This is a genomic window from Acidovorax kalamii, assembly GCF_002245625.1.
GTDB lineage: Bacteria > Pseudomonadota > Gammaproteobacteria > Burkholderiales > Burkholderiaceae_C > Acidovorax > Acidovorax kalamii.
This window is the reverse complement of sequence record NZ_NOIG01000008.1, coordinates 394,129-505,863: the sequence shown is the minus strand read 5'-3', so window position 1 is coordinate 505,863 and position 111,735 is coordinate 394,129. Positions and strand designations below refer to the sequence as shown.

The following is a 111,735-nucleotide window of genomic DNA, read 5'->3' as shown; positions in this document are numbered from 1 at the left end:
CTCGCGCACAAAGTCGAACACCGTGGTGCCGTACACCGCGCGGAAGTGGCGCTGCAGCGTGTTGGCATTGGTGCCCGCCTGGCGCGCCAGGGCGTCCAGAGACATGTCCATGGCGCCGTCGGTCTGCAAGAAGGCGTGCAGCGCGCGCATGCGCTGGTGTTCATGGGGCAGCAGGCGCAGCGCGGCGGCAGCGGGGGCCGGTGCCGGAGCGGGCGCCGGTGCAGGCCCGGGCGCGTGCTGCGACAGGCTGGCCAGCGCCTCGCCCACCAGTTCCAGCGCGCGGCTTTCCAGGTACAGGTGCAGCAGCAGGGGGCTGAGGTCGGGCGCGCGGGTGATCTGCTCGGCCACGGCCGCAATGCGGGCCGAGGGCTGCCAGTGGTGCATGGCCAGATGCTGGCGGCGAAAGGCCTCCATGGCGTCCGACGCCGACGAGCCTGCCACCTGCTCCAGCCATTCACCGCCCAGACCCACGCTCACCCGGCGCGCATAGGCGCCCCGGCGGCCGCGCCGCTCAAACCGTTCAGGCTCGGCCACCGACACCAGCAGTGCACGCGGCAGGCCAGGCCCGCGCGCACGCTGGCTGACGGCGCCGGACGACAAGGCCACGCGGCGCGGGCCGTAGCTCACGTCCACCGAGCCCTCCAGCAGCAGCACGATGCGCAGGCCCGCCTCCATCTCGCCGCTGGCGGTGAAGTCCTGCACGTCGGCCGTGTCGTCGGCATGCAGGTGCAGCCCGGGGCGCAGCACCCGCACGCGCTGCAGATGGCGCTGCAGCGACGCCTGCATGCCTTCCGTCGGCGGGGCCGAGGGTTGGACGTTCAAGGGGCTGACAACGGACATGGGAAGGCAGACAGGCGTTTCGGCAGACGACGGTGGCAGAGCGGCGGGGTTCCGATGGCGCCGGAGGATGGGGACGGGGAGGTACTGGCCGCAGCAGGCGGTGGCGCAAAGGTTTTTCTCCACCCAGCAAACACGGCAGGCACCGGCCCGTGGGATGCTAGCAACTTGCGATAATAAATGCAAATGATTCTCAATAGTGCTTTTTATCCGGTCCGCCATCGGGCTGGGCTGCAAGCACCCTGCCATCCATGACCTTGACCCTTTCCCGCTGGCGGCCCACCCAGGCAGCCCGCCGCGTATTGGCCACGTTCCTGTGCGCCCTGGCCGCTGCGGCCACCGCCCCCGCGCAAGCGCAAACCACCACCCACACCGTGACCGACCTGGCCGGGCGCACCGTGACCCTGCCCGCTCAAGTGGACCGCATCCTGCTCGGCGAGGGCCGCCTTTTGCCCGCGCTGGGCGTGTTCGAGCGGGACGATGTAGCCCGCCGCCTGGTGGGCATGATGGGTGACTACGAAACCCTGGACGCCGCAGGCTACGCCCAGTGGCGCAGCCGCTTCCCGCAGCTGGACAAGGTGCCGCGCGTGGGCCGCAACAATGCGGGCAGCTTCAGCGACGAGCAGGCAATTGCGCTGCGCCCGCAGGTGGCCGTCCTGGGCCTGGCGGGCGGCCATGGGCCCAGCAAGAACGACCGCGAGACCCTGGCCCGCCTGGAAGCGGCAGGTGTAGCCGTGGTGTTTGTGGACTTCCGCCACGACCCGCTCAAGAACACCCCCCGCAGCATGGAGCTGCTGGGCGCCGTGCTGGGCAAGCGCAAGGAGGCCCAGGCCTTCAACACCTATTGGCGAACCCAGTTGGAGCGCGTCGAATCGCGCCTGCGCACCTTGCCGGCCGGCACGCGCCACCCGGCCGCGTTTCTGGAAAACCGCGTGGGCCTGACCGACGAATGCTGCGCCACCATGGTGGGCCTGGTGGGCATGCTGCTGGATGCGGCGGGCGCCGACAACGTGGCGCGCGGCCGCATCCCGGGCGAACACGGCACGCTGAACCCCGAGTTTCTGATCGCCACGCAGCCCCGCCTGTACATCGGCACCGGCATTGGCAGCATGGCCACGGCCGAGAAGTCGCCCCTGCGCATCGTGCTGGGCGCCGACGCCACGCCCGAGGCGGCCCGCGCCTCGCTGCTGCGCGCCACACAGCGCCGGGGCATCGCCCAGCTGCAGGCCGTGCAACAGCCCGGCCGCGCACACGCCATCTGGCACCACTACTACAACTCGCCGTTCAACGTGGTGGCCGTGCAGGTGTTTGCCAAATGGCTGCACCCCGAACTGTTTGCCGACCTGGACCCGCGCGCCACGCTGCAGACGATGTTCACCCAGTTCCAGCCGATCCCGCTGGCGGGTGTGTACTGGACCAGCCTCTGATGCCCGCGCCCCACCCCGCGCAGGGCAGCACGCGCCGCGCGCTGCTCGCCGCCGGTGCTGGCACCAGCCTGGGCCTGCTGGGTGGTTGCGCCACCGGCAGCCCGGCGGTGCCTGCGCAGCTGCTGCAGGCCCCCGCCGCAGCGCTGCCCGGCACCCACCAGCAAGACCTGCGCGACCCGGCCAGCGGCAATACCTGGCGCATCTGGGTGCAGCGCCCCGCAGGCCCCGCGCCCGCCACGGGCCACCCGGTGCTGTATGTGCTGGACGGCAACGCCGCCTTTGCGCTGGCCGCGCAGCTGGCGCGCAACGACGCCGCGCGCCCGCCCGAGCTGCGGCCGGATGCGGCCATCGTGGTGGGCATTGGCCACCCCGGCGACGCGGTGATCCACCCCGCCGAGCGCCAGCGCGACTACACCCCACCGCCGCCGGGCGGCAGCGCCACGCCCCAGGCGGGCGGCGCCGACCGGCTGCTCGACTTCATCGCGCGCGAGCTGCAGCCGCGCGTTGCACAGGCTTTTCCCGTCGATGCCCAGCGCCAGACGATCACCGGCCATTCCTTCGGGGGCCTCTGTGTGCTGCACGCACTGTTCACGCGCCCGGCGTTGTTCACCCGCTACGCAGCCACCAGCCCATCGGTATGGTGGAACCAGGGCCAGGTGCTGCAGACGGCCCAGCAGTTCATGCAGGCGCATGCCACGGCGCCCCGCGCCTTCAGCGCCCGGCTGCATCTGCGCGTGGGCAGCCTGGAGCATGCGCAAGCCGCCGCCACCCCTGCGCGCGCCGTTGTGCAGGCCGAGCGCCGCCTGCTGGACCGCACCACAACGCTGGCGAACCAGCTCACCACCCTGGCATGGCCCGAGCTACATGTGCAGATGGCCGTGTTGCCCGGCCTGGACCATGGCAGCGTGATGCTGCCCGGCCTGGTCGATGCCCTGGCCCTGGCGCAGCAGGCACGCTGAGCCTTTCACCCCTCTTTTTGCAATGTCTGCCGTGCCTGATTCCGCAACCGCCTTGGCCCCGCCCTCCACCACCCCGCAGCCCGCTGGCCCGCTCGCACAGCGCTACCGGCACTTCGTGCGCAGGCGCCTGCTGCTGCTGGCCACGCTGCTGGCCGTGCTGTGCGCCAGCGTGGTGGCCGACATTGCGCTGGGGCCCTCCACCTTCGCGTTTGCCGATGTGCTGCGCGGCCTGTTCACGCCCGGCGCGCTGCCGCAGGCGCAGCAGGTGATCCTGTGGGAGGTGCGCCTGCCCTATGCGGTGATGGCCGTGCTGGTGGGCGCCAGCCTGGGCCTGGCGGGCGCCGAGATGCAGACTGCGCTGAACAACCCGCTGGCCAGCCCGTTCACCCTGGGCGTGTCGGCCGCTGCGGCCGTGGGCGCATCGGCCGCCGTGGTCAGCGGCTTCACGCTGCTGGCCTGGGGCGAGAACCTGGCCGTGCCGCTGTGCGCCTTTGGGGGCGCGGCCTGCGCCACGGCGCTGATCCAGCTGCTGGCCTGGCGCCAGGGAGCCACGGTGGACACGGTGGTGCTGTTCGGTATTGCGCTGTTGTTCAGCTTTGAGGCCCTGCTGTGGCTGCTGCAGTTCATCGCGGACAGCAACGCGCTGCAGCAGATCGTGTTCTGGACCATGGGCAGCCTGGGCCGCGCCACCTGGACCAAGATCGGCATTGTGGGCACGGTGCTTTTGCTATGCCTGCTGTGGTCGGCGCACCAGGCCTGGGCCCTCACGGCGCTGCGCGCGGGCGAGGACCAGGCGCGCAGCTTCGGCATCGCGGTGGAGCGGCTGCGCCTGGAGACGCTGCTGCGCGTAAGCCTGCTGGCGGCCACCGCCCTGTCGTTTGTGGGCACCATCGGCTTTGTGGGCCTGGTGGGGCCGCACATCGCGCGCATGCTGCTGGGCGAGGACCACCGCTACTACCTGCCCGGCAGCGCGCTGGCCGGGGCGCTGATGCTTTCGCTCGCGTCCATCCTGAGCAAGGCGCTGGTGCCCGGCGTGGTGCTGCCGATTGGCATCATCACCGCGCTGGTGGGCGTGCCGCTGTTCATGGTGCTCGTTCTGCGCCAAAGAAGGACTGCGTGATGAGCACGACCGGCTTTGCCCTTGAACAACTCACCGCAGGCTACCCCAGCCGCCCCGTGCTGCAGGGCGTGACCCTGCCCGGCGTGCCCGCTGGCACGCTGGTGGCGGTCGTGGGCCCCAATGCCGTGGGCAAGTCCACGCTGCTCAAGGCCGTGGCTGGGCTGCGGCCTGCGCAGGGCCGCGTGTGGCTGGAAGGCACCGACCTGGCCACGCTCGCGCCGCGCGAGCGCCTGTACCGCGTGGGCTACCTGCCCCAGGCGCTGCCGCAGAGCACCTCGCTCATGGCCTACGAAACCTGGCAGAGCGCGCTGCGCGCCAGCCGCAACGAATGGAGCACCGCCCAGCGCGAGGCGGCCATCGAGTCAGTGGTGGCCACGCTGGGCCTGCAGGCGCTGGCGCTGCGGCGGCTGGACGAACTCTCGGGCGGGCAGCGCCAGATGGTGGGCCTGGCCCAGGTCATCGTGCGTGCGCCGCGCCTCTTGCTGCTGGACGAACCCACCAGCGCGCTCGACCTGCGCTGGCAGTTGCAGGTGCTGCAGGCCGTGCGCGCCCTGGTGCGGCAACAGGGCGCCATCGGCCTGGTGGCCGTGCACGACCTGAACCTGGCCCTGCGGTTTTGCCAGCATGTGCTGGTGCTGGGCGGCGGCAACGTGCTGGCGGCAGGCGACCCGGCCGAGGTGCTCACCCCCGCGCTGCTGCAGCGCGCCTATGGCGTACGGGCCCGCGTAGAGCGCTGTTCCGAGGGCTATCTGCTGGTGCTGGCCGATGCGGCGCTGCCGCAGTAGCCCCTTCATTTTTCGCACAACAACGACACCCACCCATGATGAGACGCCAGGGCCATGTGCCCACCCCCGAGGCCAGCCGCTACCTGCAGCGCCTGTGCTACCACTTCACCCGCAAGATCCGCGTGGACTACGACGAGCACCGGGGCGAGGCCCACTTCCCCTGGGGCCTGTGTGTGCTGCGCGCCGACAGCGAAGCGCTGCACTTCGACTGCAGCGCCGAGGACGATGCCAGCCTGGCGCGGGTGCAGTTCGCCATCGACTCGCATGTGGAGCTGTTCTCGCGCAAGAGCCCTGTGGCCGTGGACTGGCAGCCCGTGCAGGCCGGGTAGCCATGCGCCGGGCCTTCGGGTCCGAAGGGCGGCCTGGGGTCGCCCGATACCGCAAATGGCAGGCTTTGACCTGCCAGATCGGCAGATGGCCAACCCGCCAGCTTTCTAGGATGTGACATTTTGTTAATAACCCGCGTGCAAAGGAGCGCACCGGGCCCCGTCACGCCATGGCATCCTCCGCAAGCACCACCGCCCCCACAGCCCACCCGCCGCGCCCCTTTGCCGTTCCACAGCGCGGCTCCAGCGTGGCTGGCAAGGCCTACTGGGCCATGGCGCAAAGGGTGGCCTTGACGGCAGCGGCCATCGACTGTGGGTACATCGCGCTTTTCCTCTGGCTGGGATCGCTGCCGCTGGCGCTGGTCAACGTGGGCAGCATCGCGATGTACCTGGTCGCGCATGCGCTCATCCAGCGGCGGCACAACACGGCGGGCATCCTGCTGATCTGGCTGGAGGTGGTTGCCCATTCGGCGCTGGGTTCGCTGCTGGTGGGTTGGGACAGCGGTTTTCACTACTACCTGCTGCTGTTCATCCCGGCCGTCGTGATTGCCAACTCTGGCCGCTATGCCGCGCCAATCGTGCTGGCGTTGCTGGCCTATTACCTGGGCCTACGCTGGGCCTGCGACCACTGGGGCGCCCTGGCGCCGCTGGCGGGCAAGGGGCAGCAGATCGTCAACGCCATCCACGTCTGCGTGGTGTTTGGCATGTTTGCGGCGCTGGCCGCGTTCTACCGTCGCACCATCCTCATCGCCGAAAACCGCTTGCTCAAACAGGCCACGCTGGATGCCCTGACCGGGCTGAACAACCGCGCCCATTTCTACACCCTGGCAGGGCATACGCTGGCGCGCATCCAGCGCACGGGCGAGCCGGTCGCGCTGCTGCTGTGCGACATCGACCACTTCAAGCAGGTCAACGACCGCCATGGCCATGCCACGGGCGACCAGGTGCTGGTGACGGTGGCGGGGGTGCTCTCTCGCAACCTGCGCGAGAGCGATGTGATCGCCCGCTGGGGCGGCGAGGAGTTTCTGGCGCTGATGCCTGCCAGCCCCCTGGCCTCTGCGCTGGAGGTGGCAGAGCGCATCCGGGTGGCCATCGAACAGACCACCGTGCACCACCAGAACAACCCGGTGCCGCTGACCATGTCTTTCGGGGTGGTGCAGGTGGCCAGCGGCGACGACCTGCAGGCCGCCATTGCACGGGCCGACAAGGCGCTGTACCAAAGCAAACACGGCGGCCGCAACCGCGTCACGGTGGGCTGACGCCCGGTGGTTGGCACCGCGCCCCGGCCTGCGCCTGCGGTGCCGCCGATCCTGGGTCAGCCGTTCCTGCGTGCCGCTTCGTACAGCCCCTGCACCTTGGGCACGTTCTGCTCCAGTTCCTTGATGCGCGCAGGCCCCGAGGGGTGGGTGGACAGGAACGCCAGCCCGCCCTGCTTGCTGCCGGTGGCGTTGCCCATCTTCTGCCACAGGCTGACGGCCGCCGACGGCTGGTAGCCGCCGCGCGCGGCCAGCTCCAGGCCCACCAGGTCGGCCTCGCTCTCGTCCGAGCGGCTGAACTGCAGCGTGAGCAGTTGCCCGCCCAGCCCGGCCGCCGCCTGGCCCAGGTCGCCCAGGCCCAGCAGCTGCGAGCCCAGGCGCAGTGCCAGGTTGGTGCCCTGCGTCTTGGCAATGCGCTCGCGCGCGTGTTCGCGCAGCGCATGGGCCATTTCGTGGCCCATGATCATCGCGGCCTCGTCGTCGGTGAGCTTGAGCTGGTCAAGGATGCCGGTATAGAACGCGATCTTGCCGCCGGGCATGCAGAACGCATTGATCTGCTGGCTACCGATGAGGTTGACCTCCCAGCGCCATTGCTTGGCACGGTCGTTCCACGGCGTGGTGAACGGGATCAGCCGCTTGGCGATGGCGTGCAGGCGCTGCAGCTGGGGGTGGTTGTCGGGGGCCAGCGCACGTTTGGCGCGGGCCTGCTCCAGCATCTGGCGGTACTGCTGGGCGGCGGAGTTTTCGAGCGTCTCGGCGGGCACCAGCTTGCGCAGGCTGGAGGACGAGCCCACGTCCACCTGCGCCATCACCGGCGTGGCGGCGGCTGCACCCGCCGCCAGCAAAAAGGCCCGGCGTGCGGACCAGGGGGACGAGGGTGCGACAGAAGGGGTGGGGCAAAAGAGGCACATACCAGGAACACCTGAAGGAATAATGGGCGGCGCTGACCGACCCTGTGGTTTGCAGCAGCGTCTGCCACCCAGATGGAGGCAACGGGGCTGGGCGACAAGGGTGTCGGCGATGATAGACAAAACCCCCGCCCGCCCATGTCAGACACCTCCACGTCCTCCTCCCCCGGCATTTCGCCCGAAAAACCCGCCCGCACCCCCTGGCTGCAAACGCTGCGCGTGTACCTGGAGCCCGCCAGCCTGCGCATGCTCACGCTCGGGTTCTCGGCCGGGCTGCCGCTGCTGCTGGTACTGGGCACGCTCTCGTTCCGCCTGCGCGAGGCGGGCATCGACCGCAGCACCATCGGCTACCTCAGCTGGGTGGGCCTGGCCTACGGCTTCAAGTGGGTGTGGGCGCCGCTGGTGGACCGCATGCCCATCCCCCTGCTCACACCCACGCTGGGGCGGCGGCGCAGCTGGCTGCTGCTGGCGCAGCTGGTGATCGTGGCGGGCCTGGTGGGCATGGCGCTGGCCGACCCGCGCCACACACTCGGGCCCATTGTGTGGTGCGCGCTGGCGGTGGCGTTTGGCTCGGCCACGCAGGACATTGCGCTCGACGCCTTTCGCATCGAGTCGGCCGATGCCAACCACCAGGCGGCGCTGGCGGCGTCGTACCAGACAGGCTACCGGCTGGCGATGATCTGGGCCGGTGCGGGGGTGCTGTGGATCGCGGCACGCGCCGAGGTGGCTCCCGCCGTGGGCCAGGCCGTGCTGCAGGGCGCGGCGGCGTACCAGAACAGCGCATGGCTGAAGGCCTACCTCGTGATGGCCGCCTCCATGGCCGTGGGCGTGGTTACGGTCCTGTTCTCGCGCGAGCCAGCGCCGCGGGCCGCCTCCGAAGAACGACTGGAGCTGAGTCAGGCCATCACGCGGCTGGCGCTCAAGGGCGTGCCGCTTTGGGCCCTATTGGTGGTGCCCATGGTGGCGGTAGCGATCAGGTTTGGAAAGTTGCCAATGCTGCTGGTGTATTCATTGGCGCCGCCCCGGTGGCTTGGGCTAGTGGCGGACGTTGCCAGCACCGGTTTGACCCTGCTTGTGCTCGGATATCTGCTGCGCTCTCTGGCACGCAAGAACGTTCGGGTGCCCGCACCAGCGGCGCTGCGCCCTTCGTTGGCCTGGCTGGAAATCGCGGTGTTTAACCCCTTCAAGGACTTCGTTCGGCGCTATGGCAAACAAGCCATCCTCATCCTCGCGCTCATCGCCGTCTACCGCATCAGCGATGTGGTCATGGGCATCATGGCCAACCCGTTCTATGTGGACATGGGCTTCACCAAGGACGAGGTGGCCGCCGTGACCAAGGTCTACGGCGTGATCATGACGTTGGCAGGCGCCTTTGTGGGCGGCGTGTTGTCGATGCGCTTCGGCGTGATGCGCATCCTGATGCTGGGCGCGATCCTGAGCGCGGGCAGCAACCTGCTGTTTGCGTGGCTGGCGGGCCACGGGCACGACGTGACGGCGCTGATTGCCGTGGTCTCGGCCGACAACCTGGCCAGTGGCATCGCCTCGGCCGCGTTCATCGCCTACCTGTCGAGCCTGACCAACGTGAGCTACTCGGCTACGCAGTACGCGCTGTTCAGCTCCATGATGCTGCTGCTGCCGAAGTTTGTGGCGGGCTTCTCGGGCGACTATGTGGATGCGTTTGGCTACGCCCACTTCTTCACATCAACGGCGCTGCTGGGGCTGCCGGTGCTGGTGCTGGTGTGGCTGGCGTCCAGAGTCAAAACAGCCTCCTCCGCGCCATGACCAAGCGCTTATAGCTATCAATTTTGGAGCAATCCGTTTACCCAAACTTTACGGAAGCGACAACACGGCGAGACGCCCCACGGAGAGCATGAATCCATGAGTTCCCAACTGCTGATGATCGAAGACGATGCCCGCCTCGCGCAGATGGTGGGCGAGTACCTGGGCCAGTCGGGCCTGCAGGTCACGCACCGTGCGGACGGCAAAAGTGGCCTGGCGCAGTTGCAGGGGCCCGATGCCGGGCCGTTGCCTGATCTGGTGATCCTGGACCTGATGCTGCCCGACATGGACGGGCTGGAGGTGTGCCGCCGCATCCGCTCGCTGCAGGGCCATGCGGCGCAGGTGCCGGTGCTCATGCTCACTGCCAAGGGCGACCCCATGGACCGCATCATTGGCCTGGAACTGGGCGCCGACGACTACCTGCCCAAGCCTTTTGAACCGCGCGAGCTGCTGGCCCGCATCCGCGCCATCCTGCGCCGCCGCACCGATGGCGGCAGTGCAGCGGCGGCCACACAGGTGCTGCGCTTCGGCACGCTGGAGATCGACCGCGACGCACGCACGGTCACGGTAGCGGGCGAACCGGCCGACCTGACCTCCTACCAGTTCGACCTGCTGGTGGCCCTGGCCGAACGCGCGGGCCGCGTGCTCACGCGCGACCAGATCATGGAGGCCGTGCGCGGCCGCGAGCTGGAGGCGTTTGACCGCAGCATCGACGTGCACATGGGCCGCATCCGTGCAGCCATCGAGCAGGACGCCAAGAACCCCCGGCGCATCCTCACGGTGCGCGGCGTGGGTTATGTCTTTGCCAAACAGCAGGACTAGCCGGGTGTCCCTGTCCACCCCCTTCTCCCGCCGCCTGTACCTGCGCATCTGGCTGGCTGTGGTCGGCGGCATTGCGGTGCTGACCCTGACCGTGGGCTGGGCCTGGCGCATGGCGGAGGAGCAGAAGGCACAGACCAACCAGCCTTTTGTGCCCCCCTCGCGCGAGATGGCGCTGCGCGACCCCTCGGGCAAACTGCTGCTGCGCGGCATGGCCACGCGCCAGCCCGCCGAGCCCGGGGAAGGCGTGGAATTCCGCATCGAATCCGACACCGGCCAGACCTACACCCTGCAGATGGCGCCCCGCCAGCCGCGCGGCGAATGGGCAGGCGGGCGGCCGGGCGGCGGTCCCAACCAGGGCTGGGCCGCGTTCTGGACGCGCCCGCCGTTTGGTTTCTTGTGGCTCCTGGGCATCGTGAGCCTGGCAGTGGCGGTGGGGGTGTACCCCATCATCCGCCGCCTCACGCAGCGGCTCGAAGCCCTGCAGCGCAGCGTGCAGAAGTTTGGCGAGGGCGACCTCTCGGTGCGTGTGCCCGAGCAGGGGCAGGACGAGGTGGCCGACCTGGCGCGCCAGTTCAACGCCGCCGCCGAGCGGGTGGAAAACCTGGTCAAGTCGCACAAGTCGCTGCTGGCCAATGCCTCGCACGAGCTGCGCTCGCCGCTCACCCGCATCCGCATGGGGCTGGAGCTGATGGGTGGCCAGCAGCCCTCGCCCGCATTCCGCGCCGAGATCTTGCGCAACATCGCCGAGCTGGACCAGCTGGTGGACGAGATCCTGCTGGCCAGCCGCCTCGATGCGCGCGAGGCCGATGTGGGCACGGTGGAGCTGGTGGACCTGATTGGCCTGGCCGCCGAGGAATGCGCCCGCGTGGACGCCGACCTGGACGTGAGCGCGAGCCCCGATTCGCTGGAGGTGCGCGGTGTGGCCAAGCTGCTGCGCCGGGCCCTGCGCAACCTGCTGGAAAACGCGCGCCGCTACAGCACCGGCGAGATCACGGTGGTGGTGCACCGCCGTCAGGGCCGCGCCGAGGTGCATGTGTGCGACCACGGCCCGGGCGTACCGCCCAGCCAGCGCGAGCGCATCTTCGAGCCCTTCTACCGCCTGCCGGGCGCCAGCGAACGCGCAGGCGGCGTAGGCCTGGGGCTGTCGCTGGTGCGCTCGATTGCCGGGCGCCACCAGGGCACCGTGCACTGCCAGGACCGGCCCGATGGCGAGCACGGCGCCTGTTTTGTGCTGACCCTGCCGCTGGCGCCTGGCGCCCACTGATGTACGCAGGCTCTGGGCGCGTTCAGTGCCCCGTGGGCAATGGCCAGCGCCAGGCCATGGCCGCGTACACCACTGCGCCCACCCCCAGCGCCGCCGCCGCCGCGGCCAGCCCATACATAAACCCCTGGCCCTGCGTGGCCGCGTGGTGCAGCATCCAGGCCACCATGGGCGGGCCCACGATCTGGCCGATGCCATAGGCGGCGGTGAGCAGGCCCGGAAAGCTGTCGCCCGCTGCGGGCCACACCCGCCGCGCTTCTTGCAAGGCATAGAAGGTGATGGCCGTGAACGGCAGGCCCAGCAGCAGGCTGCCCAGCGCAAAACCCATCGGCCCTGGCCACACCAGGCTGAGCGCAATGGCCCCGGCCTGCACCGCATAGGCTGCCATGAGCAGCCAGCGCCGGTCCCACGCGGCGGGCGTGCGCGTGGATAGCAACGCCCCCAGCGCCACACCCGCGCCAAACAGCGGCCAGAAGAGGTCGGGCCAGGGCGACCCCGCAGGCAGTGCGGCGCGCGCAATCACGGGCAGAAAAGTGGCCGTGACGATATAGCCCAGCCCCGCCAATCCATAGGCCAGCGTGAGCCCCGTGCGCGCCAGTGGCCCCTGTCCCGGCTGGGCAAAGCCCGGTGTGAGCGCGGCCGCCGCTGGTGCGGGCAAGGCCAGGCCCTGCAGCACGGGCCAGATGGCGGTGCACAGGCCCACGCTCAGCACACCAAACACGGCCCACCCGGCGGCGGCGGGCCAGCCCAGCGCCACCATGGCACTGGCCGACAGCCCCGTGAGCACAATGCCCAGCCCGGGCCCACAAAAGATCAGGCCGCCCAGGGCAGCATGGCCCAGCGCCACCAGCCGCACCATGCACCACACCGAGACATTGAGGAACACCAGCGCACTGGCCACGCCCGCCGCAAAGCGCAGCGCGGGCCAGGCGCCCGGCAACGGCAACGCCATGCCCAGCGTGAGCAGCACCGTGGCCGCCAGCCCCCAGCGCGCCAGCCGTACCGCATGCCACCGCTGCCGCGCGCGCGGCGCCACCCAGGGCAGGGCCATGCAGGCCAGCGCCCCGATCAGGTAGCCCAGGTAGTTGGCCGTGGCCAGCCAGCTGCCGCCCGCGAGCGTCACCACACCATCGTGCAGCATCATGGGCAGCAGCGGCGTGAATGCAAACCGCCCGATGCCCATGGCCACGGCCAGCGCGGCCATGCCTGCCAGTGCCACCGCCAGCGGGCGCTGCGGCGGGGGCAAGGCGGTGGGGGGTTCCAGGCGGTCAGGTTCGTGCATACGATTCTTTTTTGAGATATATTTTCTTTAAATCATCTCACAAAGAGAATATTCATGGACCTCACCGCCCTGGAGATTTTCCGCGCCGTGGCGCAGGAAGGCAGCGTGACCCGCGCCGCCGAGCGGCTGGGCCGGGTGCAGTCCAACGTGACCACGCGCGTGCAGCAGCTCGAAGAACAGCTGGGTGCCACGCTGTTCCTGCGCGAGGGCAAGCGCATGGTGCCCACGCCTGCGGGCGAATCGCTGCGCGGCTATGCCGACCGCCTGCTGGCGCTGGCCGAGGAGGCCCGCCAGTCGGTACACCCCCACGAGCCCGGCGGCCGCCTGCGCCTGGGCGCCATGGAAAGCACAGCCGCCGCGCGCCTGCCCCAGCCGCTGGCGCAGCTGCACGCGCAGTGGCCGGGGCTGGTGCTGGAGCTGTCCACCGCCCCTTCGCGCCAGCTGGTGGAGCAGGTGCTGGCCCACCAGATCGACTGTGCGCTGGTGGCCTGGCCGCCGCCGGGCATTGACACCGACGCGCCCGTGGAACACACCGCCGTGTTCACCGAACCCCTGCTGCTGGCACTGCCCGCCGACCACCCGCCTGTGCACACGCCGCAGGACCTGCAACTGGACACCCTGGCCGCGTTCAGCAACGGCTGCACCTACCGCCGCATGGGCGAGTCCTTCTTGCAGCAAAAAAGCGGCAGCCCGCCCCGCGTGCTGGAACTGGCCTCGTACCACGCCATCCTGGCCTGTGTGGCTGCCGGGCGCTGCGCGGGCGTGGTGCCACAGGCCGTGATCGACCTGATGCGCGAGCCGCCCGCCCTGCGGTGGGTGCCGCTGGGCCGTTGCGACACGGTGCTGGTCACGCGGCGCGGCTACCAGTCGCCTGCGCTGCAGGCCCTGCGGGCGGCGCTGTGGGCCAGCGTAGCCCGCCCTGCCCCTTCCATCGCCTGAACCATCTCACCAGGAGTTGCCCATGCCTTCGTTCCCTCTCACCACCCGCCTGGGCCTTGCCCTGCCCATCATCCAGGGCCCCATGACGGGCTCGGACACGCCTGCACTCGCGGCTGCCGTGTCCCAGGCTGGCGGCCTGGGCATGCTGGGCTGCGGCATGCGCTCGCCCGCCGCCATGGCCGAGGCCGCCGCCGAGGTGCGCCGCCGCACCGACCGGCCCTTTGGCATGAACCTGTTCGTGCAGGCCACGCCCACCCCCGACGAGGCCACGGTGTTGGCCGCGCTGCAGCGCCTGGCGCCGTTCTATGCCGAATTCGGACTGGTGCCTGAGCGGCCCGCGCAGTGGTGCGAGGACTTCGGCGCGCAGTTCGAGGCTCTGGTGGCCGCACGCCCGGCGGTGGCCAGCTTCACCTTCGGCATCCTCTCGGCCACGCAGGTGGCGCGGCTGCAGGCCGTGGGCAGCACCGTCATCGGCACAGCCACCACCGTGGCCGAGGCCCGCGCCTGGGCCGCCGTGGGGGCGGATGCGGTCTGCGCCTCGGGCATGGAATCGGGCGGGCACCGGGGCACCTTCCTGTCGCCCGGCCACGAGGCGCCGCCTGCGGGCGGGCCGTCGGTGGACGACTTCGAGGCCAGCATGCTGGGCACGCTGACGCTGGTGCGCCAGTGTGTGGCCGCGCTGCCGTCCACGCCCATCATCGCGGCGGGCGGCATCATGGACGGGCGCGGCATTGCCGGTGCGCTGGCCCTGGGCGCCCAGGCGGTGCAGATGGGCACGGCGTTTCTGACCTGCCCCGAGTCGGGCATCGGCCCCGCCTACCGCCAGGCGCTGACGCAGGCGGGGCCCACGGACACCCGCACCACGCGCATCTTTTCGGGACGGCCCGCGCGGGGCATTGTCAACACCATGATGGATGCCCTGCGGGCCGACGAGCGCAGCGTGCCCCCCTACCCCGTGCAGAACGCGCTCACGGGCGCACTGCGCCGCGCCGCAGCCCAGGCGGGCCGGGCCGATCATTTGTCGCTGTGGGCAGGCCAGGGCGTGGCCCAGGTGCGGCCCATGCCTGCGGCCGAGCTGGTGGCGGTGCTGGCGCAGGAGCTACAGGCAGCCAGCGCCTGAGATTTGCTATATTTTTAATAGCTCGCAGCGCTTATCCATCGCGCGCAAGCGGCCGTTTTGGCCACGATTTTTGGACCTGCCCCGTCAGTTTTTCCAGGGCAGCTCGCGTGCGGGCCCCTGAATGACCGGCGCCTGGGCATTCAGGGTTTCGCCCGCCAGCACGCGCTCGTACATGCGCAGGTAGTTGCGTGCCATGCGCTCGGCGCCAAAGTGCTCCACCACATGCTGGTGGCAGGCGCGGGCATCAAAGCGGTTGTTGCGCACCGCCTCGGCCAGCACGGCGGCTTCGGCCGACAGCACGCCGCAGTGCAAGGGCACCAGCTCGGGCAGCGCCCCGTAAGGCGTGGAGAACACCGGGCAGCCGAAGTACAGGCTCTCGATCACCGCCAGCCCGAAAGGCTCGTGCCAGCGCACGGGAAAGATCAGCCCGCGCGAGGCGTTGAGCAGGCCCGTTTTCTGCGTGCCGCCCACCATGCCGTGGAAGTGGATCTTGCGCGACAGCGTCCAGCGGAAGCCGCGCTTGAAGTTGATGCGGTCGCCGCCCAGCACGTCCAGCTCCACGCCCGCGAGCTTGGCCACCTTGATGGCGCCGCGCACGTTCTTCACGCCCCAGGCCGCCTTGCCCAGAAAGTGGTAGCGCGGGCGCGGCAGGCTGAAATCGACCGGGCCGTAGCCCGACCAGTCCAGCCCGTTGTAAACAAACTCGCTGGAGCCATACCGCGCTGCATGGTCGCGCGAGAGGAACACCGTGTTGCGCGGCAGCGGCTTGGGCTTGCGCGCATTGCCATGTTCGGTCACCAGGTAAGGCTTGGCCAGCTCGGTGCGCGGGTTGAACTGGAAATGCGTGATGTCCACGTCGGCCGGGATCTGGCCCTCCCAGGGTTCGTCGGGCCGGATGGGCAGCACCTGGCCAAAGTCGCAAGTCGAGCCCTCGGGCACCAGGTAGCTCACGCGGTGGCCCTGCTGCACCAGGGTCTTGCCCAGGTCCCAGATCACGCGCTCTGTGCCGCCGTAGCCGTAGACGGGGATGGGGGAGTTGTTGACCAGCAGGATGTGCATCAAAAAGACCTCTCGTCTGGGTATTCCAGGGCGCTGCCCGCTATCCGCCGCCCATGAAACTGGCGCGCACCAAGCCAGGGCAGCAAGCCAAGGTCCGCCCCGCAGCGAGGGCTGCGTCCCCCTGCCCGCATTGCGCAGCAATGCGAGAGCGGGGGGAAGGCGCGAAGCGGCTCAGGGGGGTGTCGCTTCATCTCACAGAGGACGGGGGCAGCCCAGGCGGGCGCGGCGCTGGTGCAGCGCCGCCAGCACCAGGGGGCACATGAACAGGTAGAACATGTTGCCGCTGTTGTGGGCCAGGAACACCTGCGTGAGGCCAAAGCCGATGTACGACAGCGGCAGCAGCACACCCACCAGGCACAGCGACAGCGATTCGCGGTCCATCTTGCCCTGGGCATCGCGGATGCGCTGCGCCGTGGGCCAGAACATCGCCAGCGGAATGCCATAAAAAGCCATCAGCAGCAGCACGCCGGGCAGGCCGCGCTTGGCAAACAGGTCCAGGATTTCGTTGTGTGCGTGGCCAAATTCGAGCACCACGGGGTGCGCTTGCCCGGCCGCCACGCGCCGGGCCTTCTCTTCAGCGTAGCCCGCCCGGCCCCAGCCGGTGAGGGGGCGGTCCCAGCCCATCTGCCAGGCCAGGCCCCAGTGCGCCAGGCGCTGGCCCACCGAACTGCGGCCATCGCCATGCTGCTGGTAGGTCTGCATTTCCTGGCGTGCTTCGTCCACCCGCAATTCCACCGCCGGCACCTGCGACAACGCTGCCGCCGCCACGAACAGCGCACACAGGCCCCAGTACACCCGGCGCTGCCCGGTGGTGCGCACCAGCAGCCAGGCACACGCTGGCAGCAGCAGCACCAGCGCCAGCCAGCCACCGCGCGACTGCGACAGCACCGATCCGGCCACCCCCAGCGCGATGGCACTGGCCAGCAACAGGCGCTGCCACAGCACCCAGCGCCGCCACTGCGCCACCAGCAGCAGGCCGCTCATCACGGCCAGCAGCATGCTCAGGTTGCCGTACTGGATGGCGTTGGTGAAACCGTTGGCGCGCGGCAGGCCCATGACATAGGTCTGGTAGAGCCCCACGAGCCCGCTGCCCACGGCCCCCACCGCAATGCCCATCCACAGCCAGGCAGCACGGGGCTGGAAGGTCATCAGATAAAAAATGCAGGGCAGGGCCAGCAGGTACTTGACCGGCCGGTCCATGCTGCCCCAGCCCCAGGCGGCCCCCACGTCCAGGAGCCACAGCGCTGCCATGCAGGAAAACGCGGCCGTGAGCCACCATGCGGTGCGCGGTGCCGGGCGACGCCACCACACCGGGGCGCTTGCCAGCGCGGCCAGCAGCAGCAGGGCTGCGCCGTACGAATACCCCGAGGGCACACACAGCGCCAAGCCCGGAACCATGAAGGCCCCGATGCTCGCGCAGCGCCCCCACCAGTGTTGTGCACCCTTCAACGGATCACCTTGTCGGTCAGGCTGTCACGGTCATAGTGCAGGGCGGCGTAGCGAAAGAAGCCCTCCAGCGCCACAAACAGGCAATACAGAAACCCGGCCCCGCCACACAGAAACCCCAGGCGGAACACATACAGCCGCAGGAACATGGAGAGCCCCGACGCCAGGCCACGCAGCACGCCGCCACGCTGGCCCTTCTCGGCGCGCTTGGCGGCGCCCAGCATCACGTACTGCGTGAGCTTTTCCAGGCTGCCCCGCACCGTGGTGCGGGAGTAATGCAGCAGCCGCGCCCGGATCAAGCGACGCGGCACCGCCCCGCCGCCGGGCAGCGGGAGCAGTTCTGCCTGCTCGTGCACCACCCCGGTGAACTCCTTGACCAGCGCGCGCACGAACAGGCGCTCGATCTGCGACTGCGAGCGGAAATACTTCAGTTCGTGCCCGTAGGCCACCATGCGCCAGCGGATGCTCCAGACAGCCTGTTCGCCCGAGCGCACGATGGCCTGCAGCTCCTGGGCGAACGCAGGCGTCATCACCTCGTCGGCGTCGAGAAAAAACACGTAGTCGCCGCGTGAATGCGCAAGCAGCCGGTTGCGCTGCACGGCAAAACCCTGCCAGTCGGGGTGGCTGTGGACTTCAGCACCCAGGCCCCGGGCAAGGGCCACGGTGTTGTCCGTGCTGCCGCTGTCCACCACCAGGAGCTGGTCGGCAAACGCGGCACTTTTCAGGCAGGCCTCAATGCGGTGCGCCTCGTTGTGGGTCAACACCGCCACGGTCAACGTAGGCGGCGCCGATGCGCCGCCGGTTCCTGCGGGCATCAATCAATGACCAGCGTGTACGTGCTCACCAGCCTTCAGGCGGTACACCGTGCCGCAGTACGGGCACTTGGCCTCGCCGGTACGGGCCACGTCCAGGTACACCTTGGGGTGGCTGTTCCAGAGCTTCATGTCGGCCTTGGGGCTGGGGCAGAAAACGCCGCCCTGGGCGTTCAGGTCCTTGGCCAGGAGTTCTACGGGAGCTTGCGACATGTTCTTCAGACCTTGGTGAGCCAGTGGGCGTATTTGGGATTGCGGCCGCCGACGATGTCGAAGAAGGCGCTCTGGATTTTTTCGGTGATCGGGCCGCGCGATCCGCTGCCCAACTCGATGCGGTCGAGTTCGCGGATGGGCGTGACTTCAGCGGCCGTGCCGGTGAAGAAGGCTTCGTCGGCGATGTAGACCTCGTCGCGCGTGATGCGCTTTTGCACGATCTCCAGGCCCAGGTCCTTCGCGATGTGGAACACCGTGTTGCGGGTAATGCCGTTGAGGGCACCAGCCGAGAGGTCGGGCGTGTAGATCACGCCGTTCTTGATGACAAAAATGTTCTCGCCCGCGCCTTCGGACACAAAACCCGAGCTGTCCAGCAGCAGGGCTTCGTCGTAGCCGTCGTCCGTGGCTTCCATGTTGGCCAGGATGGAGTTGGTGTAGTTGCTCACCGCCTTGGCCTGCGTCATCGTGATGTTGACGTGGTGGCGGGTGTAGCTGCTGGTCTTGACGCGGATGCCGCGCTTGAGGCCTTCCTCGCCCAGGTAGGCGCCCCAGGCCCAGGCCGCGACCATCAGGTGGATCTGGTTGCCCTTGGGCGAAACACCCAGCTTTTGCGAGCCGATCCAGGTCAATGGACGCAGATAGCAGGATTCGAGCTTGTTTTCACGCACCACAGCCTTCTGGGCCTCGTTCACTTCTTCCTTGGTGAACGGGATCTTCATGCGCAGGATCTTGGCGCTGTTGAAGAGGCGATCGGTGTGCTCTTCCAGGCGGAAGATCGCCGTGCCGTTGGCGGTGTTGTAGGCGCGCACGCCTTCGAAGGCGCCGCAGCCGTAATGCAGGGTGTGGGTCAGCACATGGATCTTGGCGTCGCGCCAATCGACCATCTGGCCGTCCATCCAGATCTTGCCGTCACGGTCGGCCATCGAGGGAACTACGGGGCTCATGGGAATCCTTTGGTTGCTGTGGGTCGCAAAACCGGGATTTTACGGGCCCCCAGCCCACCGGGAAGCGCCGCCCGAGGGTGCAGTGCAGCAAATCTGCCCGATCAGGACCGGGATGTCATCCGGCCTGCGGCGGCGTGTCGGCATCCGCCCCAGGCCGCTCCAGCGTCCACTTCACCAGCTTGCCCTGCCGGAATTCGCAGGTCACATGCGAGCGCGTGCCATCGGTCCAGCGGTAAATCTCCGGGTCCGCGCCTTCGGCAGACCGCAGCTCGCCCAGCGCCTGCGTCATGGCCACCACATGCATCAGGTTCACGCCCTCGGCCAGCCGGGCATTGAGCATGACCGCACTGCCCACATAGCCGATGGGCCGCTTGGCGGCCTTCTTCATCACATTCACCAGCCGCGTGAAATGCAGCAGGGCCCACATGACCAGCCCGCCCACCACCGCCGCCACACCGGCCCAGCCGTAGGCTGTAAAACCAAACCCGACCAGGGCCACCGCCCCCAGGGGCACCAGGATATTGCGCAGATTCATAGGCTGGGATTGTCTTACGGCATCAACCGCGTGTGGCTGTGGGCATTGCTTACAAGCCCCGCACCACGTTCATCGCCTCTTCCACCCGCTCCACCGCGTGGATGGTGAGGCCCTCGATGGGCTTTTTGGGCGCATTGGCCTTGGGCACCACGGCCACACTGAAGCCCAGTTTGGCGGCCTCTTTCAGGCGTTCCTGGCCGCGCGGTGCGGGGCGCACCTCGCCCGCCAGCCCCACCTCGCCAAAAGCGATGAAGCCCTTGGGCAGTGGCTTGCCACGCAGGCTGGACGTAATGGACAGCATGACGGCCAGGTCGGCGGCCGGCTCGCTGATGCGCACACCGCCCACCGCGTTCACAAACACATCCTGGTCCATGCAGGCCACGCCCGCGTGGCGGTGCAGCACGGCCAGCAGCATGGCCAGGCGGTCCTTGTCCAGGCCCACCGACAGGCGCCGGGGGCTGGGGCCGCCGCTGTCCACCAGCGCCTGGATCTCGACCAGCATGGGGCGCGTGCCTTCCAGCGTGACCATCACGCAGCTGCCGGGCACCGGCTCGCTGTGCTGGGAGAGGAAGATGGCGCTGGGGTTGCTCACGCCCTTGAGGCCCTTCTCGGTCATGGCAAACACGCCGATCTCGTTCACCGCGCCAAAGCGGTTCTTGATGGCGCGCACCAGGCGGAACTGGCTGTGGGTGTCGCCTTCGAAGTACAGCACCGTGTCCACCATGTGCTCCAGCACGCGCGGGCCCGCCAACGCGCCCTCCTTGGTCACATGGCCCACCAGAATCACGGCGATGCCCGTGCCCTTGGCCATGCGCGTGAGGTGCGCCGCACATTCACGCACCTGGGCGACCGAACCCGGCGCGCTGGTGAGCTGGTCGGAGTAGGTGGTCTGGATGGAGTCGATCACGACCACGGCCGGTTGGGTGGCTTCGACCGTGGCCAGGATCTTTTCGAGCTGGATCTCGGCCAGCAGCTTCACCTGGCTGCCCTCGATGCCCAGGCGGCGCGAGCGCAGCGCCACCTGGGCACCACTTTCCTCGCCTGTCACGTACAGCGTGGGCAGGCCCGCGCGCTGCAGTGCGTCCATGGCCTGCAGCAGCAGGGTGGATTTACCAATGCCCGGGTCGCCCCCGATGAGCACCACGCCGCCCTCCACAATGCCGCCGCCGAGCACGCGGTCCAGCTCGTCGATGCTGCTGGGGGTGCGGGCCACGTCCTGGGCCTCGATGGCCGCCAGCGGCATCACGGGCTGCGCGTGGGCCAGGCCTGCATAGCCTTGCGGCGCGCTCAGGCGGTTCTTGCCCGGCCCGGCCTCGGCCACCTGCTCGATCAGCGTGTTCCAGGCGCCGCAGGCCGGGCACTTGCCCAGCCAGCGCGGGCTGGTGCCGCCGCATTCGGTGCAGGTGAAGATGGTTTTGTCTTTGGCCATGGAAAGGGGATGGTCGGTGGGCACAGGCGTGGGTGGCCGACTATAGCGGCGCAGGCCCGGGAGTCGGCGCCCCCCTACCAAGCACCTATAGACCCCAGGCGCTGCGCCCCTACGATGGCCACCCATCCGCTTTGTTCTCTGGCTTCGGCAAGAATGCACGCCATGCACACACCCACCAATTCCTTCAAACAGGCCCTGGCCCGGAGCGAGGCACAGATCGGCCTGTGGCTGGGCCTGGCCGATGCCTACACCGCAGAAATCCTCGCAGGCACCGGCTACGACTGGCTGCTGGTCGATGGCGAACATGCGCCCAACGACCTGCGCTCCATCCTGCACCAGCTGCAGGCCATTGCCAGCGCCACCAGCGCCCTGCCACCGGGGGCCCGCGCGCCCCACGCCATTGCGCGGGTGCCGGTGGGCGACACCGCCCTCATCAAGCAGTACCTCGACATCGGCGCGCAAACCCTGCTGGTGCCCATGGTGGACACACCCGAGCAGGCCCAGCAGTTGGTGCGCGCCACGCGCTATGCGCCCGAAGGCGTGCGCGGCATGGGCAGCGCGCTCGCCCGCTCGTCGCGCTGGCAAGCCTACCCCCGCTATGTGCACGAGGCGAACCAGCAAATCTGCCTGCTGGTGCAGGCCGAGACGGTAGAAGCAATGGCGAACCTCGACGCGATTGCCGCCACCCCCGGCGTGGACGGCGTGTTCATCGGCCCGGCCGACCTGTCGGCCTCGATGGGCCACCCGGGCAACCCGGCGCACCCCGATGTGCAAGCCGCCATCCAAGACGGCATAACGCGCATCCTGCGCGCGGGCAAGGCGCCGGGCATCCTGGCCACCAACGAGGCGCAGGCGCGCCAGTGGCTGGCGGCCGGTGCGCTGTTTGTGGCCGTGGGCGTGGACACCATGCTGCTGACCAGCGCTGCGCAGAATCTGCTGGCGCGCTTTCGCACCGGCACGGATGCCGCTGCCGCACCACGGCCCGCAGGCTACTAGCCCTTCTCTTCCAGACAAGACACAACAACAAGCAAGGATCGACAAGCATGAAAGCATGTATCTACGGCGCGGGTGCCATCGGCGGCTGGCTCGGTGTGGCCCTGGCGCAGGCGGGCAACCCGGTCAGCCTGGTGGCGCGCGGTGCCACGCTGGCGGCGTTGCAGTCCGACGGCCTGCGCCTGCGGCGCCCCGACGGCACGGTGGCCCAGGTGACGGTGACGGCGGCGGCCGACCCGGCGGCCCTGGGCGTGCAGGACCTGGTGGTGGTGGCCGTGAAAGCGCCCGGCCTGCCCGATGTGGCGCGCGCCATGGCCCCACTGATCGGGCCGGACACCATCGTGCTCACGGCCATGAACGGCGTGCCCTGGTGGTTCCTCGACGGTTTTGGCGGCGCCGCGCAGGGCCGTGCGCTCGAATCCGTGGACGCGGGCGGCGTGATCGCCAGCGCCATCCCCACGCCCCATGTGGTGGGCAGTGTGGTGCACACCAGCTGCTCGCTGGAGGCGCCGGGCTTCGTGAAGCAACACTTTGGCAACCGCCTCATCGTCGGCGAGCCGGGCGGCCACCGCAGCACACGCCTGCAGGCCCTGGCAGAGACGCTGCAGCGCGGCGGCATCGACGTGGAGGTGAGCGACTGCATCCAGAAGGACATCTGGTTCAAGCTCTGGGGCAACCTCACCATGAACCCCATCAGCGCCCTCACCGGCGCCACCACCGACCGCATCCTGGACGACGAGCTGGTGCGGGGTTTTGTGTCGCACGTGATGCTCGAAGCCAAGGCGATTGGCGAAAAGCTGGGCCTGCCGATTGACCAGCAGCCCGAGGACCGCCACGCCGTCACGCGCAAGCTGGGCGCGTTCAAGACCTCGATGCTGCAGGACGTGGAAGCGGGCAAGCCCATGGAGATCGACGCCCTGGTGGGCGCCGTGCGCGAGCTGGGCCAGATCACTGCCGTGCCCACCCCGCACACCGACGCGCTGCTGGGCCTGGTGCGGCTGATGGCCCGCACGCGCGGCCTGTACTAAAAACTTCAAGCCAAAAAAGGCCGTCTGCGCGCAACCCTATTGCCTTATAAGCTACACATTTAATAGCAACCTAACCATGACCACACTCACGCTGTATTACACCCCCGGCACCTGCGCGCAGGCCGTGCGCATCGCTTTGGAAGAAGCGGGCGCTGCCTACGAACTGGTCCGCGTGGACTTCGCCGCAGGCCAGCAGCGCACGCCCGAATACCTGGCGGTGAACCCCAAGGGCCGCGTGCCCGCGCTGGCCACGCCGCAGGGCACGCTGACCGAAACCCCGGCCCTGCTGGCCTTTGTGGCGCAGAGTTTTCCAGAGGCGCGCCTGGCGCCCGCCGACGCGCATGGCTTTGCGCGCCTGCAGGAGTTCCACAGCTACCTCGCGTCCACCGTGCACATTGCCCACGCCCACCGCCCCCGCGCCAGCCGCTGGGCCGACGAGCCCGAGGCCCAGGCCGCGATGCAGCGCAAGGTGCCGCAAAACATGACGGAGTGCTTCAACCTCATCGAAAGCCACTACCTGCCGAACGCGGACCAGGGCCCCTGGGTGATGGGCGAGCAGTACACGGTGGCTGACGGCTACCTGTTCACCATCGGCACCTGGCTGCACAGCGACGGCGTGGATATAACCCAGTTCCCGAAGGTGTTTGCACACACGCAGCGCATGCTGCAGCGCCCGGCCGTGCAGCGCGCACTGGCCTGATACGCCGCCCGCGGAAGCAAAAAAGCCCCGGTGCTTCGGGTCAGAAGCGCCGGGGCTTTTTGTTGGCAAATTGGATCAGTTCACCTTGAGATACCGCCAGTCGATGCGGTTGTCCGCGCGGTGGATGATCTCCACCTTCTTCGTCCCCGCCCACGGGATCACCTGGTTGTACAGCGGGATGTGCGAGACCAGCTCATGCTCCTTGATCAGCGCCTGCTCGATCAGGCCGTTGCGCGTGGCCGTGTCCGTTTCCTTCTTCACGCGCTCGACCAGCGCGTCGATCTGCGGGTCGGAGAAGCGGCCCAGGTTGAAGTTGCCATCTCCACCCGCACCGGGCGAGCGCACCAGCGACTGCAGGCTGTAGAACGCGTCGAATGTGGGCACACCCCAGCCCAGCAGGTAGATGCTGGCTTCGTTGCGCTGGATCATCGGGAAGTAGGTGGCAAACGGCAGCGAGCGCAGCTTGGCCTTCACGCCCACCTTGGCCCAGTGCGCGGTGATGGCCTGGCACAGCTGCTCGTCGTTGATGTAGCGGCCCGCGCTGCACGCAAAGTCCACTTCAAACCCATTGGGGTAGCCCGCATCGGCCAGCAGCTTCTGCGCGGCCTTGGGGTCGTAGGGGTAGCGCACGTCAGCCTTCTTGGTCCAGCCGTTGACCTGGTTCGCGATGAGTGTGCCCGTGGGCTGGGCCAGGCCACGCAGCACCACACGCTGGATGGACTGGATGTCGATGGCCTGGTACAGCGCCTTGCGCACGCGCAGGTCCTTGAGCGGGTTCTTGCCCTTCACGTCCGAGCCGGGCAGCTCGTCGCGGAACTGGTCCAGGCCCAGGAAGATGGTGCGGTACTCCGGCCCTTCCAGCACCTGCAGGGTGGGCGTCTGCTTGATGCGTGCCAGGTCTTGCAGACTGGGGTCGATCACAAAGTCCACCTCACCCGACAGAAGCGCTGCCGTGCGTGTGGCGTCGGCCTTGATGGGGGTGTAGACGATCTCGGTCAGGTTGGTGGGGTACTTGCCCTTGCCCCACCAGTGGGGGTTGGGCTCCAGCACCACGCGCTGGTCGGGCGTCCACTGCTTGAGCTGGTAGGGGCCGGTGCCCAGCGCGTTGCGGTGGGCAAAGTTTTCGTCCTTGGTCTTGATGTCCTTGGGCTCGACCGACTTGTTCTTCTCGGCCCAGGCCTTGCTCAAAATGCGCAGCTCGGTGAGCTGGTTCACCAGCACGGGGTTGGGCAGGTCGGAGTGGATGTCGATGGTGTAGGCATCGATCTTCTCGACCCGGTCGATGCCCTGCGTGTAGACGGCGAAGTTGGAGGTCTTGGCCTTGGCGCGCTCCAGCGAGAACTTGGCGTCGTCGGCCGTGAACTCGCTGCCATCGCTGAACTTCACGCCCTTGCGCAGGGTCAGGCGCAGTTGCGTGGGCTTGATGAGTTTCCACTCGGTGGCGAGCGACGGCTCGGGCTTGAAGGTCTTGCTGTTGTATTCCACCAGCGTGTCGTACACCGCGCCGTGCATGGTGTTGTTCACGCCCACGTTCTGGGTGTGGATGTCCCAGGTGGAGATGTCCACCGAGCGGGACCAGCGGAAGGTCTTGGCCTGGGCGGCCAGGGGCAGTGCCGCAACAATGGCGGCGGCGAGCAGGAGGTGTTTGAAGCGCATGGAGGGGAATGGGACGCGATGGCCAAAGTACTGAATCGGCTGACTATCCCCCAAGCTGCACCACACGGGAACGAATTTATCGTTCTTAGCTTAGAGCCATCACCCCCGCCAGCACCAGCATGGTGGTCGCCGTCACCCCATCCAGCACCCGCCACGCCGCCGGGGTGGCAAACAGCGGCGCCAGCCAGCGGGCACCCAGGCCGATCAACAAGAACCACAACGCGCTGGCCAGCGAGCCCCCTGCAGCGAATAGCGCACGCCCCCAGGCCGGGTACGGCGTGGCCATGGTGCCCAGCAGCACCACGGTGTCCAGGTACACATGCGGGTTGAGCCAGGTGAGCGCCACCACCGTGGCCAGCGTGCTGCGCAGGCTGGTGCCGGGGCCGCTGGTGGCGACCAGCAACTGGCCGGGGCGCAAGGCACGCGCGGCGGTCTGTGCGGCGTAGACCAGCAAAAACAAGGCGCCCGCCCAGCGCATGAACTGCGCCCATTCGGGCCGGGCCAGCAGCACGCCGCCCATGCCCCACACGCCCACCTGCAGCAGCACCGCGTCCGACAGCGCACACACCAGCACCACGGGCATCACATGCTCGCGCCGCAGGCCCTGGCGCAGAACAAACGCGTTTTGCGCGCCGATGGCCATGATGAGCATGGCGGTGGATGTGAAACCGTGAACGAAGGCAGTGGAGACCATGGGCACGAATTCTGGCCAAGCGCATGCGTTGACGCCAGCTATACTTTTTAACGATCCGTCAGAATGGCTAACCACCTATGCAACTCGACTCCGCCCAGCTCAACGCCTTTGCCACGGTGATCGATGAGGGCAGCTTCGAGCGGGCGGCGGCCGTGCTGCATGTCACGCGCTCGGCGGTGTCGCAACGCATCAAGCTGCTGGAAGAGCGTGTGGGCCAGGTGCTGGTGCGCCGAGCCACGCCCTGCACGCCCACCGAGGCGGGCCAGGCGCTGTACCGCCATGCGCGCGAGGTGGCGCTGAGCGAGGCGGACGCGCTGGCCACCATTGGTGGCGGGCAGCACAGCACCACGCGGCTGGCGATTGGCGTGAATGCCGACTCGCTGGCCACCTGGTTCCCCCACGCCATGGCGCAGGCGGCCGAGGGGCAGGCCATCACCTTCGACATCCATGTGGAGGACCAGGACCATTCGGCCAACCTACTGCGCGAGGGCCGCGTGATGGCAGCCGTGACGGCCGACCCGCAGCCCGTGCAGGGTTGCCAGGTGCTGCCGCTGGGCACGCTGCGCTACCGCGCGCTGGCCAGCCCCACCTTCATGCAGCGCCACTTTGCGCAAGGGGTGAACGCCACCACGCTGGCGCAGGCGCCCATGCTGGTGTTCAACCGCAAGGATGCGCTGCAGGCGCGTTTTGTGAGCCGCATCACGCGCCGCAAGCTCGCACCGCCCGTGCACTGGCTGCCCGAGGCGCATGCCTTCGTCAAAGCCACGCGCGCCAGCCTGGGCTGGGGCATGACGCCCGACCCACTGGTCGAGGATGACCTGAAGACTGGTGCCCTGGTCGAGCTGATTGCGAACAAGCCCGTGGATGTGCCGCTTTACTGGCAATGCTGGCGCCTGAATGTGCAGGCGTTGCAGCACATGACGCAGGCAGTGCAGAAGGCGGCGGCGCTGACGCTGCTGCGCTGAAAGAAAGGCGGCGAGTGAAGCCGCGAGCGCCAGTTACGCGGCGTTCGCCAGGTCCTCGTGGTGGTCTGCCGCCCCGCGCTTCCAGTAGGCGGAGATGCGCATGCGTTTCGGGTCCACGCCCGGCTTGGCCAGCACGACGCGGCGCACGGCGGCCATGTCGCTGTGTTCGCCAGCAGCCCAGACAAAGCCAGCGCCGGTGGGGAGCGACAACGCCATCACAGCGGCAGGCAGCGCGCTCACCCACTGAAGATCCACCTGCGCCGCGCTGGTCAACACCCGCTGGTCGGCCGGGTTGCTCAGCTGGATGCGCACGGTGGCCACCGCGCTGGCGGGCAGCTCGGCCAGGCGGCGGGCGATGGCGGGCAGCGCGGTTTCGTCGCCCAGCAGCCAGTGCCAGTCGAAGCCCGTGGGCACGACCATGCTGCCGCGCGGCCCGGCAATGCCCACCCACTGACCCACGGCGGCGCTGGCGGCCCAGTCGGTGACGGGGCCTGCGTCGTGCAGGGCCACTTCAATGTCCAGCTCGCCCGCAGCGGCGTCAAAGCGCGCGGGGGTGTAGTCGCGCAGCACGGGGCGGGGGCCGTCAAACACGGGGCGACCGTCCTGCAGCGCGGGCAAGGTGGGGCGGTCCTGCCCGGGTGAGGGAAGGATGAGCTTGAGGTGGTCGTCAAACCCGGCGCTCACAAAGCCCGCCAGCTCGGGGCCGGCCAGGGTCAGCCGCACGAAACCGGGGCTGACCTGGGTGCGGCGCACCACCTGGAGGTGGCGGCCCTGCAAAGGGTGGCGAATGCGCTCGATGGCGAGGGAGGGGGCCGTGGTGGCCAGGGGCAGAGGTGCGTTCATGGCGTAAAATGTTGATTTAATCAACCAAATCATCCGCCATTCAGTTGACTTTGTCAACAGATAGCCACGCCATGCCCCCACGCGCCCGCCCCGATGTGTTTGAAGCCCTGCACGACCTGATGCATGCCTACCGGGCGCGCATGGTGCGCGCGATGACCTCCGTGCATCCGGACCTGACCTTCAACGAGGTGCGCGCGCTGAACTTCATTGGGCGCCACCCCGGCGCCACGCAGAAAGAGCTGGTGCGCCACAGTGGCGCCGACAAGGCCCAGGTAGCGCGCATGTTGGGCCTGCTGCAGGACAAGGGCTGGCTGGAGCGCCAGCCGCACGCCGAGGACCGGCGCAGCCTGTGCCTCACGCTGAGCGCCGAGGGCCAGGCGCTGTACCAGGCGCTGCAGACCGCGCGGCAGACCCTGTCGGCCCAGGTGCTGGCGGGCTGCGACGACGCCACCCAGGCGCAGCTGCTGGCGCTGGTGGCGCGGGTGCGGGCCAACCTGGATGCGCTGCCGCCGCTGGAGACTGGCGAGGACTGCGGCCACGGCAGGGGCCGGTCCTCGCGCTAGGGGCACCGCGGAGACGCGTCCGACGCTTTTGAAGGGATTTTTGCCCCAAGCGCCAGTGCAATATGCCCCGGCAGCTATCAAATGAAGAGCAAATCAGCGCCCCTGGATCACCCGCAACGCCTCGGGCAGCGAATGCACATGGGGCAGGAAGTGGTCGATGGTGGCACCCAGCAGCACGGCGCAGACCAGCGCGCCGAGCAGCGGCTTCCAGGTCAGCCGCACGGCGGCGCTGAGCCAGCCCTCGCGCTCCACCCCCACGGCGGCGCGGGCCGTGGCCACCGAGAAGGCAATCTCCACCGCCACGGTGAGCAGCACATCCCAGCCAAAGAACAGCATGGCGAGCGAGCCCGCACCCAGGATCAGCGCCGCGCCGATGAGAAAGATGGCCACCACGGGCACGACCACCACCGCGCCCTCGTCGGCGCTGCCCAGCGCATCGGCCGCGCCCCCGGCAATGTCGCCCAGCACACTGGAGTCGCTGCTGGAGCCCCCGCTGGACAGGCCTTGCGTCCACCCGCCCGCAAAGTCCCCCGAGGCGCCACCGCCACCAAAGTCGCCCCCACCGGTGCGCGGCAGGGGCACCTGGCCGCCCCCGGAAGGGCCGTTGCCGCTGGGCCAGGAGATGTCGGGCAATTCCACACTGCTGCCGTCGCCCGACGACCCGTCCCGACGCACCAGCCGCGCCGCCCACGCGCGCAGCACCAGCAGATAGCCGATGTAGCCCACCGACAGCGTGACCAGATACCGCAGCGCCAGCGAATCCACGCCCAGCACCATCTGCAGGTGCGAGGTGGCCCACATCAGCAGCAGCGTGAAGCTGCCGATCAGCAACCCGTGCCAGCGCAGGCTGTAGCGCTGCTGCAGGGTGCGCGCCACCGCACCATGGTGCGGCATGCGCACCGAGCGCCAGGTGGAGCTGCTTTTTTTCTTGGAGGCAGAGGAGTTGCTGCGGGGTGTGGCCATGGAAGGAGCGCGCTGCGCGTGGTGGCAAACAGACGGCGCCATTTCACACCAGTTTCAAGCCACCCTTCGCGCAGTCGGCCCCCGCTGCGTGAACTTCTGCGCGAACCGCTGCCGCAGGCGTTGGCGTCAGGCCACGCCGTCCACCACCACCGGCACGCGCTGCGCCAGTGCACACATCAGCTCGTAGCCCACGGTACCTGCCGCCTGCGCCACCTCGTCGATGGACAACGCCACACCGTTGCTGGCCCGGCCCCACAGCGTGACTTCGCTGCCAAAGCCCACGTCCACACCGGCCTGCTGCAACGGCGTAAGGTCCACGGTCACCATGTCCATGCTCACCCGCCCCACCAGGCGCGTGCGCACACCGTTCACCAGCACCGGCGTGCCGGTGTCGCAGTGGCGCGGGTAGCCGTCTGCGTAGCCACAGGCGGCGATGCCGATGGTGAGCGGGCCGTCGGCCGTGAAGCGCGATCCGTAACCCACGGTGTCGCCGGCCTGCAGCTGCTGGGTGGCAATGAGGCGTGTGGACAGCGTCATGGTGGGTTGCAACCCCCAGTGGCTGGCGTTGTGCTCTGGGAAGTCGGGGGCGCTGCCGTACACCACGATGCCCGCGCGCACCCAGTCGGCACGCACGCCCGCATCCTGCGCGTGGCGCAGCGTGGCGGCGCTGTTGCTCAGGCTGCGCTCGCCGGGCAGGTCCTGCGCGGCGGCGTTGAAGGCGGCCATCTGGTGCGCAATGCCACGCGGGCCGTCGGCGTCGCTGAAGTGGGTCATGAACGAAATCTCGTCCACCTGCGGCAGCGCATTGAGCCGGGCCCACGCGGCGCGGTAGCGCTCGGGCGCGAAGCCCAGGCGGTTCATGCCTGAATTCATCTTGAGGAACACCCGGTGCGGCACCTGCGTCTTGTGCGCGGCCAGCATGTCGATCTGCTCGTCGCAGTGCACCGCATGCCACAGGCCCAGGCGCGAGCACAGCTCCAGGTCGCGCGGCTCGAACACGCCTTCGAGCAGCAGGATGGGCCCGCGCCAGCCCAGGTGGCGCACGCGTTCGGCTTCGGCCAGGTCCAGCAGCGCAAAACCGTCGGCGCCGCGCAGGCCCTCAAACACGCGCTCGATGCCGTGGCCATAGGCGTTGGCCTTGACCACCGCCCACACCTTGGCGTCGGGCACCGACTGGCGCACGCGCGCAAGGTTGTTGTGCAAAGCGGCGGTGTGGATGGTGGCGGTGATGGGACGGGGCATGGAACGAAGCAGTTGGGGCGGGGAAATCTACCGGGGAATACCTGCAGGATTCTGGCACTGCAGCCGTTTATCCGCGTGATATAACCGCCTGTCTCCTGCTACGGTTACTCACAATTAACAGTGCATCAGCCCAACTGATGCACCACCAGCCATTCGATGAAGCGCGGTTTCTACACCATCATGTCGGCGCAGTTTTTCAGCTCGCTGGCCGACAACGCACTTTTCGTGGCCGCCGTGGAACTCCTGCGCTCTGAGGGCGCCCCCGAATGGCAGCGCGCCGCCCTGGTGCCCATGTTTGCGCTGTTCTATGTGGTGCTCGCGCCCTTTGTCGGGGCCTTTGCCGATGCGCTGCCCAAGGGCAAGGTGATGTTCATCAGCAATGCCATCAAGGTGGTGGGCTGCCTGATGATGCTGTTCGGCTCGCACCCGCTGATTGCCTACGCGGTGGTGGGCCTGGGCGCGGCGGCCTACTCGCCCGCCAAGTACGGCATCCTTACCGAGTTGCTGCCCGCGTCGCAGCTGGTCAAGGCCAACGGCTGGATCGAGGGGCTCACCATTGCCTCCATCATCCTGGGCGTGCTGCTGGGCGGCCAGCTGGTGGGGCAGCACATGTCGGCCCTGCTGCTGGGCATCGACATCCCGATGATCAACACCGGCGTGGACACGCCCGCCGAGTCTGCGATTGCCGCGCTGATCGTGGTGTATGCCGTGGCCGCCTGGTTCAACACCCGCATCCCGCACACCGGCGTGGAAATGCGCCCGCTGCGTGCCGACCCTGCGCGCAGCATCGTCTCCAACACATTGAGCCTGCTGCCCGACTTCTGGGCCTGCAACAGCCGCCTGTGGCGCGACAAGCTGGGCCAGATCTCGCTGTCCACCACCACGCTGTTCTGGGGCGCGGGCGGCAACCTCAAGTTCATCGTGCTGGCCTGGGCCGCCGTGGCGCTGGGCTACAACACCACGCAGGCCTCGGCCCTCACGGGCGTGGTGGCCATCGGTACGGCCGTGGGCGCCGTGGTGGCCTCGATGCGCATGCGCCTGGACATGGCCACCAAGGTGATCCCGCTGGGCATTGCCATGGGGCTGCTGCTGATCCTGATGGTGTTCATCAGCAACATCTGGGTAGCCATCCCCTTCCTCATCATCCTGGGCGGCCTGGGCGGCTACCTGGTCGTGCCCATGAACGCGCTGCTGCAGCACCGGGGCCACAATCTCATGGGCGCAGGCCGCTCCATTGCCGTGCAGAACTTCAATGAGCAGGCCTGCATCCTGGCGCTGGGCGCGTTCTACAGCCTGTCGCTCAAGTTCGGCCTGTCAGTGTTCGGCGCCATCACGGCCTTCGGGCTGGTGGTGGCGGGCGTGATGTGGCTGATCCAGCGCTGGCACCAGAACAACTGCGTGCAGCACCACGACGAAGTGGAGCATCTGCTGCACATTGCGCGGCACGACACGCATCACTGAGCCCCCCTGAGTCGCCTGCGGCGCCTTCCCCCGAGGGGGGACGCACCCGGTGGCTTGGCAGAGCCAGTTCCACGGGTGCGCTGGCAGGACGGTGTGCCAGTTTCTGGCGCTGCGCCATTTACTATCATTTTCATAGCTATCAGCGCTTACCTGTTACGCGGTAGCGGCCATTTTTTCTTCAATGCAATCGCCCCTGCCCTTCGCCACCCTGCTGTTCAACGCCTTTGTCTGGGGGCTGGCGTGGTGGCCGTTCCAGCACATGCACCAGGCGGGGCTGCACCCGCTGTGGGCCACGGCGTTCATGTATGCGGTGGTGCTGCTGGCGCTGCTGGCCTGGCGGCCCACGCTCTGGACCCAGGTGCGCCAGCACCCCGAGCTGTGGCTGTTGGCGCTGGCCTCGGGGCTGAACAATGTGGCCTTCAACTGGGCTGTGACCATCGGCGACGTGGTGCGCGTGATCCTGCTGTTCTATCTGATGCCCGCCTGGGCCGTGCTGCTGGCCTGGAAGGTGCTGGGCGAGCGCCCCACCCCGGCGGCGCTGCTGCGCCTGGCGCTGGCCTTCACGGGCGTGGTGCTGGTGCTGCTGCCCGAGGGCGCGCCCGCATCGCGCCTGCTGCAGAACCTGTCGCTGGCCGATGGGCTGGCGCTGCTGGGCGGCTTCATGTTTGCGCTCACCAACGTCACGCTGCGCCGCCTGCACGCCGTGCCAGGGCCCGCGCGCATGTTCACCATGTTTGGCGGCTGCATGCTGATGGCGCTGGCCGTGGCCTGCGTGGGGCTGCAGGTGGGCGTGGTGGAACCGTTCCCGGCCGTGAACGCCACCTGGCTCACCACCGGTCTTCTGCTGGCCGGCGTGCTGATGTTGGGCAACTGGGCGCTGCAGTTCGGCGCCGCCCGCCTGGCGGCGGGCACCACGGCGCTGGTGATGCTGTCGGAGGTGATGTTTGCCAGCGTGTCCTCGGCCCTGCTGGGCGCATCCACGCTGAACACGCGCACCGTGCTGGGCGGCGCGCTGATCCTGTTGGCCTCGCTGCTGGCGGCGCTGCAGTTCCGCCGCCCGGGTGCTGCGGGTCATTGACCCGCGTGTGCACAGGCATGGGCGGCTGGGGCTACGATGGCCCGTCATCCCCACCCGGAGAACCCGCATGCCCACCAGCATCTACGACTTTGAAGCCCTGCAGATCAACGGCCAGTCCGTGCCCCTGTCGCAATACCGGGGCAAGGTATTGCTCATCGTGAACACCGCCAGCGCCTGCGGCTTCACCCCCCAGTTCGGCGGGCTGGAAGAGCTGCACAAGCAATACGCCGACCAGGGCCTTGTCGTGCTGGGCTTCCCCTGCAACCAGTTCGGCGCCCAGGACCCCGGCAGCAACGACGAAATCGCCAGCTTTTGCCAGCTCAACTACGGCGTGAGCTTCCCGATGATGGCCAAGATCGACGTGAACGGCGCCAATGCCTCTCCTCTCTATCAATGGCTCACCGCCGAGGCCCCCGGCCTGCTGGGCAGCAAGGCCATCAAGTGGAACTTCACCAAGTTCCTGGTCGGCAAGGACGGCCAGGTGATCCGCCGCTATGCGCCGCAGGATGCGCCGAAGAAGCTGGCGGGGGATATTGAGGCGGCGTTGGCCTGAGCCTGCAACCTGGGGTCGGTGCGGGCAGCACCGTCCACTGCGCCGTGCCGTAACACACGACGGTTGGCTTGTCGGATCTCATCACGCTTCGGACGCATGCCCGGCGTTACCAATTGATGCGCCATGTAGGCATTTGTGAAAGCTGAATCAAGCAGTTGCCTACAGACGCATTGACGTCAAAACAGCAGAAAACACCGGCGACACTCGGCGTCGTTTCAGAGTGGCAGAGACCACTCGGCCGCATCTTCTGCTGTTTGGGAGGCCCCTCTTCATGTCTGCTTTCGCTGAATGGCGAGCGTGCTTTGCCGCTGCGTCATTTCTTGTCGCCGCCTGCGCTGCTCAAGCCCATGACTTTGTGAACATCCCACCAGCCTTGTGCGTGCCGGTGGACCGCAGCGTGGGTCTGCCTGCCGACATGGAGCCCTACCGTGCCGCAGTGCGTATTTGTGCCATCGCACAGCAGCCCCCTTCCAAGGCTGTGCCGGTTGCTGCCAGTGTGCGCCTGCTCAGCGTGTTCACCGACGACTATTACAAAACCTTGCCCGCTGATGCGCCGTGGCGCGACTTTCCTCTGCCCATGCTCGTTGACGCAACGGGCCGCTGCCTGGGCCGCATCCCGCACCTCTTCCCAGTCGATCCCCCGCAGGAGTTGACCATCAGCGCCGGGCGATGGCAGCGCGGTGTCCCGCACGAACTGCGCCTGAAGGTGCAGTCCCCTGCCGTGGGCGGTGACTCCACGCTGCCCAGCCTGCACTGGAATCCTCGCAAGGGGACCTATACCCCCAAGAACACCAACCCTTCACAGGACAAGACCTCGTGCCCACAGACGTAGCCGAAACCACGCAGTCCGTCAGCAAGCTCAAGCAGGCTTGCGATGCTGCCTATGCGCTGTATCCCAACTCATGCAGCCATGCCGTCTGGCATGTGATCAAGCAATACCTGCCCAACCAGGCATGGATGAGCGCCAACGCACTGGTCGAGCACATGCGCGGGCAGGCGCACTGGAAGATCGTCCCGGCAGGACAGGTGGGCCGCCTGGCGCGCGAAGGTGCGCTGGTGGTGGGCGGCAAGTCAGAGGCCACCAACGGGCACGTGATCGTTGTCTACCCTGGGCCCGACACGACGGCGGGCGGCTACAGCTATACCCGCGACGGCAGAGCGGAGACCCTGCGCACACGGGGCAGTTACGCACCGGCCATGTCCACCTCATTGGGCTCGTGGCCAGGTGCCAAAAGCCGGGGGGACAAAACCATCTGGGACCCTTGGGCCAACGACGCCAAATTCGCGCAGGTCACCTTCTGGCAACTGGTGCAATAGCGGACAGGGCCGCTGTGCGGCTCTGGCACTGCCACAGCACCCAGTCTCGTCTTCGATCTTCTGTGGCGGGATTTGCGCCACAAAGGTGACGCCTCAGCCAGTCGCTATCTGGCTGGCCGCGAAATGAGTCCCGCCGGTCGCAGGCCGCCGCGCCAGTGGCCCTCTGAGGATCTCCGCACCAGTTGGCAAGGACTTGCTGCTCAGTTCCAGGCGCCAAAAGTCGTCGTTTCAACACACGTGTTTTCCATCACCATTGTTCTACCCCAAGGGATGTCCATGCTCTTTCACACACGCTTCGCCCCCGTTGGTTTGCTGACCGCCGCCGCACTGCTGCTTGCAGGTTGTGCCGACACTCCGCCCCCGCCGCCCGAGCCCGAAGTGGCTGCCGCGCCCACCCCCGTTGCCCCTCCCCCCCCGGCTGAACCCGCGCCCGCACCGGTGCCGGAGGAGCCGCGCCTGCCTGAGGATGGCATGGTGGCCCAGTTCAAAGCTACCCAAGTCAAGCTGTCGCCCGAGACACAGGCCATCTTGACCCGCCTGGCCGCCACCCGCGAGCCCACAGAACGCTTGGAGATCACCGGCTACTGCCACCGCAAAGACGCACCGGTAGATGCCCGTGAGATCGCATTGATGCGTGCCATGGCCGTGCGCAACGAACTGGTCAAGCAAGGCGTGCCCGCCAAGTCCATCCGGGTGAAGTTCAACACCACGCAGGCACTGCATGCGGTGAAAATCATTTCGAACTAGGGCAGGGTATCTCCTACTCGATCCAAATGAAGCCTGGGCCTCAGAACGGCCTTCAATTGCGCTGCTGTTCCAGATCGCGCACATGACCTTGGACTCGCAGGATGGGACACGCTCTACTTTCATGCACCCCGCCCACACCCTGAGACTGCGGGGTTTGGTACTCCATGGCGGCGACGGACCTCCATCGCGCGTTGTAGTGCAGCCCCGTTTCCCTGTCCAGGTACTGCCCCTGCATCCGCAGATTCTGCTGAAGCTGCCCGCCAGGTCGTAGTGAAAGTTTTCGTTGCGCTCGGGATGTGACAGCTAGCCAATTGGTGCTAAGCGGCGTCCAAATCCCTCACCACTTGAGAACGATATGTCCGATCTAGTTGCTAAGTTGCACACGCCGCTCGCGTCGTTGTCGCTCCACTTCTTGCTTTATCGCTTTAATTGCGTTGCTGTCAATCTTTTGCAGCAGCTGCATCTTTGCTGAGTCATTTGCATTTGGAGGCCAATGCTATATCTCAGCCTTCCGGCTGCGCTTTACTGCATCCAATATTTTAGAAACCGCGTCGAACTGTTTTTTTGAGGCGTACTTCGTCAAATCTTCAAATCTCAAATACTTGCCTTCAAGTGATTTTACTAGTGAAGATTGCACCTCATTACCAAATTTTGTTTTCAAAGAAATGGCTCCAACATAATAATTTCTCACCCTAAAATGAAACTCCACAACCAAATCCGAAGCGGCATCAACAGCATACAAATACTCGAAATCATCAGAAAAATACAAATTGCACTTCGTTAAAGATAGTGTCAGCCTTTTCAAGAGATAACCGATTTTGGTATGTACTCCTTGAAATTTTAGAAAATGGCCATTTAACGCAAAACCACGCTGCACATCAAAAATGATTTCCAACCGAGACCCGGAGAATCGGCTCAAGCTCGGCCGAACGTCATTTTTGACGGTATAAATAATATACGACTCATTTTCAACATCCAGGCATTGCACACCTGGCAAAAACAATTTAGAAGAGTATTCACCAGAAATTTCCTCTACAACCGCTAACATTTTCTCTTTCAGCGACATGGATTCGTACCCGCAGTGTGGTGCTGTCGTGCTATATCTCTAACCTTTGCCATCTCATTAGCACGATTGCCTTTAGGATTATTATCAACTCCCATCTGTGCGATCTTTGAAAGGCGATCTACTTCCTTGGGGTTGTCCAAATGCTTACCGACAGCTTCCTGGACCTTAGCCCACTGTTTGTCATTGAGATTTCGAGTCGCTGCGTCTTCTCGCGTCATCGTTAGTCCAGTACCTTTCTGATTGGGGACGAAGCCCACATGGCCCCCGCCGTTGGGCAGCCCGGGACCGTGAACGTTCACGTGCGCCCCTCTACTAACAGTGTCGTGACCGGCAGTCTGCCCTGACACGTCATAACCCTTAGACGCCCACCCCCAAGGATCAATCCATGCTATGGGGTTGGGCGCATACTGGTGCAGGTTCAACCCGCCCGACAGCCCAATCGGATCCGGCGTCGTAAACGCCCCCAGGTCCGCGTCGTAGTACCGGAACGTGTTGTAGTGCAGCCCCGTTTCCCTGTCCAGGTACTGCCCCTGCATCCGCAGGTTCTGCTGAAGCTGCACTGTCTGGTTCGCTGACTGCTGTTGCAGCCGCTGAACAGGTCTTCCCGCTTCGTCGTAGCTTTGCCATTCCTCCCGGACCGTACTGCCCCATGTGCTGTACAGCGCTGTCCACACCAGGTGGCCGCTGGTGTCGCTGAGTTCTTCCGGCAGGCCGTTGGGCTGCGTGTGGAAGTAATACACCTGCGCTGCCTGCGCCGTTGGAGTTGCGGCTGCGGCCGTGGTCTTTGCATCCGCTCTGGCAAAGCCATCGGTGGGCCCATCGTTCGCAGCCGCCCCCACGTTGAACCGGTCGCTCCAGCCCGGGTTGGTCATGGGCACGCTGGCTTGCTTGCCTTGTGCCTTGTCTGATCCTCCGCCCAGCGCATGCGCCGCCGCAGCGTGTGGCTCTATGGCGCCACTTCCGTCGATGCGCGCCAGGGGCACGTAGCCACCTGGCTCGTAGATGTAGGTACTCGCCTGCTCACCCCGGCTTTCCTGCAGCAGCCGCATCCCTTCCCAGATGAAGTGCGTGGTGCCAAAGCTGTCGGTCTTGGCGATGCGCCTGCCCAGTGCGTCGTACTGGTAGCTGAAGACCTGGCTTTGCGGCTGACCGTCTTTGCCCGCCCGCACCACCGCCACCTGGGTCAGCCTGTGCTGGTGGTCATAGCGGTAGTGCTGCTCCGTGTGGCTGCCGATGCGTTTTCTGATCAGCCGGCCGAAGCCGTCGTAGTCGTAGCGCTTGTCCTGCAGCACCTTGACGCGGTTGTTTTGCACCCAGCCTCGGCCCTGGCTGCTGAGGCTGCTTTCTTCCAGCGCGCTGATGCGGTTGCCCGCCAGGTCGTAGTGAAAGTTTTCGTTGCGCTCGGGCTGGTTCGACAGCGTCTGCGTGATGCGCCCGCCCTGGTCGTAGCGGTGCAGGGTATGCCCCTGCTGGCTGTGCTCCACGCTGGTGAGTTCTCCGTTCCTGTCGTAGCTGTAGCGTTTGAGCAGCACGTCTTCGGCGTTGTGCCGCTGCTGCAAGCGCTGGCTCCAGTCTGCGCTGTGGGGGCTCCACGGGCCATCGGCACCTGGGTCGGTGCCGATGCCGCGCCCTACCCGCAGCATGGCTGGCCGCACCCAGGCCGCCGCTTTGCGACCAACACTGTCGTAGGCAAAACGGCTGGCCAGACGGCCTTGCGTGCGCAGCACCTCGCGGTGCAGGTCGTCGCGCTCGATGTCGGCCAGCACGGCACCGTCCAGGTTGATCTGGTGCAGGTGGCCGCTGCCGTAGTACAGGTGGTTCAGCGCGCGCCCGTCCGGCAGCCTGGTGCCGATGCGGTTGCCCAATGCGTCGTATTGGTGGTGCAGCGCGCTGCTGCGCTGCTGACCTTGTACGGCGTGCCCGGCGGTTTCCTGCAGTACCTGGCCCAAAGCGTCGTATTGCCAGGTGTGCTGTGCAACGACTTCGCCCAGAGGCGTGCTGTGTTGCGCCGTCAGCAAGTCGCCGGTGGGGCTGTATGCATAGTCGATCCGGGCTTGCAGCTCGGGCGGCGCCTGCGTTGCGGCTGCGCCCGCCTGCGCTGCCGCACCGGGTGTGTAGACGTTCTTCTGAACCAGATGGCCCGCGGCATCGCGCACCAACTGGGTGTGGATGGGCTGCACCTCGGCGTGGCCCGGCACGGCGTCGCCCTGGCCCAGGGGCATGGGGTGTTCGGTCACGCCGACGACTTGGTGGGCTGCATCGTAGTGCAGCACTTGCCGGGTGCCGTCGATGCGGGTCTCGGCCACCAGGCGGTCCGCCGCGTCGTACGAGAACCGGTACGCTTGGCGGTTTTCATTGACCAGCGCCGACAAGCGCCGTGCCGCGTCATACCCCAGCTGGATGTTGCTGGTGAGTGCACCAACCGCTTTGGAGCGCCCAGTCAGCTGGCCGCGCTGGTTGTAGCTGTAGCTGGTGGTATGGCCCAGCGCGTCGGTGGCAATCACGCACTGGCCCGCCGCGTCATAGCGGTACTGGTGCTGCGCTCCGTCCGGCAGGGTCAGCTGCAACAGCCGGCCCAGCGGGTCGCGCTCGAAGACGGTGGACTGGCCCAGGGTGTCGATTTCCTGGTGAAGGTGGCCCTGCGCGTCGTACGTGTAGCGGGTGGTCTTGCCGCTGCAATCGGTGTAGGCGGTCAGCAGGCCCCTGGCATCCCAGCGCAGCTGCTTGCGCCCGCCGTGGGCATCGGTCACCAGAACGGGCAGGCCTCGGTCGTCGTTCGCGTAGCGGGTCACGTGGCCCAGAGGGTCGGTCTCCGCCACCAGATTGCCGTGGTCGTCGTACTGGTAGCGCCAGGTTCCGCCGCCGGGGTCTTCCGTCGCGACCAGCAGGCTGGCCGGGCCGGGGCTCCAGCGCTGGCGGTGCGTGCGTCCCAGGGCGTCCGTTTCTGAGGTGAGGTTGCCAGCGTCGTCGTAGGTGTACGTGGTGGATCGCCCCAGCGCATCCGTATGGCCCAGCAGCTCTTTGGTGGTGCCCCACACCTGCGTGGTGGTGTGGCCCAGAGCGTCCGTGTGGCGGGTGATCTCATGGTCGGCATTCCAGTGCCACTGCTGACGGCGGCCCAGGCCGTCGGTGACCTGGGTGCTGCCGCTGCCGTCGCCATGCAGGCCGTATTCAAAGGCATACGCTTCGCCGTCGCCCGTCCAGTGCCGCACCACGCGCGCATGGGGGCCAGGGCGATTGCCGATGCCTTGGGCAAACTCCTGCCATTCGTAGCTGCACAGCAAGCCACCGGGCAGCTGGTGGCTCGCCATGCGGCCATTTGCATAGGTAAACCTGCGCGTCGTCTGCCCTGCGCGGTCTCTCACTTCGGCCAGTTGGCCTGCGGCGTCGTAGCAGTAGTTCACCAGCGCCTGCGCAGCCTCGCCATCAGCGCCCACGCGCAGATGAATCTGCTGAAGCCGGGCAGTGCCCGGAACATACAGAAACTCCAGGAGCCGGCCTGCGCTGTCCGCCACATGGGTGAGCACACCGTGGTCACCGTAGCGCAGCGCGTGGTAATTGCCGTTGCGGTCCTCGATGCGCTGCAGGTGCAATACGCCCACCGCCGCAGCATCACCCACGCTCCCGGCGGGCGTCTGGCCGAACCATTGGTACGTGCCTTCGGCTGTGACGACGACGTAGTCACCGCCTTCACTGCACAGCACGCCGATCCCCTCAGCGACGCTGAACAGGCCTTGCCCCGGCGCCGGGCGGGTGAACTGTATGTCGCGCCCATCTGCGTCGTAGTAGGTGACGGCGGGCCGGCCCTGCGGATCGTGGTCCAGGTGCAGCTGCACCGTGTAGGGTGTGCTCCAGCCGCGGCCCAGCGGGCCGTCGCTGCGCTCGTCCAGGCTGTTGTAGATGCGCTGCCACGCCACGGGCAGCACGCCTGGCAGCACGAAGTCCAGGTCGCTCCCATCGGCCAGGAGCTTGGCGCCCGTGGCGATGTGCACAGGGTTGCCCAGGATGGCCGGCACGGTCATGGCCGCTGAGCCTGCGGCTTGCGCAGCCTTCAACATGCATTCCGCGTTTTTGACGAGCGCCTTCGGATCCTTGACCAGTTTCCAGAGACATTTGATGTTCTTCAGGAGATTTCGGGCCTCCGCAATGAATAGTGCCGCCCGCAGCAGTGGATTGACCTCGTCGTCGTAGTCACGCACCGTCTCAGGAGCCCCGCCAATAAAGACGTTGGGCGAGCCTGCATGAATGGTGGCCCCGCACACGACCTTGTCGCCCTTGCGGGCAGCCAGGGCTTCATTGATGACGGTCTGCTTGGGTCCGACCGCAGCGCCCTGCGCGATCAGGTTGACGGGCGTGATGGTGTGCTTGCCGCAAACCACTTCGTCCAGCGGTACCGCGTTGGTGGCCCGCGCAGCGGGAATGCTGTTGACGAACACATCGGGTGAGCCGGTCGTGATGGCCCCGGTCACATCCCAGGTTTCAGGGACCAGCCAATCGGCAATTTTTTCTCCGATGGCGCCCCCCGCCATGCTGACCGCGAGGGTGGCCAGCGCTCCGGTCAGCACGACGGCTCCCGCGAGGATCGGCGCCGCCAGCCCACCCGTGACCACGGTGCCCACGGCCGCAACACCCGCTGTCACCCCCGCCGCGATGGTGCCAGCGCACAGCGCACCAAGCGCGGCAGCGCCTGCGGCTATGCCCACCACCTTGGCCAGCAGGCGTGCGTTGGCGTTGCTGTGGGCAATGGGGTCGCCCAGTCGGGCCGCTGGTGGAAACTGACTCATGGGCGAAGGAGGTCGTGGAACGAGGGGTGGTGGCGGCTGGAGGATTGCGCCATGGGGTGCTGCGGCGTCAACGAGTGCCGATGTCCGTCGATGTGCGTCAGAGCGGCTCCCGGGACGCGGGCTCGCAACCCGGCGCTGCCAGGTTCAGTGGCGCGGCTGGAAGCTTGCGCAGATGGCCAGCCAGGCATTCTTTTGCGCGTCGGTGATGGGCGCGGCAGACGCCGCCGTAAGCACCAGCACGCTGGCGGCGTCCGGCAACAGCCACGTGCGTTGCCGCTGGTAGATGACCTGGCCGTTCTGCGTGAACTGCTGGGCTAGTTCCACGGCAATGGTTTGGTCCCTGTCGGGAGCCTTCTGCGCGTGTTTTTCCTGGATGGAAAACTTGCTGACCTGCAGCGTCACCGCCTTGATCTGGCGGTCTACGAAGGCCTCGAAGGATTCGCCAGGCTCCAGCCTGTCCCGGGTGATGATCAGGCTCAGGTCCAGGCCACTGCGGCCCGTCAGCAGCATGTTCATGCTGTTGTCCCGAAGGCCGTCAGGCAGCGTGAAGCTGCCTTCGTTGAGGTGGAATTGCATGCGAAGGTTCTTTGGTGGTGATGCAGTCGTACTGGCGAAAAAAATCTGCTGCGCAGGGGGTTGATTCAGCAGTTGAGCTGGATAGGCGCCCCGTGAACGTCCAGCAACTCGCTCAGCTTGATCAGGCCGTTCTTGCCCTTGATGACGACTTCGCCTTTGTCGGTGAGCTTGAGCGAAGCGACGCCTTCTCCCTCACCGATGGTCAGCGTAATGCTCTCGCCCGCCTGCAACCGGATGTGCTTGGCCGCCTTCACCAGCACAGAATCCTTCGTGGCCTGGATGTTCACGTTCTGGTCACCGACGACGGTGGCGGTGTCCTGCTTGGAAGCCAGGGTGATGTTCTGCTGGGCGGTGAGGTTCATGTTGCCCGTCTGGGCTTCCGAAGCAATGTCGCCCTTGGACACGGTGTTGCGCTGACCACCTTCGGACACGTGGGTCAGCATGCCGCTCTTGGCCAGTTGGGTGAGCTGCGCGCCGCTGGACAGCGTGATGTGCTGTTTGGCATGCATGGAGGCGCTCTGCCCGGAGCTGATCACGATGGGCTTGGGGCTGATCATCGAATGCCCTTCGGGGCTCACGATCGAAACCACCGGCTTGCTGATGTCCTTGGAAAGCTCTCGCAGCGCCTGCGACTGCGGCATCGCCGGGTCGGTATTCGTGGGCATGAGCGTTTCGGCCCCTGCACCCCCCCCTCCTCCGTCGCCGGCGAGCGCAGCAATGGCAGCCGCCGCTTTCGACAAGGTGGCCATGGCAGCCTTGCCACCGGTCATCGCGGCGATTCCCGAACTCAGCTCCATCATGTGCGATGTCTTGAGGCCATTGATGGCCTCGATGGCACCGTTCATGGCAGCGACGGCCTCGCCTGCTTCCTCCATCAGCGAAGCCGTATTGGCCAGGCCTTCACCCAGGCCGTCGAAGCCGTCCGGGTTGTCGTGCGCCAGCTTTTGCTTGAAATCCTGCGTATACGTCGTGATCAGCAGCCCCTTGTCCGCCCGGATGGCACCCCACTCATTGGTGCGCAGCTCAAAGCCATAGCTGCGCTTGGCCTCGGTGCTTTGGTTCATCAGGTAACCCATGTGCAAGTGCGTATTGCCATGGTCGGTAGAGAGCTCGATGTGCTCGATGCCTCTTTGGTCCTCAAACCGCAGCATGTGCTTGCCGCCACCGCCTTTGCTCCAGTTGGTCTGGAAGCCGGACTGCGTCTTGTGTTTGGGCAACTCCCATGGCGGCATCTGGTCCGCGTTGTAGACACGCCCGGTGATGATGGGGTAGTCCGGGTCGCCGTTGAGGAAATCGACGATCACTTCCTGGCCAATGCGTGGCGTGAAGATGCCGCCGTATTTCGCGCCCGCCCAGGGATGGGACACGCGGATCCAGCAGCTGGAGTTCTCGTCCATCGCTCCGATGCGGTCCCAGTGGAACTGCACCTTCACGCGGCCGAACTTGTCGGTCCAGATTTCCTCTCCCGGCGGTCCCACGACCACCGCAGTTTGCGGGCCCTGGCTGCGAGGCTTTGGGGTCACACGGGGCGGCGTGAAGGCCATGCTGGTGGGCTGAGCCTTCAGCACGAAGCGCTGGATGGAGCCCACCTCATCCTTGGTGGTTTTCGGCGTCGGTTTGGCAACGCTGCTCACTTCCGGATTTTCCTGAAAGTGGTACTGGACGGCCGTGATGAGGTACTGCTGGTTCTGGTCGCCGCGCGGGTAGTTCTCCAGGCTGAAGGTGTAGCCGGGCACCAGCGCGCGGCAACTCGACTTGCCTTGCACGACGCTCTCGCGGGTGAGGTTCTCCTGCAGGCGAACACGCACATACGTCTCGCCATCGCCATACTCGGTGTAGCCGCCGGGCCACTCGTAGATCTCATGGCTGTCGTGCGCGTGGCCGGCCGGCATCTTGCGCATATTCGACAGGTCGGCTTTGGGCTTCTTGAAATCGTAATCGTCGTTGTAGTGGCGACCCGATTTGATCTCTTCCGCCGACTCCCACGCGAAGATGCATTCACGGTCGGAAATCGCGGCTTTTTCGGGCGGGTAGAAGGGAATGGTGGCGGCACCGGGCAAGGCGCTGTGCGACGCAACAATGTCGTCCGCCAGCGTGAGCACATGCTGCCCAGGGGAATGCTGGTGGTAGTAATAGATTCCCTCGTGCTCCATGAGACGAGATACGAACTGGCAATCTGTTTCGTTATATTGAACGCAATAATCCCAAGTGCGATAAGTGCGCGTCAATTTCTTATCGAATGGCTGCCCATATTTTCCCAGGACCTCTTCAATAATCTCCGGAACCGTTTTGTTCTGGAATATCTTGAAATCGCTTTTCCGTGTGGCCAGCCACAGCCACGGGCTCAGGCGGGCGCGGTAGGAATACATCCGGTGGTCCTGGCCCTGCATGCCGAACCGGGTGACGATGCCATCGATATGGCGCTTGCCCCCGCCTTCTGTCTCGACCACGATCGTGGCATTCTTGCCCAGCAGCGCCTTGGGATCGATGCTTTTGCTATCGCTCAGCAAATCCACATCCAGAGCGAACAGCTGGCTGATTTCTTCCGTGCCTTGCAGCTGCCTGAACTTGAGTTGTTCGCCCAAGGGCGTTTGAATGGTGACGCGGCGTTCCATGTGCTGCTGACTATCGAGCCCGTTGGTTTGGATGGCTGGGCATGATAGCTATCGAAGGGGTATTTTCAGTTGTCAGGCCCTCCTTTGAAATTCACAAAATTACCGCAAAAAGTAACCACGGTAACCAGGCTGGAATAAAAGAGACTATTTGCAACCAAACCGGCTGTGTAACCCGCTGAATTCAGCACGCAACCAAGTTCCAACGATTTCGTTCACGCCGGCCATCCGCCTGGCGGCGCAGCACCGGCTCGCGGCCGATCTACGCCGGCAGCGGGGTGCTGCGCCACAGTGGGCGCCGGATTGCTGAAGCGCAGGTCATGGACTCGTTGTACGAGCGGCGCGGTCATGCACCACGGCGCTGGCTTCACCTGTACCCTTGTGCAGCGCGCTGGCAGGGGTGCTATTCGGGACATTGCGCGCCAGCCCGAACAGCGGCCGCAGCCACCACACACGCTGCACTACCGCTGTGATCCCCCAGCACAGCGCCACCGTGCCCGCCACCAGCAGCACGGGCTCCGCCACAGGACCCAGGTGCCAGGGTGAAAAAACCACCACCAGCACGATGATCACCGTCTGGTGCAGCACGTACCAAGGGTAGACCGATGCGTTTGCCCAGCGCAGCCACGACCAGGGGCGGTTGAGCCGGTGGTGGGCCCAGCCCAGGATGGCCAGCAGCGCAGCCCAGAGGTAGGCATCCGCCAGCACACGCAGCGGCAGGCGTGCAGCGCGCACGCTGTGTTGCTGCGCCAGGCCCAGCAGCCCCAGGTACAGCACCAGCAAGCCCAGCGCCAGGCCCAGGGTGCGCCAGCGCTGGTGCACCAGCTCGGCCCACAGGCCCGCATCCAGCCCGATCCAGTAGCCATAGACGAACACGGTGAAGTACACGGCGTGCAACCAGGCATCCTGGACCAGGTCATGGGTGGGCGGGAAATGCGGCCACAGCAGCACCGAGTACAGCGCCAGCGGCAGCACGGGCACCACGACCAGCCGCGCGCCCCGCAGCCGGGCGAAGGCCTGGCGCAGACGCTGGCCGACGTCGGACTCGGCCAGGGGCAGCAGCAGCGCCAGCACCACGGTGTAGACCCAGAGGTAGGCCAGGTACCAGAGATGGTTCCAGGTGATGCCCACCTCCCAGCCATCGAACGCCCCGGCGGGCCAGCGGCTGCCGGGGTGGTAACGCAGCAAAAACGCGCCAAACCCCGGCGCGATCAGGCCGTTGGCCACGCCCTGCGCATAGGCCTGGTAGGGCACCACCACGGCCATGCCAAAGGCCAGGGGCAGCAGCAGGCGCAGGCTGCGCTGGCGGATGAGGCCCGCCGGGGTCTGCCCCCGGGCCACCAGCCCGAAGGCCAGGCCGGAGATGAGGAACACCAGATCCATGCGCCACAGGTTGAGCGCGCGCATGGGCGCCTGCAGCCACTCGGCCGCATGGGGGCTTTTGAGGTGCCAGTGCCAGTCGGCCACATAAAACATGGCAACGTGGTACAGGATGACTAGGGCAAAGGCCAGGGCGCGCAGGGCGTCGATGTCGTGGCGGCGGGGGGACATGGGATGAGGGGCTCCGGGACAAAAGATGCGCCATGGTGGGCCGGGCACCGTGCGGGCGGCCCGGTGATGGGATGGCCCCACCCTTGCCTGGGACCAGCGGTGGCCCCACGGGACGAGCGGCGGCGGCCACTAGGGCCCGTCCCACCCCGGCTGCCTACACTAGGGCATGACCTCTGTCGCCCCCACCTGGCCCGACCGCTACCTGCGCAACCCGGCGCTGCGCCGCCGCGCCGAGGTAGGCTTCTGGGCCACGGTGCTGCTGGTGCAGGCGGTGTTCAACGCGGTGGTGACCTCGCTCGACCTGGCCGGCGCCGGGCGGCAGGTGCTGGCCTGGGAGCCCTGGGTGTGGGAGGTCTCCAGCGTGGTCGTGGTGGCGGCACTGATCCCGGCCGTGGTGGCGTTCGAGCGGCGCTTTGGGCTGCACTGGGACACCCTGGCGCGCCACCTGCCCTGGCATGTGCTGGGCAGCGTGGTCTATTGCACCCTGCACCTGGCCGGGATGTTGGCGCTGCGCCACGCCGCCTACGCCATGCTGGACACACCCTACCGCCCCGGGACCTGGTGGGCCGCCTGGGGCTATGAATACCTCAAGGACGTGCGCACCTATGTGCTCATCGTGAGCACGCTGGTGGGCTACCGCTTCTTGCTGCTGCGCCTGCAGGGCGAGGCGCGCGTGCTGGATGCGCCCGAACCGGCCCCGGCCCCGGCCCTGGCCGCTACCGCCCCAGGCCCTGCAGAGCCCCAGCCTGCGCCGCCGCCCGTGGCCCCGGCTGCACCAGAGCCGGACATCCCCCCTGCGCCACCGCCCACCCCGGCACGGCCCGAGCGCTTTCTGGTACGCAAGCTGCGGCGCGAATTCCTGATCGCTGCCGCCGACATCGCCTGGCTGCAGGCCGAGGCCAACTACGTGGGCCTGCATGTGAACGGGCACGACTACCTGCTGCGCTCCACGCTCACCGATTTTCTGGCCCAGCTGGACCCGGCGCGCTTCGTGCGCGTGCACCGCAGCTACGCCGTCAACCTGGACGCCATCGCCATGATCGAGCCGCTGGACAGCGGCGATGCGCGCCTGGTGATGAAGGACGGCAGCACCGTGCCCTGCAGCCGCCGCTATCGGGATGGGCTGGCGCCCCGCGTGGGCTGAGAGCGGCCCCTCAGGCAGTGAGACCCGGTGTCCGCGCTGGTGCCCACTCGGGCGGGCAGGCGGCCATCTCGGCCTCCACCTTGCGCAGCATGTCGGCGAGCGTCTTGCCGGGCTCCTGGCGGAACTGTTCTTCGAGCACCACCAGGTCCACGATGCGGTCGATGCGAAAGCCCCGGAAGTCATTGCGCAGCTCGCACCAGGCCGACAGCGTCCAGACCTTGCCCCAGTAGAAGCAGCCCAGCGGCCGCAGGCGGCGCAGGCTGGGGCGGCCGTGCACATCGGCGTAGTCGATCTGCACCACATGGCGGCTGTGCACCGCCTCGCGCAGCGCCTGCAGCGTGGCCTGGGCGCGCGGGTCCAGCCCCACGGACGGCGCATAAAGCGCCTGGGCCTCGGCCGCCACACGCGCGGCCGGGGGCAGCACCGACAGAATCTTGCCCAGGGCGCCCTCCACCTCGCGCGCCAGCCCGGCGTCGAGCCAGGCCTGGGCCAGCCGCGCGGCAGCCACCAGCGCATTGGCCTCGCCCTGGCTGAACATCAGCGGCGGCAGCTCGAAACCCGCACCCAGGCGGTAGCCCACACCGGCCTCGCCCTCAATGGGCACGCCCTGGTGCTGGAGGTCCGCCACGTCGCGGTAGATGGTGCGGGCCGAGACTTCGAGCCGATCGGCCAGAAAGGCGGCCGTGGACAGGCGCCGCCCACGGATGAGCTGAACAATCTGGAACAGGCGGTCGGCACGGCGCATAGGCGGAGAATACCAGTGTTTTAAGGCTCTACCGCCTGTCCATCAAGCACTTATAGCTATATTATTTATAGCACAACACCTACATGGATGGCCACCTTGTCGGGCCCTTCGTAGGCCTCGAAATCCGTGCCAAAACGGCGCCGCACCTGGGGATTTTCGGCAAAGTAATGCCAGATGCGGACCCAGGTGTCGATCACCATCTGCGGCATGTCGCCCTCGCCGCTGAACACGAGGTAGTCACCCGCCTCGATGTCAACGCGGTGCGCGCCGGGCACGGTCTTCTGCACCAGCTCTGGCTCGGCAACGGCCACACCGGCGGTCACGTCGAAGGCGCCATGCTCGTTGGACTCATAGCCGCTGTACACGCCGAAGATGCGGCCATCGTCGCCCCGGCTGGGCAGCTTGCGCTCCCAGCTCTGGCTGAAAAAACGGTTCCACAGGCCGCCCAGGCGTGCAACGGCGGGGTTCATCTCTTCGCTGTTGCGCGTGCGCACAGCAATGCCGGCCACGCTGAACGCGGGGATCCGCAAGGGGGTAGGGGTGGTGGTCTGGGTCATGGCAAGTCCTCTCTCTCGTCTTCAGTGAATGAAATCGGTGCACGGGCCACAGGGCGCCGTGCGAGAGAGGCATGGTGCTTGCACGCTGCTGACAGCCTGATGTCAGTAGCCTGCGCCCACCCCGGTGGCCCGGCATGGGCGCAATGGCCGAGGCGGGGAGGCACCAGGCGCCCGCCTCCACCACCGGTCAGTCGGGCTGCGCGACGATGGCCGCCGTGGCGCGGCGGACCACCGGCAGCACCAGCAGCAGCGTGGGGAAGGCCACCACCCAGGACAGCGCCCAGGCACTGAGCCACAGGCGCGGAAGCTCCAGCGTGAGGCCCGCGACGCGCACCGTGCTGATCAGGGACACGATGAAGGTCATGAGCAGCGACAACAGCAGCGGCATGACCCAGGCCGCCGAGCGTGCGGGCAGCTTGGGCAGACCGAGGAAGGTCTGGCGGGAAGACGGGGGAAGCGAGGAAGGTTGGTTCATTGAAGTTCCAGAAAGCAAACCGGCCAAGCAAGGTGCCGCCCCCGCCCTGCGGCATCGGCAGGCTGGGGGCCACCACCCCGGCAGGGCCGGTGTTGGTTGGCACGTTGATTGACGTAAACGCTTACGGCAACCCATGAACCGGGTCGCGGGGGCGATTCTAGGCCGGGTCGGCCTTGGTCGCTTTGGGCTTAGTCGCTGTGGCCTGCAGACACAACAGGCTCCGCAGCCCCGCTGGCCTGCGCCCGTGCGGCGGCCAGGCGGCGCGCACGTTCGATCTGCTGGCCCACGGTGCGGGGCACCAGGCCGTACATGTCAGCAAAGGCATCCAGCGTCTGGCCACTGGCTTCAAACGCACGCAGCAAGGCTTCGTCCTTGGCGTTGCGGGCGGCCCAGTCGGCAAAGGCTTCTTCGAGCAGGGCGTTGGCCGATTCGTCGCGGCTTGCTACCCGGGCGGTGTAGTCCTCGCGCGTGAGGCCCGAGGCTTCGAACGCAGCAATCATGCGGTTGCGCAGCTTGGGCAGCAGGTCTTCGGTGGCGCGGGCCTTCTTGCGGCGGTAGACCTCCAGCAGCGCGTGGTGCACATGCTCGGGCGCCATGGCCTCCACCGGCTGGCCTTGCAGATCGTGGCGCTTGTCGCCCGCCGCCACGCTTTGCAGGTAGCGCGTGGAGCGGGTGTGCAGGCCCAGCGCCACCTTGAGCGCCTCGCGCTCGAACAGTTCGGGATGGGCGGCCAGGATGTCCTGGAAGATGCCGCGCTTGAGCGGACGGAACACCGCGCCAAACAGGTGCGGGTACAGCGCCGCGAGTTGCTCCAGCGCCGGATGCACGCGCTGGGGCGCACGCGGGGCTGCACCAAGTGCGGCAGCCTCGGCCGCCCCTTCGGGCGCCGGGCGCCCCTCGGGCTTGCGGCGGTTGCGGCCACCCCGGCGGGACCCGCCCTTGCGCTGCGGCTGGGCCGCACCGGCTTCATCGGCAGGCGCAGCGGTGGCCACAGCGGCGGCAGATTCGGCCACCACAGGCGCGGCCACGGGGGCGGCAGGGGCTGCGTGGGGTTGTTCTTGTGCGGACGCGGAGTCGGTCATGGCAATGCGGTTCGGGGGCGAATGGGAAGCGACAAAACCCTCGATCATGCCAGTGTTGCACCCGCAAGCCATCGGAGGCCCGGAACGAGGGGCTGTGTGCAAGGGCGGACGGCGCCCCGGCCAGCCCCTGTCAGGAGGTGCTCAGCGCCTCGTCCAGCACCTCCACCCAGTGCCGCACCGCTGTGCCCGTGCCGCTTTGCAGGTGGGTGATGCAGCCGATGTTGGCCGACAGGATCACATCGGGTGGTTGCTCGCCAAAGGCCTCGGCCAGCACGCCGAGCTTGCGGTCGCGCAGCTGGTAGGACAGCTCAGGGTTGAGCACTGAGTACGTGCCGGCCGAGCCGCAGCACAGGTGGGCGTCGTTGCGCGCAGTGCGCAGCTGGAAGCCCAGCTGGTTCAGGTGCGCCTCCACCCCGCCGCGCAGCTTCTGGCCGTGCTGCAGCGTGCAAGGGGGGTGGTAGGCATACAGGGTGTCCGGCTGGTTGACCCGGCCCTGCAGCTTGGTGGCCAGCTCGGGCAGCAGGGCGGGCAGCAGTTCCGACAGGTCGCGCGTGAGGGCGCTGATGCGCTCGGCCTTGGCGGCGTACTGCGCATCGTCCTTCAGGATGTGGCCGTATTCCTTGACGGTGACGCCGCAGCCCGAAGCGTTCATGACGATGGCCTCGACCCCGCCTGCTTCGACCAGCGGCCACCAGGCGTCGATGTTGGCGCGCATCTCGGCCATGCCCCCTGCCTGGTCGTTGAGGTGGAACTTGACGGCGCCGCAGCAGCCTGCCTTGGGCGCGATCACGGTCTGGATGCCCACCGCGTCGAGAACGCGCGCCGTGGCGGTGTTGATGTTGGGCATCATGGCCGGCTGCACGCAGCCCGCCAGCATGAGCACCTTGCGCGCATGTTCGCGGGTGGGCCAGGCGCCAGCGTCCTGCGGTGCGGGCACCTTGGCCTTCAGGGCCTCGGGCAGCAGGCCGCGCACCAGTTGCCCGGCCTTCATGGCGGGGGCAAACAGGGGCGATGGCAGGCCTTCCTTCAGCGCCCAGCGCAGGGCTTTTTCGCCCACGGGGCGGGGCACTTTTTCATCGACGATCTTGCGACCGATGTCCACCAGGTGGCCGTACTGCACGCCGCTCGGGCAGGTGCTTTCGCAGTTGCGACAGGTCAGGCACCGGTCCAGGTGCATCTGGGTCTTGCGCGTGGGCGTCTCGCCTTCGAGCACCTGCTTGATGAGGTAGATGCGGCCGCGCGGGCCGTCCAGCTCGTCGCCCAACAGCTGGTAGGTGGGGCAGGTGGCGGTGCAAAAGCCGCAGTGCACACATTTGCGCAGGATGGCTTCGGCCGCGAGGCCGTCGGCACGGGCGCGGTATTCAGGAGAGAGCTGGGTTTGCATGGTGCATGCCTGGGCGGAGGAAGCAGAAAAAATGTCAGAACGGATTCAGCGCGCGGTCGGAGGGTCCAGGGGCGGATCCAGCGGCGCCTGCAGCGCCAGCGCCTTGCGCCAGGGCTGGCGCAGCCGGGCGCGGTCGGCCCACAGCGGGGGCAGCGACAGGGCCAGCAGCACCAGCGCCAGCGGCACCACAAACACAAAGCCCACATGCTTGAAGCCCGCCGCACCCGCAATGCCGCCCACCAGGAACATCCCCAGCAGCCCGGCAAAAAGCCGCAGCCGGGCCTGGTTGGCGCGCACCTGCGACTCGGGCGCAGTGCCGGTGCGGTTCCAGTAGAGCATCTTGCCCATCTCGATGCCCAGGTCGGTCACCACGCCGGTCATGTGCGTGGTGCGGATCTGGGACGAGGACATCTTGGTCACCGTGGCGTTCTGCAGGCCCATGATGAAGGACAGCAGCAGCACTGTGAGTGGCACTGCAAACGGCGTGGGCCAGCTCAGGGTGATGGCGCCCACCAGGCCAAACAGCAGCATGAGCACGGCCACCAGCAGCAGCGGCAGCGCAAAGGTGCTGCGCAGCCTGCGCTGGCGCGCCCAGTTGACCATGATGGCCGTGGTGCCCGCGCCGGACAGGAAGGCCCACAGCGCTCCAATGGCCCCCAGCACCAGCTTCATCTGGCCCAGCACCAGGTTGTCGGCCAGCGAGGACAGAAAGCCGGTCATGTGCGAGGTGTAGAGATGCACGACCAGGAAGCCCCCGGCATTCACGGCGCCCGCATTGAACGCCAGCAGCAGGCCCAGCACCCGGTTGCTGGCCACCGTGCGGCGGTGTCCGGTGAGGTGGCGAAGGCGTCGCATGCGGGGGCGGGACGAGAGTCGGGCGGCTGCGCTTACCAGGCCCGTGCCACGCGGCCGGGGTTGAAGATGCCTGCCGGGTCAAAGCTGTGCTTGAGCCGGGCGTGGATCTGCTCCAGTGCTGCGGATTTGAGGTCAAAAAGGCCTTTTGCGCCTGTCCCACCTGCGCTTGCAGCTACAAAAACAGAAGCATTTCCACCCACAGCCCGTGCGGCTTCGCGCAGGGCCTCGCCCGCCGATTCAGGGGCCTGCACCCAGCGCAGTGCGCCGTGCCACTCCACCAGCGGCTCGGCACCGCCCGGCAGGGCCAGCACCGGGGCGGTGGCGGGCACGGACAGGCGCCACAGCGCGTGGTCGGGGCGCTGCGCGCGATCGGTGAACCACGGCAGGGTCTGCTCGCGGCAGGCGGCCCAGTCGGCGGCCACGACGGCGTTGTCGTCCATGCGCGTGCCACCCATGGTCTTGCACGCGGCCTCCACCGCCGCCACGGCGCCGCGCAGGCGCACATAGAGCGTGCCCACGCCACCGTCTTGCACCCAGCAGCTCGCGTTCAGGGGCAGCGGCTGGCCGCCCCATGCGTGCAGCTGGCGCAGGGCGTTGGCCTGGGCAATGTCGTCAAAGCGCAGCGTGGCTTCGCCGGGCGCCACGGGCAGCACCTTGAGGCTCACCTCGGTCAGCAGGCCCAGCGTGCCCCAGGCGCCCGCCATGAGGCGTGACACGTCGTACCCCGCCACGTTCTTCATGACCTGGCCGCCAAAGGTCAGCAGCTCGCCCTTGCCGTTGAGCACCGTCATGCCCAGCAGGTAGTCGCGCACGGCGCCCACGCTGGCGCGGGCGGGGCCCGACAGACCCGCCGCCACCATGCCGCCCACGGTGGCAGCGTCCGAAGAGGTCTTGGCGAAATGGGGTGGCTCAAACGGCAGGCACTGGCCACGCTCGGCCAGCGCGGCCTCCAGCTCGGCCAGCGGGGTGCCGGCGCGCACGGTAACGACCAGCTCGCTGGGCTCGTAGCTCACGATGCCGCGCAGCCCCCGGGTGTCGAGCACCTCGCCGTGCAGGGCCAGGCCGTGGAAGTCCTTGGTGCCCCCGCCACGGATGCGCAACGGGGTTTGGTCGGCCGCAGCGGCACGCACACGCTCGGCAATCGGGGCAAGGGAAAAGTCCATCCGTGCATCGTAGCGGCAGCGGTGTGCGGCACGGCAGGCGGGGCGCGTGAATTTTTTGAACAGCGCTTGTGAAGGACAGCGGTCTGGTGGAAGGGGACAGCAAGGGGCGCGACGCCCCTGCTCCAGAACAAGCCAAGCGAGCCTCCTGCTGGCGCAAAAATGGCCCGCCGGTGGTCGGCGGGCCAAAGAACCCAGAGGAGTAACTCGCTTGTTTTTCTTGCTACCACGCCACGGTGCCACCAGACACCGCAGCGCGTGGGGCGCAGGGTCGAAGATCAGCGGTTGTACGCCGTTTCGCCGTGCGATGTGATGTCCAGACCTTCGCGTTCGTCTTCTTCCGTGACACGCAGGCCCAGGGTCAGGTCCACAATCTTGTAGGCCACGAAGGACACCACACCCGACCACACGATGGTCAGCAGCACGGCCTTGGCCTGTGTCCACACCTGAGCAGCGATGGAGTAGTCGGCCGCCGTGACCATGGAAGCGGTCACCCAGTCAGCCACGTAGCCGGGGCCGCCAAGGGAAGGCGAGTTGAACACGCCGGTCAGCAGGGCACCCACGATGCCGCCGATGCCGTGCACGCCGAACACGTCGAGCGAGTCGTCTGCACCCAGCAGCTTCTTGAGGCCATTGACACCCCACAGGCAGGCAAAACCACCCACCAGGCCGATCACCAGTGCACCGCCGATGCCGACGTTGCCAGCAGCCGGCGTGACGGCCACCAGGCCCGCCACGGCACCCGAAGCGGCACCCAGCATCGACGCCTTGCCACGCATCAGCGCTTCACCGATGCACCATGCCAGCACGGCAGCGGCGGTGGCCACCAGCGTGTTGATGAAGGCCAGGGCGGCAAAGCCGTTGGCTTCCAGGGCAGAACCGGCGTTGAAACCGAACCAGCCCACCCACAGCAGCGAGGCGCCCACCATGGTCAGCGTCAGGCTGTGAGGCGCCATGGCTTCCTTGCCGTAGCCGATGCGCTTGCCCACCATGAACGCGCCCACCAGGCCCGCCACAGCGGCGTTGATGTGCACCACGGTACCGCCAGCGAAGTCCAGAGCACCCCACTGCCAGATCTGGCCGGCCTTGCCGGTCATGGCGTCGGCCACTTCCTTGGAGGCATAGGCGTCAGGGCCCATCCAGAACCACACCATGTGGGCGATCGGCAGGTAGCTGAAGGTGAACCACAGCACCATGAACAGCATGACAGCGCTGAACTTGATGCGCTCGGCGAACGCACCGACGATCAGGGCACAGGTGATGCCGGCGAACGTGGCCTGGAAGGCGGCGAACACCACTTCCGGAATCACGACACCCTTGCTGAACGTGGCCGCGTTGGCGAACGTGCCTGCCGCGTTGTCCCAGATGCCCTTCATGAAGAGGCGGTCGAAACCACCGATGAAGGCACCGCCTTCAGTGAAGGCCAGGCTGTAGCCGTAGATGAACCACAGCACCACGATCAGCGAGAACGTGACCATAACCTGCATGAGCACGGACAGCATGTTCTTGCTGCGCACCAGGCCGCCGTAGAACAGCGCCAGGCCGGGCAGAACCATCAGGATCACCAGCAGGGTGGACGTCATCATCCAGGCCGTGTCCCCCTTGTTGGGGACGGGCGCTGGCGCTTCTGCTGCAGCAGCAGGAGCAGCGGCGGGTGCTGCGGCCGGTGCGGCAGCAGCTGCGGGTGCAGCTGCGGGTGCAGCGGCGTCAGCAGCCGGGGCAGCGGCGGTGGCGGCTGCCGGTTCGGCGGCTGGGGCCTGGGCCAGGGACAGATTGCCCATGGTCAGCAGACCCAGCCCCAGAATGAAGGAAGCAAGCAGTTTTTTCATGGCATTTCTTCTCTTGTGTCTGTTGCGACCGGGCCCTTACAGGGCTTCCTTGCCGGTTTCGCCCGTGCGGATGCGCACCACCTGCTCCAGGTGGGTCACAAAGATCTTGCCGTCACCGATCTTGCCGGTGCGCGCAGCGGTCTCGATGGACTCGATCACGCGGTCCACCAGGTCGTCCGCGATGGCGGCTTCGATCTTGACCTTGGGCAGGAAGTCCACCACGTACTCTGCACCACGGTACAGCTCGGTGTGGCCCTTCTGGCGGCCAAAACCCTTGACCTCAGTGACCGTGATGCCTTGCACGCCGATGTCCGAAAGCGCTTCGCGCACTTCGTCCAGCTTGAAGGGCTTGATGATGGCTGTCACCATTTTCATTTTGGATTCCTCCGGAATGGGCGCCCGGGGCGCCCATTGAGATTTACAGGGTTTTAGTCAGCGTGACGATCACGCGCGACTTGTTCACGTGGCCGAAGAAGGCCTTCTTGTTGGCGCCGACCACGGCCGCACCCAGCGACAGGCCACCGCCGAAGTCATACGCGCCACCCAGGCTGTAGTCCATGTAGTTGGGCACACCGGTGTCCTTGATGTCGCTGGCAAAGCGCGTGAAGCCCACCGAGGCCTTCACCGTGACGCTGGGAGCCACTTCCTGGGCAAACGCGAAGTTCAGGTAGCCCGTGTTGCGGCCCTTCAGGCCCGAGCCGGACTTGGCACCGGCAAAGCCGAAGTAGTCCTTGGAGATGGTGTGCGAGTACTTGGCAGTGAAGGGGCCCAGGGTGGCCGCGCCATACAGCTCGGTGGTGTTGCCATTGCTGTTGCCGGGGTAGATGTAGGTCAGCGCGCCCACATCGAAGTCAGCGCCTGCGGCCTTGAACTTGTAGCCGCCATACAGGTCGGATTCGAGCGAGTTGTTGGTCAGCCAGTCCACGCTGGAGTTCCAGTTGCCCACGTACCAGCCGGACTCGCCGAAGGCGTAGTCAAAGCCGCCTTGCAGGGCGGGCTTGACGGCCTTGGCCTTGGTGGCGTCCTGGTCCTGGCCACGGAACTTGTAGTTGGTGGTCAGGCTGACGTTGCCGGTGAGCTGGGCACTGGCCAGCATGGGAAGGGTTGCAACAAGGGCAACGCCCAGGGTCTTGATGATGGCGCGGGTCATGTTTCCTCCGGTTGGACAAAGTAGGGACAAGCGCTTTAAGCACGGACCGTGCCATTGCCTCCACAGGCCCAGCGCATGCGGCCCGGGCGCGGTTGCGTTGGGTTACAACAATCCCCAGTACAGTGGTGGGGATCGCGCCGGGCACAACGCACCCATCTGGTGCAAAAACCCACAAGCCCGCGCCAAAACACCCACAAACGCACCCATCTGGGGAGAAACCGCTTCATGAGTCTTGCTTTGGTGCAAAGCCGCGCCCTTCTGGGGATGTCGGCGCCTTCTGTCACCGTGGAAGTGCATCTGGCCAACGGCCTGCCCAGCTTCACGCTGGTGGGGCTGGCCGAGGTGGAGGTCAAGGAGGCCCGTGAGCGCGTGCGCTCGGCGCTGCAGAACGCGGGGCTGGAGTTCCCCACCAACAAACGCATCACGGTCAATCTCGCACCCGCCGATCTGCCCAAGGACTCGGGCCGCTTCGATTTGCCGATTGCCCTGGGCATCCTTGCCGCCAGCGGCCAGGTGGACGCCAGCCGCCTGGCAGGCTACGAATTTGCGGGCGAACTGTCGCTGTCGGGCGAACTGCGCCCCGTGCGCGGCGCGCTGGCCACCAGCCTGGCACTGCAGACGCAGCAGATCGACACCCAGCTGGTGCTGCCACCCGGCAGCGCCGAAGAAGCAGCCCTGGTTCCCGCTGCCCAGGTGGTGCGCGCGCGCCACCTGCTGGACGTGGTGCGCGCCTTTCTGCCCCCGGGCAGCGTGGCGGGCGGCGATGCCGACGTGGCCAACGACGGCTGGACCCGCCTGGCGGCCACGCCCCTGGCCACCCGCACCACCGGCCCCGACATGGCCGACGTGAAGGGCCAGGCCGGCGCCAAACGCGCGCTGGAGATTGCCGCGGCGGGCGGCCACAGCGTGCTGATGGCCGGACCACCGGGCTCGGGCAAATCGATGCTGGCCCAGCGTTTTGCGGGCCTGCTGCCTGCGATGACGGTGGAAGAAGCGCTGGAAAGCGCCGCCATTGCCAGCCTGGCCGGGCGCTTTCGCCCCGAGGCCTGGGGCCAGCGGCCGACCGGCCAGCCGCACCACACGGCCAGCGCGGTGGCGCTGGTGGGTGGCGGGTCGCCCCCGCGCCCGGGCGAAATCTCCCTGGCCCATCAGGGGGTCCTTTTTTTGGACGAACTCCCGGAATTCCCCAGGGCCGCGCTGGAGGCCCTGCGCGAGCCGCTGGAGACCGGGCACATCACCATCGCCCGCGCCGCGCAGCGCGCGGAGTTTCCGGCGCGCTTTCAGATGATTGCGGCCATGAACCCCTGCCCCTGCGGGTTTCTGGGCTCCACGCAGCGCGCGTGCCGCTGCACACCCGACCAGGTGAACCGCTACCAGGCCAAGCTCAGCGGCCCGCTGCTGGACCGCATCGACCTGCATGTGGAGGTGCCCGCCCTGCCCGCCGAACAGCTGGTGCAGGCCCCGGCGGGTGAATCCACCACCGCCGTGCGCATGCGGGTCGAGCAGGCCCGCCAGCGCGCACTCGCCCGCCAGGGCAAGGCCAACCAGGCGCTGCAGGGCCAGGAGATCGACGCCCATCTGCAGCTGCAGGACGCGGCAGCGAAGTTCCTGAACACCGCTGCCGCCCGCCTGGGCTGGTCGGCGCGCAGCACCCACCGCGCGCTCAAGGTGGCCCGCACCATTGCCGACCTGGCAGGCGCTGCCGACACCGAGGTGGGCCATGTGGCCGAGGCCGTGCAGTACCGCCGCGTGCTGCGCCACCCCGCCTGAGGCGCACGCCACGGGTGCGCCGCTGCGGGTTTTCACCCTTTGCCAACTATCATTTTTATAGCTAAATAGGCAATACAGACAGGCGCAGACGGCTGATTTGAATCAAATTTTCTGCTGTCTTGCACCCATCTCCAACCTGCGCCGCCACAATCGCCCCATGCCCAGCCCCCGCACATCCAAGAAGACCGCCGTCGCCACGCTCGACACCCCTGCCACGCCCGCGCCTGAATCGGTGGACACCGGGTTTCTGCGCACCCTGGTGGGCTACAACGCGCGGCGCGCGTCGCTGGCCGTGATCGAGGTGTTCATGGAGCGCATGGCGGTGTACCGGCTCAAGGTGGTGGATTTTTCGGTGCTGTCGCTGGTGGCGCACAACCCGGGCGTGACCTCGCGCCAGCTGTGCGTGACGCTGGGCGTGTTGCCACCCAATCTGGTGGGCCTGGTGGCTGCGCTGGAGCGGCGCGGCCTGATCGAGCGCCGCCCCCACCCCAGCGACGGGCGCGCCATGGGCCTGCACCTGACGCCCGCCGGTGTGGAGCTGACGGCCCAGGCCGAGCAGACCGCCGCGCAGCTGGAGGTGGACGCCACCGCCGGCCTCACGGCCACCGAACGCAAGACGCTGATCCGCCTGCTGCAAAAGGTCTACGCCCGCGACGGGGCCTGACAAAGAAAATGGGAAAAGGGGCGCGACAGCCAGCGCCCCTTGGTCCTTGGTTTTGTGTCCGGCTTCGGGCCGCTTCTGCGCCCCGTTTACTGGCCTGCGGCCGCCGGTGCCACGGCCTCAGACTTCGCCGCCATGGCCGCCGCCAGCCCGCCCCACTTTTCGTGGAACAGGCCCGCGTCCATGGTCTTCACATTGCGCATGATCGGCTTGAAGCCCATGTGCGCCAGCACGTCGCGCTCCAGGTCGATGCCGGGCGCAATCTCGGTCAGCTCCAGCCCTTCGGTGGTCAGGTGGAACACGGCGCGCTCGGTGACGAAGAGCACGTTCTGCTCCCGCTGGGCCGCATCCAGGCCGTTGAAGGTGATCTGCTCGACCTTCTCGATGAACTTGCGCGAGCGGCCTTCCTTGACGATGGTGAGCTGGCCGTCGGCCACCTTCACCTCCAGCCCGCCGGCGGTGAAGGTGCCGCAGAACACCAGGTTCTTGGTGGCGCGCGTGATGTTCACAAAGCCGCCGCAGCCCACGGGCCGGCCGTTGAACTTGCTCACGTTCACGTTGCCGTGGTTGTCGGCCTGCGCCAGGCCCAGGAAGCTCGCGTCCAGCCCGCCACCATCGTAGAAGTCGAACTGCAGCGACTGCTCGATGATTGCGTCGGCGTTGTAGGCCGTGCCAAAGTCGCCCAGCTGCGCCGGGATACCGCCGGTGATGCCGCTTTCCACGCTCAGCGTGAACTGGTCCGCCACGCCCTCTTCCGCCGCCACCGACGGCACACCGGCCGGGATGCCAATGCCCAGGTTGGTGATGGCGCCCGGCTTCAGCTCCAGCGCAGTGCGGCGTGCGATGACCTTGCGCTCATCCAGCGCCATGGGCGCCAGCGAGTTCACCGGCACGCGCACATCGCCGCACAGTGCGGCGTTGAACTGCGTGGTGATGGTCTGCATGTGGTTCTCGGGCTGGCTGACCACCACGTAGTCCACCGACACGCCCGGCACCTTGACCGACTTGGGGTGCAGGCTGCCGGCCTTGACGATGCGCTCCACCTGCGCGATCACGATGCCGCCGCAGGCCTTGGCCGCGTGGGCGATGTTGATCTGCTCCAGCAGCACGCCTTCCTTGTCCAGCGTGAGGTTGCCGTTCTCATCGGCCAGCGTGCCGCGGATGATGGCCACGTCGATCTTGGGCGAGGGGTAGAACAGCCACTCCTCGCCGTTGAATTCCACCAGCTTCACGAGGTCTTCGGTGGACTTGCTGTTGAGCTTACCGCCTTCGATGCGCGGGTCCACAAACGTGCCCAGGCCCACCTTGGTCAGCAGCCCGGGGCTGCGGCTGGCGATGTGGCGCGTGAGGTGCGAGAGGCTGCCCTGCGGGAAGTTGTAGGCCTCCACCTCGCCGTCAAACACCATCTTCATCATCTCGGCGCCGGTCTGGCCGAAGTGGCCGGCCACCGTGCGCTTGATCATGCCGGGGTGGGCAAAGTGCACCATGCCCGCGTCCTTGCTGTTGCCGATGGCGCCGCAGGCCCAGGTGGTCACGTTCTTCGGACTGCCGTGTTCGAGGAAATTTTTCTCGATGCCCTTGAGCACCTCCTCGGGCAGGCTGGAGACGGCCAGACCGCCCAGAAAGATGGTGGCGTTGTCGGGGATCAGGGCCCCGGCCTGGGCTGCGGTGATGATTTTCATGGTGTGCTTTGCAAAATGTGGGTTCAGGGTTCAGGCGTCGGGGTTCTCGATCAGCAGCGCAATGCCCTGACCGCCGCCCACGCAGGCGCTGGAGATGCCGTAGCGCAGGCCACGGCGGCGCAGTTCGCGCGCCAGCGTCACGGTCAGGCGCACGCCGGTGGCGGCCAGCGGGTGGCCCAGCGCAATCGCACCGCCGTTCACGTTGAGCTTGTTGAGGTCCAGCCCCAGCTCGCGCCCCACGGCCAGGGTCTGTGCGCCCTGGGCTTCGTTGATTTCGAACAGGCCGATGTCATCCAGCGTGAGGCCGGTGCGTGCCAGCAGCGCGCGGATGGCCGGGGCGGGGCCGATGCCCATGTATTCGGGCGCCACGCCCACCGCCGCGACGCCACGCAGGCGCGCCAGGGGCTTCAAGCCGCGCTGCTGCACATAGGCGTCGCTGGCCACCACGGCGCCCACCGCGCCATCGACCAGGGCCGAGCTGTTGCCCGCCGTCTGCACGCCACCGGGGTACACGGTGCGCAGACCCGCCAGCGCTTCCACCGGCGAGGGGCGCGGATGGGTGTCGCGGTCCAGCTGCGCCACCTTGCGGGGCAGCGTGATGCCGCGCGTGGCGTAGCCTTCCAGTTCAAACTTCTCGCTGGTCACTGGCACGATCTCGCCCGCCAGAAAGCCATCTTCCTGCGCCTTGAGCGCGCGGGCGAAGGATTGCGATGCGTAGGCGTCCACGTCTTCGCGCGTAATGCCGTACTTCTTGGCCAGGTTCTCGGCCGTCTCGATCATCGTCACGGGGCCGGCCGTGTCGATCAACGCCTCCATCAGGAAGTCCTTGAACTCTACCGGCGCGCCCAGCTTGAAGCCGGTGCGGTGCGTGTACGCCGCAATCGGGTTGCGCGTCATGGACTCGGTGCCCACCACCAGCGCCACATCGGTGTAGCCCAGCGCAATCTGGTCGGCCGCCTGGCGGAACAGCTCAAAGCCCGTGCCGCAAATGCGCTGCACCAGGATGGAGGGCACTTCCAAGGGAACGCCCGCATAAAGGCCGATGTGGCGCGGCAGCACATAGGCGTCAAAGTCGGCCTGCGCCATGGAGCCGGTGATGACCGAGCCCACATCGGTAGCGGGCACGCCGCTCTTCTCCAGCACGGCACGCGCCACCTTGATGCCCATGTCGGTGGGCGACACATGGCCCAGTGCGCCGCAGTAGTCCACCAGCGGCGTACGCACGCCGTCCACGAGCCACGCGTTCAGGGGGGCGGAGAAGGAGTTGGTTGCTGCGGTCATGTTCGGGCCTTGGAGGTGGTTTTGCTGTCGGTCACGCGGATCACCGTGGCATAGCCCGTGTCGCCCGCCGCGCAGCCGGTGAACAAGCCCACGCCGCCGCCGCGCAGCACCAGTTCTTCGATGAGTTCGATGATGGCGCGCATGCCGGTGGGTGCCTGGGGGTGGCCCCAGATGATGGAACTGCCGTAGTTGTTCATGCGCTCCCAGGCAAAGCCGGTGTCGCGCGCCAGGGCGATGTCGTTCACGGCAAAGGGGTTGTGCGTCTTGATGGCCACCACGTCGCTGATGGAAAGGCCCGCGTTCTTGAGCGCGTTGAATGCGGCAGGCGACGGCGCCATGGGCATGTAGCCCGCCTCCACGCGCGCCATGCCAAAGCCCAGGATCTCCACTTCGATGCCGGGGTCGGTGGCCACGGCGCGCGCGCGTTCGCGGGTGGTGACAATGGCACCCGCGTTGCCGTCGGCCGGGTGCGTCTGGCCGCCAAAGGTCACCGTGCCGCCTTCCTTCACGGGCTTGAGCTTGGCCAGGCCCTCGGCCGTGGTCGGGAAGATGCCTTCGTCGGTGCTCAGCGTGCCCGTCTGCTTGCGGAACTTGGAGTCGGTGACGGGCACATCGGCCATGTACCGCTTCTGGAAGGCACGGTCGTTGGCAAGCGCCTCCTGGTACTGGTGGTAGCGGTGCAGCTTGAGGGCGTGCTGCTCTTCGGTGCTGATGCCATAGCGCGCGGCCACGTTCTCGCCGGTCTGCAGCATGGGGTTCTTGGCGTACGGGTCGTGGCCCATGTTGTCGGGCACCCAGTGCTCGGTAATGCCGTAGCCGCCGGTGCCGCTCGAATCCGGGTAGTACACCACCGGGCCGTTGGACTGGCGATCAGCCATCACCAGGAGCGCGCTGGTGGCCGTGCCGCACGCCACCTCCTGCGCGGCCATCTGCAGCGCGCGCACGCTGGTGGCGCAGGCCTGCTGCACCGTGGGGCCCGCCACGCGGTCGATGCCCATCAGGCCCGTGACCCAGGGCAGGCCATAGAAGCTGCCCTTTTGCGGGTTGGTGATCCCGAGGATGGCCAGGTCCACCGCCGCCAGGTCGTAGCCGCGCGCAGCGAGCGCCTGCTTGCCCACGGCGGCCGCCAGCGGCAGCGCGTTGAGGTTGGCCAGCGTGCCCTGCCACTTGGCAAACGGGGACGACCAGTAGATACCGTAGGGGATGAAGGCGTTCATGGCAGATCCTTGGCAGCGGTTGAGCGGCAATTTTAGTTATTTATCATAACCAAATGACAATCCCGAAAAGCTAGGGAAACCCCCTAGCAAAGACCGGCGGGATGGCCTTGTTTTAGTTATTTTTGATAACCATAATTTCTCCAACTCACTCACACCACCATGACCAAGACCTCCGACATCTCCCTAGAAATCCGTGGCGAACGCGAGGAAATCGCGGTCATCCGGCTCACCCGCCCCGCCAAGCGCAATGCGCTCAACGACGGACTGATCCTGGCGCTGCGCGACGTGATGGACAACCTGCCCGCCAGCGTGGGCGCCGCCGTGATCGACGGCGAGGGCGAGCACTTCTGCTCGGGCCTGGACCTCTCGGAGCTGAAAGAGCGCGACGCAGGCCAGGGCCTGCACCACTCGCGCATGTGGCATGCGGCGCTGGACCGCGTGCAGTTCGGCCCTGTGCCCGTGGTGGCTGCGCTGCACGGTGCAGTGGTGGGCGGCGGGCTGGAGCTGGCCAGCGCCTGCCACATCCGCGTGGCCGACGAGACCACCTTCTATGCGCTGCCCGAAGGCTCGCGCGGCATCTTCGTGGGCGGCGGCGGCGCGGTGCGCATTCCGCGCCTGATCGGCACGGCGCGCATGACCGACATGATGATGACCGGCCGCGTCTACAACGCCGTGGACGGCGAAAAAGTGGGCTTTGCGCAATACCTCGTGCCCACCGGCACGGCGTTCGACAAGGCCTTCGAGCTGGCCCAGCGCATCGCACAGAACGCGCCGCTGACCAACTACGCGCTGATGCACGCCCTGCCCCGCATTGCCGAGCAGCCCGCCGACCAGGGCCTGATGGCCGAGGCCATGATGGCCGCCATCGCCCAGAGCGCGCCCGAGGCCAAGGCCCGCGTGCGCGCCTTCCTGGACGGCAAGGCCGCCAAGGTCAAGAAACAAGACTGAGCCAAACGCCTTCCGTTCACGCGCCAGCACCAGCCCCGAGACAAGCTCCATGACGGCAAACCTCCCCTCCCCCCGCTACCGGCCGCTGCGCTTTGGCGTGACCGAGGTCACCACCCGCCAGGGCGACAACGGCGTGGTCTATGTGCGCGCCACCCAAGACCTGCAGCCCCACCCCGTGCGCCTGACCGACCGCCTGGCGCACTGGGCGCAGACGACGCCCGACCGCACGTGGATGGCCCAGCGCGTGAAAAACGCCGACGGCAGCCTGGGCGACTGGCGCCACATCAGCTACCGCGAGGCATGGGACAGCGCACGCCGCATTGCCCAGGCGCTGCTGGACCGCCAACTCAGCGCCGACCGCCCCGTGGCCATCCTGAGCGAAAACGACCTGGACCACGCCCTGCTATCGCTGGGCTGCTTGGTGGCCGGTGTGCCGCAGTGCACGGTGTCGTCGGCCTACTCCACCGTGAGCAAGGACTACGACAAGCTGCGCCACGCCATCGACACCCTCACGCCCGGCCTGGTGTTCGCGAGCAATGCCGAGCGCTATGCCGCCGCCATCAGCGCCACCGTGGGCGCTGATGTGCATGTGGTGCTGGGCCAGGGCACGCTGCCGGGCCGCAGCACCACCCCCTTCAGCGCGCTGCTGGCCACCGAGGCCACGCCTGCCGTGGATGCCGCACACGCCGCCATCACGGGCGACAGCATCGCCAAGTTCATGTTCACCTCGGGCTCCACCAAGGCACCCAAGGCGGTGATCATCACGCACGGCATGTGGGCCGCCAACCTGCAGCAGATGAACCAGTCCATGCCCGTGCTGGTGGAGCAGGACCTGGTGCTGGTGGACTGGCTGCCGTGGAACCACACCTTTGGCGGCAACCACAACTTCGGCATCGTCATCTACAACGGCGGCACGCTGTACCTGGACGAAGGCAAACCCACACCCGCCGGCATGGTCGAGACCATCCGCAACCTGCGCGAGATCGCGCCCACGGTGTACTTCAACGTGCCCACGGGTTTCGAGGTGATCGCGCACACCATGAAGACCGACGACCAGCTGCGCAAGAACCTGCTCAGCCGTGTGCAGATGTTCTTCTTTGCCGCCGCCGCACTCTCTCAGCCCATCTGGGACTCGCTGTTTGAAAGCGCCGAGCGCGAAGTGGGCGAGCGCATCGTGATGAACACCGGCCTGGGCATGACCGAGGGCTGCCCCTTCTGTGTGGCCGTGAACAGCCCCAACGTGCAGGCGGGCGACATCGGCGTGCCCACGCCGGGGCTGGAGCTGAAGCTGGTGCCCGTGGATGGCAAGACCGAGGTGCGTTATCGCGGCCCCAACATCACCCAAGGCTACTGGCGCAATGCCGAGGCCACGCGCGAGGCGTTCGACGAAGAAGGTTTCTACTGCTCGGGCGACGCCGTGAAGTGGATCGACGAGAACGACCTGAACAAGGGCCTGAAGTTTGACGGCCGCATTGCCGAAGACTTCAAGCTCAGCACCGGCACCTTTGTGAGCGTGGGCCCGATGCGTGCCAAGGTCATCGCCGCCTGCGCGCCCTATGTGCAGGACGCAGTCATCACCGGCATCAACCTCAAGGAGGTGGGCGCGCTGCTGATCCCCACGCAAAGCATCCGCGCACTGGCGGGCCTGCCGGACGGCGCCAGCCTGCAGCAGGTGCTGGAGAGCGCGCCCGTGCAACAGCACTTCCAGAAAGTGATCAACCAGCTGGCCGCGCAGGCCACCGGCAGCGCCACGCGCGTGGCCCGCGCCCACCTGATGGCCGAGCCGCCTTCGCTGGACAAGGGCGAGATCACCGACAAGGGCTCCATCAACCAGCGCGCCGTGCTCAAGCACCGCGCCGACCTGGTGAACGCGCTGCACGACGGCAGCCTGCCGTTCACCATCGTTCCCCAACATTGAACCGAAGCAACAAGGACACCACCATGCAGATTCAAGGACAAGCCGCCCTCGTGACCGGCGGCGCATCGGGCCTCGGTGAAGCCACCGCACGCGCACTGGCCGCCCAGGGCGCCAAGGTCGCGGTGCTGGACCGCAATGCCGAACTGGCCGAGAAAGTGGCCAGCGAAATCGGCGGCGTGGCCTGCCCCTGCGACATCACCGACGCCGCCAGCGTGCAGGCCGCCATCGACAAGGCCGCCGCCGCCCACGGTCCCGCGCGCATCCTGATGAACGTGGCAGGCATCGGCAGCGCCAAGCGCGTGGTGCAGCGCGACGGCAGCGCCGCGCCGCTGGAAGACTTTGTGCGCGTGGTCAACATCAACCTGATCGGCACCTACAACGTGAGCCGCCTGTTTGCCGCCGCCTGCAGCAAGCTCAACGTGCTGGACAACGGCGAACGCGGCGTGATGATGTTCACCGCCTCCGTCGCGGCCTTTGACGGCCAGGTGGGCCAGCAGGCCTACAGCGCATCGAAGGCGGGCCTGGCCGGCATGACGCTGCCCATGGCGCGCGACCTGGCACAGCACGCGATCCGCGTGTGCACCGTGGCGCCCGGCCTGTTTGCCACGCCGCTGATGAAGGAACTGCCCGAGGCCGTGCAGCAGTCGCTGGCGGCCAGCATCCCCTTCCCGCCGCGCCTGGGCAAGCCCGAGGAGTTTGCCGAGCTGGCCTGCCACATCGTGACCAACGGCCATCTCAACGGCGAAGTCATCCGCCTCGACGGCGCCCTGCGCATGGCGCCACGCTGATCCATTTTTCTTTTCACCGCCCCCAGAGCTTTCAACGACACACAGGAGACAACACCATGACCATCACCCGCCGACAACTCGTCCAGGCCTTTGGCGCCAGCGCCGCGCTGGGCGCCCTGCATCCCTTTGCTGCCCACGCCCAGGTGGAGCAAGTGAAGGTGTACTTCGGCTTCCCCGCTGGCAGCTCGGGCGACACCGTGGCCCGCCGCGTGGCAGAAAAATGGGGCGGCAGCGCCTTCAGCAAGAACGCGGGTGTGGTGGAAAACAAGCCCGGCGCGGGCGGCCGCATTGCGCTGGAGACGCTGAAGGCCGCGCCCGCCGACGGCTCGGTGCTGGCGCTGGCGCAGGTCTCGGCCATTGCCAACTACCCGCACATCTACAGCAAGATGAACTACACCGACAAGGACTTCGCGCCCGTGTCGATTGCCGCCGTGATGCACCACGGCCTGGCCGTGGGCCCCATGGTGCCCGCCAGCGTGAAGAACGTGAAGGACTTTCTGGCCTGGGCCAAGGCCAACCCCAAGGACGCGAGCTACGGCTCGCCCGGTGCGGGCTCCACGCCCCACTTCCTGGGCGCGCTCTTGGGCATCAACAGCGGTGTGGACCTGCGCCATGTGCCCTACCGAGGCTCCATCCCTGGCGTGACGGACGTGGTGGGCGGCCAGGTGGCTGCCATGGTCACGCCGCACGGTGACTTCATCGCCAACTACAAGGCGGGCAAGCTGCGCATCCTGGCCACCTCGGGCCCCAAGCGCTCGCAGTATGTGCCCGACGTGCCCACGTTTGCCGAGCAGGGCTTCCCCGAGCTGACCACCGAAGAATGGTTTGGCTTCTACGCCCCGGCCGCCACGCCCAAGCCCGTGATTGCCGCTGCCAACGCTGCCATCAACGCTGCGCTGAAGGAAAAGTCGGTCATCGACAGCCTGGCCATCGTGGGCCTGATGCCCCACGGCTCGACGCCCGAAGAGCAAGCCCGCTGGCAGAAGGCCGAGTACGACACCTGGGGCCCGCTGATCAAGAAGATTGGCTTTACTGCAGATTCCTAAGCTCCCCCCTGAGGCGCTGGCGCGCCTTCCCCCCTGGGGGGGGACGCCGCCAGCGCGCCGGTATCGACGCACAGCGGGCGCAACCCTCGCCCCACCCGTTCGGGCTGAGCCTGTCGAAACCAGGGCGCACACGGCCACCCGGTTTCTTCCGGCGAAATTTGAAAGAAAAAAACCGTTACCGCGCGTCCATCAAGCACCGATAGCTATCAAATCAAGAGCAAACCATGCAAGCACGCCAGGCCCTCACCGACATCCAGTTCCTGCTGACCGAGGTGCTGCAGGCCCCCGCGCAGTGGCAGGCGCTGGCGCCGTTCGGGGACACCGATGGCGAGCTGGCTGCGCAGGTGCTGGAGGAAGCCGCCAAGTTTGTGGACAGCGCCGTGGCGCCGCTGCAGCGCACGGGCGACGAGGTGGGTTGCCGGTTTGACGCAGGCCAGGTGCACACGCCACCCGGCTTTCGCGACGCCTACCAGGCCTTCTGGCAAGGCGGCTGGCCCGCGCTGGCCTGCGCGCCCGAGGACGGCGGCCAGGGCCTGCCTGCGGTGCTCGAATGTGTGCTGTTTGAATGGCTGGCCGGTGCCAACCATGGCTGGACCATGGCGCCCGGCCTGCTGCATGGCGCGTACGAATGCATCAAGCACCACGCCAGCGATGCCCTGAAGGCGCAGTACCTGGAGAAGGTGGCCACCGGCGAATGGCTGGCCACCATGTGCCTGACCGAAGCCCACGCGGGTAGCGACCTGGGCCTGGTGCGCACACGCGGTGTGCCGCAGCCCGACGGCAGCGCGCGGGTGAACGGCAGCAAGATTTTTATCTCGGGCGGCGAGCACGACCTGACGGACAACATCGTGCACCTGGTGCTGGCGCGTTTGCCCGATGCACCTGCGGGCCCCAAGGGGCTGTCGCTGTTCCTGGTGCCCAAGGTGCTTCAGGACGGCGGCCGCAATGCGGTCGTTTGCGAACGCATCGAAGAAAAGATGGGCCTGCACGGCAGCCCCACCTGCGTGATGCGGTTTGACGACGCCACCGGCTGGCTGGTGGGCGAGCCCAACAAGGGCCTCGCCGCCATGTTCGTGATGATGAACGCCGCCCGCCTGCATGTGGGCCTGCAAGGCATCGGCCTGCTGGAGGCCGCATGGCAAAAGGCCAGCGCCTACGCCGCGGAGCGCCGCCAGATGCGCGCCCCCGGCGCCAAGGACACCAGCCTCATCCAGGACCATCCCGCCATCCGCCGCACGCTGCACACCCAGCGCGCCTGGATCGACGGCGGCCGCGTGCTGGCCTACCACACGGCCCTGCAACTCGATGTGGCCAAGCACAGCACCGACGCCGCTGCGCGCGCCGCCGCCCAGCGCTGGTGTGCGCTGGTCACGCCCGTGCTCAAGGCAGCGCTCACCGACCAGGGCTTCCACGGCGCCAGTGCCTGCCTGCAGGTGTTTGGCGGCCATGGCTACGTGAGCGAATGGGGCATCGAGCAGATCGTGCGCGACGCGCGCGTGGCCATGATCTACGAAGGCACCAACGAGATCCAGGCGATTGACCTGCTGGTGCGCAAGGTGCTGGCCGATGGCGGCCAGGGCCTGGCCGCGCTGCTGGCCACGCTGCCCGGCGCAGCGCCCAGCCCTGCTGCCAGCGCACGCCGCCATGCGCTGGTCGAGATCACACAGACCCTGGCGATTGCCGCGCAGACCGACCCCGAACTGCCCTACTGGGTGGCCGACGACTACCTGCGCGCCGTGGCGCTGGTGCTGCTGGACTGGGCCTGGGGCGAGATCAGCGCCGTGGCCCAAGGCGAGCGAGGGAGCGAGCCGACCCAAGCTCCCGAACGCTGGAGCACCCCGGCCCAGGCACTGGCCCAGTGGGTGCTGCCCGAGTTCGAGATGCGCGCGGCCATGCTGCGCCAGCGCATTGCACAGGCACTGGAAATCAAGCCAAAAATGGCCGCTACCGCCTGATGGACAAGCACCTATAGCTACAGAAATAGTAGCAACACCCATCTGAACGATCTCCCTCCCACAGCGTGTTGAGGCCGCGCTGCGGGATTCCTTGCGCCTCGAAAAACCGGAGACAACAGCATGAACTTCAGAAGAAAAAAGTCAGGAATGCGTGCACACCCCCAGTCCCGAGCCTCTCGGGCGACCCTAGCGGCCATGGCAGCGTTGCCCGCCGCACTGCTTGTCGCCTGCGGCGGATCGTCCGAACCCGGATTGCCCCAGCTGGCAGCCGCCACACCGGGTTCCTTGCAGTCGTGCAGTGAGCTGGCGACGCGCATCAACTTCCCCAACACCACCATCACCGCCGCCAACCCGATTGCAGAAGGCACGCTGACCGTCGCAGGCACGGCAGTGCGCGCGCACTGCCAGATCACCGGCAAGATGCACCAGCGTGTGAGCTCGGTGGACGGCAAGAGCTACGCAATCGGTTTTGAAATGCGCCTGCCCAACACCTGGAACGGCCGCTTCTTCTACCAGGGCAACGGGGGCATCGACGGCAACATCGTTGCAGCCACTGGCGCCGTCAACGGCGGGGCGGGTTTGAACAACGCCTTGAACATGGGCTTTGCCGTCATCAGCTCCGACGCGGGCCACGAAGCCGCCATGGGCCCCAACTTCGGCATCGACCCGCAGGCACGGCTGGACTACGGCTACCAGGCCGTGGCCAAACTCACCCCCATGGCCAAGAGCGCCATCCAGACCGCCTATGGCAAGGGCCCCGACCGTTCGTACTTTGGCGGCTGCTCCAACGGCGGGCGCCACACCATGGTGGCCGCGTCGCGGTTTGCCGACCAGTACGACGGCTACCTGGTGGGCAACCCCGGCTTCAACCTGCCCAAGGCGGCCATCGCCAACATTGCCAGCGGCAAGATCTATGCGTCGCTGGCCAGCACGCCTGGCGACCTGTCCACCGGCTTCACCACGGCCGAGCGCGCGCTGGTCTCCAACGCCGTGCTGGCCAAGTGCGATGCGCTGGATGGCAGCACCGACGGGCTGGTGCAGGACACCGGCGCCTGCCAGGCCGCTTTCAACCTGCAACGCGACGTGCCCACCTGCAGCGGCGGCCGCGACGGCACCTGCCTGTCTGCCGACCAGAAGGCAGGGATTGCCAAGATCTTCAGCGGCCCCACCACCAGCGCGGGCAACAAGATCTACACCAGCTTCCCCTACGACGCAGGGCTGGCAGGCGCAGGCTATGGCTTCTGGGAGTTCACGGCACCGCTGGTGCTGGACTCGGGCGGCGTGGGCCTGATCTGGTCGGTGCCCCCCGAGGACCCCGCCACCTTCAACGGCCCCGTGTTCGCCCTGACCGGCAACGTGGACACCATGCTGGCCCGTGTGAACGCCACCAGCGCCGTGTACACCGAAAGCGCCATGTCGTTCATGACACCGCCCAACCCCAGCAACCTGTCGGCCATGAAGAACCGGGGCGCCAAGATGATGGTCTACCACGGCACCAGCGACCCGATCTTCTCCAGCGACGACACCACCGCCTGGTATGACAGCGTGCGCGCCGCCAACAATGGCGACGCCAGCAACTTCGCCCGCTTCTACCGCGTGCCCGGCATGAACCACTGCTCCGGCGGCCCCGCCACCGACCAGTTCGACATGCTGACCCCGCTGGTGAACTGGGTGGAAAAGGGAGAAGCCCCCGCCACCGTGCTGGCCAGTGTGCGCGGCAAGGGCAACGCTGCCGGCGCCAACGCCGACGTGCCCGCCAGCTGGTCGGCCACCCGCACCCGCCCCCTGTGCCCCTACCCCCAGGTCGCACGCTACAACGGCACGGGTGACATCGAAAGCGCCAGCAGCTTCAGCTGCAAGTAGCGCGCCCAGGCCCCGGCCCTTGCGGCCCGGGCCTTTTTTCTTCGGGTGTGCCCCCCTCGCCCAGAGCGCGGGAGCACACCCTCCACCCTTCGGAGACACCGCATGCCACACCCTCTCCCGCGCCCCCTCCCCCTGTCGGCCCTGGCCATGGCCCTGGTCGGCACCGCCATGCTGCTGGCGGGCTGCGCCAGCGCACCGCGCACCGCGCCCCCACCGCAGCTGGGCGCCGCCACCCCAGCCACGCTGAAAAACTGCACCACGCTGGCCCAGAGCCTCGCGCTGCCCAACACGCGCATCACCTCGGCAGAAATGGTGGCCGAAGGCCCGATCACCCTGCAGGGCAACACCACCCAGGCGCCCGCGCACTGCCTCGTCAAAGGCAAGATGAAAGAGCGCACCGGCCCCGTGGATGGCGCCAGCTACGCCATCGGTTTTGAGATCCGTCTGCCCGTCCACTGGAACGGCCGCTTTCTGCACCAGGCCAACGGCGGGCTGGACGGCAGCGTGGTGACCGCGCTCGGTGCGGTGAGCGGCGCTGCGCCCGTGGCCCCCGGCCTGGTGCAAGGCTTTGCGGTGCTCAGCTCCGACGCGGGCCACGGCGCGCCCACGCCCTTCTTCGGGCTGGACCCCCAGGCCCGGCGCGACTATGGCTACCAGGCCGTGGGCACCCTCACCCCCATGGCCAAAGACCTGATCAAAGGCGCCTACGGCAAGGGCCCCGACCGCTCGTACATCGCAGGCTGCTCCAACGGCGGACGCCACGCCATGGTGGCCGCATCGCGCTATGCCGACCAGTACGACGGCATCCTGGCGGGCAACCCCGGCTTCAGTCTGCCCAAGGCTGCCACCGCGCAGCTGTGGAAGGCCCAGCAGTACGCCAAAGTGGCCACCAAGGACGCCAACGGCCAGCCCGACCTGACCAAGGCCGTGAGCCCCGCCGAGTTCCAGCTCATCGGCCGCAAGATCGTGGAACGCTGCGACGCGCTGGACGGCGCCACCGACGGCCAGGTGAACGACGTGCAGGCCTGCCAGGCAGCGTTCAACCTGCAACGCGACGTGCCCACCTGTACCGCTGCCGATACTGCGCGGGATGGATCGTGCATCTCTGCCGAGCAAAAGAACGTGCTGGCCAGCATCTTCGCCGGGCCCCAAAACAGCAAGGGCGAAGCCCTGTACACCGGCACCTGGTTCGACCCCGGCGTGGCAGGCAGCAACTTTGCGTTCTGGCACTTCAACGCCCCCACCACGCGCGACGCAGGTGCCGTGGCCTTCTTGTTCACCACGCCGCCCTCCACCCTGGACGCCTTCAAGGCCACCACCGGCCTGCAGTACGCGCTGAACTTCAGCCTGGACGCGGACTACCCCAAGATGTTCGCCACCACACCGGTCTACACCGAGTCATCGTGGTCGTACATGACGCCGCCCAACCCCGCAGACCTGAGCGCCCTGCGCAACCGGGGCGCCAAGATGATGGTCTACCACGGCGTGGCCGACGGCGTGTTCTCGCCCATCGACACCGCGAACTGGATGGAACGCGTGCAAGCAAACCACGGCGGCAAGGCCGACGACTTCGCTCGTCTGTACCTGGTGCCAGGCATGAACCACTGCTCCGGCGGCCCCGCCACCGACCAGTTCGACATGCTGGCCCCGCTGGTGGCGTGGGTGGAACAGGGCAAGGCGCCCGACAGCGTGACGGCGAACGCGCGTGGCGCGGGGGCCAAGGTGGTCAACGCCGAACTGCCTGCCAGCTGGTCTGCCAACCGCACCCGGCCGCTGTGTGTGTACCCCAAGGTGGCACGCTACAACGGCACAGGGGATGTGGAGAGTGCGAGCAGTTTTAACTGCAAGTGATTACCGCCTGAACGAGCAAAGACGCACGCTGGTGAGAAGCGATTCGCTACCGGTATTGCGGCGAAAGCAGTCACTCAGCTCCCAACCTTGAGGCCTACGCCCCGTCGCCAGGATCGGAAGCAGCCTCCGTTTCAGGCAACAAATCGGACCGCCTCCCGAGGTACATCGGTTTCTCCGGCCCGCGGTACGACGGAAGCCAGCGCTTGTCTTGCTTCGCTATCGGGTGTTCGTATTCGGTGGAGGAGAAGAGAAGCTGCGCATCGTTAGCCTCGCACATTTTCTCGAGCTCTGTGAGGTACCTTGCCAAGTCAGCAGTGTGGAGCTCATCCTGCTTCGGTGTATCGAGAATTAGGAAGCGGAACGGACGAGTCCCGTCTGCGAGGTAGGCCTCCAATAGTGCTGCGTGAATCGCAAGCACTAGACGGCTCGTGGTACTGCTGGTGCCCCCGCTGCCGATGGTCTCCAGCGTTTCCCCTCCGAAGGTAAACCTCAGATTCAAGTCAATGTCTACGTTTCTCGACACACTAGTCGTTTCCAGCATGTCCATCCATTTAACGGTCAGCTCACGGAGTTTCCGGCGGAGATCGTTGAAAGCGTGGTCGGCCCTTCCAGTATTTGTAAGACCTTCGATACGGTCCTGAATGCGGTCGCGCTCTTGCTCTAGTTTGAAAAGCTTCGAGCGCGAGTCCTTTAAGCCCGATATTTGGGCTAGCGCACTCTCGACGCTGACAAGTTGCTTGGTCAAAGACTGCACTGCCGTCACCAGTTGGTCAACGCCGGAAGTAGTAGGCGATTCAAGGCTCTTAGCGAGAGTCTGGCGTTCCTCCTCCAATTCCTCAAGCCGCTCCGCCAACTGCTCAGCGCGAATCTCAGCGCGGCGACTGTTCCGTTCAAGGTCTTTAATTTGGTCCTTGAGGTACAGCAGATTCTTCCCATAGGACTCGGAGCTTCCGAGGAAAAGGCCGCAGTTCGGAACACGGCAGATTTCCTGGAACGACTTAAAGACGCCTAACGCCTCCTCGTTCAGGCCGAGAGTCTTGACTTCGCCATCAATCTCTGCGCGGATGGTTTCGATGCCCGCAACTCGGGTCTTCAGTTCGAAAAGCTCCAGTTGACGAGTCTGAATTTGCGCATCCTTCTGACGTAGGAGCTCCGTCAGGGTAGAACTCGCGGTGCCCTTAGCGTCCACCGATGCACGAAGTCCCTCGATCTGCTGCGTCAGACTCTCAGAAGTCAGTTGTAGCGCCGCCTTGTTTGCATCGCTGTCATCTACGCCGCGACTCTGATACTCGAGCACACGCTGGGCCGCGACGATCTTGCGGGTTTGCGCCTCCAGCGCACCCTTCTCTTCTATGAGCGACTTCTTTATTTCGAAAGAGTGCTTCGGATTCAGACCGAAGGCAAACCGCACCATCTCTGCGAACTGGTCGGCGATGAACGAGCTGGGCGCACGGTAGGCCGCAGAGTATCCGTGACCCTGGATCAAGTAAAAGAGCGGTAGCAGGGTAGCAATGTAGGGCTGCGCCTCTGTGCCCTTGTTCGACACAAGCCGGGGTGGCTTGAGTCCAAGCAACTGGAAAAGTGCGACTGAAAAAGACGCCTCAGAATAGTGCTCAGTCTGCGTGCCATCAAAATCAATCGTGGCATAGAAGTCTCCATTTTTTGCCTCAAGAGCACGCCGGATTTTGAGCGGTTTCTTGTCCACTTCTGCGTGCAAGACAACCGCACTGCACTTCTCCAGAATCTCTGCCCTGAAGTTGTTGGGAAATCCCAGCGCTGAAGCCAGCATTCGAACAACAGGCGACTTTCCGCTGCCGTTTGCAGCGAACAGCATTGTGGTTCGGTGCCCAAGCTCAAGGAGCGGGGTTTCCCAGCCCTCTTCGCCCAAGGGCTCAACCTGCAGTGACTTCAATCTCAATTGACTTCCCCTTTGACTCGAGCTTCTTCCCTGATGTATTGGTAACTGAGCTCGATGGTTCTCATGGAGTGCGCCAGCAGACTCTCCCCCTGCACGGCGCCGGAGTAGACCTTTTTGCCCAAGTCGGTGGCAGAGATTTCGCGCGTTGCCTTGTCGATGACGATTTGCCCGGTCGACTCAAGGAACGTCAAGGCCTTGATAGTCCTGATGCGCAAGTTGCCGGACCATCCGATGTCCTGCGAGGAACCTTTAAAGCCAGCCACGGTTCGCTCAAGGCATTCTCCAACTAGCTGGCCAATCTCAGGCAATTCCGGCTTTGATCGCCCCTTGCAGAGGGCCAAGATGGTCATGGCAAGCAGAGGCAACTGGAACAGGGCTTCGTTGTCGAGCGCGTGCGCAGGCGAAGGGCCTTCGCCAGAAACATTCAGCTTCAGGCCGAGCCGCCTGGCTTCGGAGAAGAAGTCGGCGGTGCTCATCGCGCAGCTTTCCGAACGATGGCTGCGCAGAGCGCGCCGAACAACAAGTCAATTCCTAGGGTCGGGAACTGCTTGCCAATGGGGGACTGCATGAGCTCGTTGATGCATTTCTCAAGGTCAGCGAGTTCGCCTCCAGCCAGCAGCCAGGCCTTGCACTTCTTATCGATTTCCTCAAGCAGCCGGTCCAAAGTGAACTCGGGAAATGTGTGGCGCGCCTTTCGCATCCATACGTCCCACGACACCTTCGCACGCGAGGCTGACTCGATCATGTTTTCAGGCGTTCCAATCTCCTTCAGTTTCCGTTGCAGGATAGAGGCTGACTTGATAGCAGCGGGATCACCACCTTGCAGTAGCGTCTGGTACACCTGGGTCGATATGCTCAGAACCTTGAGTAGGTCCTCCAAACCGACTCCTGTCGCCAACTCGATGTCCGACTTGGAAAGACCGCTAATTGGCGTACAGGACTTATCTTCAACTAGCATCACCAAGCTCTTGGCGATTCGCTCAACCTCGTGCTGGTGCAGCTCAATCTCCGAGTGCTTCCAGATGGCGTTGTGCGCGGCGACGCCGAAGGCTTCGAGCGCGTCACCGATGTATTGAACGTTGGGCCGCAACGTCAGCTTCCTTCGAGCCGCTTCGACCTCCTCAGGCGTCATAGGCTTTTCGGGCGATATGACGGCCGCGAACTTCTCGATGAGCTGGCGGATGTACTTCTTGCTGGACGTGCCCGCTGCTAAGTCTGCGACGAGCTCATGAACTTCGTCCTTGAAGTGCACGTTGCTTAAAACGGTGACTTCGCGGCACTGCTCGCCGAACTCGACTGTGTGCACGAACAGCTTGCCCGCGATGCTGCTGCGGATGGCCTCCAACTTCTCGGGCGTGTCGAGCTGGCCGGTCTTCTTCAGAGAGAAAACTCCGTCGACGTCCCACTGTTGGTTGGCCCGACCTTTAGTCTTGACCTGAAAGAAGTGGTATTCGACGGCGCCGTCAACGATTCTGCGCACGACGAAGTCGTCGTGGTAGTCACAGTAGACGCGGTCGACTTCTTTACCGCTCAGAATTTCGAGCGCCGCGAACGCAGCTGCTTGAAACTGCATGCGAAACCGCACCATGGTGTCCCGTCCAGCAGTTTCGCGCGGTGTCTTTTCATGGATGATGTCCATGGTTGTTGTGTTACTCCCCCCGGATTGCGCGAGACCTGTTTCTATCAGACTTTCGCGTGCACGTCCCTCAGTCGTGTCACCTATCAAATGGGGGGGGCGGCAGGGCACACTACTGCTCCGGTCGAGCCTTGCGCCGACATGACAGCTTCGATGTAGTGTTGAGACCTTCGACATGCTGTACAAATATACAGCACATCACGCGCGCGCTACTTGGAACGTGTATGCAGTTTGGAGTACTGAGGTCCAGCTAACTTTGGCTTCGGCAAGGCTGCGCACCTGGGCTGATACAGCCCAAACCATCTCGGAAATCAGCCGCCTACTCCGACGTGTCAGGCTTGCGTTCCGTTGGCATGGACGACCTACTGGCTTCTTCCTTCGCCTTCTTCCCTTGGTCGTAATGCCACTTGATGGCGAAGAACATGCCGGTGCCGAACACGGCCACCTTGAACACAATGAAGACTATCGGGACCCAATCCATTGTTGAGACTTTCCTGGCTGTTGATGGGCACTCTCTAACGCGAAGTGCACTGCCTAAAACGCTGCGTCTGCAGCTCCATCGTGTTCATGCCATCGTCGAATCGCACATCGACAGCACTGGGCAAATGATCTGAAAACTTGGTGCGATGCTATCGGGCCTGCTGTTCGGGCGTAAGCATCAGTTCTGCCTAAATTTTCCGTAGCAGATGGAGATCGCTGTGCAGGGCAGCTGCCTGGAAAGCGGCTTTGTCATGGGGGCCGTATGTGACCGCATTGCGCAGGCCATAGTGCGCGCCGGGAGTGTGCGGACGGACCGCAGGTTGCAATCAACGCCGATGCGGGCACACCAAAAAGGCCTGCATGAGGGAACCCCATGCAAGCCTTTGACTGGGTAGCAGTGCTAATGCCAGATGCTCAGAACGGCAACCCCACATAGTTCTCCGCCAGCGACCCCAGCGCCTTCTCCGACGAGAACAGATACGCCAGGTCCGTGTCCTGCAGCTTCTGGTCGTACGCGATGGAATCCGGGAAGGTGTGCAGCATGGTCGTCATCCACCATGAGAAGCGCTGGGCCTTCCACACGCGGGCCAGGGCCTTCTCGGAGTATTTGTCGAGGCCGGTGCTGTCGCCGTTTTGGTAGTGGGCCACCATGGCGTGGTACAGGTAGTAGATGTCGGATGCGGCGCTGTTCAGGCCCCGTGCGCCGGTGGGCGGCACGATGTGGGCGGCGTCGCCGGCCAAGAACAGGTTGCCGTAGCGCATGGGCTCGGCCACGAAGGAGCGCAGGGGGGCAATGGACTTTTCGATGGAGGGGCCGGTGATGAGTTGGGCGGCCACCTCGGCGGGCAGGCGGCGCTTGAGTTCGGCCCAGAAGGCATCGTCGGACCAGTCTTCCACGGTGTCGGTCAGCGGCACCTGGATGTAGTAGCGGCTCAGCACCTGCGAGCGCAGCGAGCACAGCGCGAAGCCGCGTTCGTGCTTGGCGTAGATCAGCTCGGGCGAGACGGGCTTGGTGCGCGAGAGCACGCCCAGCCAGCCGAAGGGGTAGACCTTTTCATATTCCTTGAGCACGTCGCGGGGGATGGACTTGCGGCTCACGCCGTGGAAGCCGTCGGCGCCGATGACGAAGTCGCAGTCGATGCGCACCACCTCGTCGCCACTGCGGTAGGTCACATACGGGTTGGCGCTTTTGAGGTCGTGCGGCTGCACGTCTTCGGCGTTGTGGATGACGATGCCCTTCATGCGGTCGCGCGCTTCGTACAGGTCGCGTGTCAGCTCGGTCTGGCCGTAGACCACCACCGAGCTGCCGCCGCTGTACTTGTGCAAATCGACCCGGTCCATCTTGCCGTCGTGGGCAATGATGAACCCGTCGTGGATCTCGCCTTCACGGTCCATGCGCTCGCCGCACTGGGCCTCGCGCATGAGCGCGGCAAAGCCGTGCTCGAGCACGCCGGCGCGGATGCGGCCGAGCACGTATTCGCGGCTTTGGCGCTCCAGCACGATGGTGTCGATGCCCTTGAGGTGCAAGAGCTGCGAGAGCATGAGGCCCGAGGGGCCTCCGCCGATGATGCAAACCTGGGTTTTCATAGCGTCTCCTGTGGTGGTTGGTGCGTTCATGACATGGGTCAAACGGACCACCCAAAGATACGTGGCACAGTCGCCGCGTTGAATGGACGGATGGAGCCAGAACATGCACTTTTCGAACATCGATGGCATCCGCTCGTACAGCCTTTTCGGCGAGTCGCAGCACCTGCCCGATGTGCTGCACTGCGAGACGATTGCCGAGCGATCGGTGCTGCACGACTGGGAGCTGGCCCCGCACCGGCACACGCGGCTGCACCAGGTGTTGCTGATCGAATCGGGCGGCGGCGTGGCGCACCTGGATGGCGAACAGCACGCGCTGGCCGCTGGCGCGCTCATCAACGTGCCGCCGGGCCATGTGCACGCGTTTCGGTTCACACAGCACACGCAGGGCTGGGTGGCCACGCTGGCCGATGAATTGATGGACGAAATTTTTGTGCGCGTGGGCGATGTGCGGCGCGACCTGGCCCGGCCCGCCGTGGTCACCGCCAGCCCGCCGATCAGCCAGGCCATGGGGCAGATCTGGCAGGAGTTCTCGGGCCGCGCCAAGGCGCGCGCGCTGGTGCTGCGGGGCCTAAGCGCCACGCTGCTGGGCTGGGTGGCGCGGGCCATTGAGGATCACAGCCCGAGCGACACCGCTGCACCAGAGTCCAGCCTGGTGCAGCGGCTGGAGGCGCTGATCGAGGCGCACTTTCTGGAGCACTGGCAGGTGGCGGACTATGCGCGCGCGCTGGCCGTGTCGCCCACGCACCTAAGCCGCGTGGCGCGGGCCACCACGGGCGTATCGGCCCAGCGGCTGATTGAGGCGCGGCTGATGCGCGAGGCGCGGCGCAACCTGGCCTACACCCACCTGGGCGTGGCCACCATTGCCTACACGCTGGGCTATGCCGACCCGGCGTACTTCACCCGCGCCTTCACGCGCGATGCGGGGCTGTCGCCAAGGGCATTTCGGGCACAGGTGGCGGCGTCTTCGCCCGCTCCGGCGGTGTGATGCCGCGTGACAGGCTGCTGACACGCCGCTGTCAGTAGCCCCGATTCACCATCGAGGCTTCTTTCTTTCACACACAAGGAGCCTCCATGAAAAACGCCATCGCCTGGTTTGAAATCCCCACCACCCAGCTCGACCGCGCCCAGACTTTTTATGAAGCCGTGCTGGGCCAGACCCTGCGCCGCGAGAACATGGGGCCCAGCGAAGGTGCTGTGTTTCCCTACAACGGCGCAGCAGACGGCGTGGGCGGTGCGCTGATGATGGGCCCAACGGCACCGCAGGTATCGGGCAGCGGCACACTGGTGTACCTGGACGCATCGCCATCGCTCGACGCCGCGCTGGACCGCGCGGTGGCCCAGGGCGGCCGCGTGGCCCTGCCGCGCCAGGCGCTGCCACCGGGCATGGGGTTCTTTGCGCACATCCACGACCTGGATGGCAACCGCGTGGGTTTGCACGCACTGTCTTGAAGCCAGAACGCACTAACGGTCTACAAAAGGAGCACACCATGGAAGCGCAAGAAATCCACCGGGGCAGGCTGTTTGACCATGTGCAGCTCGTCGTGCGCGACCTGGCGGCCAGCCAGGCCTTCTACACGGCGGTGCTGCAGGCCCTGCAGGTGCCCATGGGCGGGGCGGACGAGGGTTACTTCTGGGCGGACGAGCTGTTTGTGTCGTCGGCCGACAGCCCTGCCGCGCAGGGCCACCTGACAGGCCGCACGCACCTGGCGTTTCAGGCCCGGGACCGGGCGATGGTGGATGCGTTCTACCGTGCCGCACTGGCCCACGGCGGCACCGACAACGGCGGGCCGGGCGAGCGCGCGTACCACCCCGGCTACTACGCGGCGTTTGTGCTGGACCCGGACGGCAACAACATCGAGGCGGTGTTCCATGGCGACGCGCGGCGCAGTGCGGCGTCGGTGAAGATCACGTTCTGAGGGGTGAGTCAGCCCGCCTCCGGCCGGGTCAGGCCGCGCAGCGGGATGGGCGTGGAGAACACGATGGATGTGCGTGTTTCGCCATAGCCGTTGATGTCGCCCAGAAAGCGCTCCAGATCGGGCAGGTCGCGCGCTACGACCTGCATCACATACGAGTCATTGCCGCTGACGTGGTGGCATTCGAGCACCTGGGGCGACTGGCGCAGCTTGTCGATCAGCGCCTTCTTGCCGGGCTGCGGCACATTGATGCCCACCACGGCGCGCACGCCGTAGCCGACCTTGGCGGGGTCGATATCGGCATGCACGCCGCGCACCACGCCCGCCTCTTGCAGGCGGCGCAGGCGCTCCAGCGTGGCGGGCACCGACAGGCCCACGGCCTCGGCCAGTTCCTTGAGCGAGGCGCGGCCATCGGCCTGCAGCGCGCTGATCAGGCGCCAGGCTTTGTCATCGACTTCCATAAAAGCCTTTATCGATTGGCACAGAAAAAAACGAAACCAATTTCTGGATTCGCCGAATTTCCTGCATTCTCCACCGCCAGCCGCCGCCCTAGCATTGGTGCATGGACTTCACCTCACTCACCGTGTTTCTGCAAGCCGCCGTCATCGGCGTGCTCATCGCGGCCCCTGTGGGCCCCATTGGCCTGCTGACGATGCAACGCACCCTGGAGCGGGGCCTGGCGGCCGGGCTGGCCACGGGCCTGGGCGCCGCTGCGGCCGATGCGGTGTATGGCGCCGTGGGCGCGTTCAGCGTGCGCTGGCTGATTGACGGGCTGACGCAGGCCAGGACGCCGCTGGCACTGGGCGGTGGCGCACTGCTGCTGGTGCTGGCCTGGCGCACCTGGCACGCGCCGGTGGCCCACAGCGCAGCCCCGGCCCGCGATGCGCGGGGGCTGCTGGGCCTGGCGGCAGGCACGTTTGCGCTGACGCTGACCAACCCGGCCACCATCGTGTCGTTCATTGCGGTGTTCGGCTCGCTGGGGGCAGGTCGGCCCAGCCTGCCGTCGCCGCTGTGGATGGTGGCGGGCGTGCTGGTGGGCTCTGCCGCCTGGTGGCTGCTGCTGACCGGCGCAATTGCCTACCAGCGGCAGCGCTTTACACCCGCCTGGCGCCAGCGCATCAACCGGGCGTCGGCCCTGCTGCTGGGCGGGTTTGCGTTGTGGCAGTGGGGGCAGTTGGTCTGAGAACCCGTGCGCTGCAGACAAGGATGCTGCAAAGGTACTGACACTGCGGTGTCAGCAGCAGGCCCGCACCATCGGTGGCTTCTTTGACCCGGAGCTTTTCTCATGACCGACGCCGTGCTGCAACACCCCCTTTGGCCGGATGCCGCGCCTGCGCGCGGCGACATGCCCCTGTCGGCAGCGACCTCTGCGGCCACCGCGCGCCGCAACTGGATCGCCGTGGCCTGCGCCCAGCACGCCCGCCGGGGCTGCGCCACGCCGGGCGCGGGCTATATGCAGGTGTGCCATGGCAAGGTGGCGCCGCTGCAGCGCATACGGCCTGGCGACCGTGTGGCGTACTACGCGCCGACGGTGACCATGGGCGGCAAGGACCGGCTGCAGGCGTTTGTCTCCATCGGCATCGTGTTGCCGGGGTCGCCGTATGCGTTTGATATGGGTGGCGGGTTTGTGCCGTCGCGGCGGGACGTGGCCTATGTGCCTGCACGTGAGGCGGCGATTGCGCCGCTGCTGGACGCGCTGGAGTTTGTGGACGACCGCCAGCGCTGGGGCAGCAAGTTCCGCTTTGGGCTGTTGGCCGTCAGCGACCACGACATGCGCATGATTGCGCGGGCGATGCAGGCCGAGCTGCAATCACTACATTTTTGATAGCGCCTTGGGCAATAGGTACGGGCGCAAGCGGCCAAAAAAGCTTCAAAACAACCCTGTGATGCCCACGAACAACCCGCAGGCGGGCGTCAGCACACCGCCATCAGCGTGTCCACCACCCGGCGTTGGGCGGCGGTCAGGGCGGCATAGCCCTCACGCAGCAGTCGCAGCACGATCTCGTGGACTTCCAGTTCACTAGCGGGCATGGTCTTCTCCTTGAACGGACAACAGTGGGCGGCCGCCGCAGGGGCAGGCCGATGACGTGAGCGCCTGCCACAACAATGCGGGCGCCCGGGCCTGCCCCACCATGGACCAAGCCCCGAAGCCACTGTGCCGAGGTGGCAGCGCAGGCGGTGGCGCGATAAAAGGGGAAGTTCGCGGCTTTTTTCGCGCGCCGCTCCGCAATCAAAAAGCCTAGGGGGAGCTCGCCCCGGGCACGTAGGCGTCGATGACCGGCGGTTCGCTGTCCCCCGCTGCGGTGCGGGCCAGCTTGAACCAGGTCCAGGTCTCCACATCGGGCGCGTCGTAGCTGCCGTAGGACTGCCCACCCCACGAGAAGTACGAGCCCTTGTTACCCGTGGTGAGCGTGCGCTTGCCCACGGCCAGGCCGCCGTCTTTGAGCAGCGCCAGCCTGAACCCCTGCAGCACGCCAGAGGCCCCAGGCTCCTTGTCCGGCGACACGGGCTGCGGAACCAGGTCGAGCATGCCGGAGCTGCAGCGGGTCTGCGCGCCGCTGTAGGTGACCAGGCTCCACTGCCGGGTGAGCGAGTTGCGCACGTTGCGCGCGCGGTTGATGGTGCGTGTGCGCAGCGTGGTTTCGCCGCGCTGCTGCTGCACCCAGACCTGCATCTCGGCCGAGCCGGTGAAAAACGGCAGGCTGCCCTGCACACCACCGGGCTCCACCGGCGGCCAGGCGTACACCCCTTGCAGGGACGGGCAGCCGAACCAGCTGCTCTGCACGGGGCCAAACGCCGGGGGCGGCTTGGGCGACCCCTGCACATCCGGCCCGCAGGCTGTGAGGGCCAGGCAACACAGGGCCAGCGTTGCGGCGCCGCCTGTGCGCTGCACGCGCCGGTGCGGTGCAGGCAAGGCGCTGTGTGATGGCAAGGGAGCGGCAGCTGTCATGGTGTCTGGGCGGTGGTGCAGCCCGATTGTCGGGCTGAACACGTTGCCTGCAGTTGCTGCATTTTTGATAGCAGTTTGCGCCTATCCCACCTGCGCTATGGCCTCAAAAGGCTCTAAAAGACTGTGCTAAGGATGCGCAGGCCGCGCCCGCACTCGTGCCAGCGCCTCGGGCACATCGCGCCACGCCGGGCGGCCGGGGGCGTAGCGCTGGCGCATGTAGCCCGCCAGCTCGGTGATCTGCGCATCGCTGAGCGCGTGGCCGAAGCCGGGCATGAAGCCGATGTCCCGCGCGGCGGGCTCGCGGATGCCGTGCACGATGACCTGCAGCAGGTTGTCGGGCCGGTCGCTGTGCAGGTTGCTGTTGAGCGCCAGGGGCACGTTCACGCCCAGCAGCTTCGGGCCGTCGCCGTCGTGGTGGCAGGCCGCACAGGCACCGTCGAACAGGCGCTGGGCCTGGCCGGGCTGGGGGGCCAGCGCGGCGGCCTGGGCCACGGCGGTTTGGGCGCGTTGTTGTGGGTCTGACACAGCCGGGGTCTCGGACTGGGTGCCGGGCTCCGTGGCATTGAAAGAGGCCAGGTAGCTTGCCATGGCGCGGATGTCGTCGTCGGGCAAGTGGGCCAGCTCGCGCACCACGGGCGCCATGGGGCCGGAGGCGCTGCCGTGCTGCGGGCTGTGGCCGTGGCGCAGGTAGCCATACAACGCATCGGCCGTCCAGGGCACGGGCGCCTTCGACAGGCCCGTGAGCGCAGGCGCCTCCCAGCCATCCACCATGGCGCCCGAGAGGAATGCAGCCCCACCCAACTCGGCCCCCAGCGCATTGCGCGGCGTGTGGCAGGCACCGCAGTGGCCTACGCCCTGCACCAGGTAGGCGCCCCGGTTCCAGTCGGGGAGGCGGGTCGGGTCGGGCTTGAACGGCGTGGCGTCGTGAAACAGCGCGTTCCAGCCCGCCATGAGGGGGCGCGCGCTGAACGGGAAGGTCAACGCGGTCTTCGGCACCTCGGCCCGCACGGCGGGCTGCGCCATGAGGTAGGCGTACAGCGCGGTCAGGTCGTCGTCGCTCATCTTGGCGAACGAGGTGTAGGGGAACGCGGGGTACAGGTGCCTGCCGTCGCGCGAGATGCCTTCGCGCATGGCACGCTGGAAAGCGCTGAAGGACCACTGGCCGATGCCGGTCTCGGCGTCGGGCGTGAGGTTGGAGGTGTAGACCTTGCCGAACGGTGTGTCCATGGCGCGGCCGCCCGTGTTGGGCGTGCCGCCGGGGGCGGTGTGGCACACCGCGCAGTCACCCGCAGCGGCCAGCAGGCGGCCGCGCTCGATGGTGGCGGCGTTGTAGACCGACACGCCCGCCGTCTGCACCACGGGCGCGATGGAGGGGCGCCAGCCCAGCAGCGCTGCGCCCATGGCGATACCACCAGCGACAAGAGCGAGCGCGCGGGCCCAGGGGCTGCGTTTGGCGGGCCATGTGGCGCTGGCGGGCACGGTGGGCGCGGGCAGCTCCAGCGTGGGCAATACCTCGGCCTGCTCGGTGGGTGCGGTGCTGCCTGCAGCCGCCTCGCCTGCGCCGCCGGGCAAGGGGTTGAGCCCGGCGCGCACCACCTCGGGCGTGAACGGCGGCGCACGGAAGCGCACGCCGGTCGCATCAAAGATCGCGTTGGCGATGGCGGCTGTGCCCGGCACGGAAGACGACTCACCCGAGCCCAGCGGCGCCTCGTCCTGCCGGGGCATGTGCATGACCTCGATGACCGGCACCTCGCGAAAGCTCAGGATGGGGTAACTGCCCCACTCGCGGTTGTCCACGGCCTGCTTGACGGGCTCGAACGTCACCTGCTCCTTGAGCGCGCGGCTGGTGGTCTGCAGCACGTTGCCGTGCACCTGCTGCTCCACACCGGCGGGGTTCACCATCAGGCCCGCGTCGTGGCCCACGACCACGCGGCGCACGTGCACCTCGCCGGTCTTCTTGTTGACCTCCACATCGGCCACCCAGGCCGCCCAGGCGGCGCCAAAGCCGGGCCATTTGCTGTGGATGTAGCGGGCATAGGCAAAGCCCTGGCCCTGCACCCAGTCACCTTTGTTGTCAGCGTCCAAGGGGCGCTGCTGCGGGCCGGTGCGGCGAATCCAGCCCGCCTTTTCGGCGGTGGCCTGCACCAGCTCGGCGGCGCGCGGGTCGTTCAGCAATTGCAGGCGAAACTGCACCGGGTCCACACCCGCAGCAGTAGCCAGTTCGTCCACATACGATTCGTGCGCAAACGAGTTGGGCAGCGCCGACACGCCGCGCAACCACGATGCGCGCACGATGGGCGGCATGTCGTTGACGGCCACGCGCAGGTTGTCGTACTGGTAGGGCGGGCGCGCGGTGCGGTCGCCCATCTCGTAGGCCTGGGCCACGGGCTCGATGGTGCGGGTGAGCAGCAGGGCCAGCGTGGGCGCGCCGTTGGACGGGTAGGACGTTTCGAAGTCGTACGCCGCCACGGTGCCATCGGCCTTGAGCCCGCCGCGCACCTGCATGAGCTGGGCCGTGCCCTTGGGCTCCCACAAATGCTCCTGCTCACGCGTGAGCTGCACGCGCACCGGGGCGCCCACGGCGCGCGAGAGCAGCGCGGCATCGGCGGCCACGTCATCGGCACCGTTGCGGCCGTAGCAGCCTGCGGCCTCCATGCGGATGAGGTCGATGTCCACATCGGCCAAGCCCATCAGGCGGGCCAGGTCGGCGCGCAGCACATGGGGGTTTTGGGTGCCCGCCCACACCGTCATGCGCGGGCGGCCTGTGCTGTCGTCACTGCGCCATTCGGCCACCGCGCACGATGGGCCGATGGAGCCATGCATCTGGTACGGCCACACATAGGTGCGCGGCATGGGCTGGCCGTCGGCAGACAGCGCGGCCAGGGCGCCCTCCACATCGCCCTCATCGACCAGGCGGCGCTGCGTGGCGGGGTTGGCGCGGATGGCCTGTTCCAGCGCCTCGGCGCTGTCCTGGCGCGGGAAGCCGGGCCAGTCTTTCCAGCGCACTTTCAAGTCGCGCAGGGCCTGCTCGGCCTGTTCCTCGCGCTCGGCGACGATGCCCACAAAGTCGCGGATCACCACCACGGCGCGGATGCCGGGGATGTGGGCGATGGACTGCTGGTCTACCGACTCCAGCGTGTTGCCGATGAAGTCGCCATGGTCCGCCCCCGCATACGGCGGACGCACCACGCGGCCATGCAGCATGCCGGGCACGCGCATGTCGTGCACAAACACCAGCTCGCCGCTGACCTTGGCGGGGATGTCCACGCGCGGCACGGACTGGCCGACCACGGTGTAATCGGCGGCGGCCTTGGTGGGCGTGGCATCCACCAGCTCCAGCGTGGTGTGTGCGCCCGCCAGCAGCGCGCCGTAGGCGAGTTGGCGCGATGGGTCTGCAGTGACCTGCACCACCCCCGCGCGCACCTGCAGTGCCTCCACCGGCACGCCCAACCGCTCTGCGGCCTGGGCCACCAGCCAGTGGCGTGCCTGCGCGGCAGCGGTGCGCAGGGGCTTGGCGTGGATCTGGATGGACGCACTGGCGATGGTGGCGCCCTGGTTGGGCGCGCGGGTGGTGTCGCCCAGCACCATGTTCACCTGGGCCAAAGGCACATCCAGCTCTTCGGCCACGATCTGCGCGAGTGCGGTGCGGATGCCGGTGCCCAGGTCCACATGGCCGTTGAGCGCGGTCACGCTGCCGTCGTCCCACACGGCGATCAGTATCTCCACGCCCTCGGCCGGGTTGCCCGCCACCAGCGCGGGCTGGCCCTTGACGGGGGGCGGCGCAGGCGGCGGGTTGCGCACTACCAGCAGCACGCCCTGGGCGGCATGGAAGTCGGCGCGGGTGAGCGGGCTGTGGGCGCGCAGGGATGAATGCGTGTTCATGCCTGGGCCTCGCGCATCAGCACCGCCGCGCGCAGCACGGCGCGGATGATTTCGACATGCGTGCCGCAGCGGCACAGGTTGCCCGACAGCTCGCGGCGCACGGCGGCCTCGTCGGGGTCTGGATTGCGCTCCAGCAAGGCCACGGCCATCATCACCATGCCGTTGAGGCAGTAGCCGCACTGCGCGGCCTGCTCATCCACAAAGGCCTGCTGCACCGGGTGAAGTCTTTCGGCGCGGCTGCAGCGCCCGGGCAGCCCTTCCAGCGTGGTCACCTCGCGGCCCGCCACGCCCTGCGCCGGGATCACGCAGGCCCGCGCGGCAATGCCATCCACCAGCACCGTGCACGCCCCGCACTGCCCCAGGCCGCAGCCGTATTTGGGGCCGTTGAGCGACAGGTCATTGCGCAACACGTGCAGCAGCGTGGCGCTGGCCAAGGTGCTCTGCGGCAGGGCAAACGGCTGGCCATTGACGACGACCGGGGAGAGTGAAGCGGGCGCGTGCATGTCTCGGTGGGTTGTTCTCAGTCAACGTCGCAGCGACCCGCTGCGCGTGTACATCTCCAGGTCCACAAAGTTGGAGCCATTGTGGTTGTTCGGGCCGTACTGCAACGGAAAATCGCCGATCTTGGTGGTGCCCATGTCTTCCATGGCCTTGATGAAGCCTTCACGCGTGAGCGCTTTGCCTGCGCGTTTGACGCCTTCCACAAACACGCGCGCGGCGATATAGCCCTCCAGCATGGTGTAGCTGTCGATCTTCTCGCCCGCGTCCGCACGGTCCTTGCGGTAGTCGGCCACGATACCCATGCGGCTGGCCTGCGGCGAGGGCACGATGCTGGCCGTGACCAGCCCTTCGATGCCGCCGTTCAGGCGCTGCGCCGAGCCCGGTGCGTCAGTGATGCCCACCGAGATGGTGTACAGCGGCGATGCCGCGCCCGCCGCCCGGTAGTCGCGCAGGAACACCTCCACCATCTTGCCCGCCATGATCATCACCACCGCGCCCGGCTGGGCCTTGGTGAGCTGCGCCACCTGGGGCTTGGCGTCGGTGGCGGCGATCTCCATGGGCACGGAATCGACCACCTTGACCTTCAGGCCCTGGGCGATCTGCAGGCAGGTGTCGAGGTTGGATTTGCCGAATGCGCTGTTCTGGTAGATGACGGCGATGTTGTTGATGCCCAGCGTGGCGAGGTGGCCCACGATCTTGCGCAGCTCAGTCTCGTAGCTGGCGCGCACGTGGAACAGGTAGCGGTTGTGCGTGGTGCGGAAGGACGTGGTGCCCACCAGCGGCGCGAACATGGGCACGCCGGCCTTCTCTGCCAGGGGCATGGCGGCGATGAGGTTGCCGGTGGCCACGTAGCCGATCAGGGCGAAGACCTTGTCTTCGTCAATGAGCTTGGCGGTGTTTTCGGCCGTCTTCTTGGGCTCGTAGGCGTCGTCGTGCGACACCAGCTCCAGCGTGCGCCCGTTCACGCCGCCGGTCTTGTTCACCTTGTCGAACGCCAGCGCAATGCCCGCCTTGTAGTCCACCCCGAAATCCTTGGCCGGGCCGGTGAACACGGCCGACTGGCCTACCTTGATGCGGGTGTCCGTCACCCCGGTTTCGGCAGCTGCCGGGCCTGCCCATGCCACCCCTGCCACCGCCAGGCCCACCATGGCGGTGCGGCGGTCGATGCATCCATCCTCCACTCCTCGACACTTCATGTAGTGCTCCTTACATCAAAAGGCAAAGTTTCCGTGGGAGCACAAACTTCGTGCAAGTGCTTGCAGAGGTGTTTTTTGTAACCAACGGCACACGTGGGCCACACACCACAGGTGCGCGTTGGCAGCGGGGGTCAGACGCTGAGGTAGGCGCGCCGCACCTCGTCGTTGGCGGCCAGCTCGGCCATGCTGGCCTGGTAGCGGATCTGGCCCTTTTCGAGCACATAGGCGCGGTCGGAGACCAGTTCGGCAAAGTGCATGTTTTGCTCGGACAGCAGAATGCTCACGCCCTGCTCCTTCAGCTCCAGGATCATGTGCGCCATCTGCTCCACGATGACGGGGGCCACGCCTTCGGAGGGCTCATCCAGCAGCACCAGATAGGGGTTACCCATGAGCGTGCGCGCCACGGTGAGCATCTGCTGCTCGCCGCCACTCATGCGACCGCCGGGGCGCTGGGGCATTTCGCCCAGGTTGGGGAAGAGCTTGAACAGGCGCTCTGGCGTCCACACCGGGGCGGCCGTGCCGTCGGGCCAGGTGCGGGCGGGTTGGCGGCCTACCTCCAGGTTCTCCATCACCGTGAGGTCGGTGAACACGCGGCGGTCTTCGGGCACAAAGCCCAGGCCCAGGCGCGCGGCATCGTGCGGGTCGCTTTTGGAGATGTCCCGGCCCATGAACTGGATCTGGCCCTTGCGTTTGGCCAGCATGCCCATCAGCGTCTTGAGCGTGGTGGATTTGCCTGCGCCGTTGCGGCCCATCAGGGCCACGACTTCGCCCCGACGCACATCCAGGTCCACGTCATACAGGATTTGCGCCGCGCCATACCAGGCCTGCAGCCCCTTGGCCTGCAGCAGCAGCTCTTTGGGTTCGTTGGTCGTCATGCTCATGCGGCCTCTGCAGCAGCGGCTGCCGTTTTTTTCTCGAAGGTCTTGCCGGTGCCGAAGTACACCTCCTGCACCTTGGGGTGGTCGCGCAGCTCCAGTGGCTTGCCCTCGGCAATGAGGCGCCCGCGCGCCAGCACGATCATGCGGTCGGCATAGGCAAACACCACGTCCATGCTGTGTTCGGTGAAGAGCACAGCCATGTTGCGGTCGATCACCAGCTGCTTGGTGAGCGCCATCAGCTCGTTGCGCTCCTTGGGCGCCATGCCGGCGGTGGGCTCGTCCATGAGCAGCAGCTTCGGCGCGTTGGCCATCGCGATGGCCAGCTCCACGCGCTTCACATCGCCATAGGCCAGCACGCTGCAGGGGCGGTCGGCCTGCGACTTCATGCCCACCTGGTCCAGCAGCGCCAGGGCCTCGTCGCGCTTGTGGTCTGCCGCCTTGCGCCACATCGCAAACAGGCGGTTGTCGTTGGAGATCAGTGCCATTTGCACGTTCTCTACCACCGTGAGCGATGCAAAGGTTTCAGCGATCTGAAAAGTGCGGCCCACGCCCATGCGCCAGATGTCGCGCGGCTTGCGGCCCACCAGCTCCTGGCCATTGAGCTGGATGGAGCCTGCATCGGCAGGCAGCTGGCCGTTGACCATGTTGAAGGTGGTGGACTTGCCCGCGCCGTTGGGGCCGATCAGCGCCAGCAGCTCGCCGGCAGCCAGCTCGAAGTGGATGCCATCCACCGCCTTCACGCCGCCAAAGGACTTGCCCAGGCCAGAGACTTTGAGCAGGCTCATGGCGTGCCCTCCTTCATGTTCTTGGCTTCGCGCTTGTTGTCGAAGATCTGCTTGATGGCCCCCGCAATACCCTGCGGGAACAGCAGCACCAGGATCAGGATGATGGCGCCCAGCATGGCGCGCCAGTAGTCGGTGTTGCGCGCCACGGTGTCGTGCAGCCAGGTGAAGGTGACGGCGCCCACCACGGGGCCCGCCAGCGTCTGGATGCCGCCCAGCAGCACCATCACCAAGCCATCCACCGAGCGCCCCACATGCAGCGTCTCGGGCGAGATGCTGCCCTTGGAGAACGCGAACAGTGCGCCGCCCAGACCCGCAAACAGCCCGGCGATTACAAAGGCCGTCCACTGCATGCGCTTCACATCAATGCCAATGGCATCGGCCCGCAGCACCGAATCCCGCCCGGCGCGCAGCGCATAACCAAAGGGCGAGAACAGCACGCGGCGCAACAGCAGCACGCAGCCCACCACCAGGGCCAGCGTGAGGTAGTAGTAGTTGCGCTTGTCCGACAGCCACTCGGCCGGCCACACGCCCGTGAGGCCGTTGCTGCCGCCCGTGAAGCCGTCCCACTGGTAGCAGATGGCCCAGGTGATCTGGGCAAACGCCAGCGTCAGCATGGCCAGGTACACACCCGACAGGCGCACGCAGAACCAGCCATAGAGCAGCGCGCCCGCCGCCGCCGCCAGCGGCGCCAGCACCAGCGCCAGCTCCATCGGGAGGCCCGCCGAACGCACCAGCAGCGCTGCGGCATAGGCACCCAGGCCAAAGTAGGCTGCGTGGCCGAACGAGTGCATGCCCGCCGGGCCCATGATGAAGTGCAGGCTGGCCGCAAACAGCGCGGCAATCAGCAGGTCGATCATCAGCACGGTGAGGTATGGCGAGCCCGTGGTCAGCAGCGGCAGCACCACCAGCACGGCCACCAGGGCTGCGCCACCCAGCTTGAACCAGCGCTCGGGCTGGCGCAGCGGCGCCTCGGGCAGGCCGGTGTTGCGGCTCACGCCCTGCGGCTTGCCCATGAGCCCCCAGGGGCGCCAGACCAACACCACCGCCATCACCAGAAACTCCACCACCAGCGTGAGCTTGGAGAACGACACGCTGACGCCAAAGATGTCCACCACACCCAGCCAGATGCAGATGGCCTTGATCTCGGCAATCAGCAAGGCCGCAACATAGGCACCCGGAATGGAGCCCATGCCCCCCACCACAACCACCACAAACGCGGCGCCGATGGTGTTGAGGTCCATCTCCAGTGTGGCGGGCTCGCGCGGCAGCTGCAACGCACCGCCCAGGCCCGCCAGCAGCGCGCCCAGGGCAAACACCGCCGTGAACAGCCAGGCCTGGTTCACGCCCAGGGCACTCACCATTTCGCGGTCTTGCGTAGCAGCGCGCACCAGCGTGCCCCAGCGCGTGCGGGTGAGCAGCAGCCACAACAGGCCCAGCACCACCGGGCCCACGACGATCAGGAACAGGTCATACGAAGGGAACTGCCGCCCCAGGATGTTGACCGAGCCCGACAGCCCCGGCGCGCGCGGGCCCAGCAGTTCTTCCGGCCCCCAGAACCACAGCGCGGCATCCTTGATGACCAGCACCAGCGCAAACGTGGCCAGCAGCTGGAACAGCTCGGGCGCCTTGTAGATGCGACGCAGCAGCACTACCTCCACCACCGCACCGAGCACCCCCACGGCCACGGCCGCGAGCAGCAGCGCGGGCCAGAAGCCCAGGCCGGTGCCCAGCTTGGCCACGAGCGAATAGGCCACATAGATGCCGACCATGAAGAACGAGCCATGCGCAAAGTTGACGATGCGCGTGACACCGAAGATCAGCGAGAGCCCGGCCCCCACCAGGAACAGCGAGGAGGCCCCCGCCAGTCCGTTGAGCAGCTGAACGATAAAACTCGAAAAACTCATTCCACATCCTTCGGGGTCACGGCAAGGTCCATCCCTGCAGGTCGGCGCCTGCGCTATGGTTCAGAGATCAGGGGCAGTGGGCGGGGAGGACACCCTCCCCGGCCTTGCGCGGCCGTCAGTCGGCGGGGCGCATTTTCTTGACTTCGTCGTTCGAGGGCTGGACCTTCGCGCCATCCACGTAGCGGTAGTTCACCATCACGCCCTTGCCACCTTCGTTCTTGGTGCGGCCCACATAACCGCCCATGGTGGACTGGTTGTCTTCAGGCCGGTACACGATGGGGCCAAACGGTGTGGGCACTTGCAGGCCCTTGAACGCGGCTACGAGCTTTTCGGTGTCGGTAGAGCCCGCCTTCTTCATGCCTTCGGCCAGCGACTTGATGGCGCTGTAGCCCACGATGGAGCCCAGGCGCGGGTAGTCATTGAACTTGGCCTGGTAGGCGGTCTGGAAGGCCTTGTGCTCAGGCGTCTGGATGCCGTACCAGGGGTAGCCGGTGACGATCCAGCCGTTGGGCGCTTCGTCCTTGAGCGGGTCCATGTATTCGGGCTCGCCGGTCAGCAGGCTGACCACCTCACGGCCCTGGAACAGGCCGCGCGTGTTGCCTTCGCGCACGAACTTGGACAGGTCCGCACCAAACAGCACGTTGAAGATCGCGTCGGGCTTCGCATCGGCCAAAGCCTGCACCACGCTGCCCGCATCGACCTTGCCCAGGGGCGGCGCCTGCTCGGCCACAAACTCCACATCGGGCTGTGCGGCCTTGAGCAGTTGCTTGAACGTGGCGACAGCCGACTGGCCGTATTCGTAGTTGGGGAACACCAGGGCCCAGCGCTTTTTCTTGAGCGCTGCAGCGTCGGGCACCATCATCGACACCTGCATGTAGGTGGAGGGGCGCAGGCGGTAGGTGTAGCGGTTGCCGTTCTGCCAGACGATCTTGTCCGTCAGCGGCTCGCCGGCCAGGAAGAAGAACTTCTTTTGCTTGGCAAAGTCAGTCAGCGCCAGCCCGATGTGCGAGAGGAACGAGCCGGTGAGCACATCGACCTTTTCGCGCGACACCAGCTCTTCGGCAGCGCGCACGGCATCGCCGGGGTTGGCGTTGTCATCGCGGATGACGAGCTGCACCTTCTTTCCCAGCACGCCGCCCGATGCGTTGATCTCGTCCACCGCCAGTTCCATGCCCTTCTTGTAGGGCTCCAGGAAGGCGGGCTGCGCCTTGTAGCTGTTGATCTCGCCAATCTTGATGACATCCTGGGCGTGCACCACAGGGGCCAGCGTGAGTGCCAGCGCGGCTGCGGCCGTGGCACGCATGAGGTTTCGTCGCATCGTCATGGGGAAACTCCTGAAGGGTGGGTTGGTGAGGGGGTGGAAAAGACTGCTCGGGATGGTAGTGCGTGCTCTGTGTTCAGCTCAGCGCAGGCCATCCACACCTTTGATCTCGGAAACCTGGAGGCCGCCAATGCGGGCCAGCGGGCGACCGCTGTCGGTCACGACGATGGCCACCACGATTTCGTTGGCACGGGGTGCGTCGGCCACACGGGCCTCCATGGCGTCGAAGTGGCTGCGCACATAGGCGGCATCTTTGTGGCCCAGGGGCACGTCGATGGCCGTGCCCAGGCCGCCGATCTTCTTGCTGGACGGCACCAGGGCGGCGCCCTTCTCAACCGCCACGCGCAAGGGCGCGCCCAGCTTGGGGTGCAGGATGGCTGCGGCATGTTCCAGCTCGCCCGCCTCGCCCACGATGGCGGCCTTGCCGTAGCTATGGGCCTGGCCAGGTTCAATGCCCAGGGCGGCAACGCAGCGTGCGCCCAGTAGCGCGCCCAGCTCTTCGCCGATGGCAACCAGTTCGTCGAGGTTCTCGACATAGCGGCCTGCGCAGGGGTTCTCGATGACGGCCATGGCCAGCGCCTTGCGCACGGGCGGCACCACCTCGCGGCCCATCTCCACGCGGATTTCGTCGGTTTGAACAATGATCTTGCGGATCTTGGCGGACATGTGGGGGTCTCCTTGAGTCTTAGGGGGCAGCCGGTCAGCGCAGGCCGTTCCACTGGCTGATGTCTGCAGCCTTGAGGCCGCCAACGCGGGCATGGATGCGGGCACCTGTGGACATGGCCAGGATGAAGACGATTTCGTCCGATGCGGGCGCACCGGGCACGCGCACCTCGATCGCATCGAAATGGCTGCGCACATAGCTGGCGTTGATGTGCGTGAGCGGCACATCCAGCGCTGCACCGGGGCCGCCCACTTTCTTGGTGGAGGGCACGATGGACAGCGCGTTGGCGGGCTGCCCTGTCTTCTCTTCGGCCTGGCCCTTGGCGTAGGCGTTGCGGTCGCCCTTCCAGCCCAGCAGTTCGCGCATGGCGTAGCCACCGGGCACATGCCACAACGCGCCATGCTCCAGCTCACCGGCCGCGCCCACGATGGCGCCCTTGCCATAGGTCTCGATGCGCTCGGCGGGCACGGCCATGGCCTTCAGGAGGCGCTGGGCCATGTCCAGCCCCACGTCCTGCAGCGCGTCCATCATGGGGAGGATGTCAGGCTCGTACCGCCCCGCAAACGGGTTGGTCAGCACCGCGCCGATGGCACCACGCAGCAGCGGCACATCGGCCACCGGCCCGAATTCGTGCCGGATTTCCTCAAGATGGGTGAAAACGCGTCGTATCTGGATCATTCTGGAGACCTGTGCAATTCGTTAAGCAAATACTGAACCAACTTCCGATTCCACCGCTGCCCGCTGGGGCCACACCGTATCCGCCAGCGTCTGGGGCGCGGAGGTCGCCACCCACTGCCCCTGGCATGCCAGCAGCGCAAACCACAACAGGCCGCTGGACTGCAATTCTTGCGCTTTTTGCAGCCCCTGGTGCAGGGCGCGGCGCACCAACTCTTCAGGCAAGGCAGGGACATCCACGGTGACAGGAATGGCCCCCAGGTCACTGTCGTCCCGCACCTGCCACGCGGGCCTGCGGACAATCCGCGCATCGGCCACATCCACCGCGTTCGCCACAATGGTCGCCGCCGCATCAGCCTGCGCCGCCGTGCGCGCCAGCACCGTCACGCTGTCGGCAATGCCCAGCGACTGGCTGCGCCCCCGCCAGCCGCTGGTGGCCACACCGCGCACCGGCATGGCGCTGTCGATGCGGATCTGCCCATTCAGCACCAAACCATTGCGCAACTGTGCAGCGTTCAGTGCAGCGATATCCGCGTAAACCCCCACCTCGACCGACTGGCCGGGCGCCAGGTGCAGCGCAATGTCGCCCCCGTTATTGACCCAGGCGCGGTCTATGCCCTGCTGGTCGTAGCAGTCCAGAATCTCCTGCGCCACCGCACCCGCCACCGCCGCCATCGGCGTGATGAAGCCTGCGCGATAAGGGCTGCAGGCGGCCCACATGCGGCGCGCCACCACGCCCTGCACCGCGCAGCGCGCACCCACCGGCGCCCGCAGGCCGGGGAGTTCATTCACCAGCTCCTGCAGCAGCCCTTCAAAACGTTGCCACGCGCGCTCATGCGCCTGGGCCACGGCGTCGCGCGCCCCTTCGGCCTCCAGGATGAGGTCCATCGGCCCGTGCTGGAAATGCCAGCGGCCGTCGGACAGGAGCTTGCGGCAAGCGTTCACGGCGCGCCCCACTCAACCCAGCAGAGGTGGGCGACCCAGCGGCCAGGGGTTGGCGGCGGGCAAGGTCTGCCACACGCGCGCCTGCGGCGCACCGTCGTTGTGCCATGCACCGCGCTCCAGCACGTCGCGCAGGCTGCGAATTTGTTCGGTGTGCCCGCCAAGCGCTTCGTAGTCCGCGCGGCGCATGCTGAACTCGATGGGCGCCACGATGGCGGGCGTGGGCACAGTGCCAAAGCTGTTGTCGGGCATGCGCAGCACGTCGGCCATCACGGTGATACCGCCGCCTGGCCACACATAGGCGGGGGCACCGCCACAGGTCACATTGACCAGCGCGTTCTTGATGGAGCGCGTGAGCAGCACCGGGTTCTCGGTGACCCCTGCGCGCAGACTACCGCCGGCTCCGCCAAGGAACAGCACGGAAGCCAATGAGGGCTCGCAGTTTTCGCCGATGCGGTCCACGATGCGGCGCACCTCGGCCGGCATTTCGGCTTCGACCGGATGGAGCTGCGCGTCCAGCACGTACCAGGAGGCATGCTCCCCGGTGGTGGAGGTCATCAACAGGCGCAGCCCCGGCCAGGCGACGGATTCGTCCCAGCCCTCGATGATGGACAGCGGGTCGGCAATGTCGGTGCCGCCCCAGCCGGTGCCCGGGTTGGCCACCTGAAAGTAGCGGCCCGGCGTGGACTTGCGTCCGCGCATCTGGATGCCCGAGGGCTTCATGTCCAGGCAACGGCCCGCCTGGTGTTCGGTGAGCACACCGGTGATGTGGTCGTCCACCACCACCACCTCGTCGGCATGGCCGAAGAACTGGCGCGCAAAGATACCAATGGCCGCCGAGCCGCAGCCCACGCGCATGCGCTGCTCGGCCACACCGTTGACGATGGGCGCACGCCCCGCCTGGATCACGAGCTGCGAGCCGCCGTCGATGGTGAACTCCACCGCCTGCTTGTTGCCCAGAGCCTGCATCATCTCGGCGGTGATGCGGCCTTCTTTTTTGGTGCCACCCGTGAGGTGGTGCACGCCGCCCAGCGACAGCATCTGTGAGCCATATTCCGCCGTGGTCACATGGCCCACCACCTCGCCCTTGCAGCGCACGTTGGCCTGCTCGGAGCCAAGGAAGCGGTCGGTGTCGATCTTCACCTTGAAGCTGCAGTAGCTGAAGATGCCCTCGGTGACCACCGTCACCATGTCCACGCCATCGGTTTGGGAGCCCACGATGAAGGGCGCAGGCTTGTAGTCGGGGTAGGTGGTGGACGAACCCACGCCCGTCACGAACACCTCTTCCGACAGCAGCAGGTCGCCGTTCCATGCGGATTCTGGAGCCGCTTCGGTTTCTGCACCCCCTGCTGCTGTGGCGCCGCCCGCAAATGGCACCAGCGTGGCCTCGCCCGCTTCCAGCGTCTTGCGCAGCAACACCACCGGGTCCAGCCGCACCAGCACGCCCGCCTGGTTGGCGTAGCGGTCGCAAGCGCCTGCGCGGCCTTCGGAGATCTGGCACAGCACCGGGCACGCATTGCACTCGACCTTGGCAGCGTTCATGCGCTCATTGCGCGGCCGGGCGCGCTCCAGCACCTGCGGCAGCTCCGGCGCATCCATGCCCGGCAGCCCATCGGTCTTGGTGTGTTCAGTCATCGTGGCAACCCATTCATTGCTTTGCTGCAAGTGCTTGTATGCGCTTTGCATTTTGTGTAGCATTCACTTAACTTAAATGTTGTGAACACTACATTTGATGTCAATGTAGCGGAATCAACCAGACTCTGCAATGGTGTTTTCGCACCCCCAAAAACGGTGCACGAGGAGCCCCAAAATGACGCACGTTGTGACGGACGCATGCATTCGGTGCAAGTACACCGACTGCGTCGATGTGTGCCCGGTCGATTGCTTCAAAGAAGGGCCGGAGTACCTGGTGATTGACCCCGACGAATGCATCGACTGCGCGGTGTGCATTCCGGAGTGCCCGGCCAACGCCATCTATGCCGAAGACGACCTGCCCAAGGGCATGGAAATCTTTCTGCAGTTCAACAAAAAACTGGCGCCCACGCTGCCCACAATCACCAAAAGAAAAGCGGCTTTGCCAGATGCGGAACAATGGAGGGTTGTGAGCCACAAGCTTTCAGGCCTGAACATTGCGCTTTAGAGCGTTTGAGGCCCTGAATCTGAGCCAGCTTCAGCCAGATTTCTTATTTGTTTCCAACTTTTCCATCTAACGCACCATGAGCGCCTTTCTTGAAGAACGCGTCCTGTCCGTCCACCACTGGACGGACCGCCTTTTCTCCTTCACCACCACGCGCGACACCGCGCTGCGCTTCTCCAACGGCCATTTCACGATGATTGGCCTGCGTGGCGAAAACGGCAAACCCCTGCTGCGCGCCTACAGCATCGCCAGCGCCAACTACGAAGAGCACCTCGAATTTCTGTCGATCAAGGTGCCCGACGGCCCGCTGACCTCGCGCCTGCAGCACATCAAGGTGGGTGACACGATCGTGGTCGGCAAGAAGCCCACGGGCACCCTGCTGATCGACTACCTGCTGCCCGCCAAGCGCCTGTACATGCTCTCCACCGGCACGGGCGTGGCCCCGTTCCTGAGCCTGATGCGCGACCCCGAGACCTACGAGAAGTTCGAGGAAGTCATCCTGGTGCACGGCGTGCGCGAGGTGAAGGAACTGGCCTACCACGACTACATCACCGAGGAGCTGCCCAAGCACGAGTTCCTGGGCGAGATGGTCAGCAAGCAGCTCAAGTACTACCCCACCGTGACACGCGAGCCCTTCAAGAACCAGGGCCGCGTGACCACCGTGATCGAAAACGGCCAGCTGGCGCGCGACCTGGGCCTGCCCGCGCTGAACCCGGCGGAAGACCGCGTGATGATCTGCGGCAGCCCCGAGATGCTGCGCGACCTCAAGCACATGATGGAAGAGCGTGGCTTCAAGGAAGGCAACACCACGAAGCCGGGTGACTTCGTGATCGAACGCGCGTTCGCAGAGCAGTGACCCCCGGCGGCCCCCGCCCTGGGGGCCCGCCCCATCCACCAGGATCCGCCATGTCTGCCACTCCACCCAAGACCCGGACCGCGTCCCCCCGCGCAGCCTCTGCCCGCAAGACGGGCGTGCGCGAGCAAGCCGCACAGACCACGCGCGACAACATCCTGAAGGCGGCGACCAAGGTGTTCGCCCGCTACGGCTACGAAGGCGGCAGCGTGGAGAAGATCTCCAAGGCGGCCAAGTCCTTCGACCGGATGATTTACTACTACTTCGGCAGCAAGGAAGGCCTGTTCATCGAGGTGCTGGAGGAAACCTACCGGCGTATGAACGACGCGGAGTCCAAACTGGACCTGGACACCGCCAAACCGGTGGAAGCGCTGCAGGCCGTGATCCGCTTTGTGGTGGGCTACTACCGCAAGAACCCCGAGTTCATCACGCTGCTCAACACCGAGAACCTGCACAAGGGCAAGCACATCTCCAAGTCGATGCGCGCCCGTGAATACTCGTCACCCGCCATCGAGGTGATCCGCCGCGTGCTCGACAGCGGCCAGGCGCAGGGCCTGTTCCGCAAAGACGTGTCGGCGCGTGATGTGTACCTGCTGATTGCCGCCACGGGCTACTTCTACATGTCCAACCGGCACACGCTGTCGGCTTTTCTGGGCGAAGACCTGGAAACGCCCGACGCGCTGGCGCACTGGGAATCCTTCGTCATCGACAGCGTCCTGCGCACCGTGGCGCCCGGCCCCAGCCTGCCCAAGGGCAAGGCCCCCGCCTGAACACCAGATTTTCACAAGCGGGGGGCCGCGTGGCGCCCTGCCCACCACCCCACGAGGAGAATCCATGGCAGAAGCAGCAGCAGGCGGCAAATCGGGCAAGGTCGTCATCCAGAACATCGGTCTTTTGTTGTCGGGCGACCTGGACCGGCCCATCCTCGACGCCGACACCATCGTGGTGAATGACGGCCTGATCGTGGCCGTGGGCCGCTACAAGGACTGCGATACCGAGCATGCGCAAACCGTGATCGACGCACGCCAGACCTGCGTGGCGCCGGGCCTGATCGACAGCCATGTACACCCTGTGTTCGGAGACTGGACGCCGCGCCAGAACCAGATCGGCTGGATCGACTCGACCATGAACGGCGGCGTGACCACCATGGTCTCGGCCGGTGAAGTGCACCTGCCTGGCCGGCCCAAGGACATCGTGGGCCTGAAGGCGCTGGCCATCACCGCGCAGCGCTCGTTCGACAACTTCCGCCCCGGTGGCGTGAAGGTGATTGCAGGCGCCCCGGTCATCGAGAAAGGCATGACCGAGCAGGACTTCAAGGACCTGGCCGACGCCGGCGTGACGCTGCTGGGCGAAGTGGGCCTGGGTTCCGTCAAGGCAGGCTACGAGGCCAAAGAGATGGTGGCGTGGGCGCGCAAGCACGGCATCCAGAGCACCATCCACACGGGGGGCCCGTCCATCCCGGGCTCGGGCCTGATCGACAAGGACGTGGTGCTGGAGGCCGATGCCGACGTGATCGGCCACATCAACGGCGGCCACACCTCGCTGCCCTGGAAGCATGTGTGCGAGCTGTGCGAGAAGTCGTCGCGTGCCATCGAGCTGGTGCACAACGGCAACGAGAAGATCGCCATCCAGGCCGCGCGCGCCGCCATCGAGCTCAAGTGCCCGCACCGCGTGATTCTGGGCACCGACGGCCCTGCAGGCTCGGGCGTGCAGCCACTGGGCATGCTGCGCATGATTGCGCTCATCTCCAGCTTTGCCGACATCCCCGCCGAACTGGTGTTCTGCTTTGCCACGGGCAACACGGCGCGCATCCGCAACCTGAACTGCGGCCTGATCGAGGTGGGCCGCGCGGCGGACTTTGTGTTCATGGACCGCGCCCAGCACACGGCTGGCGCCACGCTGCTGGAGAGCGTGCAGCTGGGCGACATCCCGGGCATCGGCATGGTGATGATCGACGGCCTGGTGCGCTGTGGACGCAGCCGCAATACACCACCCGCGACCGAGATCCCGGTGGTTCTGTAACCCACGCCGCACACAAAAAAACAAAGCCCGCGAAAGCGGGCTTTGTTTTTTCCGTACTTGGCTCAGTAGGTGTCTGACACCCGCACCGTGCCCGGCTGCGGCTGGGCATAGGGGTCTGCAGCACGGGCCGAGCCGCCCTGGTCCACGCGGAAGCCCTTGCCCTGCAGCACCACGGGCGTGCCTACGGCAGTGGGTTCTGCGCGCTGAAAGTGGCGCAGCGAGCCATCCTCCATGCGCACGGCGACCTGGTACACGGTGGTGGTGCGCGTGCGCTCTTCCACCTTGTGGCCCACATAACCGCCGCCCACAGCGCCCAGCACGGTGGCAGCGGTGCGGCCGCTGCCCTTGCCGATCTGGTTACCCACCACGGCGCCCAGCACGCCACCGGCCACGGCGCCGACGCCCGTGGCGGGGGCGGCTTGTTGCACGGCCTGCACCGATTCGACCCGGCCGCAGCTGCGGCACATCGGTGCGGCAGCCCGCACGGGCTGCGCGGGGCCAGTGCCCAAGGGGGCACCCTGGCCGCCCGGCATCTCTGCTGGGCGCTGCGCAGCCTGGCCCTGGGGTGCCTGGCCGTTTGCTACTTTATTGATAGCTGACTGGGCATACTGGTCGCGCGCTGAAGGCCTTTTTTCTTCAATAATTTCTGCCTCGGGCGTACGGGGCGCGGCGGCCAGCTGCGCGGGGGCCATGGCCGGGTTGGTGGCTACAGCGGGCGCGCGTTGTTGCTGCCACACCAGGGTGGCGCCGAGCGCCAGCACGCTCACGCTCAGCACGCCAATGGCGGCCCACATCCATTTCAGGGCGGGCCCGGCAGGGGCGATGGCGGCACCGGGGGCCAGGGGGGTGGAGGGTCGTACGGTCAGGTTCATGGTGATGTCCTTGCAGGTGGGTGGCGGGTGGTGGGCTCAGCAGCAATCCCCCACCAACGCCCCGAAGCGTCCGAAGGTACACAGGCCATGCCCCCGCCACGCTGCGGCTTTGTAAAGAGCCGTAAACGCCTGTTGCATTGTTTTGGAGCGCAGATGTCGCGTTTCTGGGCTCAGCGCAAGCGCCGCCGCGCGGGCCCGGGCCACACCACTGCGCACAGACTTGCCAATGTTTACAACCGGGCAGCCTCACCGGTGCCCGCAACCGCCACCCGGCGCACGATCTCGCAGGTGACAGCACAGGTTTTACAGGGGCCCGGGCCGCGACTAGCATGAAGCACTGATGCCTGACCCACCGCCACCGTGCAGCGCCAGGCAGCCTGCCCCGCCACCGCACCACACACCTGCGCCCGCTCTTCTCCCCCAGGCCCAAGCAGCAGCCCCGGCAGCGCGTGGCAAGTCCCCATACTTTCTTCTTTTTCTCTCTTCACGAAAGCGATTCCCATGAGCGTCAAGCAACTCTTCGATCTCACCGGCCAGGTCGCCCTGGTCACCGGCGGCTCGCGCGGCCTGGGCCTGCAGATGGCCGAGGCCCTGGGCGAAATGGGCGCCAAACTCGCCATCACCGCGCGCAAGGCCGATGAGCTGGCCGAGGCCAAAAGGCATCTGGAAGGCATGGGCTACGAGGTGCTGACCGTGGTGAACGACCTGCAAAAGACCGAGGGCATCCCCGGCCTGGTGGACCAGGTGGTCGAGCGCTTTGGCACCATCGACATCCTGGTCAACAACGCAGGTGCCACCTGGGGCGCCAAGGCCGAGGACTACCCCGATGCCGCTTGGCACAAGGTGATGGACCTGAACGTGAGCGCGCCGTTCTTCCTGTCACGCGAAGTGGGCAAGCGCTGCATGATCCCGCGCGGCAAGGGCTCGATCATCGTCACGGCCTCGGTGGCCGCGCTCAAGGGCACGCCCCCGGGCATGAACACCATTGCCTACAACACCTCCAAGGCCGCCGCGCTGCACTTTGCGCGCACGCTGGCGTCCGAATGGGGGCACTACGGCGTTCGCGTCAATGCGATCTGCCCCGGCTTCTTCCCGAGCAAGATGGCCAGCGGCCTGATCGAAAAGCTGGGCCCTGCGATGATCGAGCGCACCCCCCTGCGCCGCATTGGCGGCGAAGAGGACCTCAAGGGCGCGGTAGTGTTTCTGGCGTCCAACGCCTCGCGGCACATCACAGGCGAAAGCATCGTGGTGGATGGTGGCGCTAGCTTGATTTAACGCCCCCTGGGGCGCGACCTGCTTCGTCAGGTCTGCGCCCCGCACGAACCAACCCAGCGTTCCGTATCCCATGTCCGACCGCCACCTCGCCCACTGGCCACCCGGCCTGCCGCGCCACCTCACGCTGCCGCAGACGCACCTGTTCCACAACGCCGAGGTGTCGGCCGCGCGCTACCCGGACAAGCCTTTTCTGGTGTTCTACGACACGCTGGTGACCTTCCGCCAGTTCCAGCAGCAGGCGGAGCACATCGCGGGCTTCTTGCAGCAGGTGTGTGGCGTGAAGGCGGGCGACCGCGTGCTGCTGTACATGCAGAACAGCCCGCAGTGGATTCTGGCGTTCTACGGCATCCTGCGCGCCAACGCGGTGGTGGTGCCGGTGAACCCCATGAACCGCACCGACGAGCTGCGCCACTACGTGCACGACAGCGGCGCCACCGTGGCCTTTGTACCGCAGGACCTGCATGCGCAGGCGCAGCCGCTGGTGGATGTGGCGGGCGATGAAGGCCAACTCCAGCACCTCATCGTGGCCGCCTACAGCGACTACCTGCAGGTCCCCACCGACCTGCCCGTGCCCGCGTTCGTCAGCGCACCACGCGAGGCCATTGATGCCCCGGGCGTCACGCTGTGGAGCGACATGCTGGCGCAGCAGCGCACCCCCGGCCCCATCACCACCGGGCCGGACGACCTGTGCGTGATGCCCTACACCTCGGGCACCACGGGCCACCCCAAGGGCTGCATGCACACGCACCGCAGCGCCATGAGCACGCTGGTGGGCGGCGTGCAGTGGTTTGCGCGCACGCAGGATTCGACCTACCTCACGGTGCTGCCGCTGTTCCACGTCACCGGCATGTCGGGCAGCATGAACGGGCCGCTGTTTGTGGGCGCCACGGTGGTCGTGCTGCCGCGCTGGGACCGTGACGCGGCCGCCCAGCTCATCCAGCGCTACCGGGTCACCATCTGGCAGGCCATCTCAACCATGGTGGTGGACTTTCTGGCCAACCCGCGCATCGCCGACTACGACATCAGCAGCCTGCAGGCCATGCGCGGCGGTGGCGCCGCCATGCCCAAGGCCGTGGCGCAGCGCCTGAAGGACCTGACCGGGCTCGACTATGTGGAGGGCTACGGCATGTCCGAAACCATGGCCGCCACCCACATCAACCCGCCCCACCGCCCCAAGCCACAGTGCCTGGGCATCCCGGTGTTCGACGTGGACTCCCGCGTGGTGGACCCGGCCACGTTCGCCGAACTGCCCCCGGGCGAGATTGGCGAGATCGTGGTGCACGGCCCGCAGGTCATGCTGGGCTACTGGAACAACCCGCAGGCCTCGGTCGACAGCTTTATCACGCTGGACGGCAAGCGTTTTTTGCGCACGGGCGACCTGGCGCAGGTGGATGAAGATGGCTACTTCTTCATGGTGGACCGGCTCAAGCGCATGATCAACGCCTCGGGCTTCAAGGTCTGGCCCGCCGAGGTCGAGGCCATGATGTACGCCCACCCTGCGATCCAGGAGGTGTGCGTGATCGCCGCCCACGACGAGCGCCGGGGCGAGACGGTGAAGGCCCTGGTCGTGCTGCGCGACGCCTTCAAGGGCCAGGTGAGCGAGCAGTCCATCATCGACTGGAGCCACGAACACATGGCCGCCTACAAAAGCCCACGCATCGTGCAGCTGGTGGACAGCCTGCCCAAGTCCGGCACGGGCAAGGTGCAGTGGCGCGAGCTGCAGGAGCAAGAACGCAGCCATGCCGCTGGCACGGCGTCCTGAGCCCCATTAAAGGCCTACCCCATGCGCTCTTTTTTGATAGCTACCAGCGCAATATGCACTAGCGCTACCGGCCTAAATTGCCTCAAAACCCGCCTCCATCTGCCATGAACCCCTCTGCCCTCGCCCGCCTGCGCTCCGTGCTGCAAACCCATGTGGACCAGGGCCTGCTGCCCGGTGCCGTGGCCCTGGTCCATCACCAGGGCCACACCGTGCTGCACACGGCGGTGGGCCACCAGCGCCCGCCCAGCGCCGAGTCGGCGGTGCCCGCGATGGCGCCCGACACGGTGTTCCGCATCTACTCCATGACCAAGCCCATCGCCTCGCTGGTGGCGATGATGCTCATGGAAGAAGGCCGCCTGCTGCTGTCGCACCCCGTGTCGCACTACCTGCCCGCGTTTGCAGGCCAACGTGTGTACGACGAAGCCACCGGCACCACCGCCCCGGTGCAACGCGAGGCCACGGTGCACGACCTGCTGCGCCACACCGCCGGCCTGAGCTACGCGTGGGAGGCGGGCACGGTGCCCGACGCCTACCGCGCCGCGCGCATCGGCTCGCGCCGCCACAGCAATGCCGAGCTGGCCGCCGCGCTGGGCCCCTTGCCCCTGGTCCACCAGCCCGGCACCCGCTGGGAATACAGCCGCGCCACCGACGTGCTGGGCGCGGTGCTGGAGGTGATCGAGGGCGAGAGCCTGGGCGGCATCCTGCAGCGCCGCGTGTTCGGCCCGCTGGGCATGCACGAAACGGGCTTTGCGGTGCCCGCCGCGCAGCAGCACCGCCTGGCCGAAGCCTTTGAACGCGACCCGCAGACCGGCATCGGCATGCCGCTGATCGACGTGACCGCGCCGCCCGTGTTCGAGTCGGCCGGTGGCGGGCTGGTGTCTACCGCCAGCGACTACGCGCGCTTCTTGCAGCTCATGCTGGGCCGGGGCACGGCCCCCGGGCCCGATGGCCTTGGCGCCCCCGTTCGCCTGCTGGGCCGCGCCACGGTGGACTTCATGACCGCCGACCACCTGGGCAGCCTGCCCGTGGCAGGCGACATCCTGCCCACCGGCTACGGTTTTGGCCTGGGCGTGGCCGTGCGCACCGCCACCGGCCAGGCCACCCGCCCCGGATCGGCCGGGCACTACAGCTGGAGCGGCCTGGGCGGCACCTTCTTTTTTGTGGACCCGGCGGAAGACCTGTTTGCCATCCTGCTCACCCAGGCGCCCGGCCAATTGCGGTATCTGTGCGAGCTGTATCCGGCGCTGGTGTACGCCGCACTGTGACTAGGACACCCCCCTGAGCGGCTTCGCCGCTTCCCCCCGCTCTCGCGCTGCGCGCGGGCAGGGGGACGACGCCCTCGCTGCGGGGCGGCCCTTGCTCGGCGTCCACTGGTCTGGGTCGCGCCAGTTGCTAAGGGCGTGCCTGACATGCGGTGCGCAGGGGCAGGCTTACACTCGGCGTCCAATCACGGCACGCGGCGCAGCGCCACCCGCAGCACGCAAACCCGTCCCCCAGACCTCTTTCTTGAACCTATGCAGATTCGCTGCGCACTGGTCGGCATGCCCGGCTCGGGCAAATCCACCGTCGGCCGGCAACTGGCCCACCGCGCGGGCGTGCCCTTCATCGACCTGGACCACCGGCTGGAACAGACCCTGGGCACCACCATCCGCAGCTTCTTCGAGGCCGAAGGCGAAGCCCGCTTTCGCGACATCGAATCCCAAGTGCTGGCCGACGTGGCCCGCCAGCCCGGCGGCATGGTGCTCTCCACCGGCGGCGGCGCCGTGCTGCGCCCCGAGAACCGCGAGGTGCTGCGCCAGTTCGGCAACGTGCTGTACCTGCGTGCCTCGCCCGAAGAAATTTTCAAGCGCGTCAAACACGACAAGACCCGCCCCCTGCTGCAAGGCGGCAACCCCATGGACAAGCTGCGCGACCTGTACGCCCAGCGCGACCACCTGTACCGCGAGACCGCCCACTACGTGATCGAGACCGGACGGCCGTCGGTGCACACGCTGGTCAACATGGTGATGATGCAGTTGGAGATGGCGGAGAGTGCGGGTGGGGTGGGGTCGCGCTGAGGGGCAAGACAATTTGCGGCTCCAAGCACGGTAAAGGCCTATTGGTTCAGACAACCAACGGCAGATAACGGCCACAACCGGACCTTCGCCCCAATGACAAATTCGCGAACTGAGCTTGAGGCTGCGGCGGGCAGACTCATAAGTGCAATTCAAAAGGAGTGGCATTCTGAAGCTGGGCTGCCGGAGTCGGCCGTGAGCGAGGCAGTCATGCATTCGGCCCACGACCTGCTGCAGGCGAGCAAATCCGGTTCGCTTGCGACCGTCATTGGCTCAGGCTCCGTGTTCTCATACTTGGGCAACCAATGGGTTCATGAACACCCGCGCGTGGTGCCCTATATTGCGGCGCTTGAGGCCGCCCGTTGAACATCAGGCAGGAGTCGGCCAACAGCGGACATTTCATACAGCCTTCAACATGAACAGCTCTATCTCGCCTGAAGTCATAGCGCACTTGGAGCAGGGCAGCGTCCCTGGCCCGGCGCCTGAAGCGTTGATTTTGAGCGTGGAGCAGCAATACAGGCTGACATTCCCATCCGACTACAGAGCATTCCTCTTGAAATACGGAGCAGCGCTAATGCCCGGCTTTGAAGTCTTTGGTTTGGTAGCTTCGCACACTGATGGTGAGGCTCCGACCTGGAGCGACATCCGTTCGTTCCTGCGAAAGTCACCGCCCTGCGTGCCTTCGGGATGGGTGCAAATTTCCGACGATGGCATGGATCACCGGTTCTTTCTGGCGTGCGCGCCAAGGTCAGACAATAGTGGTGTCTTCGTGCTCGGTCCAGCGGCTCAGGGCACGCGTGTATCGCCAAATTTTTCCGCGTTTGTGGAAGCAGCTGCCAGTTACGGAATTGAGTTTCTAGCAACCATTTACCTGCGCAAAGCACTCGATTAGATGACTGCTTCGGAGCGGGATGGATGTCTCTTATGGGCCCATTCCAGCCCAATCTCAAAGAGCTATTCGACACCGCACAAACTGCCAAAATCTCGACTCCATCCCGCTCAGCCCGATCATCCTCCGGTTCCCAACAGGATCACCTCATGCCCCCCAAAACCACCCTCTGCCTCTGGTTCAACGGCACGGCGCTGGAGGCGGCGACGTTCTACGCGGCCACCTTTCCCGACAGCGCCGTGGGGCAGGTGATGCATGCGCCCGGCGACTACCCCGCAGGGCATCAGGGCGATGTGCTGACGGTGGAGTTCACGGTGCTGGGCATTCCGTGTCTGGGGCTGAACGGCGGCCCCGCCTTCACGCACAGCGAGGCGTTTTCGTTCCAGATCGCGACGGACGACCAAGCAGAGACCGACCGACTGTGGAACGCGATTGTGGGCAACGGCGGGCAGGAGAGCGCCTGCGGCTGGTGCAAGGACCGGTGGGGGCTGTCGTGGCAGATCACGCCACGGGTGCTGACGCAGGCCATCAATGACCCCGACCGCGCGGCGGCCAAGCGGGCCTTTGATGCGATGATGGGCATGCGCAAGATTGATGTGGCGGCGATTGAGGCGGCGTGGCGTGGGTGATTAACCTGGAGTGCCGCGAACCGGCAACGTCGAGAAGTCAGCCAAGACGCCGCCCAAGTCAAACAAAGCATCGAGGACGAGGTGCAGGCCGCTTGACCCTGCTCAGCAAATGCTGCCGCCAATGCTCTTTCCGTCCTTTAGATCGAAACCGAAGTAGCAGCTGTAGTCTGACTTGGAGTAGCGGATGCACTGCAGGCGCTCCCGCGCGCGCACTCGAACTTTGGGATCGGATCCACATTCATTCTTGGCGTCTGGACCCATGTGGTCGAACAAGTCGCGGGCCGCTTTGCCCTGGACGTGGAACGACACTTTGGCGTCTTGGGGCGTTGGCGCTATCGGGTCACCCAAACCGCCCGAGTAGATCGCCATTTGCGCGTTGATTGGCTTGAACTCCCATGCCCAGTCTGCAGCAATGGCGGTAACGCACGCAACAAGCAGTACTCCGATGACAGCAATACCTTTTTTCATCCCAAGACCTTTTCTTTTTTCTTGGCGGCTAAAAATCCAGCTGATCGCCCCGCCCATTGAATCAAGCAGTCAATCAGTAGGCCGTTGAATTTTTTTGAAAGCTCATCAAACTATTACTTCAACATGCAAATGGTCGTCATGCCCATTCATGTAGGTGGCATTAGCTATTTTCGGATCATTGAACCCGACTTTCTTCACCATGCCAGTCTGCCAGATCAGGTTTACTAATTTCTGTGTTGCGACCTGATCGTATTCCTTGCTGGACCATCGGACTGGCTGTTTCAATCCATCTTTGCGAATAGGCCGAATATCCACCTCCAGCCCACTACGATGGCTAATATGGGGTGGAAATTTCTTCCCTTCGGCCAGGCTAATGTTTCCAATCCCAATTTTTCTTTCTTCCGTGATGCTCCAGCCATGCTCTAGCTTGAAAATGAAGTTCAACATTTGCACGTGAGCATATTGGCCTCTTCCACCCGACGGAGTCCCATAGGTGTAATAACCCGATTCTTCCGGCATTTGCGGAAGCATGAAATAACCACGTTTATCCTGAGGCAATGGTGAAGAATCGGCCATTTATGCAACTCCTTTTTTTCGAGGGATTGTATAAATCCGATACTCGAAAAAGGCAGCTGTTGCCAACTCTTACAGTAGGCCTCGGAAAGGCAGGAGCACGAGGGGTACTCGTTCCCAACGCGTGCCTCTTCTCAAGAGCCGACATGGTTCTGCTGCGCAGCGCTTACCGCTGCACCGGCGCATGCAGCGCCATCAACCCTGCCACCCATTCAATGAACACCCGCACCTTGGCGCTCACATGCCTTTGGGGTGGGTAGGCCACGTACAGCGGCATCGGCGCCAGCGTCCAGTCCTGCAGCAGGGGCACCAGCTCGCCAGTCGCCACATGGGGGCGTGCCATGTAGTCCGGCAGCCAGAGCACGCCCAGGCCCGCCAGGCCTGCGGCCAGGTAGGCGTTGCCGTCGTCCACAGCGCAGATGTCGTGGCCCTGGGCGCGCACGTGTTCGGTGCCACGGCGCATCTCGAAAGGCAGAGGCTGGCCGGTGCGCGCCCACAGAAAACCCACGGTGCGGTGGTGCGGGCCTTCCAATGCCAACGGGTGCTCGGGCGTACCCGCACGCAGCAGGTAGCTGGGGGCGACGTACACGCGCAATTGCAGGTCGCCCACATGGCGTGCGACGAGCGCGGGGTTGGTGAGGGCGCCGCCGCGCACCACGCAGTCCACGTTGTCGCCCACCATGTCCACGGGGCGGTCGCTCACGCCCATGTGCAGGAGGATGTCGGGGTACTGCGCATGGAACGCGGGCAGCGCGGGAATGAGGACCAGGCGCGCCAGGGGGCTGGGTACATCCACCCGCAGGCGGCCCCGGGGCGCGGCGGCGGCGGTGGAAACGCTGGCATCGGCATCGTCCAGGTCGGCCAGCAGGCGCACCACGCGCTCGTAGTAGGCGGCGCCGTCGGGCGTGACCTGCACGCGCCGGGTGGTGCGGTGCAGGAGCTTCACGCGCAAGCGGG

At 66.5% G+C, this 111,735-nt stretch carries 102 protein-coding genes (2 of these 102 cut by a window edge); 48 read left to right on the top strand and 54 right to left on the bottom strand.

Annotated elements, in window-relative coordinates:
- Nucleotides 1-840 carry the 5' portion of a helix-turn-helix transcriptional regulator gene (locus CBY09_RS13670; RefSeq protein ID WP_240515717.1) on the bottom strand. The gene continues 156 nt to the left of window position 1, outside the view, so only the first 840 of its 996 coding nucleotides appear in the window; its start codon is at nucleotides 838-840; its stop codon lies beyond the left edge, outside the window.
- 248 nt (nucleotides 841-1,088) lie between these two features.
- Here CBY09_RS13670 and CBY09_RS13665 point away from each other — a divergent pair, with 248 nt between their 5' ends.
- From CBY09_RS13665 to CBY09_RS13640, 6 genes are all read left to right on the top strand, one after another.
- The gene (locus CBY09_RS13665; protein WP_240515716.1) at nucleotides 1,089-2,264 is read left to right on the top strand and encodes an ABC transporter substrate-binding protein; all 1,176 of its coding nucleotides are present in this window, start codon (nucleotides 1,089-1,091) and stop codon (nucleotides 2,262-2,264) included.
- Nucleotides 2,264-3,223 (top strand): alpha/beta hydrolase, encoded by a 960-nt coding sequence (locus CBY09_RS13660; protein WP_094290137.1) that lies wholly within the window; start codon nucleotides 2,264-2,266, stop codon nucleotides 3,221-3,223. The genes CBY09_RS13665 and CBY09_RS13660 overlap by 1 nt, the downstream gene beginning before the upstream one ends.
- 22 nt (nucleotides 3,224-3,245) lie before the next feature.
- Entirely contained in the window at nucleotides 3,246-4,343 is a 1,098-nt protein-coding gene (locus CBY09_RS13655) for a FecCD family ABC transporter permease (RefSeq protein WP_420807452.1), read from the top strand.
- On the top strand, nucleotides 4,343-5,128 hold the full coding sequence (locus CBY09_RS13650) for an ABC transporter ATP-binding protein (RefSeq protein WP_094290136.1): 786 nt from the start codon (nucleotides 4,343-4,345) through the stop codon (nucleotides 5,126-5,128). The genes CBY09_RS13655 and CBY09_RS13650 overlap by 1 nt, the downstream gene beginning before the upstream one ends.
- A gap of 35 nt (nucleotides 5,129-5,163) precedes the next feature.
- Nucleotides 5,164-5,457, top strand: coding sequence for a DUF2218 domain-containing protein (locus CBY09_RS13645; protein WP_094290135.1), 294 nt, complete (start codon nucleotides 5,164-5,166; stop codon nucleotides 5,455-5,457).
- A gap of 167 nt (nucleotides 5,458-5,624) precedes the next feature.
- Nucleotides 5,625-6,713, top strand: a complete 1,089-nt coding sequence (locus CBY09_RS13640; RefSeq protein ID WP_094290134.1) for a GGDEF domain-containing protein — start codon at nucleotides 5,625-5,627, stop codon at nucleotides 6,711-6,713.
- Between the two features lie 56 nt (nucleotides 6,714-6,769).
- Here the strand turns inward: CBY09_RS13640 and CBY09_RS13635 are convergent, their stop codons facing one another.
- The gene (locus tag CBY09_RS13635) at nucleotides 6,770-7,621 is read right to left on the bottom strand and encodes a M48 family metallopeptidase (protein ID WP_094290133.1); all 852 of its coding nucleotides are present in this window, start codon (nucleotides 7,619-7,621) and stop codon (nucleotides 6,770-6,772) included.
- A gap of 135 nt (nucleotides 7,622-7,756) precedes the next feature.
- On the opposite strand from CBY09_RS13635, the gene CBY09_RS13630 reads away from it, so the two are divergent.
- The 3 genes from CBY09_RS13630 (at nucleotide 7,757) to CBY09_RS13620 (ending at nucleotide 11,483) form a co-directional block, all read left to right on the top strand.
- The gene (locus CBY09_RS13630; protein ID WP_094290227.1) at nucleotides 7,757-9,400 is read left to right on the top strand and encodes an AmpG family muropeptide MFS transporter; all 1,644 of its coding nucleotides are present in this window, start codon (nucleotides 7,757-7,759) and stop codon (nucleotides 9,398-9,400) included.
- A gap of 96 nt (nucleotides 9,401-9,496) precedes the next feature.
- Complete coding sequence (locus CBY09_RS13625; RefSeq protein WP_094290132.1) at nucleotides 9,497-10,219, top strand: response regulator transcription factor; 723 nt, start codon at nucleotides 9,497-9,499, stop codon at nucleotides 10,217-10,219.
- Nucleotides 10,220-10,223: 4 nt separating this feature from the next.
- Complete coding sequence (locus CBY09_RS13620; RefSeq protein WP_094290131.1) at nucleotides 10,224-11,483, top strand: HAMP domain-containing sensor histidine kinase; 1,260 nt, start codon at nucleotides 10,224-10,226, stop codon at nucleotides 11,481-11,483.
- A 22-nt stretch (nucleotides 11,484-11,505) separates the two neighbouring features.
- Here CBY09_RS13620 and CBY09_RS13615 read toward each other — a convergent pair whose 3' ends face one another.
- Complete coding sequence (locus tag CBY09_RS13615; protein WP_094290130.1) at nucleotides 11,506-12,762, bottom strand: YbfB/YjiJ family MFS transporter; 1,257 nt, start codon at nucleotides 12,760-12,762, stop codon at nucleotides 11,506-11,508.
- 54 nt (nucleotides 12,763-12,816) lie between these two features.
- Between CBY09_RS13615 and CBY09_RS13610 the strand changes: the two genes are divergently transcribed.
- Together CBY09_RS13610 and CBY09_RS13605 are read left to right on the top strand one after the other, a co-directional pair.
- On the top strand, nucleotides 12,817-13,701 hold the full coding sequence (locus CBY09_RS13610; protein WP_094290129.1) for a LysR family transcriptional regulator: 885 nt from the start codon (nucleotides 12,817-12,819) through the stop codon (nucleotides 13,699-13,701).
- 22 nt (nucleotides 13,702-13,723) lie between these two features.
- A complete protein-coding gene (locus CBY09_RS13605) occupies nucleotides 13,724-14,821 on the top strand; it encodes an NAD(P)H-dependent flavin oxidoreductase (protein ID WP_094290128.1) in 1,098 nt (365 codons plus the stop codon).
- Between the two features lie 84 nt (nucleotides 14,822-14,905).
- On the opposite strand, the gene CBY09_RS13600 is transcribed toward CBY09_RS13605, so the two are convergent.
- The 7 genes from CBY09_RS13600 to radA all read right to left on the bottom strand — a co-directional run bounded on the left by CBY09_RS13600 (nucleotide 14,906) and on the right by radA (nucleotide 21,259).
- Nucleotides 14,906-15,880 carry a glycosyltransferase gene (locus CBY09_RS13600; protein WP_094290127.1) on the bottom strand — a complete coding sequence of 325 codons (975 nt, stop codon included), beginning with the start codon at nucleotides 15,878-15,880 and terminating at the stop codon, nucleotides 14,906-14,908.
- A 192-nt stretch (nucleotides 15,881-16,072) separates the two neighbouring features.
- Nucleotides 16,073-17,278 (bottom strand): O-antigen ligase family protein, encoded by a 1,206-nt coding sequence (locus CBY09_RS13595; protein WP_094290126.1) that lies wholly within the window; start codon nucleotides 17,276-17,278, stop codon nucleotides 16,073-16,075.
- 47 nt (nucleotides 17,279-17,325) lie between these two features.
- Nucleotides 17,326-18,141: a glycosyltransferase family 2 protein gene (locus CBY09_RS13590; protein WP_094290226.1), complete on the bottom strand. Its 816-nt coding sequence runs from the start codon at nucleotides 18,139-18,141 to the stop codon at nucleotides 17,326-17,328.
- Between the two features lie 3 nt (nucleotides 18,142-18,144).
- On the bottom strand, nucleotides 18,145-18,351 hold the full coding sequence (locus CBY09_RS13585; protein ID WP_094290125.1) for a zinc-finger domain-containing protein: 207 nt from the start codon (nucleotides 18,349-18,351) through the stop codon (nucleotides 18,145-18,147).
- A 5-nt stretch (nucleotides 18,352-18,356) separates the two neighbouring features.
- Nucleotides 18,357-19,295 (bottom strand): branched-chain amino acid transaminase, encoded by a 939-nt coding sequence (locus CBY09_RS13580; RefSeq protein WP_094290124.1) that lies wholly within the window; start codon nucleotides 19,293-19,295, stop codon nucleotides 18,357-18,359.
- Between the two features lie 115 nt (nucleotides 19,296-19,410).
- On the bottom strand, nucleotides 19,411-19,830 hold the full coding sequence (locus CBY09_RS13575; protein WP_094290123.1) for a glycerate kinase: 420 nt from the start codon (nucleotides 19,828-19,830) through the stop codon (nucleotides 19,411-19,413).
- A 49-nt stretch (nucleotides 19,831-19,879) separates the two neighbouring features.
- Nucleotides 19,880-21,259, bottom strand: coding sequence for a DNA repair protein RadA (radA, locus tag CBY09_RS13570; protein WP_094290122.1), 1,380 nt, complete (start codon nucleotides 21,257-21,259; stop codon nucleotides 19,880-19,882).
- Nucleotides 21,260-21,421: 162 nt separating this feature from the next.
- Between radA and CBY09_RS13565 the strand changes: the two genes are divergently transcribed.
- The 3 genes from CBY09_RS13565 (at nucleotide 21,422) to CBY09_RS13555 (ending at nucleotide 23,980) form a co-directional block, all read left to right on the top strand.
- Nucleotides 21,422-22,255, top strand: coding sequence for an aldolase/citrate lyase family protein (locus CBY09_RS13565; protein ID WP_094290225.1), 834 nt, complete (start codon nucleotides 21,422-21,424; stop codon nucleotides 22,253-22,255).
- Nucleotides 22,256-22,302: 47 nt separating this feature from the next.
- Nucleotides 22,303-23,280 (top strand): 2-dehydropantoate 2-reductase, encoded by a 978-nt coding sequence (locus CBY09_RS13560; protein ID WP_094290121.1) that lies wholly within the window; start codon nucleotides 22,303-22,305, stop codon nucleotides 23,278-23,280.
- A gap of 76 nt (nucleotides 23,281-23,356) precedes the next feature.
- Nucleotides 23,357-23,980: a glutathione S-transferase family protein gene (locus CBY09_RS13555; protein ID WP_094290120.1), complete on the top strand. Its 624-nt coding sequence runs from the start codon at nucleotides 23,357-23,359 to the stop codon at nucleotides 23,978-23,980.
- Between the two features lie 75 nt (nucleotides 23,981-24,055).
- Here CBY09_RS13555 and CBY09_RS13550 read toward each other — a convergent pair whose 3' ends face one another.
- Together CBY09_RS13550 and CBY09_RS13545 are read right to left on the bottom strand one after the other, a co-directional pair.
- Nucleotides 24,056-25,636, bottom strand: coding sequence for an ABC transporter substrate-binding protein (locus CBY09_RS13550; RefSeq protein ID WP_094290119.1), 1,581 nt, complete (start codon nucleotides 25,634-25,636; stop codon nucleotides 24,056-24,058).
- 85 nt (nucleotides 25,637-25,721) lie between these two features.
- Nucleotides 25,722-26,330 (bottom strand): LysE/ArgO family amino acid transporter, encoded by a 609-nt coding sequence (locus tag CBY09_RS13545; protein ID WP_094290118.1) that lies wholly within the window; start codon nucleotides 26,328-26,330, stop codon nucleotides 25,722-25,724.
- A 77-nt stretch (nucleotides 26,331-26,407) separates the two neighbouring features.
- On the opposite strand from CBY09_RS13545, the gene CBY09_RS13540 reads away from it, so the two are divergent.
- Nucleotides 26,408-27,295, top strand: coding sequence for a LysR family transcriptional regulator ArgP (locus CBY09_RS13540; protein WP_094290117.1), 888 nt, complete (start codon nucleotides 26,408-26,410; stop codon nucleotides 27,293-27,295).
- A gap of 33 nt (nucleotides 27,296-27,328) precedes the next feature.
- Here the strand turns inward: CBY09_RS13540 and CBY09_RS13535 are convergent, their stop codons facing one another.
- Entirely contained in the window at nucleotides 27,329-28,138 is an 810-nt protein-coding gene (locus CBY09_RS13535; protein ID WP_094290116.1) for a siderophore-interacting protein, read from the bottom strand.
- 71 nt (nucleotides 28,139-28,209) lie between these two features.
- Between CBY09_RS13535 and CBY09_RS13530 the strand changes: the two genes are divergently transcribed.
- A complete protein-coding gene (locus CBY09_RS13530; protein ID WP_094290115.1) occupies nucleotides 28,210-28,701 on the top strand; it encodes a MarR family winged helix-turn-helix transcriptional regulator in 492 nt (163 codons plus the stop codon).
- Between the two features lie 93 nt (nucleotides 28,702-28,794).
- Here the strand turns inward: CBY09_RS13530 and CBY09_RS13525 are convergent, their stop codons facing one another.
- Together CBY09_RS13525 and alr are read right to left on the bottom strand one after the other, a co-directional pair.
- The gene (locus CBY09_RS13525) at nucleotides 28,795-29,664 is read right to left on the bottom strand and encodes a hypothetical protein (protein WP_094290114.1); all 870 of its coding nucleotides are present in this window, start codon (nucleotides 29,662-29,664) and stop codon (nucleotides 28,795-28,797) included.
- Between the two features lie 126 nt (nucleotides 29,665-29,790).
- Nucleotides 29,791-30,906 (bottom strand): alanine racemase, encoded by a 1,116-nt coding sequence (gene alr / locus CBY09_RS13520; RefSeq protein ID WP_094290113.1) that lies wholly within the window; start codon nucleotides 30,904-30,906, stop codon nucleotides 29,791-29,793.
- A gap of 156 nt (nucleotides 30,907-31,062) precedes the next feature.
- On the opposite strand from alr, the gene lplT reads away from it, so the two are divergent.
- The 6 genes from lplT (at nucleotide 31,063) to CBY09_RS23880 (ending at nucleotide 36,062) form a co-directional block, all read left to right on the top strand.
- A complete protein-coding gene (gene lplT / locus CBY09_RS13515; RefSeq protein ID WP_094290112.1) occupies nucleotides 31,063-32,367 on the top strand; it encodes a lysophospholipid transporter LplT in 1,305 nt (434 codons plus the stop codon).
- A 181-nt stretch (nucleotides 32,368-32,548) separates the two neighbouring features.
- The gene (locus tag CBY09_RS13510) at nucleotides 32,549-33,445 is read left to right on the top strand and encodes a DMT family transporter (protein WP_094290111.1); all 897 of its coding nucleotides are present in this window, start codon (nucleotides 32,549-32,551) and stop codon (nucleotides 33,443-33,445) included.
- Between the two features lie 67 nt (nucleotides 33,446-33,512).
- Nucleotides 33,513-33,998, top strand: a complete 486-nt coding sequence (locus CBY09_RS13505; protein ID WP_094290110.1) for a glutathione peroxidase — start codon at nucleotides 33,513-33,515, stop codon at nucleotides 33,996-33,998.
- Between the two features lie 355 nt (nucleotides 33,999-34,353).
- Entirely contained in the window at nucleotides 34,354-34,830 is a 477-nt protein-coding gene (locus CBY09_RS13500) for a hypothetical protein (protein WP_133066290.1), read from the top strand.
- Nucleotides 34,815-35,315: a hypothetical protein gene (locus CBY09_RS13495; RefSeq protein WP_094290108.1), complete on the top strand. Its 501-nt coding sequence runs from the start codon at nucleotides 34,815-34,817 to the stop codon at nucleotides 35,313-35,315. Before CBY09_RS13500 ends, CBY09_RS13495 begins: the two co-directional genes overlap by 16 nt.
- A gap of 276 nt (nucleotides 35,316-35,591) precedes the next feature.
- Nucleotides 35,592-36,062: an OmpA family protein gene (locus tag CBY09_RS23880; RefSeq protein WP_165773911.1), complete on the top strand. Its 471-nt coding sequence runs from the start codon at nucleotides 35,592-35,594 to the stop codon at nucleotides 36,060-36,062.
- Nucleotides 36,063-36,558: 496 nt separating this feature from the next.
- On the opposite strand, the gene CBY09_RS23715 is transcribed toward CBY09_RS23880, so the two are convergent.
- From CBY09_RS23715 to CBY09_RS13465, 5 genes are all read right to left on the bottom strand, one after another.
- Nucleotides 36,559-37,128 (bottom strand): hypothetical protein, encoded by a 570-nt coding sequence (locus CBY09_RS23715; protein WP_133066289.1) that lies wholly within the window; start codon nucleotides 37,126-37,128, stop codon nucleotides 36,559-36,561.
- Nucleotides 37,119-41,912, bottom strand: coding sequence for an RHS repeat-associated core domain-containing protein (locus CBY09_RS13480; RefSeq protein ID WP_094290105.1), 4,794 nt, complete (start codon nucleotides 41,910-41,912; stop codon nucleotides 37,119-37,121). The genes CBY09_RS23715 and CBY09_RS13480 overlap by 10 nt, the downstream gene beginning before the upstream one ends.
- A 144-nt stretch (nucleotides 41,913-42,056) precedes the next feature.
- A complete protein-coding gene (locus tag CBY09_RS13475) occupies nucleotides 42,057-42,488 on the bottom strand; it encodes a DcrB-related protein (RefSeq protein ID WP_094290104.1) in 432 nt (143 codons plus the stop codon).
- Between the two features lie 65 nt (nucleotides 42,489-42,553).
- On the bottom strand, nucleotides 42,554-45,103 hold the full coding sequence (gene tssI / locus CBY09_RS13470) for a type VI secretion system tip protein TssI/VgrG (RefSeq protein ID WP_094290103.1): 2,550 nt from the start codon (nucleotides 45,101-45,103) through the stop codon (nucleotides 42,554-42,556).
- A gap of 315 nt (nucleotides 45,104-45,418) precedes the next feature.
- Nucleotides 45,419-46,651, bottom strand: a complete 1,233-nt coding sequence (locus CBY09_RS13465; protein WP_094290102.1) for an acyltransferase family protein — start codon at nucleotides 46,649-46,651, stop codon at nucleotides 45,419-45,421.
- Between the two features lie 166 nt (nucleotides 46,652-46,817).
- Here CBY09_RS13465 and CBY09_RS13460 point away from each other — a divergent pair, with 166 nt between their 5' ends.
- A complete protein-coding gene (locus CBY09_RS13460; protein ID WP_094290101.1) occupies nucleotides 46,818-47,795 on the top strand; it encodes a LytTR family DNA-binding domain-containing protein in 978 nt (325 codons plus the stop codon).
- A gap of 10 nt (nucleotides 47,796-47,805) precedes the next feature.
- On the opposite strand, the gene CBY09_RS13455 is transcribed toward CBY09_RS13460, so the two are convergent.
- The 10 genes from CBY09_RS13455 to CBY09_RS13410 all read right to left on the bottom strand — a co-directional run bounded on the left by CBY09_RS13455 (nucleotide 47,806) and on the right by CBY09_RS13410 (nucleotide 57,032).
- Nucleotides 47,806-48,540, bottom strand: a complete 735-nt coding sequence (locus CBY09_RS13455; protein ID WP_094290100.1) for a helix-turn-helix transcriptional regulator — start codon at nucleotides 48,538-48,540, stop codon at nucleotides 47,806-47,808.
- 65 nt (nucleotides 48,541-48,605) lie between these two features.
- Nucleotides 48,606-49,097, bottom strand: coding sequence for a GyrI-like domain-containing protein (locus CBY09_RS13450; protein WP_094290099.1), 492 nt, complete (start codon nucleotides 49,095-49,097; stop codon nucleotides 48,606-48,608).
- 187 nt (nucleotides 49,098-49,284) lie between these two features.
- On the bottom strand, nucleotides 49,285-49,572 hold the full coding sequence (locus CBY09_RS13445) for a DUF2798 domain-containing protein (protein WP_094290098.1): 288 nt from the start codon (nucleotides 49,570-49,572) through the stop codon (nucleotides 49,285-49,287).
- Between the two features lie 188 nt (nucleotides 49,573-49,760).
- On the bottom strand, nucleotides 49,761-50,654 hold the full coding sequence (locus tag CBY09_RS13440) for a ProQ/FINO family protein (protein WP_240515715.1): 894 nt from the start codon (nucleotides 50,652-50,654) through the stop codon (nucleotides 49,761-49,763).
- A 130-nt stretch (nucleotides 50,655-50,784) separates the two neighbouring features.
- Nucleotides 50,785-52,038 carry a glycolate oxidase subunit GlcF gene (glcF, locus tag CBY09_RS13435; protein ID WP_094290096.1) on the bottom strand — a complete coding sequence of 418 codons (1,254 nt, stop codon included), beginning with the start codon at nucleotides 52,036-52,038 and terminating at the stop codon, nucleotides 50,785-50,787.
- Between the two features lie 45 nt (nucleotides 52,039-52,083).
- A complete protein-coding gene (locus tag CBY09_RS13430; RefSeq protein WP_094290095.1) occupies nucleotides 52,084-52,893 on the bottom strand; it encodes a YoaK family protein in 810 nt (269 codons plus the stop codon).
- Between the two features lie 32 nt (nucleotides 52,894-52,925).
- A complete protein-coding gene (glcE, locus tag CBY09_RS13425) occupies nucleotides 52,926-54,056 on the bottom strand; it encodes a glycolate oxidase subunit GlcE (RefSeq protein ID WP_094290094.1) in 1,131 nt (376 codons plus the stop codon).
- 275 nt (nucleotides 54,057-54,331) lie between these two features.
- Complete coding sequence (gene amt / locus CBY09_RS13420; RefSeq protein WP_094290093.1) at nucleotides 54,332-55,882, bottom strand: ammonium transporter; 1,551 nt, start codon at nucleotides 55,880-55,882, stop codon at nucleotides 54,332-54,334.
- Nucleotides 55,883-55,918: 36 nt separating this feature from the next.
- Nucleotides 55,919-56,257 carry a P-II family nitrogen regulator gene (gene glnK, locus CBY09_RS13415; protein WP_063461033.1) on the bottom strand — a complete coding sequence of 113 codons (339 nt, stop codon included), beginning with the start codon at nucleotides 56,255-56,257 and terminating at the stop codon, nucleotides 55,919-55,921.
- A gap of 43 nt (nucleotides 56,258-56,300) precedes the next feature.
- Nucleotides 56,301-57,032, bottom strand: coding sequence for a TorF family putative porin (locus CBY09_RS13410; protein WP_094290092.1), 732 nt, complete (start codon nucleotides 57,030-57,032; stop codon nucleotides 56,301-56,303).
- A 225-nt stretch (nucleotides 57,033-57,257) separates the two neighbouring features.
- On the opposite strand from CBY09_RS13410, the gene CBY09_RS13405 reads away from it, so the two are divergent.
- The gene (locus tag CBY09_RS13405; protein WP_094290091.1) at nucleotides 57,258-58,802 is read left to right on the top strand and encodes a YifB family Mg chelatase-like AAA ATPase; all 1,545 of its coding nucleotides are present in this window, start codon (nucleotides 57,258-57,260) and stop codon (nucleotides 58,800-58,802) included.
- Between the two features lie 157 nt (nucleotides 58,803-58,959).
- Complete coding sequence (locus CBY09_RS13400) at nucleotides 58,960-59,466, top strand: MarR family winged helix-turn-helix transcriptional regulator (RefSeq protein ID WP_094290090.1); 507 nt, start codon at nucleotides 58,960-58,962, stop codon at nucleotides 59,464-59,466.
- An 86-nt stretch (nucleotides 59,467-59,552) separates the two neighbouring features.
- Here the strand turns inward: CBY09_RS13400 and CBY09_RS13395 are convergent, their stop codons facing one another.
- The 3 genes from CBY09_RS13395 to CBY09_RS13385 are packed head-to-tail and all read right to left on the bottom strand — an operon-like array spanning nucleotide 59,553 to nucleotide 63,643.
- On the bottom strand, nucleotides 59,553-61,145 hold the full coding sequence (locus CBY09_RS13395) for an acyl CoA:acetate/3-ketoacid CoA transferase (protein ID WP_094290089.1): 1,593 nt from the start codon (nucleotides 61,143-61,145) through the stop codon (nucleotides 59,553-59,555).
- A gap of 30 nt (nucleotides 61,146-61,175) precedes the next feature.
- Nucleotides 61,176-62,426 (bottom strand): thiolase family protein, encoded by a 1,251-nt coding sequence (locus CBY09_RS13390; protein WP_094290088.1) that lies wholly within the window; start codon nucleotides 62,424-62,426, stop codon nucleotides 61,176-61,178.
- On the bottom strand, nucleotides 62,423-63,643 hold the full coding sequence (locus CBY09_RS13385) for a thiolase family protein (protein ID WP_094290087.1): 1,221 nt from the start codon (nucleotides 63,641-63,643) through the stop codon (nucleotides 62,423-62,425). Before CBY09_RS13385 ends, CBY09_RS13390 begins: the two co-directional genes overlap by 4 nt.
- A gap of 159 nt (nucleotides 63,644-63,802) precedes the next feature.
- On the opposite strand from CBY09_RS13385, the gene CBY09_RS13380 reads away from it, so the two are divergent.
- The 7 genes from CBY09_RS13380 (at nucleotide 63,803) to CBY09_RS13350 (ending at nucleotide 74,012) form a co-directional block, all read left to right on the top strand.
- The gene (locus CBY09_RS13380; RefSeq protein WP_094290086.1) at nucleotides 63,803-64,591 is read left to right on the top strand and encodes a crotonase/enoyl-CoA hydratase family protein; all 789 of its coding nucleotides are present in this window, start codon (nucleotides 63,803-63,805) and stop codon (nucleotides 64,589-64,591) included.
- Nucleotides 64,592-64,640: 49 nt separating this feature from the next.
- On the top strand, nucleotides 64,641-66,509 hold the full coding sequence (locus tag CBY09_RS13375) for a feruloyl-CoA synthase (RefSeq protein ID WP_094290085.1): 1,869 nt from the start codon (nucleotides 64,641-64,643) through the stop codon (nucleotides 66,507-66,509).
- A 23-nt stretch (nucleotides 66,510-66,532) separates the two neighbouring features.
- Nucleotides 66,533-67,297, top strand: coding sequence for an SDR family NAD(P)-dependent oxidoreductase (locus tag CBY09_RS13370; RefSeq protein WP_094290224.1), 765 nt, complete (start codon nucleotides 66,533-66,535; stop codon nucleotides 67,295-67,297).
- 56 nt (nucleotides 67,298-67,353) lie between these two features.
- Nucleotides 67,354-68,343, top strand: a complete 990-nt coding sequence (locus tag CBY09_RS13365) for a Bug family tripartite tricarboxylate transporter substrate binding protein (protein ID WP_094290084.1) — start codon at nucleotides 67,354-67,356, stop codon at nucleotides 68,341-68,343.
- A 224-nt stretch (nucleotides 68,344-68,567) separates the two neighbouring features.
- Nucleotides 68,568-70,298: an acyl-CoA dehydrogenase family protein gene (locus tag CBY09_RS13360; protein ID WP_094290083.1), complete on the top strand. Its 1,731-nt coding sequence runs from the start codon at nucleotides 68,568-68,570 to the stop codon at nucleotides 70,296-70,298.
- A gap of 195 nt (nucleotides 70,299-70,493) precedes the next feature.
- Nucleotides 70,494-72,161: a tannase/feruloyl esterase family alpha/beta hydrolase gene (locus CBY09_RS13355; RefSeq protein WP_240515714.1), complete on the top strand. Its 1,668-nt coding sequence runs from the start codon at nucleotides 70,494-70,496 to the stop codon at nucleotides 72,159-72,161.
- Between the two features lie 102 nt (nucleotides 72,162-72,263).
- Entirely contained in the window at nucleotides 72,264-74,012 is a 1,749-nt protein-coding gene (locus CBY09_RS13350) for a tannase/feruloyl esterase family alpha/beta hydrolase (RefSeq protein ID WP_094290081.1), read from the top strand.
- A gap of 94 nt (nucleotides 74,013-74,106) precedes the next feature.
- Here the strand turns inward: CBY09_RS13350 and CBY09_RS13345 are convergent, their stop codons facing one another.
- From CBY09_RS13345 to pobA, 4 genes are all read right to left on the bottom strand, one after another.
- Entirely contained in the window at nucleotides 74,107-75,846 is a 1,740-nt protein-coding gene (locus CBY09_RS13345; protein WP_133066288.1) for a nucleoside/nucleotide kinase family protein, read from the bottom strand.
- Nucleotides 75,847-75,926: 80 nt separating this feature from the next.
- Nucleotides 75,927-76,406: a hypothetical protein gene (locus CBY09_RS13340; protein ID WP_094290079.1), complete on the bottom strand. Its 480-nt coding sequence runs from the start codon at nucleotides 76,404-76,406 to the stop codon at nucleotides 75,927-75,929.
- On the bottom strand, nucleotides 76,403-77,569 hold the full coding sequence (locus tag CBY09_RS13335; RefSeq protein WP_094290078.1) for a dsDNA nuclease domain-containing protein: 1,167 nt from the start codon (nucleotides 77,567-77,569) through the stop codon (nucleotides 76,403-76,405). The genes CBY09_RS13340 and CBY09_RS13335 overlap by 4 nt, the downstream gene beginning before the upstream one ends.
- An 891-nt stretch (nucleotides 77,570-78,460) precedes the next feature.
- Nucleotides 78,461-79,633, bottom strand: coding sequence for a 4-hydroxybenzoate 3-monooxygenase (pobA, locus tag CBY09_RS13330; RefSeq protein WP_094290077.1), 1,173 nt, complete (start codon nucleotides 79,631-79,633; stop codon nucleotides 78,461-78,463).
- Between the two features lie 103 nt (nucleotides 79,634-79,736).
- Between pobA and CBY09_RS13325 the strand changes: the two genes are divergently transcribed.
- The 3 genes from CBY09_RS13325 (at nucleotide 79,737) to CBY09_RS13315 (ending at nucleotide 81,549) form a co-directional block, all read left to right on the top strand.
- Nucleotides 79,737-80,618, top strand: a complete 882-nt coding sequence (locus CBY09_RS13325; protein WP_094290076.1) for a helix-turn-helix domain-containing protein — start codon at nucleotides 79,737-79,739, stop codon at nucleotides 80,616-80,618.
- Between the two features lie 86 nt (nucleotides 80,619-80,704).
- Entirely contained in the window at nucleotides 80,705-81,082 is a 378-nt protein-coding gene (locus tag CBY09_RS13320) for a VOC family protein (RefSeq protein WP_094290075.1), read from the top strand.
- A 38-nt stretch (nucleotides 81,083-81,120) separates the two neighbouring features.
- Entirely contained in the window at nucleotides 81,121-81,549 is a 429-nt protein-coding gene (locus CBY09_RS13315; protein ID WP_094290074.1) for a VOC family protein, read from the top strand.
- An 8-nt stretch (nucleotides 81,550-81,557) separates the two neighbouring features.
- On the opposite strand, the gene CBY09_RS13310 is transcribed toward CBY09_RS13315, so the two are convergent.
- Nucleotides 81,558-82,007 carry an Lrp/AsnC family transcriptional regulator gene (locus CBY09_RS13310; RefSeq protein ID WP_094290073.1) on the bottom strand — a complete coding sequence of 150 codons (450 nt, stop codon included), beginning with the start codon at nucleotides 82,005-82,007 and terminating at the stop codon, nucleotides 81,558-81,560.
- Nucleotides 82,008-82,108: 101 nt separating this feature from the next.
- Between CBY09_RS13310 and CBY09_RS13305 the strand changes: the two genes are divergently transcribed.
- Nucleotides 82,109-82,729 carry a LysE family translocator gene (locus tag CBY09_RS13305; RefSeq protein ID WP_094290072.1) on the top strand — a complete coding sequence of 207 codons (621 nt, stop codon included), beginning with the start codon at nucleotides 82,109-82,111 and terminating at the stop codon, nucleotides 82,727-82,729.
- Nucleotides 82,730-82,831: 102 nt separating this feature from the next.
- Nucleotides 82,832-83,371, top strand: coding sequence for an EVE domain-containing protein (locus CBY09_RS13300; RefSeq protein WP_240515713.1), 540 nt, complete (start codon nucleotides 82,832-82,834; stop codon nucleotides 83,369-83,371).
- A 414-nt stretch (nucleotides 83,372-83,785) separates the two neighbouring features.
- On the opposite strand, the gene CBY09_RS13295 is transcribed toward CBY09_RS13300, so the two are convergent.
- The 12 genes from CBY09_RS13295 to CBY09_RS13240 all read right to left on the bottom strand — a co-directional run bounded on the left by CBY09_RS13295 (nucleotide 83,786) and on the right by CBY09_RS13240 (nucleotide 98,879).
- Nucleotides 83,786-84,496 carry a hypothetical protein gene (locus CBY09_RS13295; protein WP_240515712.1) on the bottom strand — a complete coding sequence of 237 codons (711 nt, stop codon included), beginning with the start codon at nucleotides 84,494-84,496 and terminating at the stop codon, nucleotides 83,786-83,788.
- 126 nt (nucleotides 84,497-84,622) lie between these two features.
- Complete coding sequence (locus CBY09_RS13290) at nucleotides 84,623-88,378, bottom strand: molybdopterin cofactor-binding domain-containing protein (RefSeq protein ID WP_094290070.1); 3,756 nt, start codon at nucleotides 88,376-88,378, stop codon at nucleotides 84,623-84,625.
- Nucleotides 88,375-88,881, bottom strand: coding sequence for a (2Fe-2S)-binding protein (locus CBY09_RS13285; RefSeq protein ID WP_094290069.1), 507 nt, complete (start codon nucleotides 88,879-88,881; stop codon nucleotides 88,375-88,377). The genes CBY09_RS13290 and CBY09_RS13285 overlap by 4 nt, the downstream gene beginning before the upstream one ends.
- A 21-nt stretch (nucleotides 88,882-88,902) precedes the next feature.
- The gene (locus CBY09_RS13280; protein WP_205734137.1) at nucleotides 88,903-90,075 is read right to left on the bottom strand and encodes an ABC transporter substrate-binding protein; all 1,173 of its coding nucleotides are present in this window, start codon (nucleotides 90,073-90,075) and stop codon (nucleotides 88,903-88,905) included.
- 131 nt (nucleotides 90,076-90,206) lie between these two features.
- Nucleotides 90,207-90,950, bottom strand: coding sequence for an ABC transporter ATP-binding protein (locus tag CBY09_RS13275; protein ID WP_094290068.1), 744 nt, complete (start codon nucleotides 90,948-90,950; stop codon nucleotides 90,207-90,209).
- A gap of 2 nt (nucleotides 90,951-90,952) precedes the next feature.
- The gene (locus tag CBY09_RS13270; protein ID WP_055398725.1) at nucleotides 90,953-91,738 is read right to left on the bottom strand and encodes an ABC transporter ATP-binding protein; all 786 of its coding nucleotides are present in this window, start codon (nucleotides 91,736-91,738) and stop codon (nucleotides 90,953-90,955) included.
- The gene (locus tag CBY09_RS13265; protein WP_094290067.1) at nucleotides 91,735-93,642 is read right to left on the bottom strand and encodes an ABC transporter permease; all 1,908 of its coding nucleotides are present in this window, start codon (nucleotides 93,640-93,642) and stop codon (nucleotides 91,735-91,737) included. Before CBY09_RS13265 ends, CBY09_RS13270 begins: the two co-directional genes overlap by 4 nt.
- Before the next feature lie 115 nt (nucleotides 93,643-93,757).
- Nucleotides 93,758-94,966 carry an ABC transporter substrate-binding protein gene (locus CBY09_RS13260; protein ID WP_094290066.1) on the bottom strand — a complete coding sequence of 403 codons (1,209 nt, stop codon included), beginning with the start codon at nucleotides 94,964-94,966 and terminating at the stop codon, nucleotides 93,758-93,760.
- 78 nt (nucleotides 94,967-95,044) lie between these two features.
- The gene (locus CBY09_RS13255; RefSeq protein ID WP_094290065.1) at nucleotides 95,045-95,629 is read right to left on the bottom strand and encodes an amino acid synthesis family protein; all 585 of its coding nucleotides are present in this window, start codon (nucleotides 95,627-95,629) and stop codon (nucleotides 95,045-95,047) included.
- Between the two features lie 34 nt (nucleotides 95,630-95,663).
- On the bottom strand, nucleotides 95,664-96,305 hold the full coding sequence (locus tag CBY09_RS13250) for an amino acid synthesis family protein (protein ID WP_094290064.1): 642 nt from the start codon (nucleotides 96,303-96,305) through the stop codon (nucleotides 95,664-95,666).
- Between the two features lie 21 nt (nucleotides 96,306-96,326).
- Nucleotides 96,327-97,247 carry a UPF0280 family protein gene (locus CBY09_RS13245; protein ID WP_094290221.1) on the bottom strand — a complete coding sequence of 307 codons (921 nt, stop codon included), beginning with the start codon at nucleotides 97,245-97,247 and terminating at the stop codon, nucleotides 96,327-96,329.
- A 12-nt stretch (nucleotides 97,248-97,259) separates the two neighbouring features.
- A complete protein-coding gene (locus CBY09_RS13240; protein WP_094290220.1) occupies nucleotides 97,260-98,879 on the bottom strand; it encodes a 6-hydroxynicotinate reductase in 1,620 nt (539 codons plus the stop codon).
- A gap of 175 nt (nucleotides 98,880-99,054) precedes the next feature.
- Here CBY09_RS13240 and fdxA point away from each other — a divergent pair, with 175 nt between their 5' ends.
- The 4 genes from fdxA to CBY09_RS13220 all read left to right on the top strand — a co-directional run bounded on the left by fdxA (nucleotide 99,055) and on the right by CBY09_RS13220 (nucleotide 102,256).
- Nucleotides 99,055-99,384: a ferredoxin FdxA gene (gene fdxA / locus CBY09_RS13235; RefSeq protein ID WP_094290063.1), complete on the top strand. Its 330-nt coding sequence runs from the start codon at nucleotides 99,055-99,057 to the stop codon at nucleotides 99,382-99,384.
- Nucleotides 99,385-99,460: 76 nt separating this feature from the next.
- Nucleotides 99,461-100,237, top strand: a complete 777-nt coding sequence (locus CBY09_RS13230; RefSeq protein WP_094290062.1) for a ferredoxin--NADP reductase — start codon at nucleotides 99,461-99,463, stop codon at nucleotides 100,235-100,237.
- 50 nt (nucleotides 100,238-100,287) lie between these two features.
- Complete coding sequence (locus CBY09_RS13225; RefSeq protein ID WP_094290061.1) at nucleotides 100,288-101,004, top strand: TetR/AcrR family transcriptional regulator; 717 nt, start codon at nucleotides 100,288-100,290, stop codon at nucleotides 101,002-101,004.
- 64 nt (nucleotides 101,005-101,068) lie between these two features.
- Nucleotides 101,069-102,256, top strand: a complete 1,188-nt coding sequence (locus tag CBY09_RS13220) for an amidohydrolase family protein (RefSeq protein WP_094290060.1) — start codon at nucleotides 101,069-101,071, stop codon at nucleotides 102,254-102,256.
- Nucleotides 102,257-102,318: 62 nt separating this feature from the next.
- Here the strand turns inward: CBY09_RS13220 and CBY09_RS13215 are convergent, their stop codons facing one another.
- On the bottom strand, nucleotides 102,319-103,128 hold the full coding sequence (locus tag CBY09_RS13215) for an outer membrane lipoprotein (protein WP_094290059.1): 810 nt from the start codon (nucleotides 103,126-103,128) through the stop codon (nucleotides 102,319-102,321).
- 501 nt (nucleotides 103,129-103,629) lie between these two features.
- On the opposite strand from CBY09_RS13215, the gene CBY09_RS13210 reads away from it, so the two are divergent.
- The 7 genes from CBY09_RS13210 to CBY09_RS13185 all read left to right on the top strand — a co-directional run bounded on the left by CBY09_RS13210 (nucleotide 103,630) and on the right by CBY09_RS13185 (nucleotide 109,737).
- Nucleotides 103,630-104,403 carry an SDR family oxidoreductase gene (locus CBY09_RS13210; RefSeq protein WP_094290058.1) on the top strand — a complete coding sequence of 258 codons (774 nt, stop codon included), beginning with the start codon at nucleotides 103,630-103,632 and terminating at the stop codon, nucleotides 104,401-104,403.
- A gap of 70 nt (nucleotides 104,404-104,473) precedes the next feature.
- Nucleotides 104,474-106,165, top strand: coding sequence for a long-chain fatty acid--CoA ligase (locus CBY09_RS13205; protein WP_094290057.1), 1,692 nt, complete (start codon nucleotides 104,474-104,476; stop codon nucleotides 106,163-106,165).
- 104 nt (nucleotides 106,166-106,269) lie between these two features.
- Nucleotides 106,270-107,430 carry a serine hydrolase domain-containing protein gene (locus CBY09_RS13200; protein WP_094290056.1) on the top strand — a complete coding sequence of 387 codons (1,161 nt, stop codon included), beginning with the start codon at nucleotides 106,270-106,272 and terminating at the stop codon, nucleotides 107,428-107,430.
- Nucleotides 107,431-107,679: 249 nt separating this feature from the next.
- Nucleotides 107,680-108,222, top strand: a complete 543-nt coding sequence (locus CBY09_RS13195; protein ID WP_094290055.1) for a shikimate kinase — start codon at nucleotides 107,680-107,682, stop codon at nucleotides 108,220-108,222.
- Nucleotides 108,223-108,414: 192 nt separating this feature from the next.
- Nucleotides 108,415-108,585, top strand: coding sequence for a hypothetical protein (locus tag CBY09_RS23875; RefSeq protein WP_165773909.1), 171 nt, complete (start codon nucleotides 108,415-108,417; stop codon nucleotides 108,583-108,585).
- A gap of 49 nt (nucleotides 108,586-108,634) precedes the next feature.
- Nucleotides 108,635-109,111 (top strand): SMI1/KNR4 family protein, encoded by a 477-nt coding sequence (locus tag CBY09_RS13190; RefSeq protein ID WP_165773908.1) that lies wholly within the window; start codon nucleotides 108,635-108,637, stop codon nucleotides 109,109-109,111.
- Between the two features lie 146 nt (nucleotides 109,112-109,257).
- A complete protein-coding gene (locus CBY09_RS13185) occupies nucleotides 109,258-109,737 on the top strand; it encodes a VOC family protein (protein WP_094290053.1) in 480 nt (159 codons plus the stop codon).
- 102 nt (nucleotides 109,738-109,839) lie between these two features.
- Here CBY09_RS13185 and CBY09_RS13180 read toward each other — a convergent pair whose 3' ends face one another.
- The 3 genes from CBY09_RS13180 to CBY09_RS13175 all read right to left on the bottom strand — a co-directional run.
- Nucleotides 109,840-110,262, bottom strand: a complete 423-nt coding sequence (locus CBY09_RS13180) for a hypothetical protein (RefSeq protein WP_133066287.1) — start codon at nucleotides 110,260-110,262, stop codon at nucleotides 109,840-109,842.
- Nucleotides 110,263-110,310: 48 nt separating this feature from the next.
- Entirely contained in the window at nucleotides 110,311-110,781 is a 471-nt protein-coding gene (locus CBY09_RS23505; RefSeq protein WP_108723920.1) for a penicillin-insensitive murein endopeptidase, read from the bottom strand.
- A 163-nt stretch (nucleotides 110,782-110,944) separates the two neighbouring features.
- Nucleotides 110,945-111,735 carry the 3' portion of a LysR family transcriptional regulator gene (locus CBY09_RS13175; RefSeq protein WP_094290051.1) on the bottom strand. Its footprint extends 124 nt past the window's final position, so only the last 791 of its 915 coding nucleotides appear in the window; the start codon falls outside the window, past its right edge — the gene reads right to left on this strand; the stop codon is at nucleotides 110,945-110,947.

What these genes read in the sequence shown, in the direction of transcription:
- CBY09_RS13645 (WP_094290135.1), top strand. Translation starts at nt 5,164, where the DNA reads ATGATGAGACGCCAGGGCCATGTGCCCACCCCCGAGGCCAGCCGCTAC.
- CBY09_RS13180 (WP_133066287.1), bottom strand. Translation starts at nt 110,262, where the DNA reads ATGGGCGGGGCGATCAGCTGGATTTTTAGCCGCCAAGAAAAAAGAAAA.
- CBY09_RS13355 (WP_240515714.1), top strand. Translation starts at nt 70,494, where the DNA reads ATGGCAGCGTTGCCCGCCGCACTGCTTGTCGCCTGCGGCGGATCGTCC.
- CBY09_RS13665 (WP_240515716.1), top strand. Translation starts at nt 1,089, where the DNA reads ATGACCTTGACCCTTTCCCGCTGGCGGCCCACCCAGGCAGCCCGCCGC.
- fdxA (WP_094290063.1), top strand. Translation starts at nt 99,055, where the DNA reads ATGACGCACGTTGTGACGGACGCATGCATTCGGTGCAAGTACACCGAC.
- CBY09_RS13375 (WP_094290085.1), top strand. Translation starts at nt 64,641, where the DNA reads ATGACGGCAAACCTCCCCTCCCCCCGCTACCGGCCGCTGCGCTTTGGC.
- CBY09_RS13385 (WP_094290087.1), bottom strand. Translation starts at nt 63,643, where the DNA reads ATGAACGCCTTCATCCCCTACGGTATCTACTGGTCGTCCCCGTTTGCC.
- CBY09_RS13655 (WP_420807452.1), top strand. Translation starts at nt 3,246, where the DNA reads ATGTCTGCCGTGCCTGATTCCGCAACCGCCTTGGCCCCGCCCTCCACC.
- CBY09_RS13190 (WP_165773908.1), top strand. Translation starts at nt 108,635, where the DNA reads ATGAACAGCTCTATCTCGCCTGAAGTCATAGCGCACTTGGAGCAGGGC.
- CBY09_RS23505 (WP_108723920.1), bottom strand. Translation starts at nt 110,781, where the DNA reads ATGGCCGATTCTTCACCATTGCCTCAGGATAAACGTGGTTATTTCATG.
- CBY09_RS13550 (WP_094290119.1), bottom strand. Translation starts at nt 25,636, where the DNA reads ATGCGCTTCAAACACCTCCTGCTCGCCGCCGCCATTGTTGCGGCACTG.
- CBY09_RS13660 (WP_094290137.1), top strand. Translation starts at nt 2,264, where the DNA reads ATGCCCGCGCCCCACCCCGCGCAGGGCAGCACGCGCCGCGCGCTGCTC.
- CBY09_RS13340 (WP_094290079.1), bottom strand. Translation starts at nt 76,406, where the DNA reads ATGAGCACCGCCGACTTCTTCTCCGAAGCCAGGCGGCTCGGCCTGAAG.
- CBY09_RS13360 (WP_094290083.1), top strand. Translation starts at nt 68,568, where the DNA reads ATGCAAGCACGCCAGGCCCTCACCGACATCCAGTTCCTGCTGACCGAG.
- CBY09_RS13290 (WP_094290070.1), bottom strand. Translation starts at nt 88,378, where the DNA reads ATGAACACGCATTCATCCCTGCGCGCCCACAGCCCGCTCACCCGCGCC.
- CBY09_RS13560 (WP_094290121.1), top strand. Translation starts at nt 22,303, where the DNA reads ATGAAAGCATGTATCTACGGCGCGGGTGCCATCGGCGGCTGGCTCGGT.
- CBY09_RS13575 (WP_094290123.1), bottom strand. Translation starts at nt 19,830, where the DNA reads ATGAATCTGCGCAATATCCTGGTGCCCCTGGGGGCGGTGGCCCTGGTC.
- CBY09_RS13475 (WP_094290104.1), bottom strand. Translation starts at nt 42,488, where the DNA reads ATGCAATTCCACCTCAACGAAGGCAGCTTCACGCTGCCTGACGGCCTT.
- alr (WP_094290113.1), bottom strand. Translation starts at nt 30,906, where the DNA reads ATGCCCCGTCCCATCACCGCCACCATCCACACCGCCGCTTTGCACAAC.
- CBY09_RS13650 (WP_094290136.1), top strand. Translation starts at nt 4,343, where the DNA reads ATGAGCACGACCGGCTTTGCCCTTGAACAACTCACCGCAGGCTACCCC.
- CBY09_RS13185 (WP_094290053.1), top strand. Translation starts at nt 109,258, where the DNA reads ATGCCCCCCAAAACCACCCTCTGCCTCTGGTTCAACGGCACGGCGCTG.
- CBY09_RS13530 (WP_094290115.1), top strand. Translation starts at nt 28,210, where the DNA reads ATGCCCCCACGCGCCCGCCCCGATGTGTTTGAAGCCCTGCACGACCTG.
- CBY09_RS13465 (WP_094290102.1), bottom strand. Translation starts at nt 46,651, where the DNA reads ATGTCCCCCCGCCGCCACGACATCGACGCCCTGCGCGCCCTGGCCTTT.
- CBY09_RS13405 (WP_094290091.1), top strand. Translation starts at nt 57,258, where the DNA reads ATGAGTCTTGCTTTGGTGCAAAGCCGCGCCCTTCTGGGGATGTCGGCG.
- radA (WP_094290122.1), bottom strand. Translation starts at nt 21,259, where the DNA reads ATGGCCAAAGACAAAACCATCTTCACCTGCACCGAATGCGGCGGCACC.
- CBY09_RS13430 (WP_094290095.1), bottom strand. Translation starts at nt 52,893, where the DNA reads ATGCGACGCCTTCGCCACCTCACCGGACACCGCCGCACGGTGGCCAGC.
- CBY09_RS13335 (WP_094290078.1), bottom strand. Translation starts at nt 77,569, where the DNA reads ATGGACATCATCCATGAAAAGACACCGCGCGAAACTGCTGGACGGGAC.
- CBY09_RS13505 (WP_094290110.1), top strand. Translation starts at nt 33,513, where the DNA reads ATGCCCACCAGCATCTACGACTTTGAAGCCCTGCAGATCAACGGCCAG.
- CBY09_RS13590 (WP_094290226.1), bottom strand. Translation starts at nt 18,141, where the DNA reads ATGCCCGCAGGAACCGGCGGCGCATCGGCGCCGCCTACGTTGACCGTG.
- CBY09_RS13410 (WP_094290092.1), bottom strand. Translation starts at nt 57,032, where the DNA reads ATGACCCGCGCCATCATCAAGACCCTGGGCGTTGCCCTTGTTGCAACC.
- CBY09_RS13210 (WP_094290058.1), top strand. Translation starts at nt 103,630, where the DNA reads ATGAGCGTCAAGCAACTCTTCGATCTCACCGGCCAGGTCGCCCTGGTC.
- CBY09_RS13380 (WP_094290086.1), top strand. Translation starts at nt 63,803, where the DNA reads ATGACCAAGACCTCCGACATCTCCCTAGAAATCCGTGGCGAACGCGAG.
- CBY09_RS13635 (WP_094290133.1), bottom strand. Translation starts at nt 7,621, where the DNA reads ATGTGCCTCTTTTGCCCCACCCCTTCTGTCGCACCCTCGTCCCCCTGG.
- CBY09_RS13390 (WP_094290088.1), bottom strand. Translation starts at nt 62,426, where the DNA reads ATGACCGCAGCAACCAACTCCTTCTCCGCCCCCCTGAACGCGTGGCTC.
- CBY09_RS13565 (WP_094290225.1), top strand. Translation starts at nt 21,422, where the DNA reads ATGCACACACCCACCAATTCCTTCAAACAGGCCCTGGCCCGGAGCGAG.
- CBY09_RS13555 (WP_094290120.1), top strand. Translation starts at nt 23,357, where the DNA reads ATGACCACACTCACGCTGTATTACACCCCCGGCACCTGCGCGCAGGCC.
- CBY09_RS13600 (WP_094290127.1), bottom strand. Translation starts at nt 15,880, where the DNA reads ATGCACATCCTGCTGGTCAACAACTCCCCCATCCCCGTCTACGGCTAC.
- CBY09_RS13275 (WP_094290068.1), bottom strand. Translation starts at nt 90,950, where the DNA reads ATGACGACCAACGAACCCAAAGAGCTGCTGCTGCAGGCCAAGGGGCTG.
- CBY09_RS13440 (WP_240515715.1), bottom strand. Translation starts at nt 50,654, where the DNA reads ATGACCGACTCCGCGTCCGCACAAGAACAACCCCACGCAGCCCCTGCC.
- CBY09_RS13320 (WP_094290075.1), top strand. Translation starts at nt 80,705, where the DNA reads ATGAAAAACGCCATCGCCTGGTTTGAAATCCCCACCACCCAGCTCGAC.
- CBY09_RS13270 (WP_055398725.1), bottom strand. Translation starts at nt 91,738, where the DNA reads ATGAGCCTGCTCAAAGTCTCTGGCCTGGGCAAGTCCTTTGGCGGCGTG.
- CBY09_RS13400 (WP_094290090.1), top strand. Translation starts at nt 58,960, where the DNA reads ATGCCCAGCCCCCGCACATCCAAGAAGACCGCCGTCGCCACGCTCGAC.
- CBY09_RS13300 (WP_240515713.1), top strand. Translation starts at nt 82,832, where the DNA reads ATGACCGACGCCGTGCTGCAACACCCCCTTTGGCCGGATGCCGCGCCT.
- CBY09_RS13610 (WP_094290129.1), top strand. Translation starts at nt 12,817, where the DNA reads ATGGACCTCACCGCCCTGGAGATTTTCCGCGCCGTGGCGCAGGAAGGC.
- CBY09_RS13325 (WP_094290076.1), top strand. Translation starts at nt 79,737, where the DNA reads ATGCACTTTTCGAACATCGATGGCATCCGCTCGTACAGCCTTTTCGGC.
- CBY09_RS13250 (WP_094290064.1), bottom strand. Translation starts at nt 96,305, where the DNA reads ATGATCCAGATACGACGCGTTTTCACCCATCTTGAGGAAATCCGGCAC.
- CBY09_RS13455 (WP_094290100.1), bottom strand. Translation starts at nt 48,540, where the DNA reads ATGCGCCGTGCCGACCGCCTGTTCCAGATTGTTCAGCTCATCCGTGGG.
- CBY09_RS13510 (WP_094290111.1), top strand. Translation starts at nt 32,549, where the DNA reads ATGCAATCGCCCCTGCCCTTCGCCACCCTGCTGTTCAACGCCTTTGTC.
- glnK (WP_063461033.1), bottom strand. Translation starts at nt 56,257, where the DNA reads ATGAAAATGGTGACAGCCATCATCAAGCCCTTCAAGCTGGACGAAGTG.
- lplT (WP_094290112.1), top strand. Translation starts at nt 31,063, where the DNA reads ATGAAGCGCGGTTTCTACACCATCATGTCGGCGCAGTTTTTCAGCTCG.
- CBY09_RS13640 (WP_094290134.1), top strand. Translation starts at nt 5,625, where the DNA reads ATGGCATCCTCCGCAAGCACCACCGCCCCCACAGCCCACCCGCCGCGC.
- CBY09_RS13265 (WP_094290067.1), bottom strand. Translation starts at nt 93,642, where the DNA reads ATGAGTTTTTCGAGTTTTATCGTTCAGCTGCTCAACGGACTGGCGGGG.
- CBY09_RS13540 (WP_094290117.1), top strand. Translation starts at nt 26,408, where the DNA reads ATGCAACTCGACTCCGCCCAGCTCAACGCCTTTGCCACGGTGATCGAT.
- CBY09_RS13200 (WP_094290056.1), top strand. Translation starts at nt 106,270, where the DNA reads ATGAACCCCTCTGCCCTCGCCCGCCTGCGCTCCGTGCTGCAAACCCAT.
- CBY09_RS23880 (WP_165773911.1), top strand. Translation starts at nt 35,592, where the DNA reads ATGCTCTTTCACACACGCTTCGCCCCCGTTGGTTTGCTGACCGCCGCC.
- CBY09_RS13195 (WP_094290055.1), top strand. Translation starts at nt 107,680, where the DNA reads ATGCAGATTCGCTGCGCACTGGTCGGCATGCCCGGCTCGGGCAAATCC.
- CBY09_RS13365 (WP_094290084.1), top strand. Translation starts at nt 67,354, where the DNA reads ATGACCATCACCCGCCGACAACTCGTCCAGGCCTTTGGCGCCAGCGCC.
- CBY09_RS13255 (WP_094290065.1), bottom strand. Translation starts at nt 95,629, where the DNA reads ATGTCCGCCAAGATCCGCAAGATCATTGTTCAAACCGACGAAATCCGC.
- glcF (WP_094290096.1), bottom strand. Translation starts at nt 52,038, where the DNA reads ATGCAAACCCAGCTCTCTCCTGAATACCGCGCCCGTGCCGACGGCCTC.
- CBY09_RS13315 (WP_094290074.1), top strand. Translation starts at nt 81,121, where the DNA reads ATGGAAGCGCAAGAAATCCACCGGGGCAGGCTGTTTGACCATGTGCAG.
- CBY09_RS13605 (WP_094290128.1), top strand. Translation starts at nt 13,724, where the DNA reads ATGCCTTCGTTCCCTCTCACCACCCGCCTGGGCCTTGCCCTGCCCATC.
- CBY09_RS13370 (WP_094290224.1), top strand. Translation starts at nt 66,533, where the DNA reads ATGCAGATTCAAGGACAAGCCGCCCTCGTGACCGGCGGCGCATCGGGC.
- CBY09_RS13585 (WP_094290125.1), bottom strand. Translation starts at nt 18,351, where the DNA reads ATGTCGCAAGCTCCCGTAGAACTCCTGGCCAAGGACCTGAACGCCCAG.
- CBY09_RS13395 (WP_094290089.1), bottom strand. Translation starts at nt 61,145, where the DNA reads ATGAAAATCATCACCGCAGCCCAGGCCGGGGCCCTGATCCCCGACAAC.
- CBY09_RS13230 (WP_094290062.1), top strand. Translation starts at nt 99,461, where the DNA reads ATGAGCGCCTTTCTTGAAGAACGCGTCCTGTCCGTCCACCACTGGACG.
- amt (WP_094290093.1), bottom strand. Translation starts at nt 55,882, where the DNA reads ATGAAAAAACTGCTTGCTTCCTTCATTCTGGGGCTGGGTCTGCTGACC.
- glcE (WP_094290094.1), bottom strand. Translation starts at nt 54,056, where the DNA reads ATGGACTTTTCCCTTGCCCCGATTGCCGAGCGTGTGCGTGCCGCTGCG.
- CBY09_RS13480 (WP_094290105.1), bottom strand. Translation starts at nt 41,912, where the DNA reads ATGAGTCAGTTTCCACCAGCGGCCCGACTGGGCGACCCCATTGCCCAC.
- CBY09_RS13630 (WP_094290227.1), top strand. Translation starts at nt 7,757, where the DNA reads ATGTCAGACACCTCCACGTCCTCCTCCCCCGGCATTTCGCCCGAAAAA.
- CBY09_RS13615 (WP_094290130.1), bottom strand. Translation starts at nt 12,762, where the DNA reads ATGCACGAACCTGACCGCCTGGAACCCCCCACCGCCTTGCCCCCGCCG.
- CBY09_RS13450 (WP_094290099.1), bottom strand. Translation starts at nt 49,097, where the DNA reads ATGACCCAGACCACCACCCCTACCCCCTTGCGGATCCCCGCGTTCAGC.
- CBY09_RS13445 (WP_094290098.1), bottom strand. Translation starts at nt 49,572, where the DNA reads ATGAACCAACCTTCCTCGCTTCCCCCGTCTTCCCGCCAGACCTTCCTC.
- tssI (WP_094290103.1), bottom strand. Translation starts at nt 45,103, where the DNA reads ATGGAACGCCGCGTCACCATTCAAACGCCCTTGGGCGAACAACTCAAG.
- CBY09_RS13625 (WP_094290132.1), top strand. Translation starts at nt 9,497, where the DNA reads ATGAGTTCCCAACTGCTGATGATCGAAGACGATGCCCGCCTCGCGCAG.
- CBY09_RS13280 (WP_205734137.1), bottom strand. Translation starts at nt 90,075, where the DNA reads ATGAAGTGTCGAGGAGTGGAGGATGGATGCATCGACCGCCGCACCGCC.
- CBY09_RS13580 (WP_094290124.1), bottom strand. Translation starts at nt 19,295, where the DNA reads ATGAGCCCCGTAGTTCCCTCGATGGCCGACCGTGACGGCAAGATCTGG.
- CBY09_RS13285 (WP_094290069.1), bottom strand. Translation starts at nt 88,881, where the DNA reads ATGCACGCGCCCGCTTCACTCTCCCCGGTCGTCGTCAATGGCCAGCCG.
- CBY09_RS13350 (WP_094290081.1), top strand. Translation starts at nt 72,264, where the DNA reads ATGCCACACCCTCTCCCGCGCCCCCTCCCCCTGTCGGCCCTGGCCATG.
- CBY09_RS13545 (WP_094290118.1), bottom strand. Translation starts at nt 26,330, where the DNA reads ATGGTCTCCACTGCCTTCGTTCACGGTTTCACATCCACCGCCATGCTC.
- CBY09_RS13525 (WP_094290114.1), bottom strand. Translation starts at nt 29,664, where the DNA reads ATGGCCACACCCCGCAGCAACTCCTCTGCCTCCAAGAAAAAAAGCAGC.
- CBY09_RS13535 (WP_094290116.1), bottom strand. Translation starts at nt 28,138, where the DNA reads ATGAACGCACCTCTGCCCCTGGCCACCACGGCCCCCTCCCTCGCCATC.
- CBY09_RS13225 (WP_094290061.1), top strand. Translation starts at nt 100,288, where the DNA reads ATGTCTGCCACTCCACCCAAGACCCGGACCGCGTCCCCCCGCGCAGCC.
- CBY09_RS13305 (WP_094290072.1), top strand. Translation starts at nt 82,109, where the DNA reads ATGGACTTCACCTCACTCACCGTGTTTCTGCAAGCCGCCGTCATCGGC.
- CBY09_RS13295 (WP_240515712.1), bottom strand. Translation starts at nt 84,496, where the DNA reads ATGACAGCTGCCGCTCCCTTGCCATCACACAGCGCCTTGCCTGCACCG.
- CBY09_RS13310 (WP_094290073.1), bottom strand. Translation starts at nt 82,007, where the DNA reads ATGGAAGTCGATGACAAAGCCTGGCGCCTGATCAGCGCGCTGCAGGCC.
- pobA (WP_094290077.1), bottom strand. Translation starts at nt 79,633, where the DNA reads ATGAAAACCCAGGTTTGCATCATCGGCGGAGGCCCCTCGGGCCTCATG.
- CBY09_RS13215 (WP_094290059.1), bottom strand. Translation starts at nt 103,128, where the DNA reads ATGAACCTGACCGTACGACCCTCCACCCCCCTGGCCCCCGGTGCCGCC.
- CBY09_RS13220 (WP_094290060.1), top strand. Translation starts at nt 101,069, where the DNA reads ATGGCAGAAGCAGCAGCAGGCGGCAAATCGGGCAAGGTCGTCATCCAG.
- CBY09_RS13260 (WP_094290066.1), bottom strand. Translation starts at nt 94,966, where the DNA reads ATGACGATGCGACGAAACCTCATGCGTGCCACGGCCGCAGCCGCGCTG.
- CBY09_RS23715 (WP_133066289.1), bottom strand. Translation starts at nt 37,128, where the DNA reads ATGTCGCTGAAAGAGAAAATGTTAGCGGTTGTAGAGGAAATTTCTGGT.
- CBY09_RS13240 (WP_094290220.1), bottom strand. Translation starts at nt 98,879, where the DNA reads ATGACTGAACACACCAAGACCGATGGGCTGCCGGGCATGGATGCGCCG.
- CBY09_RS13460 (WP_094290101.1), top strand. Translation starts at nt 46,818, where the DNA reads ATGACCTCTGTCGCCCCCACCTGGCCCGACCGCTACCTGCGCAACCCG.
- CBY09_RS13595 (WP_094290126.1), bottom strand. Translation starts at nt 17,278, where the DNA reads ATGGTTCCGGGCTTGGCGCTGTGTGTGCCCTCGGGGTATTCGTACGGC.
- CBY09_RS13205 (WP_094290057.1), top strand. Translation starts at nt 104,474, where the DNA reads ATGTCCGACCGCCACCTCGCCCACTGGCCACCCGGCCTGCCGCGCCAC.
- CBY09_RS13345 (WP_133066288.1), bottom strand. Translation starts at nt 75,846, where the DNA reads ATGCTGTTCGCTGCAAACGGCAGCGGAAAGTCGCCTGTTGTTCGAATG.